94 protein-coding genes, 3 tRNA genes and 1 other RNA gene (1 of these 98 running past the window's edge) are annotated in these 115,343 nt (G+C 59.2%); 39 read left to right on the top strand and 59 right to left on the bottom strand.

What is annotated here, in order from left to right; genetic code table 11:
* From garD to kdgD, 4 genes are all read right to left on the bottom strand, one after another.
* Positions 1-1,308, bottom strand: the 5' portion of a protein-coding gene (gene garD / locus V5E99_RS18120) for a galactarate dehydratase (protein WP_499803667.1). The gene continues 246 nt to the left of window position 1, outside the view; 1,308 of the gene's 1,554 nt are visible here — the first part of the coding sequence; the start codon lies at positions 1,306-1,308; its stop codon lies beyond the left edge, outside the window.
* Between the two features lie 11 nt (positions 1,309-1,319).
* Complete coding sequence (locus V5E99_RS18115; RefSeq protein WP_499803666.1) at positions 1,320-2,687, bottom strand: MFS transporter; 1,368 nt, start codon at positions 2,685-2,687, stop codon at positions 1,320-1,322.
* Between the two features lie 214 nt (positions 2,688-2,901).
* Entirely contained in the window at positions 2,902-4,347 is a 1,446-nt protein-coding gene (locus V5E99_RS18110; RefSeq protein WP_499803665.1) for an aldehyde dehydrogenase family protein, read from the bottom strand.
* Between the two features lie 60 nt (positions 4,348-4,407).
* The gene (kdgD, locus tag V5E99_RS18105) at positions 4,408-5,322 is read right to left on the bottom strand and encodes a 5-dehydro-4-deoxyglucarate dehydratase (protein ID WP_499803711.1); all 915 of its coding nucleotides are present in this window, start codon (positions 5,320-5,322) and stop codon (positions 4,408-4,410) included.
* A gap of 234 nt (positions 5,323-5,556) precedes the next feature.
* On the opposite strand from kdgD, the gene V5E99_RS18100 reads away from it, so the two are divergent.
* The gene (locus V5E99_RS18100) at positions 5,557-6,861 is read left to right on the top strand and encodes a hypothetical protein (RefSeq protein ID WP_499803664.1); all 1,305 of its coding nucleotides are present in this window, start codon (positions 5,557-5,559) and stop codon (positions 6,859-6,861) included.
* A gap of 15 nt (positions 6,862-6,876) precedes the next feature.
* Positions 6,877-7,068, top strand: a complete 192-nt coding sequence (locus tag V5E99_RS18095; protein ID WP_499803663.1) for a hypothetical protein — start codon at positions 6,877-6,879, stop codon at positions 7,066-7,068.
* Positions 7,069-7,226: 158 nt separating this feature from the next.
* Here V5E99_RS18095 and V5E99_RS18090 read toward each other — a convergent pair whose 3' ends face one another.
* The 4 genes from V5E99_RS18090 to V5E99_RS18075 all read right to left on the bottom strand — a co-directional run bounded on the left by V5E99_RS18090 (position 7,227) and on the right by V5E99_RS18075 (position 11,804).
* Positions 7,227-7,976 (bottom strand): FadR/GntR family transcriptional regulator, encoded by a 750-nt coding sequence (locus V5E99_RS18090; protein ID WP_499803662.1) that lies wholly within the window; start codon positions 7,974-7,976, stop codon positions 7,227-7,229.
* A gap of 187 nt (positions 7,977-8,163) precedes the next feature.
* Positions 8,164-9,891: an ABC transporter ATP-binding protein/permease gene (locus V5E99_RS18085; protein WP_499803661.1), complete on the bottom strand. Its 1,728-nt coding sequence runs from the start codon at positions 9,889-9,891 to the stop codon at positions 8,164-8,166.
* A 97-nt stretch (positions 9,892-9,988) separates the two neighbouring features.
* The gene (locus V5E99_RS18080) at positions 9,989-10,549 is read right to left on the bottom strand and encodes a response regulator transcription factor (protein ID WP_007942792.1); all 561 of its coding nucleotides are present in this window, start codon (positions 10,547-10,549) and stop codon (positions 9,989-9,991) included.
* Positions 10,542-11,804 carry an ATP-binding protein gene (locus V5E99_RS18075; RefSeq protein WP_499803660.1) on the bottom strand — a complete coding sequence of 421 codons (1,263 nt, stop codon included), beginning with the start codon at positions 11,802-11,804 and terminating at the stop codon, positions 10,542-10,544. Before V5E99_RS18075 ends, V5E99_RS18080 begins: the two co-directional genes overlap by 8 nt.
* A gap of 326 nt (positions 11,805-12,130) precedes the next feature.
* On the opposite strand from V5E99_RS18075, the gene V5E99_RS18070 reads away from it, so the two are divergent.
* The 10 genes from V5E99_RS18070 to V5E99_RS18025 all read left to right on the top strand — a co-directional run bounded on the left by V5E99_RS18070 (position 12,131) and on the right by V5E99_RS18025 (position 26,375).
* Complete coding sequence (locus tag V5E99_RS18070; protein ID WP_499803659.1) at positions 12,131-12,850, top strand: SIMPL domain-containing protein; 720 nt, start codon at positions 12,131-12,133, stop codon at positions 12,848-12,850.
* 914 nt (positions 12,851-13,764) lie between these two features.
* Entirely contained in the window at positions 13,765-15,366 is a 1,602-nt protein-coding gene (locus V5E99_RS18065; protein WP_499803658.1) for an ABC transporter substrate-binding protein, read from the top strand.
* 235 nt (positions 15,367-15,601) lie between these two features.
* A complete protein-coding gene (locus tag V5E99_RS18060) occupies positions 15,602-17,251 on the top strand; it encodes an ABC transporter substrate-binding protein (protein WP_499803657.1) in 1,650 nt (549 codons plus the stop codon).
* A 299-nt stretch (positions 17,252-17,550) separates the two neighbouring features.
* Positions 17,551-19,152: an ABC transporter substrate-binding protein gene (locus tag V5E99_RS18055; protein WP_499803656.1), complete on the top strand. Its 1,602-nt coding sequence runs from the start codon at positions 17,551-17,553 to the stop codon at positions 19,150-19,152.
* Positions 19,153-19,322: 170 nt separating this feature from the next.
* Positions 19,323-20,735 (top strand): OprD family porin, encoded by a 1,413-nt coding sequence (locus V5E99_RS18050; protein WP_499803655.1) that lies wholly within the window; start codon positions 19,323-19,325, stop codon positions 20,733-20,735.
* A gap of 77 nt (positions 20,736-20,812) precedes the next feature.
* Entirely contained in the window at positions 20,813-22,408 is a 1,596-nt protein-coding gene (locus V5E99_RS18045; RefSeq protein WP_499803654.1) for an ABC transporter substrate-binding protein, read from the top strand.
* Between the two features lie 74 nt (positions 22,409-22,482).
* Positions 22,483-23,493: an ABC transporter permease subunit gene (locus V5E99_RS18040; protein ID WP_499803653.1), complete on the top strand. Its 1,011-nt coding sequence runs from the start codon at positions 22,483-22,485 to the stop codon at positions 23,491-23,493.
* Between the two features lie 11 nt (positions 23,494-23,504).
* Positions 23,505-24,416 (top strand): ABC transporter permease subunit, encoded by a 912-nt coding sequence (locus V5E99_RS18035; protein WP_499803652.1) that lies wholly within the window; start codon positions 23,505-23,507, stop codon positions 24,414-24,416.
* Between the two features lie 10 nt (positions 24,417-24,426).
* Positions 24,427-25,395 carry an ABC transporter ATP-binding protein gene (locus V5E99_RS18030; RefSeq protein ID WP_133838507.1) on the top strand — a complete coding sequence of 323 codons (969 nt, stop codon included), beginning with the start codon at positions 24,427-24,429 and terminating at the stop codon, positions 25,393-25,395.
* On the top strand, positions 25,395-26,375 hold the full coding sequence (locus tag V5E99_RS18025) for a peptide ABC transporter ATP-binding protein (protein WP_499803651.1): 981 nt from the start codon (positions 25,395-25,397) through the stop codon (positions 26,373-26,375). Before V5E99_RS18030 ends, V5E99_RS18025 begins: the two co-directional genes overlap by 1 nt.
* Positions 26,376-26,554: 179 nt before the next feature.
* On the opposite strand, the gene V5E99_RS18020 is transcribed toward V5E99_RS18025, so the two are convergent.
* The gene (locus tag V5E99_RS18020) at positions 26,555-26,815 is read right to left on the bottom strand and encodes a hypothetical protein (RefSeq protein ID WP_499803650.1); all 261 of its coding nucleotides are present in this window, start codon (positions 26,813-26,815) and stop codon (positions 26,555-26,557) included.
* 381 nt (positions 26,816-27,196) lie between these two features.
* Positions 27,197-28,780, bottom strand: coding sequence for a peptide chain release factor 3 (locus tag V5E99_RS18015; protein WP_499803649.1), 1,584 nt, complete (start codon positions 28,778-28,780; stop codon positions 27,197-27,199).
* 447 nt (positions 28,781-29,227) lie between these two features.
* Here V5E99_RS18015 and V5E99_RS18010 point away from each other — a divergent pair, with 447 nt between their 5' ends.
* The 5 genes from V5E99_RS18010 to V5E99_RS17990 all read left to right on the top strand — a co-directional run bounded on the left by V5E99_RS18010 (position 29,228) and on the right by V5E99_RS17990 (position 34,310).
* Complete coding sequence (locus V5E99_RS18010) at positions 29,228-29,944, top strand: ABC transporter permease (protein ID WP_123516416.1); 717 nt, start codon at positions 29,228-29,230, stop codon at positions 29,942-29,944.
* A gap of 20 nt (positions 29,945-29,964) precedes the next feature.
* On the top strand, positions 29,965-30,858 hold the full coding sequence (locus V5E99_RS18005) for a glycine betaine ABC transporter substrate-binding protein (protein WP_499803648.1): 894 nt from the start codon (positions 29,965-29,967) through the stop codon (positions 30,856-30,858).
* 12 nt (positions 30,859-30,870) lie between these two features.
* Positions 30,871-31,524, top strand: a complete 654-nt coding sequence (locus tag V5E99_RS18000; RefSeq protein ID WP_499803647.1) for an ABC transporter permease — start codon at positions 30,871-30,873, stop codon at positions 31,522-31,524.
* A complete protein-coding gene (locus V5E99_RS17995; RefSeq protein WP_499803646.1) occupies positions 31,521-32,678 on the top strand; it encodes an osmoprotectant ABC transporter ATP-binding protein OsmV in 1,158 nt (385 codons plus the stop codon). The genes V5E99_RS18000 and V5E99_RS17995 overlap by 4 nt, the downstream gene beginning before the upstream one ends.
* 468 nt (positions 32,679-33,146) lie before the next feature.
* Positions 33,147-34,310 (top strand): type III PLP-dependent enzyme, encoded by a 1,164-nt coding sequence (locus V5E99_RS17990; RefSeq protein ID WP_027924486.1) that lies wholly within the window; start codon positions 33,147-33,149, stop codon positions 34,308-34,310.
* A 201-nt stretch (positions 34,311-34,511) separates the two neighbouring features.
* On the opposite strand, the gene V5E99_RS17985 is transcribed toward V5E99_RS17990, so the two are convergent.
* Together V5E99_RS17985 and V5E99_RS17980 are read right to left on the bottom strand one after the other, a co-directional pair.
* Positions 34,512-35,279, bottom strand: coding sequence for a tetratricopeptide repeat protein (locus V5E99_RS17985; RefSeq protein ID WP_499803645.1), 768 nt, complete (start codon positions 35,277-35,279; stop codon positions 34,512-34,514).
* On the bottom strand, positions 35,276-35,956 hold the full coding sequence (locus V5E99_RS17980) for a Fe2+-dependent dioxygenase (protein WP_499803644.1): 681 nt from the start codon (positions 35,954-35,956) through the stop codon (positions 35,276-35,278). The genes V5E99_RS17985 and V5E99_RS17980 overlap by 4 nt, the downstream gene beginning before the upstream one ends.
* A gap of 207 nt (positions 35,957-36,163) precedes the next feature.
* Between V5E99_RS17980 and V5E99_RS17975 the strand changes: the two genes are divergently transcribed.
* Both V5E99_RS17975 and V5E99_RS17970 read left to right on the top strand, forming a co-directional pair.
* Complete coding sequence (locus tag V5E99_RS17975; RefSeq protein WP_499803642.1) at positions 36,164-38,500, top strand: TonB-dependent receptor; 2,337 nt, start codon at positions 36,164-36,166, stop codon at positions 38,498-38,500.
* A 254-nt stretch (positions 38,501-38,754) separates the two neighbouring features.
* Complete coding sequence (locus V5E99_RS17970; RefSeq protein ID WP_499803641.1) at positions 38,755-41,280, top strand: PepSY domain-containing protein; 2,526 nt, start codon at positions 38,755-38,757, stop codon at positions 41,278-41,280.
* A gap of 156 nt (positions 41,281-41,436) precedes the next feature.
* Here the strand turns inward: V5E99_RS17970 and V5E99_RS17965 are convergent, their stop codons facing one another.
* The 7 genes from V5E99_RS17965 to ptsP form a co-directional block, all read right to left on the bottom strand.
* Positions 41,437-43,851 carry a TonB-dependent siderophore receptor gene (locus tag V5E99_RS17965; RefSeq protein WP_499803640.1) on the bottom strand — a complete coding sequence of 805 codons (2,415 nt, stop codon included), beginning with the start codon at positions 43,849-43,851 and terminating at the stop codon, positions 41,437-41,439.
* Positions 43,852-44,062: 211 nt separating this feature from the next.
* Positions 44,063-45,025, bottom strand: a complete 963-nt coding sequence (locus V5E99_RS17960) for a FecR family protein (RefSeq protein ID WP_499803639.1) — start codon at positions 45,023-45,025, stop codon at positions 44,063-44,065.
* Positions 45,022-45,558 carry a sigma-70 family RNA polymerase sigma factor gene (locus V5E99_RS17955; RefSeq protein ID WP_499803638.1) on the bottom strand — a complete coding sequence of 179 codons (537 nt, stop codon included), beginning with the start codon at positions 45,556-45,558 and terminating at the stop codon, positions 45,022-45,024. Before V5E99_RS17955 ends, V5E99_RS17960 begins: the two co-directional genes overlap by 4 nt.
* A 226-nt stretch (positions 45,559-45,784) precedes the next feature.
* Positions 45,785-47,326: an alkaline phosphatase D family protein gene (locus V5E99_RS17950; protein WP_499803637.1), complete on the bottom strand. Its 1,542-nt coding sequence runs from the start codon at positions 47,324-47,326 to the stop codon at positions 45,785-45,787.
* 190 nt (positions 47,327-47,516) lie between these two features.
* Positions 47,517-49,256, bottom strand: coding sequence for a PTS fructose-like transporter subunit IIB (locus tag V5E99_RS17945; protein ID WP_499803636.1), 1,740 nt, complete (start codon positions 49,254-49,256; stop codon positions 47,517-47,519).
* A gap of 11 nt (positions 49,257-49,267) precedes the next feature.
* Positions 49,268-50,209, bottom strand: coding sequence for a 1-phosphofructokinase (gene pfkB, locus V5E99_RS17940; protein ID WP_499803635.1), 942 nt, complete (start codon positions 50,207-50,209; stop codon positions 49,268-49,270).
* Positions 50,209-53,070 (bottom strand): phosphoenolpyruvate--protein phosphotransferase, encoded by a 2,862-nt coding sequence (ptsP, locus tag V5E99_RS17935; protein ID WP_499803634.1) that lies wholly within the window; start codon positions 53,068-53,070, stop codon positions 50,209-50,211. The genes pfkB and ptsP overlap by 1 nt, the downstream gene beginning before the upstream one ends.
* Positions 53,071-53,361: 291 nt before the next feature.
* Between ptsP and cra the strand changes: the two genes are divergently transcribed.
* The gene (gene cra, locus V5E99_RS17930) at positions 53,362-54,357 is read left to right on the top strand and encodes a catabolite repressor/activator (protein ID WP_499803633.1); all 996 of its coding nucleotides are present in this window, start codon (positions 53,362-53,364) and stop codon (positions 54,355-54,357) included.
* 3 nt (positions 54,358-54,360) lie between these two features.
* A complete protein-coding gene (locus V5E99_RS17925) occupies positions 54,361-55,137 on the top strand; it encodes a TatD family hydrolase (protein WP_499803632.1) in 777 nt (258 codons plus the stop codon).
* Here V5E99_RS17925 and V5E99_RS17920 read toward each other — a convergent pair whose 3' ends face one another.
* The 5 genes from V5E99_RS17920 to V5E99_RS17900 all read right to left on the bottom strand — a co-directional run bounded on the left by V5E99_RS17920 (position 55,138) and on the right by V5E99_RS17900 (position 61,686).
* A complete protein-coding gene (locus tag V5E99_RS17920) occupies positions 55,138-55,527 on the bottom strand; it encodes a hypothetical protein (protein ID WP_499803631.1) in 390 nt (129 codons plus the stop codon).
* A gap of 244 nt (positions 55,528-55,771) precedes the next feature.
* The gene (locus V5E99_RS17915; RefSeq protein WP_499803630.1) at positions 55,772-57,802 is read right to left on the bottom strand and encodes a methyl-accepting chemotaxis protein; all 2,031 of its coding nucleotides are present in this window, start codon (positions 57,800-57,802) and stop codon (positions 55,772-55,774) included.
* Between the two features lie 218 nt (positions 57,803-58,020).
* Positions 58,021-58,857 carry a regulatory signaling modulator protein AmpE gene (ampE, locus tag V5E99_RS17910; protein ID WP_499803629.1) on the bottom strand — a complete coding sequence of 279 codons (837 nt, stop codon included), beginning with the start codon at positions 58,855-58,857 and terminating at the stop codon, positions 58,021-58,023.
* Positions 58,854-59,414, bottom strand: coding sequence for a 1,6-anhydro-N-acetylmuramyl-L-alanine amidase AmpD (ampD, locus tag V5E99_RS17905; protein ID WP_499803628.1), 561 nt, complete (start codon positions 59,412-59,414; stop codon positions 58,854-58,856). The genes ampE and ampD overlap by 4 nt, the downstream gene beginning before the upstream one ends.
* 64 nt (positions 59,415-59,478) lie before the next feature.
* A complete protein-coding gene (locus V5E99_RS17900; RefSeq protein WP_499803627.1) occupies positions 59,479-61,686 on the bottom strand; it encodes a DUF1631 domain-containing protein in 2,208 nt (735 codons plus the stop codon).
* A 359-nt stretch (positions 61,687-62,045) separates the two neighbouring features.
* Between V5E99_RS17900 and nadC the strand changes: the two genes are divergently transcribed.
* Positions 62,046-62,894 carry a carboxylating nicotinate-nucleotide diphosphorylase gene (nadC, locus tag V5E99_RS17895; RefSeq protein ID WP_499803626.1) on the top strand — a complete coding sequence of 283 codons (849 nt, stop codon included), beginning with the start codon at positions 62,046-62,048 and terminating at the stop codon, positions 62,892-62,894.
* Positions 62,895-63,028: 134 nt separating this feature from the next.
* Here the strand turns inward: nadC and V5E99_RS17890 are convergent, their stop codons facing one another.
* A complete protein-coding gene (locus V5E99_RS17890) occupies positions 63,029-63,334 on the bottom strand; it encodes a DUF6388 family protein (protein WP_499803625.1) in 306 nt (101 codons plus the stop codon).
* Between the two features lie 317 nt (positions 63,335-63,651).
* Between V5E99_RS17890 and V5E99_RS17885 the strand changes: the two genes are divergently transcribed.
* Complete coding sequence (locus tag V5E99_RS17885) at positions 63,652-64,551, top strand: hypothetical protein (RefSeq protein ID WP_499803624.1); 900 nt, start codon at positions 63,652-63,654, stop codon at positions 64,549-64,551.
* A gap of 12 nt (positions 64,552-64,563) precedes the next feature.
* Here the strand turns inward: V5E99_RS17885 and V5E99_RS17880 are convergent.
* From V5E99_RS17880 to rlmE, 16 genes are all read right to left on the bottom strand, one after another.
* A tRNA-Thr gene (locus V5E99_RS17880) sits at positions 64,564-64,636 on the bottom strand.
* Positions 64,637-64,851: 215 nt separating this feature from the next.
* Positions 64,852-66,957, bottom strand: coding sequence for a polyribonucleotide nucleotidyltransferase (gene pnp / locus V5E99_RS17875; protein WP_499803623.1), 2,106 nt, complete (start codon positions 66,955-66,957; stop codon positions 64,852-64,854).
* 194 nt (positions 66,958-67,151) lie between these two features.
* Entirely contained in the window at positions 67,152-67,421 is a 270-nt protein-coding gene (gene rpsO, locus V5E99_RS17870; RefSeq protein WP_003176135.1) for a 30S ribosomal protein S15, read from the bottom strand.
* Between the two features lie 143 nt (positions 67,422-67,564).
* Positions 67,565-68,482 (bottom strand): tRNA pseudouridine(55) synthase TruB, encoded by a 918-nt coding sequence (truB, locus tag V5E99_RS17865; protein ID WP_499803622.1) that lies wholly within the window; start codon positions 68,480-68,482, stop codon positions 67,565-67,567.
* Positions 68,483-68,485: 3 nt separating this feature from the next.
* A complete protein-coding gene (gene rbfA / locus V5E99_RS17860) occupies positions 68,486-68,887 on the bottom strand; it encodes a 30S ribosome-binding factor RbfA (RefSeq protein ID WP_008149016.1) in 402 nt (133 codons plus the stop codon).
* A gap of 159 nt (positions 68,888-69,046) precedes the next feature.
* A complete protein-coding gene (infB, locus tag V5E99_RS17855) occupies positions 69,047-71,572 on the bottom strand; it encodes a translation initiation factor IF-2 (RefSeq protein WP_499803621.1) in 2,526 nt (841 codons plus the stop codon).
* Between the two features lie 27 nt (positions 71,573-71,599).
* Positions 71,600-73,081: a transcription termination factor NusA gene (gene nusA, locus V5E99_RS17850; RefSeq protein ID WP_201194346.1), complete on the bottom strand. Its 1,482-nt coding sequence runs from the start codon at positions 73,079-73,081 to the stop codon at positions 71,600-71,602.
* Between the two features lie 47 nt (positions 73,082-73,128).
* Positions 73,129-73,587, bottom strand: coding sequence for a ribosome maturation factor RimP (gene rimP, locus V5E99_RS17845; RefSeq protein ID WP_010463487.1), 459 nt, complete (start codon positions 73,585-73,587; stop codon positions 73,129-73,131).
* A gap of 138 nt (positions 73,588-73,725) precedes the next feature.
* Positions 73,726-73,802: transfer RNA gene (locus V5E99_RS17840), tRNA-Met, on the bottom strand.
* 96 nt (positions 73,803-73,898) lie between these two features.
* Positions 73,899-73,984 (bottom strand) — tRNA-Leu (locus V5E99_RS17835).
* Between the two features lie 22 nt (positions 73,985-74,006).
* A complete protein-coding gene (gene secG, locus V5E99_RS17830) occupies positions 74,007-74,438 on the bottom strand; it encodes a preprotein translocase subunit SecG (RefSeq protein WP_499803620.1) in 432 nt (143 codons plus the stop codon).
* A complete protein-coding gene (gene tpiA, locus V5E99_RS17825; protein ID WP_499803619.1) occupies positions 74,395-75,150 on the bottom strand; it encodes a triose-phosphate isomerase in 756 nt (251 codons plus the stop codon). The genes secG and tpiA overlap by 44 nt, the downstream gene beginning before the upstream one ends.
* Before the next feature lie 66 nt (positions 75,151-75,216).
* Complete coding sequence (gene glmM, locus V5E99_RS17820; RefSeq protein WP_499803618.1) at positions 75,217-76,554, bottom strand: phosphoglucosamine mutase; 1,338 nt, start codon at positions 76,552-76,554, stop codon at positions 75,217-75,219.
* A gap of 16 nt (positions 76,555-76,570) precedes the next feature.
* Positions 76,571-77,422, bottom strand: coding sequence for a dihydropteroate synthase (folP, locus tag V5E99_RS17815; RefSeq protein WP_499803617.1), 852 nt, complete (start codon positions 77,420-77,422; stop codon positions 76,571-76,573).
* An 8-nt stretch (positions 77,423-77,430) separates the two neighbouring features.
* On the bottom strand, positions 77,431-79,344 hold the full coding sequence (gene ftsH, locus V5E99_RS17810) for an ATP-dependent zinc metalloprotease FtsH (RefSeq protein WP_499803616.1): 1,914 nt from the start codon (positions 79,342-79,344) through the stop codon (positions 77,431-77,433).
* A gap of 202 nt (positions 79,345-79,546) precedes the next feature.
* On the bottom strand, positions 79,547-80,176 hold the full coding sequence (gene rlmE / locus V5E99_RS17805) for a 23S rRNA (uridine(2552)-2'-O)-methyltransferase RlmE (protein ID WP_020299918.1): 630 nt from the start codon (positions 80,174-80,176) through the stop codon (positions 79,547-79,549).
* Positions 80,177-80,281: 105 nt separating this feature from the next.
* On the opposite strand from rlmE, the gene V5E99_RS17800 reads away from it, so the two are divergent.
* Positions 80,282-80,590 (top strand): YhbY family RNA-binding protein, encoded by a 309-nt coding sequence (locus V5E99_RS17800; RefSeq protein ID WP_008005472.1) that lies wholly within the window; start codon positions 80,282-80,284, stop codon positions 80,588-80,590.
* A gap of 9 nt (positions 80,591-80,599) precedes the next feature.
* Here the strand turns inward: V5E99_RS17800 and V5E99_RS17795 are convergent, their stop codons facing one another.
* The 8 genes from V5E99_RS17795 to grpE form a co-directional block, all read right to left on the bottom strand.
* A complete protein-coding gene (locus tag V5E99_RS17795) occupies positions 80,600-81,004 on the bottom strand; it encodes a hypothetical protein (RefSeq protein ID WP_499803615.1) in 405 nt (134 codons plus the stop codon).
* 28 nt (positions 81,005-81,032) lie between these two features.
* Complete coding sequence (gene greA / locus V5E99_RS17790) at positions 81,033-81,509, bottom strand: transcription elongation factor GreA (RefSeq protein WP_499803614.1); 477 nt, start codon at positions 81,507-81,509, stop codon at positions 81,033-81,035.
* Positions 81,506-84,727, bottom strand: coding sequence for a carbamoyl-phosphate synthase large subunit (gene carB / locus V5E99_RS17785; RefSeq protein ID WP_499803613.1), 3,222 nt, complete (start codon positions 84,725-84,727; stop codon positions 81,506-81,508). Before carB ends, greA begins: the two co-directional genes overlap by 4 nt.
* A 118-nt stretch (positions 84,728-84,845) precedes the next feature.
* Positions 84,846-85,982, bottom strand: a complete 1,137-nt coding sequence (gene carA / locus V5E99_RS17780; protein ID WP_499803612.1) for a glutamine-hydrolyzing carbamoyl-phosphate synthase small subunit — start codon at positions 85,980-85,982, stop codon at positions 84,846-84,848.
* Positions 85,983-86,241: 259 nt separating this feature from the next.
* Positions 86,242-87,048 (bottom strand): 4-hydroxy-tetrahydrodipicolinate reductase, encoded by an 807-nt coding sequence (gene dapB / locus V5E99_RS17775; protein WP_499803611.1) that lies wholly within the window; start codon positions 87,046-87,048, stop codon positions 86,242-86,244.
* Between the two features lie 9 nt (positions 87,049-87,057).
* Positions 87,058-88,182, bottom strand: a complete 1,125-nt coding sequence (dnaJ, locus tag V5E99_RS17770; protein WP_201194330.1) for a molecular chaperone DnaJ — start codon at positions 88,180-88,182, stop codon at positions 87,058-87,060.
* Between the two features lie 297 nt (positions 88,183-88,479).
* A complete protein-coding gene (dnaK, locus tag V5E99_RS17765; protein WP_499803610.1) occupies positions 88,480-90,396 on the bottom strand; it encodes a molecular chaperone DnaK in 1,917 nt (638 codons plus the stop codon).
* Between the two features lie 102 nt (positions 90,397-90,498).
* A complete protein-coding gene (gene grpE / locus V5E99_RS17760) occupies positions 90,499-91,053 on the bottom strand; it encodes a nucleotide exchange factor GrpE (protein ID WP_059403175.1) in 555 nt (184 codons plus the stop codon).
* Positions 91,054-91,293: 240 nt separating this feature from the next.
* Between grpE and recN the strand changes: the two genes are divergently transcribed.
* Positions 91,294-92,967 carry a DNA repair protein RecN gene (recN, locus tag V5E99_RS17755; RefSeq protein ID WP_499803609.1) on the top strand — a complete coding sequence of 558 codons (1,674 nt, stop codon included), beginning with the start codon at positions 91,294-91,296 and terminating at the stop codon, positions 92,965-92,967.
* Positions 92,968-93,043: 76 nt separating this feature from the next.
* Here recN and fur read toward each other — a convergent pair whose 3' ends face one another.
* Positions 93,044-93,448: a ferric iron uptake transcriptional regulator gene (gene fur / locus V5E99_RS17750; RefSeq protein ID WP_003197684.1), complete on the bottom strand. Its 405-nt coding sequence runs from the start codon at positions 93,446-93,448 to the stop codon at positions 93,044-93,046.
* Positions 93,449-93,545: 97 nt separating this feature from the next.
* Here fur and V5E99_RS17745 point away from each other — a divergent pair, with 97 nt between their 5' ends.
* Positions 93,546-94,073, top strand: a complete 528-nt coding sequence (locus V5E99_RS17745; protein WP_499803608.1) for an outer membrane protein assembly factor BamE — start codon at positions 93,546-93,548, stop codon at positions 94,071-94,073.
* A 60-nt stretch (positions 94,074-94,133) separates the two neighbouring features.
* Here the strand turns inward: V5E99_RS17745 and V5E99_RS17740 are convergent, their stop codons facing one another.
* From V5E99_RS17740 to V5E99_RS17730, 3 genes are read right to left on the bottom strand one after another with little or no spacing between them, the layout of a single operon-like run.
* On the bottom strand, positions 94,134-94,436 hold the full coding sequence (locus tag V5E99_RS17740; protein ID WP_499803607.1) for an RnfH family protein: 303 nt from the start codon (positions 94,434-94,436) through the stop codon (positions 94,134-94,136).
* 4 nt (positions 94,437-94,440) lie between these two features.
* Positions 94,441-94,875, bottom strand: coding sequence for a type II toxin-antitoxin system RatA family toxin (locus V5E99_RS17735; RefSeq protein ID WP_499803606.1), 435 nt, complete (start codon positions 94,873-94,875; stop codon positions 94,441-94,443).
* Between the two features lie 7 nt (positions 94,876-94,882).
* Positions 94,883-96,286: a sodium-dependent transporter gene (locus V5E99_RS17730; protein ID WP_499803605.1), complete on the bottom strand. Its 1,404-nt coding sequence runs from the start codon at positions 96,284-96,286 to the stop codon at positions 94,883-94,885.
* On the opposite strand from V5E99_RS17730, the gene smpB reads away from it, so the two are divergent.
* Entirely contained in the window at positions 96,273-96,887 is a 615-nt protein-coding gene (gene smpB / locus V5E99_RS17725) for an SsrA-binding protein SmpB (protein WP_499803604.1), read from the top strand. The two genes, V5E99_RS17730 and smpB, sit on opposite strands and share 14 nt — an antisense overlap.
* A 119-nt stretch (positions 96,888-97,006) precedes the next feature.
* Here smpB and V5E99_RS17720 read toward each other — a convergent pair whose 3' ends face one another.
* Positions 97,007-97,774 carry an FCD domain-containing protein gene (locus V5E99_RS17720; RefSeq protein WP_499803603.1) on the bottom strand — a complete coding sequence of 256 codons (768 nt, stop codon included), beginning with the start codon at positions 97,772-97,774 and terminating at the stop codon, positions 97,007-97,009.
* Positions 97,775-98,035: 261 nt separating this feature from the next.
* On the opposite strand from V5E99_RS17720, the gene V5E99_RS17715 reads away from it, so the two are divergent.
* The 9 genes from V5E99_RS17715 to V5E99_RS17675 all read left to right on the top strand — a co-directional run bounded on the left by V5E99_RS17715 (position 98,036) and on the right by V5E99_RS17675 (position 108,475).
* Positions 98,036-99,730 (top strand): lactate permease LctP family transporter, encoded by a 1,695-nt coding sequence (locus tag V5E99_RS17715; protein WP_499803602.1) that lies wholly within the window; start codon positions 98,036-98,038, stop codon positions 99,728-99,730.
* Positions 99,731-99,881: 151 nt separating this feature from the next.
* The gene (locus V5E99_RS17710; protein ID WP_499803601.1) at positions 99,882-100,706 is read left to right on the top strand and encodes a (Fe-S)-binding protein; all 825 of its coding nucleotides are present in this window, start codon (positions 99,882-99,884) and stop codon (positions 100,704-100,706) included.
* A complete protein-coding gene (locus tag V5E99_RS17705) occupies positions 100,703-102,157 on the top strand; it encodes a LutB/LldF family L-lactate oxidation iron-sulfur protein (RefSeq protein WP_499803600.1) in 1,455 nt (484 codons plus the stop codon). Before V5E99_RS17710 ends, V5E99_RS17705 begins: the two co-directional genes overlap by 4 nt.
* On the top strand, positions 102,157-102,828 hold the full coding sequence (locus tag V5E99_RS17700) for a LutC/YkgG family protein (RefSeq protein WP_499803599.1): 672 nt from the start codon (positions 102,157-102,159) through the stop codon (positions 102,826-102,828). Before V5E99_RS17705 ends, V5E99_RS17700 begins: the two co-directional genes overlap by 1 nt.
* On the top strand, positions 102,825-105,635 hold the full coding sequence (locus V5E99_RS17695; RefSeq protein ID WP_499803598.1) for an FAD-binding and (Fe-S)-binding domain-containing protein: 2,811 nt from the start codon (positions 102,825-102,827) through the stop codon (positions 105,633-105,635). The genes V5E99_RS17700 and V5E99_RS17695 overlap by 4 nt, the downstream gene beginning before the upstream one ends.
* A 129-nt stretch (positions 105,636-105,764) precedes the next feature.
* Positions 105,765-106,037 carry a PA2433 domain-containing protein gene (locus V5E99_RS17690; protein ID WP_499803597.1) on the top strand — a complete coding sequence of 91 codons (273 nt, stop codon included), beginning with the start codon at positions 105,765-105,767 and terminating at the stop codon, positions 106,035-106,037.
* Between the two features lie 231 nt (positions 106,038-106,268).
* Positions 106,269-106,520 (top strand): PA2433 domain-containing protein, encoded by a 252-nt coding sequence (locus V5E99_RS17685; RefSeq protein WP_499803596.1) that lies wholly within the window; start codon positions 106,269-106,271, stop codon positions 106,518-106,520.
* Positions 106,521-106,635: 115 nt separating this feature from the next.
* Positions 106,636-107,033: a transfer-messenger RNA gene (ssrA, locus tag V5E99_RS17680) on the top strand.
* A gap of 185 nt (positions 107,034-107,218) precedes the next feature.
* A complete protein-coding gene (locus V5E99_RS17675) occupies positions 107,219-108,475 on the top strand; it encodes an integrase domain-containing protein (protein ID WP_429539915.1) in 1,257 nt (418 codons plus the stop codon).
* Between the two features lie 161 nt (positions 108,476-108,636).
* On the opposite strand, the gene V5E99_RS17670 is transcribed toward V5E99_RS17675, so the two are convergent.
* The 4 genes from V5E99_RS17670 to V5E99_RS17655 form a co-directional block, all read right to left on the bottom strand.
* Positions 108,637-109,518: a plasmid partitioning protein RepB C-terminal domain-containing protein gene (locus V5E99_RS17670; protein WP_499803595.1), complete on the bottom strand. Its 882-nt coding sequence runs from the start codon at positions 109,516-109,518 to the stop codon at positions 108,637-108,639.
* A complete protein-coding gene (locus V5E99_RS17665; protein WP_429539913.1) occupies positions 109,515-110,414 on the bottom strand; it encodes a plasmid partitioning protein RepB C-terminal domain-containing protein in 900 nt (299 codons plus the stop codon). Before V5E99_RS17665 ends, V5E99_RS17670 begins: the two co-directional genes overlap by 4 nt.
* Positions 110,411-111,976, bottom strand: a complete 1,566-nt coding sequence (locus V5E99_RS17660; protein WP_499803594.1) for a recombinase family protein — start codon at positions 111,974-111,976, stop codon at positions 110,411-110,413. The genes V5E99_RS17665 and V5E99_RS17660 overlap by 4 nt, the downstream gene beginning before the upstream one ends.
* Positions 111,977-112,161: 185 nt before the next feature.
* Positions 112,162-112,614: a hypothetical protein gene (locus V5E99_RS17655; protein WP_429539912.1), complete on the bottom strand. Its 453-nt coding sequence runs from the start codon at positions 112,612-112,614 to the stop codon at positions 112,162-112,164.
* A gap of 269 nt (positions 112,615-112,883) precedes the next feature.
* On the opposite strand from V5E99_RS17655, the gene V5E99_RS17650 reads away from it, so the two are divergent.
* The 3 genes from V5E99_RS17650 to radC all read left to right on the top strand — a co-directional run bounded on the left by V5E99_RS17650 (position 112,884) and on the right by radC (position 114,732).
* On the top strand, positions 112,884-113,156 hold the full coding sequence (locus tag V5E99_RS17650; protein ID WP_499803593.1) for a hypothetical protein: 273 nt from the start codon (positions 112,884-112,886) through the stop codon (positions 113,154-113,156).
* A gap of 92 nt (positions 113,157-113,248) precedes the next feature.
* Positions 113,249-114,217 carry a DUF932 domain-containing protein gene (locus tag V5E99_RS17645; protein WP_499803592.1) on the top strand — a complete coding sequence of 323 codons (969 nt, stop codon included), beginning with the start codon at positions 113,249-113,251 and terminating at the stop codon, positions 114,215-114,217.
* 17 nt (positions 114,218-114,234) lie between these two features.
* Positions 114,235-114,732 (top strand): RadC family protein, encoded by a 498-nt coding sequence (radC, locus tag V5E99_RS17640; protein WP_499803591.1) that lies wholly within the window; start codon positions 114,235-114,237, stop codon positions 114,730-114,732.
* A 292-nt stretch (positions 114,733-115,024) separates the two neighbouring features.
* Here radC and V5E99_RS17635 read toward each other — a convergent pair whose 3' ends face one another.
* Positions 115,025-115,270 carry a helix-turn-helix domain-containing protein gene (locus tag V5E99_RS17635; protein ID WP_499803590.1) on the bottom strand — a complete coding sequence of 82 codons (246 nt, stop codon included), beginning with the start codon at positions 115,268-115,270 and terminating at the stop codon, positions 115,025-115,027.
* Between the last annotated feature and the right edge of the window lie 73 nt (positions 115,271-115,343).

Genomic DNA, 115,343 nt, shown 5'->3' with positions numbered 1-115,343 from the left:
CGTACCGCGCCCGGTGGTGAACACATGCAGGTTCATCCCCGCCGCCAGTTGCAACGTCCCGCAGACAAAATCACTGGCAGGGGTCGCGCAGAAGATCAGCCCTTTGCGCTTGAAACGCTCGCCAGGGCCGAGCACGCCGTTGATCGCGCTGCTGCCGGATTTGACGATGGAGCCCAGGGACTTCTCGACAATGTTCGACAATCCGCCCTTCTTGTTCCCCGGCGTGGTGTTGGCGCTGCGATCTGCTTCGCCCTTGGCCAGGTATCGGTCGTACCAGTCCATTTCCCGCACCAGTTCCTCGGCGACTTCCTTGGTTTCGGCCCGGGACGTCAGCAGGTAAATCGCATCGCGCACTTCGGTGACTTCGGAAAACATCACCGTCGCGCCGGCCCGCAGCAACAAGTCCGAGGCATAACCCAACGCCGGGTTGGCGGTGATGCCGGAAAACGCATCGCTGCCGCCGCACTGCATGCCCAGGATCAGTTCGGACGCCGGCACGGTTTCCCGGCGACGTTGATCGAGCTTCTTCAAACGGGTTTCGGCCAGCGCCATGATCTGCTCGATCATCTCGGTGAAACCGTGACTCGAATCCTGCAAGCGATACAGCCACGGCTCGCTCAAATCCACCGAGCTGTCGTTGTCGTGCATCACCTGCCCGGCTTGCAACTTCTCGCAACCGAGGCTGATCACCAGCGCTTCGCCGCCCAGGTTCGGGTTGCGCGCCAGGTTGCGCACGGTACGAATCGGGATGTAGGCGTCGGTGGCGGTAATCGCCACGCCACAGCCGTAACTGTGAGTCAGCGCCACCACGTCATCGACGTTCAGATACAGCGGCAGCAACTCGTCCTTGATGCGTTTGACCGCATGGTCGAGCACGCCGGTGACGCACTGTACCGTCGTGGTAATCCCCAGAATATTGCGCGTGCCAACGGTGCCGTCGACATTGCGATAACCCTCGAAGGTAAAGCCTTCCAGCGGTGCCTGCGCCGCCGGCACCTCGGTGGACAGCGGCAGGCTGTCCAGCGGTGGCGCGGTGGGCATGCGCAGTTGATCTTCCTTGACCCAACTGCCGCGCGGGATCGGCTGCAAGGCGTAGCCGATGGTCTGGCCGTAGCGAATCACCTGGCCGCCCTCGGGAATGTCCTCAAGGGTGACCTTGTGGCTCTGCGGCACGAAATCCACCGTCACCAGGCCATCGGGAAACTCGGTGCCGGCCGGCACGCCCTGGTCGTTGACCACGATCACGACATTGTCCCGCTCGTGCAGGCGGATGTAGCGCGGCGAGTCGGAATGTTCAATCAACTGCATGACGCCGCTCCTCAGGAATGCGCTTGAGATAACTTGTTATGGGTTTCAGGACCGCCAAGTGGTGGCTCTTTGAGCACCACACGTTTGATCGGGCCAACGATCACCAGGTAGCTGAACACCGCGACCAGTGCGTTGCAACCGACAAACACCAGCGCCCATTTGAACGACCCGGTGGCGCTGATGATGTAGCCAATCACAATCGGCGTGGTGATGGAGGCGATGTTGCCGAACATGTTGAACAGGCCGCCACTCAAACCGGCGATCTGTTTTGGCGAGGTGTCGGACACCACCGCCCAACCGAGTGCGCCAACGCCTTTACCGAAGAACGCCAGGGCCATGAAGCCGACCACCATCCATTCGATGTCCACGTAGTTGCACGCGACGATGCTGCTCGACACCAGCAAACCGGCAATGATCGGCGCTTTGCGGGCGAAGGTCAGGGAGTGGCCCTTGCGCAGCAGGTAGTCGGAAATCACCCCGCCGAGCACGCCGCCGATAAAGCCGCAGATTGCCGGCAGCGAGGCAATGAAACCGGCCTTGAGGATGGTCATGCCGCGTTCTTGCACCAGGTACACCGGGAACCAGGTCAGGAAGAAGTAGGTGATGCCGTTGATGCAGTATTGACCGAGGTACACGCCGAGCATCATGCGGTTGGTCAGCAACTGGCGGATGTAATCCCACTTCGGCCCATCGACTTTTTTACCTTTGCCCTTGTCCTGGTCCATATCGACCATGCCGCCGTTGTCGGCGATGTGCTTGAACTCGGCCTCGTTGATCATCGGATGCTGGCGCGGGCTGTGGATAACTTTCAGCCAGATCGCCGAGAACACGATGCCGATGCCACCCATCACGATGAAGACGTGCTGCCAGCCGAAGGTGTAGACGATCCAGCCCATCAGCGGTGCGAACAGTACGGTGGCGAAGTATTGCGCCGAGTTGAAAATCGCCGAAGCGGTGCCGCGTTCAGCGGTCGGGAACCAGGCCGCGACAATGCGTGCGTTACCGGGAAAGGATGGCGCTTCGGCCAAGCCCACCAGGAAGCGCAGCATGAACAGCGCAACGATGGCCGTGGACATGCCGAACTCACCGACCCAGCCCTGCAGCACGGTGAACAGCGACCAGGTGAAGATGCTCAATGCGTAAACTTTTTTCGAGCCGAAACGGTCCAGTAGCCAGCCACCGGGAATTTGCCCGGCCACGTAGGCCCAACCGAATGCGGAGAAGATGTAACCGAGGGTGACCGCGTCGATGCCGAGGTCTTTTTGCAGGCTGGAGCCGGCGATAGCGATGGTTGCGCGGTCGGCGTAGTTGATCGTGGTCACCAGAAACAGCATGAGCAGGATCAAATAGCGGACGTGAGTCGGCTTGGTCGATTGCATGTAGATGTACTCCCACTGATTATTTTTATGCGCGGGTGAATCTGTGTGTTCCGTGTATTCCCCGTAGGAGCTGTCGAGTGAAACGAGGCTGCGATCTTTTGATCTTGATCTCGGTGCCCTTGGAGGCGCTAAAGATCAAAAGATCGCAGCCTCGTTTCACTCGGCAGCTCCTACAGGTTTGCGGTGTTGGCGCCACCGAGGTGGCGCCGATGTATCAGGAACCGATGTAGGAGGTCTTCACCACGGTGTAGAACTCTTGTGCATAACGGCCTTGCTCACGTGAGCCATAGGATGAACCTTTACGCCCACCGAACGGAACGTGGTAATCCACGCCGGCGGTCGGCAGGTTGACCATCACCATCCCGGCCTGGGAGTGGCGCTTGAAGTGGTTGGCGTACTTCAGCGAGGTGGTGGCGATGCCCGCCGACAGACCGAATTCGGTGTCGTTGGCCATGGCCAGTGCCGCTTCGTAATCCGCCACGCGAACCACGTTGGCCACCGGGCCGAAGATCTCTTCACGGCTGATGCGCATCGCGGCTTCGCTGTCGGCAAACAGCGTGGGCGCGAGGTAGTAGCCTTCGGTGTCGCAGGTCACCAAGCCACCGCCACTGACCAGACGTGCACCTTCGGACTGGCCGATGTCGATGTACTTCAAGTCTTGTTCCAGTTGAGCTTGCGAGACGACCGGACCGATATCAGTGCCGGCTTTCAAGGCGTGGCCGACCTTGATCGACTTCATGCGCTCGGCCACGGCTTCAACGAACTTGTCGTGAATCCCGGCGGTGACGATGAAGCGGCTGGAAGCGGTGCAACGCTGGCCGGTGGAGTAGAACGCGCTCTGGACCGACAGCTCGACCGCTTGCTTGAGGTCGGCGTCGTCGAGAATGATCTGCGGGTTCTTGCCGCCCATTTCCAACTGGACCTTGGCCTGGCGCGACACGCAGTTGACCGCGATCTGCCGCCCGACACCGACGGAGCCGGTGAAGCTGATGCCGTCGACTTTCGGGCTATTGACCATCGCATCGCCAATCACGCGACCGCTGCCCATCACCAGGTTGAACACGCCGGCCGGGAAGCCTGCGCGGGAGATGATTTCGGCCAACGCCCAGGCGCAACCCGGCACCAGTTCCGCGGGTTTGAGCACCACGCAGTTGCCGTAGGCCAGGGCCGGGGCGATTTTCCACGCGGGGATGGCAATCGGGAAGTTCCACGGAGTGATCAGGCCAACCACGCCCAACGCTTCGCGGGTGACTTCAACGTTAACGCCCGGACGCACCGAGGGCAGGTAGTCGCCGGACAGGCGCAGGCATTCTCCGGCGAAGAATTTGAAGATGTTGCCGGCGCGGGTCACTTCGCCGATGGCTTCGGGCAGGGTCTTGCCCTCTTCCCGGGCCAGCAAGGTGCCGAGTTCTTCGCGACGGGCAAGGATTTCGGTGCCGATTTTATCCAGCGAATCGTGGCGCGCCTGGATGCCCGAAGTGGACCACGCCGGGAACGCGGCGCGAGCGGCGTCGATGGCGGCGTGGACTTGGGCCACGTCGGCCTTGGCGTAGTCGCCGATCTTGTCGCTGAGCTCGGACGGGTTGATGTTGACGGAGTAATCAGCGCCCGCCACCCATTCGCCGTTGATGTAGTTATCAAAACGCTTTGCATCTGCCACGAGATGTTCTCCTCACACAAAAGGCCGCTGATCACTCAGCGGCCTTATTAATCGGGATGGTTACTGCGCACCTTGCTTGTCGATCAGCGCGGCGAGCATTTCGTACTCTTCGCCGGTCAGGTCGGTCAGCGGTGCACGCACAGGACCTGCGTCATAACCGGCAATTTTAGCGCCGGCCTTGACGATGCTCACCGCGTAACCGGATTTACAGTTACGGATGTCCAGGTATGGCAGGAAGAAGTCGTCGATGATCTTGCCGACGGTGGCGTGATCGTCGCGAGCAATGGCGTGGTAGAAATCCATCGCGGTTTTCGGGATGAAGTTGAACACCGCCGAGGAGTAAACCGGCACGCCCAGGGCCTTATAAGCAGCGGCGTAGACTTCGGCGGTCGGCAAACCGCCCAGGTAGCTGAAGCGATCACCGAGGCGGCGACGGATCGACACCATCAACTCGATATCGCCCAGGCCATCCTTGTAGCCGATCAGGTTCGGGCAGCGCTCGGCCAGGCGTTCCAGCAGCGGCGCGGTCAGGCGGCACACGTTGCGGTTGTAGACCACGACGCCGATTTTTACCGATTTGCACACGGCTTCAACGTGGGCGGCAACGCCGTCCTGGCTGGCTTCGGTCAGGTAGTGCGGCAGCAGCAACAGGCCTTTGGCGCCCAGGCGTTCGGCTTCCTGTGCGTATTCGATGGCTTGACGGGTCGAACCGCCAACACCGGCCAGAATCGGCACGCTGGTTTCGCAGGTGTCGACGGCAGTCTTGATGATTTCCGAATATTCGCTGGCCGCCAGAGAGAAGAACTCACCGGTGCCGCCTGCGGCGAACAACGCCGTGGCGCCGTATGGGGCCAGCCATTCGAGACGCTTGATGTAGCCCGCGCGATGGAAATCGCCCTGAGCATTGAAATCGGTGACCGGGAAAGACAACAGGCCGGAAGAGAGGATGGACTTCAGTTCTTGTGGATTCATTATTCGAACACCCTGGGTAGCAACGTTTGTGTGTGAGGAAACCGTTCAGCCTTCGCCGAGTTGTATGTCATCGTACAACTTAAAATATAACCGTCAACTGCATTTCATCGCCGTCCTCAGAATTTGAGTCAGACAAAGTGATTTCTTGACCTAGGAAGATTCTCGGCTAGGCTCGTTTTAACTGTATATACACACAGCTAATGGAGCATCTACCTACGACATATCAAGGAGCTAGAAATGTCAGGTCTACACACAAAACCGAAGGAACAGCCGAAGCAGGCCATCGCCCGTTTCGATGATCTTTTTACCGAACACGGCATTGCCATTACCGGACATGACGATCATCTGGTGCTGCACATTGCCGAGCATCACCGCCATCCGCCGCAATCGACTTCTGCTGCCGGCAACGCCTTGAAAGGCAAGCCCGTACAGAAGTTCGAGGGCGGCGAACACACCGCCATTGGTGATCAAACCCTGCTGCGCTTCGTCGAGAATGCCGCGCCGATCCTCGCCCATGAGGTGCAACTGCACCTGCCCAACGGGCTCGCCCCCACCTACGGTCAGGTACTGGCATTGGGCGGGGATTTTTATGGCATCCCGGATCGGCCGATCAGCGACGGCGCCACCCCGGTGGATCGCCTGAACCGCTTTATTGCCGCGTTCGACACCTTGGCGGTGCTGTCCGCGTCGAACGTCGAGGCGGTAAAAATCCTCGCGGTGATGCAGAAAGAAATTGACGCCGTGAAGCAGGCGATCAAGGACGGTAAACAACCTCACGAAGCCTACGACGCCCTCGGTGATACGTTGTCCGAGGAGTGGAACAAAATCACCGGCGGCGGCAGTTTCGTCTCGGCGCTGTTCCCGTTGGGGCGTTACCTGAAACTGGCGGCGAACAACGCCGACCACTTTGGCGAATGGGCGCAGCAAGCTTACATCGCCGGTCACACCGCTGCGCTGCAACACGCGGCAGCGGCCCACGCCGCCAAGGATGAAAAACAGCTGGAAGTCGCCTACGCGATGAACGCCTTCGCCGACCACTTCCTCACCGACCTGTTTTCCGCCGGCCATCTGCGTGTGCCACGCAAAGCGATGGCGGCAGCGGTGACCCCGAGTGATCTGGGTTCGCTGATTACCCGCTTCATGCACGACGAAGACAGCAAGTTCGGCCTCAATGTGCGCAATGGCAACGGCGAGCAATGGCGTGCGTATGGGGACAAGCGCTACTTCGATGCCATCGACAGCGCCAATCGCCAGCACGTCAACCAAGCGGTCCAAGTGTCGGCGGATGAAGTGTTTGCGGCGTACCTCAGCGGCACGGTTCCGGCCTTCAACAGCTTTGCGGCGTTGAAACAACTGCCGGACCTGCAAGCGCTGCTGAACCTGGCGAGCAACTTCTCACCGCTGTTCCGGCTTGAGGGCAGCAAAGTGCTGCGGCGCAAGGACGTGAACAACCTCAACGACACCGCCACCGTGGACGACTGGTGGGGCTGGAGCACGTATTTGCTGCTCAAGGATTACCACCCAACCGGCAATGTGGCCTGATAAGGAGATCTGAAGATGACGATTAAATTGAAACTGGAATTGGCTTCGAACCAATCGCTGAAGGGTGCGCCGCTGGAGTTGTTGTCCAGGGGTGTACCGATTGCGCGGGGGGTTGTGGATGCTCAGGGGATGGTGGCTTTTGAAGCCAAGGCTGGGGCGGCTGAATTGGCGGTGCGGGTGGATCGGTCGATTTTGAGGGTTGGCTGAGGGTATTGCATCAAGGCATCTGGCCTCTTCGCGAGCAAGCCCGCTCCCAAAATGGGTCTTCGGTGGACACACTATTTGTGAACACCGCCGATCAAATGTGGGAGCGGGCTTGCTCGCGAAAGCGTACTGCCAGGCAACAAATTCTCAACAGGGAAAACCTACCCGCGCTGCGCCTCGGCCTCTTCATGGGCATGACGCAGCCGCTCGCGGCTATTGGTCAAATGCAAACGCATGGCTGCCCGCGCCGCATCGGAATCCTGTCGGGCAATCGCGTCGTAGATCTCTTCGTGCTCACGGCTCAGGCGATTCATGTAGTGCTGCTGATCATCATGGGCCAGGCGCGCGGAGTTCAGCCGCGTGCGCGGAATGATGCTGGTGCCCAGGTGGGTCATGATGTCGGTGAAGTAGCGGTTGCCGGTGGCCAGGGCGATTTGCAGGTGGAACTGGAAGTCCGACGCCACGGCATCGCTGGCATGGGAGGCGCTTTCGTTCAGCGCATCCAGCGCCGCACGCATCAAGGCCAACTGCTCGGCGCTGCGGCGTTGCGCGGCGAGGCCGGCGGATTCCACTTCCAGGCTGATGCGCAATTCGAGGATCGCCAGCACGTCACGCAGGGTAACGACGGTGGCCGGGTCGATACGGAAACCGCTCGGGCTCGGCGTGTCGAGCACGAAGGTGCCGATGCCATGACGGGTTTCAACCTGCCCGGCGGCCTGCAAACGGGAAATTGCTTCACGGACCACGGTGCGGCTGACGCCATGGGCATCCATGATCGCCGACTCGGTGGGCAACTTGTCGCCGCGTTTGAGTTGGCCGTCGCGGATCTGCTCGGACAGCACCGTCACCAGTTCCTGAGCGAGGCTGCGGCGCTTGCGAGGGAGGCGTGGGGCGTCGATCGGGTTTTCCATGGTGAACGTCTGTCTCGAAAATTCGGCTGAAATCGCATCATAGCGCAAGCGGGTTGTACGATCACCGTCGGGCTGCCGGACATGCTCAACCCCCGTAGGAGCTGCCGAAGGCTGCGATCTTTTGATCTTGAAAAATAAAAATCAAAAGATCGCAGCCTTCGGCAGCTCCTACAGGGGATTACGGTGTTTAGGCAGTCACGGCTTGATCCACCAGGTGGCCATTGTCGATGCGGATATGTCGTGGGTGGAAGCGCTTCAAGCTGCTGCGATGGCCGACGCTGACGATGCTCAGCCCCGGCAACTCATCGATCAACGCCTGATACAGCGACGCCTCGTCCTCTTCATCCATCGCCGACGTGGCTTCGTCCATGTACAGCCATTGCGGTGCATACAGCAGCGCGCGGGCGAAGGCCAGTCGTTGCTGTTCACCCGGCGACAACAGACGCTGCCAGTGATTGGCTTCGTCCAGACGCGCCACCAGATGCGGCAAGCGGCAGGTCTCCAGCACTTGCACATAACGCTCGGCCGGATAGGTGTCGCCAGGCTGTGGATAACTCAGGGCTTCACGCAACGTACCAATCGGCAGGTACGGCTTTTGCGGCAGGAACAGATAACGCGCCGCCGGCAACCGAATATTGCCGTGACCCGCCGGCCACAAATGCCCCATCGCCCGCAGCAAAGTGGACTTGCCGCTGCCGGAACGGCCGCTGAGCATGACGCGCTCGCCCTCTTCCACGGTCATGTCGGCATTGGTCAGCAAATGACGACCGTCGGCCAGGTCGAGACCGAGGTTGTGGATTTTCAGCTCAGAACCCTGGTTCTGCACATCAATGGCCGGCGTACGTTCTTCGTTATCGGCCATGGCCTGGCGGAAACTCAGCAGACGATCACAGGTGGCGCGCCACGAGGCGAGGTCCGAATACGCGCTGATAAACCAACTGAAACTCTCTTGCACATTGCCGAACGCCGAGCTGATTTGCATCAGCTCACCGAGTTCGATCTTGCCGGCGAAGTAACGCGGCGCGGCGACGATGAACGGGAAGATGATCGCGATCTGGCTGTAACCGGAGGTAAAGAACGTCAGGCGCTTGGACACCTTCATGATGTCCCAGAAGTTGTGCCAGACCATGCCGAAACGGTTGCTCAGACGACGGTTCTCGTTCGGCTCGCCGTTGTACAGCGCGATGCTTTCGGCGTTCTCGCGCACCCGCACCATGGAGAAACGCAGGTCAGCTTCGAAACGTTGTTGTTGGTTGTTCAGGCCGATCAAGCGACGACCGATCAAATGCGTCAGCCAACTGCCGACCGCCGCGTACACCAGTACGCACCAGAACATGTAGCCAGGAATCTCATAGCCGAACACCTCGATGCTGCCCGACACGCCCCACAAAATGATCGAGAACGACACCAGGCTGACGATGTTGCGAATCAGCCCAAGACCCAGGCTCAGGGTGTTGGAGGTGAAGTTGTTGAGGTCTTCGGAAATCCGCTGGTCCGGGTTATCGGTGTAACCGCCCTGTTCCAACTGATAGTAATTTTTGTCGCCGAGCCAACGGGCGAAGTATTTCTCGGTGAGCCAGGCCCGCCAGCGGATCGTCAGCATCTGCGTCAGGTACAGCCGGTACACCGCGCCGACAATCGCCACGGCGGCAATCGCGCAGAAATACAGAATCAGTTTCCAGAACGCCGCTTCGTCCTTCTTTTGCAGGGCGTTGTAGAAATCCTTGTACCAGGTGTTGAACCACACCGAGATCCCGACGCTGATCAGCGACAGGGCAATCACGGCGATCAGCAGCGTCCAGGCCTTGACCTTCTCTTCGCTGCGCCAGTACGGCGTGGTCATGGCCCAGACTTTGCGGAAAAACTGCCCGCGCACCGCATCGTTGACCGCGGAATATTCAGCGTTCTGATTCATGGATAAGGCTCGATAGAGAAAAGAACACGCACGAACCGATCATAGATGATCGGTTCGGTTTGTCGCGAGGCGTGACCTGCATTCGTTCAGCGCAGGTTCAGCGGCGAACCGGGCGCTTCTGCAGTTTGCGCTGCAGGGTGCGGCGGTGCATGCCCAAGGCGCGGGCCGTGGCGGAGATGTTGCCTTCATGCTCGGTCAGCACACGCTGGATGTGCTCCCACTGGAGGCGGTCCACGGACATCGGGTTTTCCGGCACCAGGGTGTCGAGGTCGGCGTGCTCGGACAGCAACGCCGCCAGCACGTCATCGGCGTCCGCCGGTTTGCACAGGTAATTGCAGGCGCCGCGCTTGATCGCTTCGACAGCGGTGGCGATGCTCGAATAACCGGTGAGGATCACCACGCGCATTTCCGGATCGAGTTCGAGCAGTTTGGGCAGCAACACCAGACCCGAATCGCCGTCCATTTTCAGGTCGAGGGCCGCGTAGTCCGGCAGGTCGGCCTGGGCGATGGTCAGGCCTTCTTCGGCGGAGCCGGCGGTGCTGACGCGAAAACCCCGGCGGGCCATGGCGCGGGCCATCACGCGGGTGAACGTGGCGTCATCGTCTACCAGCAACAAATGCGGCAGTTCTTCGCCTTCTACTTGGATCTCGTCACTCATGTTCGTCTCCTCGGGCGACACGGGGCAGGCGCAGCTCGGTAAGCGTGCCACCTTCCTCATGACTGTAGAGTTTCACTGAGCCGCCGGCGCGAGTCACGCTGGCCTTGCTCAAAAACAGGCCCAGGCCGAAACCTTTGCCCTTGGTGGTAAAAAACGGTTTGCCGATCTGCTCGGCGATGGCCAGCGGCACACCGGCACCGTGATCGCGAATGCTGATGGTCAAGTCTTCGGCATTCCAGTCCAGGGTCACTTGCAGCCCTTCGGGGCAAGCGTCGGCGGCGTTGTTCAGCAAGTTCAGCAGCGCCTGGGTCAGGTCCGGCGGCGGCGCCATACGCGGCACCGTGCCTTGGCCCAGACGCTGGAAGCGGTAACTGGCTTCCGGGCGCATCAGGTGCCAGCGGTTCAGGGCTTCGTCGAGCCAGTCGGTGACGTCCTGCATCTCCACGGCCAGGCGTCGATTGGCTTCGGCGGCACGCACCAGTTGTTGCAAGGTTTCTTTGCAGAGTTTGACCTGATCCTGCAGCACCTTCAGATCGTCCTGCAACAGCGGGTCCGGATGATCCTGTTGCATCTCTTTGAGCAACACGCTCATGGTCGCCAGCGGCGTACCCAATTCATGGGCAGCACCGGCGGCTTGGGTCGCGACGGCCAACAATTGCTGGTCGCGCAGGCCTTCCTCACGGCGGATCGCCCGCAATTCTTCCTGCCGGCGCAGTTCTTCGGCCATGCGCGCGGCGAAGAACGTGATCACGGCGGCGGCCAGGGCGAAACTCAGCCACATCCCGTACACCTGCAGGCTTTCCCGGGCGATCGGGAAGGTTTGCAACGGGTAGAACCGCGCCAGCAGCAGGGTGTACAGGGTCAGGGCGATGCCGGACAGAATCACTGAGAACCGCCACGGCAGGGTCACGGCGGCGATGGTCAGCGGCACCAGGTAATAAGACACGAACGGGTTGGTCGAACCACCGGAGAAATACAGCAAGGCACTGTGGATAAACAGGTCACAGGCCAGTTGCACGGCGTATTCGAGCTCGGTCACCGGCCAGGAGGTGCGCAAGCGAATGGCCGTGAAGGCGCACAGCAGCATCGAGCAGCCGAGGGTCATCGCCAGTTGAAACCAGGGCAATGGCAGCAAATCGAACCAGTAGGCAAGCCCTACGGAACCGGCCTGGGCGGCCAGCACCAAAGTGCGGATGAACGTCAGCCGCCAGAGATTCTGGCGCGTTGCGGAAGTGAGTTGAACGGGGGCGAGCATGAGCTCTCCTGATGAGCGCTCCAGGCGGATCGCACGGAGTATAACCAAGCACGGGGGCTGACAGGCAAAAGTGCGGCAAACCGCCACATGGCGGGAAGTGATGTGGCGTCTATGAGTACGCCGTCGCGGGCAAGCCTTGCTCCTACAGGTCCGAGGCGTGCACACATCTCTCGTACGCCTCGGACCGGTAGGAGAAAGGCTTGCCCGCGAATGGCTGCTTATCTGTATAGAAGTTGTAACTGGGCGAACCGGATCATAAAAGCTACAGTCTGATGGTTTCACGCAGGCTCGGACTTTAACCCCTGCGCCCCTTCAAGGAGCTTTTCATGCACACACTTCGCCGCAGCGCCGCCCTTCTCGCCCTCAGCGTTGGCACCATCGCCAGCCTCCCGGCCCTGGCCGCCGACGAATTGCATTACAACCAGATCGCCCTGCGCGCCGAAGTCAGCCAGGAAGTGGCCCGCGACCTGATGATCGTGACCCTCTACACCGAAGAACAAAACACCGACCCGGCCAAACTCGCCGCCGACGTCAGCACCACCATGAACAAAGCCCTGGCCCAGGCCAAGCAAGTCAAAGACATCACCCTGCGCCAGGGCAGCCGCAACAGCTACCCGATCTACGACACCAAAGGCCAGAAAATCACCGGCTGGCGTGAACGCGCCGAACTGCGCCTGGAAAGCTCCGACTTCGCCGCCCTGTCGAAACTCACCGGCGAATTGCTCACCGACCTGAAAATGGGCGGCATGGACTTCGCCATCGCCACCCCAACGCGCAAGGCCAGCGAAGACGCGCTGCTCAAAGACGCCGTCACCGCCTTCAAGGCCCGCGCGCAACTGGCCACCGATGCGCTGGGCGGCAAGGGTTACAAAATCGTCAACCTGAACCTCAACAGCAACGGCTATCCACAACCGTACATGCGCGCACCGATGATGATGAAAGCGGCCGCCATGGACTCGGCACCGGTGACGCCGGATGTTGAAGCCGGCACCAGCCAGGTCAGCATGACGGCGGATGGTTCGATTGAAGTGTTGATGACGCCTTAATGAGTTAAGCCTGTATATAAGAGCGGCGATCACTGATGTGATCGCCGTTTTTTATTGCCTGTCGAACACCCGCAAGGGTTTGTAGTGTTTGCCCGGCCGCCTTCGCAGGCAAGCCAGCTCCCACAATTTGACCCAGTACATCCGGGAGAGAATGGTCAGCTGTCAGGCCGCCATCGCGGGCAAGCCTTGCTCCTACAAAAGCAAAAGCAGAAGCAGAAGCAGAAGCAGAAGCAGAAGCAGAGCAGAGCAGAGCAGAGCAGAGCAGAGCAGAGCAGAGCAGAGCAGAGCAGAGCAGAGCAGAGCAGAGCAGAGCAGAGCAGAGCAGAGCAGAGCAGAGCAGAACAGAACAGAACAGAGCAGAGCAGAGCAGCACACACCGCACCGCCCCAAACCACTCATCAGGCCGAGCGTTAGCTCGCCTGCAGCTCTTGATCTTGATCCACCCGCCCCTTCGGGAGGCTGAGTGGAGGTGTTCATCTGGGGGCAGGCGCGCAGCGCCGTGCGACGAAGTCGCACACATCGAGAGGAGGTCGAAGCGAAGCCGACCGGAGGCGATGCCCCCAGATGAATACCGGAACGAAGGAACGCCGAGCCTCAGCGAGGGGCCGGACGCTCGGGGCGAGACCTTTGGTTCCTTTGGGGCGTTTGCCAAAGGGACTCGCCGTAAGGGCGAAACCGCCAGCCGCCGCTACCGCAGAAATGGATATTCACCCCGTCAACAAGAACCTGGTCGGCTATCAGGCCGCCAAGATCGCAGCCTTCGGCAGCTCCTACAGTCAGAACCGAGTACATCCCGAGAAAACCGCCAACTATGCCCAGACACAGGGGTCCCCCTGAAAAAACGATATTTCCGTCCAACCGGTCAACAACGCTACTCTCAGGAGATACCGCTACCCAAATTCCCCGGGGACTCCATGGAAAGAACCACCGTCAAACCACTCCTGCTCGCTATCGCCCTGGCCACCACCGCCCCGTTCGCCCAAGCAGCCACCACCCTGGTCTACTGCTCCGAAGCCAGCCCCGCCGGTTTCGACCCCAGCCAATACACCAGCGGCACCGACTTCGACGCCTCGGCCGAAACCGTCTTCAACCGCCTCACCCAATTCAAACGCGGCGGCACCGAGGTTGAACCCGGATTAGCAACCAGTTGGGACGTGAGCAAGGACGGCCTGAGCTACACCTTCCACCTGCGCGACGGCGTGAAATTCCACACCACCGACTATTTCACCCCGACCCGGGATTTCAACGCCGACGACGTGCTGTTCACCTTCCAGCGCCTGCTCGACCCGCAGAACGCATTCCGCAAGGCCTACCCCGCCGAGTCGCCGTACTTCACCGACATGGACCTGAACAAAACCATCAAAAGCGTCGACAAACTCGACGAGCACACCGTGCGCTTCAGCCTGAACAACATCGACGCCGCGTTCGTGCAAAACCTCGCCATGAGTTTCGCCTCGGTCCAGTCCGCCGAGTACGGCGCGCAGTTGTTGAAGGAAGGCAAAGCTGCGGACATCAACCAGAAACCGGTCGGCACCGGTCCGTTCGTGTTCAAGCGTTATCAGAAGGACTCGCAGATCCGCTACACCGGCAACAAGGCGTACTGGAAACCCGAGGACGTGAAGATCGACAACCTGGTGTTCTCGATCACCCCGGACGCCGCCGTGCGCTTGCAGAAGCTCAAGACCGGCGAGTGCCAGGTCAGCGGCTACCCGCGCCCGGCCGATATCGAAGTGATGGAGAAAGACCCGAACCTGACGGTGCTCAGGCAGGCCGGGTTCAACCTCGGCTTCCTGGCTTACAACGTGACCCATCCGCCGCTGGATCAACTCAAGGTTCGCCAGGCCCTGGACATGGCCATCGACAAGCCGGCCATCATCAAAGCCGTCTACCAAAGCGCTGGCCAACTGGCGCAAAACGCCCTGCCGCCGGCGCAATGGTCGTTTGACCCGAACATCAAGGACGCGCCCCACGACCCGACCAAGGCCAAGGCGCTACTCAAAGAAGCAGGGGTTGCACCCGGTACCACTATTAATTTGTGGGCGATGACCGTGCAACGTGCCTCCAACCCGAATGCGCGGATGTCGGCGCAGATGATCCAGCAGGATTGGGAGAAGGTGGGGATCAAGGCCAACATCGTCAGCTATGAGTGGGGCGAGTACATCAAACGCGCCAAGAATGGCGAGCACGACGCAATGATCTACGGCTGGACCGGCGACAACGGCGACCCGGATAACTGGCTCGGCGTGCTCTACAGCTGCGCTGCGGTGAAAGGTAGCAACTACGCCAAATGGTGCGATCCGGCCTACGACAAACTGGTCCAGCAGGCCAAGCTTTCAACCGACCGTGACGAGCGGGTCAAACTCTATCAACAGGCGCAGAAAATCCTTAAACAACAAGTACCTATTACCCCGATCGCGAACTCGACGGTGTTCCAGCCTTTGCGCAAGGAAGTCACCGACTTCAAGATCAGTCCTTTTGGCCTCACACCCTTCTATGGCGTGGGTATAAATAAGTAACACCGCGCTCCAACCGGGTGCGCAATGCGCCCCGGCCGCCCTCTTGTGGGGCGCCGTTTGCACCGTAAAAAACGTGCGCAAACGGTCAAATGCGTCAATATTTATACATATGCGACATTAAGGTACGTTCGTGCCACTGTTTAAGACCTGTGGCGGTTCTGGATCTTGCAATGGGTATGGCCCCTGCATAAGTATCCGCAGGCACGACTCACGAGGTCGTCCTCAAATTCCAAAAATGACAACAAATCATGAGGCCACCATGCTTAAACACGCGGTCATTCCGTTTTTAGTCGGCGCCAGCTTGTTAGCTGCCGCACCTTTCGCCCAAGCGGCGACTAACCTGGTGTTTTGCTCCGAAGGGAGCCCGGCCGGTTTTGATCCTGGTCAGTACACCACCGGAACCGACTTCGACGCCTCTGCAGAAACCATGTTCAACCGTTTGACCCAGTTCGAACGGGGCGGCACCGCTGTCATTCCTGGTCTGGCGACCAGCTGGGATATCGCCCAGGACGGCCTGACGTACACCTTCCATCTGCGTGAAGGCGTCAAGTTCCACACCACGCCGTACTTCAAGCCAACTCGTGAGTTCAACGCCGACGACGTCCTGTTCACCTTTAATCGCATGATTAACAAGGATGATCCGTTCCGCAAAGCGTACCCGACCGAATTCCCGTACTTCACCGACATGGGGATGGATACCAACATCACCAAGATCGATAAAGTCGACGACCACACCGTCAAGTTCACGCTCAAAGAAGTCGACGCGGCGTTCATCCAGAACATGGCCATGAGCTTCGCCTCCGTGCAGTCCGCCGAGTACGCTGCCCAGCTGCTCAAGGAAGGCAAGGCTGCCGACATCAACCAAAAGCCGATCGGCACTGGTCCGTTCGTGTTCAAGAGCTACCAGAAAGACTCCACCATCCGCTACACCGGGAACAAGGACTACTGGAAGCCTGAAGACGTCAAGATCGACAACCTGATCTTCGCCATCACCACCGACCCGTCGGTACGTATTCAGAAGCTGAAAAAGAACGAGTGCCAGGTCACCCTGTTCCCTCGTCCAGCCGACCTGAAGGCACTGAAAGAAGATCCGACCCTGAAGATGCCTGACCAGGCTGGCTTCAACCTGGGCTACATCGCCTACAACGTGATGGACAAGGTCAAGGGCAGCGACGAAAAGAACCCGCTGGCTGACCTGCGCGTTCGTCAGGCGCTGGACATGGCCGTCAACAAGCCGCAGATCATTGATTCGGTTTACCAGGGCGCGGGCCAATTGGCCGTCAACGCCATGCCGCCGACCCAGTGGTCCTACGACACCACCATCAAGGATGCCAAGTACGACCCTGAGAAAGCCAAAGAGCTGCTCAAGGAAGCTGGCGTCAAAGAAGGCACCGAGATCGTTCTGTGGGCGATGCCGGTACAGCGTCCGTACAACCCGAACGCCAAGCTGATGGCTGAAATGCTGCAGTCCGACTGGAAGAAAATCGGCCTGAACGTGAAGATCACCAGCTACGAGTGGGGCGAGTACATCAAGCGTTCCAAAGGCGGCGAGAACCAGGCCATGATCATTGGCTGGAGCGGCGACAATGGGGACCCGGACAACTGGCTCAACGTTCTGTTCGGCTGCGACTCGCTGAGCGGCAACAACTTCTCCAAGTGGTGTGACAAGAAGTTCGATGGCCTCGTAAAAGAAGCCAAGCGCACGACCGACCAGGCCAAGCGCACCGAGCTGTACAAAGAGGCGCAACACGTCCTCAAAGATGCAGTTCCAATGACACCTATCGCACACTCGACGGTGTATCAACCCATGCGCAACACCGTACAGGACTTCAAGATCAGCCCATTCGGCTTGAACTCGTTCTACGGCGTCAGCGTCAGCAAATAAGGTTTGGCAACGGCGACGTGTTTAACGTCGCCGTTGCTTTATCTGCCGGGAAAGTAGGAATTTTCTGACAGCCAAACCCACTGCGTACCACAGCAGAGGTTTAGGACGCGTCGGTTTTTCCCACAAGCTTTTAGGACCTTTCCGCATTTACTGCCAGACCCACGGCCCATACCGTCGGGATCTGACCAGTTTGTGCGTGGGCTCTCGGTTTGCTGCACGCCATGGTTTGAACTCAATGAAGCCCCACGTCCACGGAAAGGACGGTGGCTCGTTGTTAAACACTAAAAAGAGGGAGCGTCATGCGCCATACCTTGGTTTTATCCGCATTGCTGGGCACCGGCCTGTTGGCCGCCACTTCCGTCAGCCAGGCCGCCAGTAACAGCCTGGTGTTCTGTTCCGAGGGCAGCCCCGCCGGTTTCGACACGGCGCAGTACACCACTGCGACCGATAACGATGCCGCCGAGCCGCTGTACAACCGATTGGCAGAGTTTGAGAAAGGCGCGACCAATGTCGTACCAGGCCTTGCAACGAGCTGGGATATTTCCGAAGACGGCCTCACGTACACCTTTCACCTGCGCGAAGGGGTGAAATTCCACACCACGCCTTACTTCACGCCGACCCGCGATTTCAATGCCGATGACGTGCTGTTCACGTTCAATCGCATGCTCGATCCACAACAACCTTTCCGTAAGGCTTATCCGACCGAGTTCCCGTATTTCAACGGGATGAGCCTGAACAAGAACATCGCCAAGGTCGAGAAGACCGGGCCGCTGACCGTGGTCATGACGCTCAACAGCGTGGACGCCGCGTTCATCCAGAACATCGCCATGAGCTTCGCCGCGATTCTGTCCGCCGAGTACGCCGACAAGCTGCTGGCCGAGGGCAAGCCAAGCGACATCAACCAGAAACCGATCGGCACCGGGCCGTTCGTGTTCAAGAGTTACCAGAAAGACTCGAACATCCGTTACACCGGCAACAAGCAGTACTGGGACCCGAGCCGGGTCAAGCTCGACAACCTGATTTTCGCCATCAACACCGATGCGTCGGTACGGGTGCAGAAGCTCAAGGCCAACGAATGCCAGATCACCCTGCACCCGCGCCCGGCCGACGTAGAAGCACTCAAGAACGACCCGAAACTCAAGCTGATCGAGAAGCCCGGTTTCAACCTCGGTTACATCGCCTACAACGTGCGGCACAAACCGTTCGACCAGCTCGAAGTGCGCCAGGCGCTGGACATGGCGGTGAACAAACAAGGCATTCTCAACGCCGTGTACCAGGGCGCCGGGCAGTTGGCGGTCAACGCCATGCCGCCGACCCAGTGGTCCTACGACGAGACCATCAAGGACGCCGCCTACAACCCGGAAAAAGCCAGGGAGTTGCTCAAGGCTGCCGGCGTCAAGGAAGGCACCGAAATCACCCTCTGGGCCATGCCGGTCCAGCGCCCGTACAACCCCAACGCCAAGTTGATGGCCGAGATGCTTCAGGCTGACTGGGCGAAAATCGGTCTGAAAGTGAAGATCGTCAGCTACGAATGGGGCGAGTACATCAAGCGCACCAAGAATGGCGAACACGACATCAGCCTGATTGGCTGGACCGGTGACAACGGGGACCCGGACAACTGGCTCGGCACGCTGTACAGCTGCGACGCCATTGGCGGCAACAACTACTCCATGTGGTGTGATCCGGCTTACGACAAGCTGATCAAGCAGGCCAAAGTCGTCACCGACCGCGACCAGCGCACCGTGCTTTACAAACAGGCGCAGCAATTGCTCAAGCAGCAAGTGCCGATCACGCCAGTCGCTCACTCGACGGTCAACCAGCCGTTAAGCGCCAAAATCGAAGGGTTCAAGGTGAGCCCCTTCGGTCGTAACGTGTTCTCGGGTGTCAGCATCGATCAATAACCGATAAGCCAAAAACGCTGGGGGCGGATTTCGCCCTCACGCAAGCGTATTGCCGTAATTCGTCAATCCGGCCTACAGCAAACGTTTGCGAAGCGTTGAATGAGTTCTAAACCAATAGCCGGGCCACAAAAAAACCGGCATTAAAAAAAAGAAAGAAAGGAGCTTCACCCATGAAACTGAGCAGCACCGCGATCCTGGCCTTGGCCATCAGCAGCATCACCGCCACGGCGTATGCGGAAACCCAGAGCCAGGAATACACCCCGGTTACGGTCAATACTTCCAGCGCCCAAGCCGATGCAACCGGCTTCCTCGAAGGCTCCACGGTCAAAGGCACGACTCGTAACTGGTACGCCAACGAGCAACTCAAACGTGGCGGCAAGTTCACCTACCGCAAAGACGGTGTAGCCACCCCGACTGATCGCCGGATCAACTGGGTTCAGGGCACCATCGTCAACTTCAGCTCTGGTTTCACTCAGGGCACCGTCGGTGTCAGCACTGAAGTGGCGGCTTACAACGCTGTCGCGCTGGAGCGTAATCGCAAGGACCTGGCGTCCAACAACGGTGGTGCACCGGGTTCGCGTCCAGGCGCCGGCAACAACCGTACCCTGACCAACGAAGGCGGCGACGCTGAAGGCCAGTGGAGCAAACTGGGCCTGGCCAACGTCAAGTTCCGCGTATCGAACACCACCCTGACCGCCGGTCGCCAGAACTTCAGCACGCCAATCGTCGACAACATCGGCAACCGTGCGCTGCCGTCGAGCTTTGAAGGTGTGAGCCTGCACAGCGAAGAGCTGAACAACCTGTCGTTCGACGCTGGCAGCTTCGACCGCGTATCGCCGCGTACCGAAGAGAGCCTGTCGAAATTCCGCTCCGAGTACACCAACAACAACGCCGAGACCGATCGCGTGAGCATCGTCGGCCTGAACTACCAGCCGCTGAAAAGCCTGAAGACCAGCCTGTACGCGTCCAAAGTCGAAGACTTCTGGAACCAGTACTACTTCGGCGCGACCCACGAACTGGGTGACAGCAACGTCCTGAGCCTGACCACCGGCCTGAACTACTACAAAACCGTCGATACCGGCAAAAAGGAAATGGGCGAAATCGACAACGACACCTACTCCCTGTCGTTCGGCCTGACCCACCAGGCCCACAGCCTGACCTTCTCGTACCAGGAAATTAACGGTAACGAGTACTTCGACTACCTGCACGAAACCAACGGCATCTACCTGGCCAACTCCCTGCTGTCCGACTTCAACGGCCCGAACGAAAAATCGTTCCAGATCGCCTACGGTCTGAACATGGCTGAATACGGCGTGCCAGGCCTGAAATTCAACATCTACCAGGCTCGCGGCTGGGGCATCGACGGTACTCACTACACCGGCACCGCCTACGACGTGAAAAACATGGACGGCGAGCACCACTACGAATACGGCATCGGTACTTCGTACGCCGTACAAAGCGGCCCGCTCAAGGCCACCACGATTCGCGCGACCTACACCGCGCACCGTGCCAGCGAAAACCAGTCTGATGGCAGCATCAACGAGTTCCGTCTCGTGACCACCATCCCGTTCAACATTCTGTAAAAACGCCAGCCAGCGGCTGACTCATGACGAGTCGGCCGTTTGGTTTTTATTTGTTCACCGATTGCAGAGGGTTCTTGATGAAAATGCTTCCCCTACGTGCGGCCATCGCTGCCGCGTTGCTGAGTGTCGCTGTTGGCGTCTCGGCCAAACCCTTGGTGGTCTGTACCGAAGCCAGCCCGGAAGGCTTCGACATGGTCCAGTACACGACTGCAGTCACAGCCGATGCGGTGGCCGAAACCATCTTCAATCGTCTGGCGGACTTCAAGCCCGGCACCACCGAAGTGGTCCCGGCACTGGCCGACTCCTGGGACATCAGCGAGGACGGTCTGACCTACACGTTCCACCTGCGCAAAGGCGTCAAGTTCCACACCACCGACTACTTCAAGCCGACCCGCGACATGAATGCCGACGATGTGGTCTGGAGTTTCCAGCGTCAGCTGGACCCGAAACACCCGTGGCACAACAAGTCGAGCGTGGGCTTCCCGTACTTTGAAAGCATGGGCTTCAAGGAACTGCTCAAAAGCGTCGAGAAAGTGGACGACAACACCGTCACCTTCACGTTGACCCGCCGCGAAGCACCGTTCCTGGCTGACATCGCCATGGCCTTCTCTTCGATCTACTCCGCCGAATACGCCGACCAGTTGCTCAAGGCTGACAAGACTGGCGATTTGAACAACAAGCCAATCGGCACCGGCCCGTTCATCTTCCAGCGTTACGCCAAGGATGCTCAGGTCCGCTTCAAGGCCAACCCGGAATACTTCCGTGGCAAGCCGCCGGCAGAAGCACTGATCCTGGCCATCGCCACCGACAACAACGTGCGCCTGCAAAAGCTCAAGGCCAACGAGTGCCAGATCGCGCTGTATCCGAAACCGGATGACATCCCGAGCATCAAGAAAGACCCGAACCTGAAAGTCGATGAAATGAACGCGATGACCGTTTCGTACATCGCCATGAACACCACCCACAAGTACATGAGCGACGTGCGGGTGCGTAAAGCCATCGACATCGCCTTCGACAAAGCGGCTTACGTCAACGCGCTGTTCGGCAAAGGCAATGCGACGGTCGCGGTCAACCCGTACCCGGACACCCTGCTGGGCTACAACCACAAACTGACCAACCCGCCACGTGACCTCGACAAGGCCCGCGCCCTGCTCAAGGAAGCCGGCGTACCGGAAGGCACTACGTTTACCCTGTTCACCCGTAACGGTGGCGGCCCGACCAACCCTAACCCGATGCTCGGCGCGCAGATGATGCAGGCTGACCTGGCCAAGGTCGGGATCAAGATCGATATTCGCGTCATGGAATGGGGCGAAATGCTCAAACGCGCCAAAAACGGCGAGCACGACATGGTGTCTGCCGGATGGGCGGGTGATAACGGCGACCCGGATAACTTCCTGACGCCTATGCTCAGTTGCGAGGCGGCCAAAAACGGCGAAAACTACGCGCGCTGGTGCAGCGAGAAATTCCAGGCGCTGATCGACGAAGCCCGAGCTAAAGTGAACCCGGCCGAACGTGCTGCGCTCTATGAACAAGCCCAAGAGGTCTTTAACCAGGACCAGCCTTGGATCAGCATGGCCCACACCCGTATGTTCACCGCAATGCGCAACAACGTAGAGGGCTACCACATTAGCCCCCTCACCACTAATAACTTCGCCACCACCCAGGTGAAGTAGATAAGAAAACTCCCGGCGTCCCTGACCCCAGGGACGCCAGGCACGCCTAACCGGCTGATGAGGTACCACACAAGATGTTTAGTTTTATTGCCCGCCGACTGGGGCTATTGATCCCCACGTTTTTCGGCATCACCTTGCTGACTTTCGCGTTGATTCGCATGATTCCGGGCGACCCCGTGGAAGTAATGATGGGCGAACGTCGGGTCGACCCCGAAATGCACGCTCAGGCAATGGAACGCCTAGGTCTGAACAAACCCCTGTATGCCCAATACCTGGATTACATCGGCAAGTTGGCCCACGGCGACCTTGGCGAATCGCTGCGTACCCGTGAAAGCGTGTGGAGCGAATTCAAGGTGTTGTTCCCCGCCACCTTCGAGCTGTCGATGGCCGCCCTGTTATTTGCCGGCGTCCTCGGGCTATTGGCCGGTGTGATCGCGGCCTTGAAGCGAGGGTCCCTGTTCGACCATGGGGTCATGGGCATCTCCCTCACGGGATACTCGATGCCGATCTTCTGGTGGGGCCTGATTCTGATTATGTTCTTCTCGGTCAGCCTGGGCTGGACACCGGTCTCCGGGCAGAACGATTTGCTGATCGACGTGGAGCGAAAAACCCACTTCATGCTGATCGACACCTGGCTCAGCGATGAACCGGGCGCGCTACTCGACTACCTGCACCACTTGATCCTGCCAGCCATCGTGCTCGGCACCATTCCGCTCGCTGTCATTGCACGGATGACCCGCTCCTCCATGCTTGAAGTGCTGCGTGAAGACTACATCCGCACCGCCCGGGCCAAAGGCCTGTCGCCGGCACGCGTGGTATTCGTCCACGGCCTGCGCAACGCGCTGATCCCGGTACTGACGGTGGTCGGCCTGCAAGTCGGCACATTGCTGGCCGGTGCAGTCCTGACAGAAACCATCTTCTCCTGGCCCGGCATTGGCAAATGGCTGATCGAAGCCATTGGGGCGCGGGATTATCCGGTGGTGCAAAACGGCATCCTGCTAATTGCCTGCATCGTGATTCTGGTCAACTTCGTAGTGGACGTCCTCTACGGCTTTGCCAACCCACGCATTCGTCACCAGCGCTGAGATCAAGACTAATGAGCACTCCAACCTCCTCAGTAGCAGTCGATCAAAGCCTGCTGTACCCCTCGCCCTACAAAGAGTTCTGGCAAGCGTTTGCCAAGAACAAAGGTGCCGTCGCCGGCCTTATGTTCTTCAGCCTGATCGTGTTTTGTGCGCTGTTTGCCCCTTGGGTAGCGCCGCACAACCCCAGCGAGCAGTACCGTGATTTCCTGCTGACACCTCCCGTCTGGCTTGAAGGCGGCCAATGGCGTTTTTTCCTGGGTACCGATGAACTGGGCCGGGACCTCCTGTCCCGCCTGATCCAGGGTTCACGGCTGTCGCTGCTGATCGGCCTGTCCTCGGTAGTGATGTCGCTGCTTCCCGGCATCCTGATGGGTCTGCTCGCCGGGTTCTTCCCGCGCGTCCTCGGCCCGACCATCATGCGTCTGATGGACATCATGCTGGCCCTGCCGTCCCTGCTGCTGGCCGTGGCGATTGTCGCCATCCTCGGCCCTGGCCTGATCAACACCGTGATCGCCATCGCCGTGGTGTCCCTGCCGTCCTACGTTCGTCTGACCCGTGCTGCGGTGATGGGCGAACTGAACCGCGACTACGTGACCGCCGCGCGCCTCGCTGGCGCCGGCCTGCCGCGCCTGATGTTCATCACCGTGCTGCCCAACTGCATGGCACCGCTGATCGTTCAAGCGACCTTGAGCTTCTCCTCGGCGATTCTCGATGCCGCCGCCCTAGGCTTCCTCGGTCTTGGCGTTCAACCGCCAACCCCTGAGTGGGGCACCATGCTGGCTTCGGCCCGCGACTACATCGAACGCGCCTGGTGGGTCGTCAGTCTGCCTGGTTTGACCATTTTGCTCAGCGTGCTGGCAATCAACTTGATGGGCGACGGCCTGCGCGATGCGCTGGACCCGAAACTCAAGAACGCCGCCTGAGGAGATTCAAATGTCACTGTTAGAAATCAAGAATCTCAACGTTCGCTTTGGCGACAAGAACGCCGTTCCGGTGGTCGACGGGCTCGACATTACCGTGGACAAGGGCGAAGTACTGGCCATCGTTGGCGAGTCGGGTTCGGGTAAATCCGTGACCATGATGGCGCTGATGGGCCTGATCGAGCATCCGGGGATCGTCACCGCCGACGCCCTGAATTTCGACGGCAAGAACATGCTCAAGCTCAGCAACCGTCAGCGTCGGCAAATCGTCGGCAAAGACCTGGCCATGGTCTTCCAGGACCCGATGACCGCGCTGAACCCGAGCTACACCGTCGGTTTCCAGATCGAAGAAGTGCTGCGTCTGCACCTGAAAATGTCCGGCAAGCAAGCGCGCAAGCGTGCCATCGAACTGCTGGAAAAAGTGGAAATCCCAGGCGCCGCCAGCCGTATGGAGGCCTACCCGCACCAATTGTCCGGCGGTATGAGCCAGCGTGTTGCAATCGCCATGGCGATCGCCGGTGAACCGAAACTGCTGATCGCCGACGAACCCACCACGGCCCTCGACGTGACCATCCAGGCCCAGATCATGGACCTGCTGCTGGCGCTGCAAAAAGAGCAGAACATGGGCCTGGTGCTGATCACTCACGACCTCGCGGTCGTGGCTGAAACCGCCCAGCGCGTGTGCGTGATGTACGCCGGCCAAGCGGTCGAAGTCGGTCAAGTGCCACAGTTGTTCGACATTCCGGCGCACCCCTACAGCGAAGCGCTGCTGAAGGCGATTCCCGAGCACAGCCTCGGCGCCACGCGCCTGGCCACGCTGCCGGGTATCGTTCCCGGTCGTTATGACCGCCCGCAAGGTTGCCTGCTGTCGCCGCGCTGCCCGTATGTGCAGGATTCCTGCCGTGCCCAGCGTCCAGGCCTTGACCCGAAAAGCAACAGCCTCGCCCGCTGCTTCTACCCGCTGAACCAGGAGGTGGCGTAATGGCCGTCGTACTTACCGCCCGCGACCTCACCCGTCATTACGAAGTGTCCCGTGGCCTGTTCAAGGGCAATGCGCTGGTTCGCGCCCTCAACGGTGTGTCGTTCGAGCTGGAAGCCGGCAAGACCCTCGCGGTTGTAGGCGAGTCGGGTTGCGGCAAATCCACCCTGGCCCGTGCCCTGACGCTGATCGAAGAACCGTCCTCCGGTTCCTTGAAAATCGCCGGCCAGGAAGTGGCTGGCGCCGACAAGGCCCAGCGCAAGCAACTGCGTAAAGACGTGCAGATGGTGTTCCAGAGCCCCTACGCCTCGTTGAACCCACGGCAGAAAGTCGGTGACCAGCTCGGCGAGCCGTTGCTGATCAACACCAACCTGTCGGCGGCCGAACGTCGCGAGAAAGTCCAGGCGATGATGAAGCAGGTGGGCTTGCGTCCTGAGCACTACCAGCGTTATCCGCACATGTTCTCCGGCGGTCAGCGCCAGCGGATCGCCCTGGCTCGCGCGATGATGCTGCAACCGAAAGTGCTGGTGGCGGACGAACCGACCTCGGCGCTGGACGTGTCGATCCAGGCGCAGGTGCTGAACCTGTTCATGGATTTGCAGCAAGAGTTCAACACCGCCTACGTGTTCATCTCCCACAACCTGGCCGTCGTCCAGCACGTGGCCGATGACGTGATGGTGATGTACCTCGGCCGCCCGGTGGAAATGGGCCCGAAGAACGACATCTACGAGCGTCCGCTGCACCCGTACACCCAGGCGTTGCTGTCGGCCACCCCGACCATTCACCCGGACCCGAACAAGCCGAAAATCAAGATTGTCGGCGAGTTGCCCAACCCGTTGAACCCGCCGTCCGGCTGCGCTTTCCACAAGCGCTGCCCGTACGCCACCGAGCGCTGCAGCACCGAAGAGCCAGCCCTGCGCCCTCTCGATAACCGCCAGGTGGCTTGCCACTACGCCGAGCAATTCCTCGACGGCGTGGCATAAAAAATGTGGGAGCGGGCTTGCTCGCGAAAGCGGTGTGTCAGTCAACAGTGATGTCGACTGACCCGCCCTCTTCGCGAGCAAGCCCGCTCCCACAGGGATTGCAGCTTTACCCGTTAACCAAACCCCTTTTCCTGGATTGCGCATCAGTCCGATAGAAGGGGTTTTCTTTTGTCCGGGGTTTACGACTGGCTATCGCCGTCGTCGTCATCGTCAGTGTCCGGCTCGTCGGTCGTCGAGTCGTCATCACCCTTGCTACCGCCCTGCCCTTCGTCGCCGCCCTCGGATTCCGACTTGGCGATCATCAGACCGCTGCTGTCATGCCCCGGCACCCCATTAAATCCCTGTGGATGGCTTGGGCTGGACGCCCACGCGGCGGACGTGCCGAGGGACAGCATCACCAAAACCTTAAGCAACAGCACAACGCGTTGAAAAATGCTCATAGCCGATTCCATCCTTTCTGAGATGCCGCATGGGTGCCTGACGGCGCATGACCCGCGTGCCGTGGCGCTGAATGAAATCTAGTTCCGATCGGCCGGGTTCTCCAGATAGGACGCTAACGAAGGGTCGGAATTGCCGTTATTGCGCAGATTGGTTTGGAATAACGGTTATGCCGAAAAGATCGCAGCCTTCGGCAGCTCCTACGGGGTGTAACCGATTCCGGGCAGGCGCTGCCGAAGGCTGCGATCTTTTGATCTGCCGCACAAAAAACCCCGCAGCTTTCGCAACGGGGTTTTCGGTGCACCTCACAACCTGCAGGAGCAAAGCTTGCTCGCGATGGCCATTATGAAACCGCCACCGCAGGCAATTCCTGCGCCTACAAATTAATGATGCTCACGGGTCGCGCGGAATTTCACGTCCGGCCAGCGCTCTTCCATCAGCGCCAGGTTGACCCGGGTCGGGGCCAGGTAGGTCAGGTGGCCGCCGCCGTCGATGGCGAGGTTTTCCACAGCCTTGACCTTGAACTCTTCAAGCTTCTTCTTATCGCCGCAATCGATCCAGCGTGCGGAATAAACAGTGATCGGCTCGTACGAGCACTCGACCTTGTATTCCTCTTTCAAGCGGCTGGCGACCACGTCGAACTGCAGCACACCGACGGCGCCGAGGATGATGTCGTTGCTGCGTTCCGGGAAGAACACCTGGGTCGCGCCCTCTTCGGCCAATTGCTGCAAGCCCTGACGCAGTTGCTTGGATTTCAGCGGATCGCGCAGGCGCACGCGGCGGAACAGTTCCGGGGCGAAGTGCGGGATGCCGGTGAAACCCAGGACTTCGCCTTCGGTGAAGGTGTCGCCGATCTGGATCGTGCCGTGGTTGTGCAAACCGATGATGTCGCCGGCAAACGCTTCTTCCAGTTGCTCACGTTCGGAGGAGAAGAAGGTCAGCGCGTCGCCGATCCGCACGTCTTTGCCGGTGCGCACGTGGCGCATCTTCATGCCTTTTTCGTACTTGCCGGAGCAGATCCGCATGAAGGCGATGCGGTCGCGGTGTTTCGGGTCCATGTTCGCCTGGATCTTGAACACGAAACCGGCGAATTTTTCTTCGACCGGCTCCACGGTGCGCTCGTTGGCCACACGGGCCAGGGGTTTCGGCGCCCAGTTGACCACGGCGTCGAGCACGTGATCGACACCGAAGTTGCCCAATGCGGTACCGAAGAACACCGGGGTCAGTTGGCCGTCGAGGAATTCCTGTTGATTGAATTCGTGGCAGGCGCCCTGCACCAGTTCCAGTTGATCAACGAAGCGATCGTATTCGTCACCGAGGTGCGCGCGGGCTTCATCGGAATCGAGCTTCTCGATGATTTTCACATCGGTGCGCTCGTGGCCGTGACCGGCGGTGTACACGATGATGTAGTCGTCGGCGAGGTGATACACGCCTTTGAAATCGCGGTAGCAACCGATCGGCCAGGTGATCGGCGCAGCCTTGATCTTCAGGACCGCTTCGATTTCGTCGAGCAGTTCGATCGGGTCGCGGATGTCACGGTCGAGTTTGTTGATGAAGCTGACAATCGGCGTGTCCCGCAGACGGCAGACGTCCATCAGCGCGATGGTCCGTGGCTCTACACCCTTACCGCCGTCGAGGACCATCAAGGCCGAGTCCACTGCCGTCAGGGTGCGGTAGGTATCTTCGGAGAAGTCTTCGTGGCCCGGGGTGTCGAGCAGGTTGATCATGTGGTCGCGATACGGGAACTGCATGACCGACGTGGTAATCGAGATACCACGCTGCTTTTCCATTTCCATCCAGTCGGAGGTGGCATGGCGGTCGGACTTGCGAGACTTCACCGTGCCCGCAATCGCAATCGCCTTGCCCATCAGCAAGAGCTTCTCGGTGATGGTGGTTTTACCCGCATCGGGGTGGGAAATAATGGCGAAAGTGCGGCGTTTCGCGACTTCGGCGGCCTGGTTGGTCATGGGAAATCGCCTGGCAGGTGATTCAAAAAAGGGCGGCGAGTATAGCGCAAACCGAGCGCCACGGACCACCGCTCGTACCCTCTCCCGAACTCCGCATCCCCCCGTAGGAGCTGCCGAAGGCTGCGATCTTTTGATCTTGGCGTTTACGCGACCACTGAAGATCAAGATCAAAAGATCGCAGCCTTCGGCAGCTCCTACGGTGGCAATTGGATGTTATTTATGGAACCTTTTAAAAGGTGCAGACGTCCACTCCCCTGTTACTGCACTCGTACCAGGGGCTGATAAATCAGCAAGTTAGCCTGACGAGGCTGCGCTTATGGCTCGATTCATGTCCCTTTGCGGACATAGAACGCGCTGCTTCTCGCGAACGTTTTATTCCCGGCAGCCAGTGATGGGATTGCCACACGGGACTGCGTTCGCCGACCAAGAAAAAAAAGGAGTCCGCCTGTGGCTATTCGCTATGGCAAGGGGCTTATAGGAGGTGCGGTTGTCGTCGCACTCCTGGCCCTGCTGGTCCACTGGATTGGCATCAACACGATCGAACATTACCGCGACGATTTGTTGTTTTACCTGCAAGCTCACTTGATTCTCGTCCTTGTCTCCATGCTGGCCGCCCTCGTTGTGGGCATACCCGCCGGTATCTTCCTCAGCCGCCCCAACATGGTGGGCCGCGCTGAACGCTTCATGCAGATCTTCAACATCGGCAACACTGTGCCGCCACTCGCCGTACTGGCCATCGCCCTGGGGATTCTGGGCATCGGCAGCGGTCCCGCGATCTTCGCCCTGTTCCTCGCCTCGCTGCTGCCGATCGTGCGCAACACCTATGAAGGCCTGAAAAACGTCCAGGGTTCGCTGAAAGAAGCCGCTGTCGGCATCGGCATGACCCCGACGCAAGTGCTGTGGCGGGTCGAACTGCCGAACGCGGTGCCGATCATCATCGGTGGCGTGCGTGTGGCGCTGGCGATCAACGTCGGCACCGCACCGCTGGCGTTCCTGATCGGCGCCAACAGCCTGGGCAGCCTGATTTTCCCTGGCATCGCCCTGAACAATCAGCCGCAACTGCTGCTCGGCGCGGCATGCACCGCCCTGCTGGCCTTGCTGCTCGACGGTCTGGTGACACTCGCCAGCCGCCTCTGGCTCGAACGCGGCCTGCGCCCGTCTTAAGCCTCGGCAAAGGAAATTTTATGAAGAAGCTAACCTTGATCATGGGCTGCGTCCTGCTGTTCGCAGGATTTGCCCAAGCCGCTGAAAAACCGGTAATCCGCATCGGCGCCCGGGTGTTCACCGAGCAAACCCTGCTGGCGGAAATCACCTCCCAATACCTGCGCACCAAGGGTTACGACACTCAAGTCACCGGCGGTCTGGGCAGCAACCTGGCCCGCAGCGCCCACGAAAGTGGCCAACTCGACTTGATGTGGGAATACACCGGCGTCTCGCTGGTGGCGTACAACCACGTCACCGACAAGCTCGACAGCGAACAGTCCTACGCCCGGGTGAAAGAACTCGACGCGAAAAAAGGCCTGGTCTGGCTGACGCCGTCGAAATTCAGCAACACCTACGCCCTGGCCCTGCCGGAAACCACCGCCAAGGCTTATCCGCAGATCAACACCATCAGCGAGCTGAACACGGTGTTGCAGGCGGAGCAGAAGGACAATCACCTGGTGGCCCTGGACACCGAGTTCGCCAACCGTTCCGACGGTCTGGACGGCATGGTCAAGCTCTACGGCATGAACCTGACCCGCAAAAATATCCGCCAAATGGACGCCGGACTGGTCTACACCGCCCTGCGTAACGGCCAGGTGTTTACCGGTCTGGTCTACACCACTGACGGTCGATTGAACGCTTTCAAACTCAAACTGCTCGAAGACGACAAGCATTACTTCCCGGACTACACCGCCGCGCCGGTGGTGCGTCAGGTCTACCTCGACGCCCATCCCAAGCTGGCCGAAGAACTCAAGCCACTGGCTGAACTGTTCGACGACGCGACCATGCGAGCGCTCAACGCCCGGGTCGATGTCGATCACGAAAGCCCTTCATCCGTTGCCGCAGATTTCCTGCGCCAGCACCCCATCAACTGAGGAGGAGAAGACATGGAATTTCTGAACGCCTTTTCCCATCTCGACTGGCCGCTGGTCCTGCACCTGACGTTGCAGCACATCACGTTGGTCGGCATTGCGGTGACCCTGGCGATTTTCGCTGGCGTGCCACTGGGCATCCTGATGACACGCTTCCCGTCACTGGCAGGCCCGCTGCAAGCCAGCGCCACGGTGCTGCTGACCGTGCCGTCGATTGCCCTGTTCGGCCTGCTGCTGCCGTTTTACTCCAAATTCGGCCAGGGCCTGGGCCCGATGCCGGCGATCACGGCGGTGTTTTTGTATTCGCTGCTGCCGATCATGCGTAACACCTTCCTGGCCCTGACCGGCGTCGAACCCGGCATTCGCGAAGCCGCCAAGGGCATCGGCATGACCTTCGGCCAGCGCCTGCGCATGGTTGAACTGCCGATCGCGGTGCCGGTGATTCTCGCCGGTGTACGCACCGCCGTGGTCATGAACATCGGTGTCATGACCATCGCCGCGACCATCGGTGCCGGTGGCCTCGGTGTACTTATTCTCGCTTCCATCAGCCGCAGCGACATGTCGATGCTGATCGTCGGCGCCGTGCTGGTCAGTCTCCTGGCCATCTTCGCCGACCTGCTTCTGCAATGGCTGCAACGCACGCTGACTCCAAAAGGACTCCTGAAATGATCGAACTTCAAAACCTCAGCAAAACCTTCCAAAGCAACGGCAAAGACGTGAAAGCCGTGGACTCGGTAAGCCTGACCGTCAATGAAGGCGAAATCTGTGTGTTCCTCGGGCCATCGGGCTGCGGCAAAAGCACCACGCTGAAAATGATCAACCGTTTGATCAAGCCGACCTCCGGCAAGATCCTGATCAACGGCGAAGACACCACCGACCTCGACGAAGTGACCCTGCGTCGCAACATCGGTTATGTGATCCAGCAGATCGGCCTGTTCCCGAACATGACCATCGAGGAAAACATCACCATCGTTCCGCGCCTGTTGGGTTGGGATAAACAGAAATGCCACGACCGCGCCCGCGAGTTGATGAGCATGATCAAGCTCGAGCCCAAGCAGTACCTGACGCGCTACCCGCGTGAATTGTCCGGTGGTCAGCAGCAGCGGATCGGCGTGATTCGCGCACTGGCGGCGGATGCGCCGTTGTTGCTGATGGATGAACCGTTCGGCGCGGTCGACCCGATCAACCGCGAGATGATCCAGAACGAGTTTTTCGAGATGCAACGGGCGCTGAACAAGACCGTGATCATGGTCAGCCACGACATCGACGAGGCGATCAAGCTTGGCGACAAGATTGCGATCTTCCGTGCCGGCAAGCTGTTGCAGATCGATCACCCGGACACCCTTTTGGCGCACCCGGCAGACGACTTTGTCAGCAACTTCGTTGGCCAGGACAGCACGCTCAAGCGTCTGTTGCTGGTGAAAGCCGAGGACGCGGCGGACAACGCGCCATCGGTGAGCCCGGAAACCCCGGTGGCCGAGGCCCTGGAGTTGATGGATGAGCTGGACCGTCGTTATGTGGTGGTGACTTGCGCTGACAACAAGGCATTGGGTTATGTGCGACGTCGCGACCTGCACCGTCAGACCGGTACCTGCGCGCAGTATCTGCGTGAGTTCAACGCCACGGCGGCGTTCGACGAGCATTTGCGCATCCTGCTGTCGCGGATGTACGAGTTCAACCGTTCGTGGCTGCCGGTGATGGATGCCGAGCGGGTGTTCCTCGGGGAAGTGACTCAGGAATCGATTGCCGAGTACCTGAGTTCCGGCAAGTCCCGTGGGGGCAAGACCAGCATTGTGTCGCCGGCCGAGACTGCGGTCGCCTGATCTGACGCCTTCGCGGGCAAGCCTCGCTCCTACGGATGCAGTGTCGTGCTCAACATCACGGCATACCGCAAACCTGTAGGAGCGAGGCTTGCCCGCGAATGGGGCCCACTCGCTTTATCTGAATCCCGCCAAAATCCCCTCATCCGGGGAACATCACACTGTCATGCAGGTCGGTTACATCAGTAACTGTCAGGGACCGCACGACGGAAGCGTGCAAAAACGCGACATTTTTTGTTGATCTCAAGCCCCTCACGCCCTAAAGTTCGCGCCGAACGTCCATGCTGGAAACGATCCATCCGGCTCAAGTACTGACGACGAGACAGCAAGGCCAAGGGAAAGCACCGCTTCCCATGGCCTTTTTGCTTTCGGCGACATGCCTTGGGAAGTAGGCGAACCAAAGTGGGGATACGGAGGACGTTCATTTGCACCCATTGATTACCAACGTTTGCCAGTAGGAGCTCCCAAAACATGTCGATCAACGTCGAAGACTATTTCGCGCGCGATACCTTCAACAAAATGAAGGCGTTCGCCGACAAACAAGAAACCCCGTTCGTGGTGATCGACACCGCGATGATCAGCCAGGCCTATGACGACCTGCGCGCCGGTTTCGAATTCGCCAAGGTCTACTACGCGGTCAAGGCCAACCCGGCCGTCGAAATCATCGACCTGCTCAAAGAGAAAGGTTCGAACTTCGACATCGCGTCGATCTACGAGCTCGATAAAGTGATGAACCAGGGCGTTGGCCCGGATCGCATCAGCTACGGCAACACCATCAAGAAATCCAAGGACATCCGCTACTTCTACGAGAAGGGCGTGCGCCTGTATGCCACCGACTCCGAAGCTGACCTGCGCAACATCGCCAAGGCTGCGCCGGGTTCGAAAGTCTACGTGCGCATCCTCACCGAAGGCTCGACCACCGCTGACTGGCCGTTGTCGCGCAAATTCGGCTGCCAGACCGACATGGCCATGGACCTGCTGATCCTCGCCCGCGACCTGGGCCTGGTGCCGTACGGCATCTCGTTCCACGTCGGCTCGCAACAGCGCGACATCAGCGTCTGGGACGCAGCGATCGCCAAGGTCAAAGTGATCTTCGAACGCCTGAAAGAAGAAGACGGCATTCACCTGAAACTGATCAACATGGGTGGCGGCTTCCCGGCCAACTACATCACCCGCACCAACAGCCTGGAAACCTACGCTGAAGAAATCATCCGTTTCCTCAAGGAAGACTTCGGCGACGACCTGCCGGAAATCATCCTGGAGCCGGGCCGTTCGTTGATCGCCAACGCCGGCATCCTGGTCAGCGAAGTGGTGCTGGTGGCGCGTAAATCCCGTACCGCCGTCGAGCGTTGGGTGTACACGGATGTGGGCAAGTTCTCCGGCCTGATCGAAACCATGGACGAAGCCATCAAGTTCCCGATCTGGACCGAGAAGAAAGGCGAGATGGAAGAAGTGGTCATCGCCGGCCCGACCTGCGACAGCGCCGACATCATGTACGAGAACTACAAGTACGGTTTGCCGCTGAACCTGGCCATTGGCGACCGTTTGTACTGGTTGTCCACCGGTGCCTACACCACCAGTTACAGCGCCGTTGAATTCAATGGCTTCCCGCCGCTGAAATCGTTTTACGTGTAAGCGCTACCGGTAGAACTGAAAAAGCCCATGACAAGTCATGGGCTTTTTTGCACCTGAAATCCGCCCCCGAAACCACCCCGCCCTCGTAGGAGCTGTCGAGTGAAACGAGGCTGCGATCTTTTGATCTTGCTTCTTAAAAAACAAAGTCAAGAGATCGCAGCCTCGTTTCACTCGACAGCTCCTACCAGCTCCTACCAGTTCCTACAGGGGTTTGAGGTCGTGCTCCAGTTCGGCGCAGCGGTGGGCATAATCCGCCGCCAACGCTCGAATGTTCGTATCCGTTGCGCTCGCCAATGCCTTACTCGCGACCCGCAAAAAATTCAGATTCCCGCCGGCCAATGCCTTGCGTAACCAACCCAGCGCTTCTTCGATACTTCCCTCGTCAGCCAGCACCGCCGCATAACTGAACTGCCCACGAAAATCCCCGCCAAGCGCCGAACGTCGATACCAGTCGCGCGCGGCCCGTGGGTCCGCGGGGCAAACTCGTCCGTCTTCCAGATAGCGCCCCAACAGGTTCATCGATTTCGCGTGGCCCAATTCGGCGGCGCGGCGGTACAGACTCAGTGCTTGCGTCTGGTCTTCATCCACACCACGTCCGGTGGCCAGCAGGTTGGCGAAGTTGTACATCGCCCAGTCCAGACCCGCCTCGGCGGCGTGCCGATACTGTTTCGCGGCGAGTATGCCGTCAGCGGTGCAACCCCAACCGTGTTCATGACAGCGACCGAGCATGTTGCGCGCCATCAAGTGCCCGCCCTTGGCCGCGATCCCGAACCAGCGCACGGCCAGCGGCTGATCCTGCTCGATGCCCCGCCCGTCCAGCAGAATCTGCCCGAGCAACGCCTGGGCATCGAGCACGCCTTCGCGGGCTGCCAGCAAAATTGCCTGGGCCGCCCGGGCGGGGCTTTCTTCGAGCATGGCTTTGAGCCGGTCACCGTCGAGGACTTCCTCGCGGCGCAGTTGATAACTCATACCTCGACCCAGCGGCGCAGCAGGTTGTGATAGGTGCCGGTGAGTCGGATCAGCGAAGGGTGGTCGGGCAGGTCCCGGGTCAGTTGCTGGATCGCCCCGTCCATTTCGAACAGCAAGGCGCGCTGGCTGTCTTCGCGCACCAGGCTTTGGGTCCAGAAGAACGACGCGTAACGGCTGCCGCGAGTGACGGCGTTGACTTTGTGCAGGCTGCTGCCCGGGTACAGAACCATGTCGCCGGCCGGCAACTTGACGCGTTGGGTGCCGAAGGTGTCCTGGATTTCCAGTTCGCCGCCGTCATAGTCCTCCGGTTCGCTGAAGAACAACGTCGCCGAGAGGTCGGTGCGCACCCGCTCCATGCTGCCCTTGGGCTGGCGCACGGCGTTGTCGATATGGAAATCGAAACTGCCACCGGCCGTGTAACAGTTCAGTAACGGAGGGAAGACTTTGTGCGGTAACGCAGCGGACATGAACTGCGGATTTTTCCACAGCCGTTCAAGCATCGCCGCACCAATCTCCTTGGCCAGCGGATGGCCTTCAGACAGTTGCAGATTGTGCTTGGCCTTGGCCGACTGGAAACCAGCGGTGATCTTGCCGTCGGCCCAATCCGCCTGTTCCAGCGCCTCGCGGATGCGCTGCACTTCTTCTTTCGCGAACACGCCGGGAATGTGCAACAGCATGGGACGACACCTGGTGGTCAAAGGGGCGCCAATGGTATTGATTCTTATTGCCCGTGTAAAACCCGGGAGACGAACGAAACACCAAAAACCGTAAGGGCAAATTGTAAAGAATGTAAATTCAGTGCAAATGGCAAAGTTTCGCAATTGATACAAATACCTGTTTACCCTATATTCCGCGGCCTCAAATCCTTGGGGAGGGGAATTCACATGTCACGCCAACAACCACAATTACCGGTCAGTTCACCACGTCTGCTTGCGTCTGCCATTGGTATGGCGATCACGGCCGGCTCCGCTGGCCACATGGTGTTCGCTGCTGAAAAGACTGACGACAAAGCGCCGGGCAATGCGATTTCCCTCGACGCTACCGCGATCACTGGCGAAGCCCAGGACGCGACGACTTACAACGTCGAAAAAGCCTCCTCGCCCAAGTACACCGCGCCACTGGTCGACACGCCGCGTTCAGTGACGGTCATCCCGCAACAAGTGCTCAAGGACACCGGCGCCCTGAACATGCAGGATGCGCTGCGCACCGTGCCCGGCATCACCTTCGGCGCTGGCGAAGGCGGCAACCCACAGGGCGACCGTCCGTTCATTCGCGGTTTCGACGCCCAGGGCGACACGTACCTGGATGGCGTGCGCGACACCGGCTCCCAGAGCCGTGAAATTTTCGCCGTCGAATCGATCGAAGTCAGCAAAGGCCCGAACTCGGCCATCGGCGGTCGCGGCGCGGCTGGCGGCAGCATCAACCTGGTGAGCAAAAAGGCGCACCTGGGCGATTCGTTCGACGGTGGTTTCACCTGGGGTTCGGACCAGACCCAGCGTTACACCATGGACGGCAACTATCAGTTTTCCGACACCGCTGCCGGTCGCCTGAACCTGATGAGCCACGAAAGCAATGTTGCCGGTCGCGACAGTGTCGATTACGACCGTTGGGGCATCGCGCCTTCCCTGGCGTTCGGCCTGGGCACCGATACCCGGGTCAACCTCGATTACTACCATCTGGAAAGCAACGACACGCCAGACTCGGGCATCCCGTACACGATCCCGGCCGCCGGCTCGACGGCGCGCACCAAGTCCAACCCGGACAAGCCTTACGCCGGTGGCGACAGCAGCAACTTCTACGGCCTCAACGACCGTGATTTCCGCAAGGGCCGCACCGATACCGCGACCTTCGCCATCGAGCACGATCTGAGCGATTCGCTGACCCTCAAGAACACCCTGCGCCACGGCACCAGCATGCAGGATTACATCCTGACCCAGCCGGACGACAGCAAGGGCAACGTCAACAATGGCAGCGTCTGGCGCCGGGCCAACACCCGTGTGAGCAATACCGAGACCACCACCAACCAGACCGATCTGTTTGGCAATTTCTACGTCGCCGGGTTCAAGAACAGCTTCTCCACCGGTGTCGAATACACCCGTGAAGAGAGCCAGAAATCCTCGTACAACGTTAACGTCGACACCACGCCGAGAACCGCTGCCTCGACCACCAACTGCACCCCGTCGATGATCGGCGCATCGAGTGGCTACAACTGCACCTCGCTGTCCAACCCGAACGCGAACGATCCATGGAACGGTGCGATCTCGCGCAACTACGCCGGCACCGACACCAAGGCCGACACCTACGCGCTGTACGTATTCGACACCCTGGAATTGTCCGAGCAGTGGCTGGTGAACATGGGCCTGCGCTACGACCATTTCGATACCCAGTACAAAACCTATGACAACTCCGGAAACACGGTCGTGACCAAAGGGGTCGCCGCCAAAGGTAAAGACACCAGCGAGTTCGTCACCGGTCAATTCGGCGTGGTGTACAAACCGGCTGAAAACGGCAGCATCTATGCGTCCTACGCGACGTCTGCCACACCACCGGGCAACACCCTGGGGGATGGCATGGAAGGCAACCCACTGGGCGGCACCGCAGATCGCAACGGCAATTTCCTGAGCAGCGACATGGAGCCGGAAACCACCAAGAACTACGAAATCGGCACCAAGTGGGACCTGCTCAACGATCGCCTCTCGCTGACCGCAGACATCTTCCGTACCGAGAAAGAAAACGCTCGTGTTCAAGTCGATACCACGTCGTACGAAAACGCCGGTAAAACCCGCGTGCAAGGTATCGAGCTGTCGGCGTCCGGCAAGATCACTGACAAATGGCAAGTGTTCGCCGGTTACGCCTACATGGACAGCGAGCAAGTTGACGGCGGACCGCTGGGCAGGGCCAACGACGGCAATCAACTGCCGAACACCCCGAAAAACAGCGCCAGCCTGTGGACCACGTATCAAGTCACGCCGAAGCTGACGGTCGGTGGCGGCGCGTTCTATGTCGACGACGTGTTCGGCAGCGTGGCCAACACCACCATGGTTGATTCCTACGTTCGCTACGATGCGATGGCCGCCTACAAGCTGACCAAAAACATCGACCTGCAACTGAACGTGCAGAACCTGACCAACGAAACCTACTACGACAAAGCGTTCTCGACTCACTTCGCCAACCAGGCGGCCGGTCGTACGGCGTTGCTGAGCACCAACTTCCACTTCTGATTGCGCGCTTCATCGCAATCCCCTGTAGGAGCGAAGCTTGCTCGCGAAGGCGTCGTGTCAGTCGACATCGGAACTGCCTGACACACCGCTTTCGCGAGCAAGCTTCTCTCCTACAGGGAATGCGGCGGAGATCAGGTCCTGGCCCCGTTCATTCAATTGAACGGGGCTTTTGTGCGTAAAAAAGAATGCTTCTCGACAAGCCACGGCATAATGCGCGCCGTGATGATTATTTTCGAACGAACAAGGCGAGCGACGTGTTGAAGAAAACCCTGTTCCAGTTGCACTGGTTTTTTGGCATCAGCGCCGGGCTGGTCCTGGCCATGATGGGCATCACCGGGGCAACGGTATCGTTTCAGGATGAAATCCTGCGGGCGCTGAACCCGTCCGTACTGCAAGTCGAGAAACAGGTCGCCGGCGTCCTGCCGCCCGCCGAACTGGTGGAAAAAATCGAAGGCGCCTCGGGCAAGAAAGTCTCGATGCTCTGGGTCGAGACCGACAGCGGTAACGCCGCGCGCGTGATCTTCACCCCGCCTCCGGGGGAACGGCGCGGCGAGATTCGTTACTTCGATCCCTACACCGCCGAGTTTCTGGGCGACGCCACCGGCCAGGACTTCTTCGGTTTGATGCTGCAACTGCACCGTTTCCTCGCCATCGGCGACACCGGTCGGCAGATCACCGGCGCCTGCACATTGATCCTGGTGTTCTTCTGCCTCTCCGGCCTGTACCTGCGCTGGCCGCGCCAATGGAAAAACTGGCGCGCCTGGCTGACCCTGGACTGGAAGAAAAAGGGCCGCAGCTTCAACTGGGACCTGCACTCGGTGGCGGGCACCTGGTGCCTGGTGTTCTACCTGCTGGCAGCGCTGACCGGGTTGTCCTGGTCGTACGAGTGGTACAACAAAGGCCTGACTAAAATCCTGTCTGACGCCCCGCAAAACGAACGAGTACGCAACCGTGGCCCGGCGCCAAGCGGCCCCGCGCCGACCGCCGATTACGCCGCGATGTGGAGCAGCATCTACAGCGCCGCCGGCCCGGCGCTCAGTGCCTATAACGTTCGGATGCCGCCGGTGGCCGGCCAACCGGCCACCGTTTATTACCTGCTGAACACCTCGCCCCACGACCGGGCACTCAACGAAATCAGCCTCGACCCGGCCACCGGCATCGTCAAACGCCACGACCGCTACAGCGACAAAAGCTTCAAGGCGCAATTGCTGACCAGCATTTATGCGCTGCACGTCGGCAGTTACTTCGGCATCGTCGGGCGGATCATCCTGACCCTCAGCGCACTGACCATGCCGCTGTTTTTCGTCACGGGCTGGTTGTTGTACCTGGATCGTCGGCGCAAAAAGCGTCAGATCAAGGACGCGCGCAAAGGCCTCACTCAACCGGGCAACGATGCGCCGGCCTGGCTGATCGGTTTCGCCAGCCAGAGCGGGTTCGCCGAACAACTGGCCTGGCAGACCGCCGGGCAATTGCAGGCCGCCGGGTTGCCGGTGAAGGTTCAGCCACTGGCCAATGTCAGCGAGCAGGACTTGCGGGACTCGAGCAACGCGCTGTTCGTGGTCAGCACCTTCGGCGACGGCGAAGCGCCGGACAGCGCCCGGGGGTTCGAACGCAAAGTGCTGGGCCGGGCGTCGAGCCTGGACAGCCTGAACTACGCGGTGCTCGGTCTCGGTGACCGGCAGTATCAACACTTCTGCGGTTTTGCCCGACGCTTGCACACCTGGCTCGGCGAGCACGGCGGCAAGACCCTGTTTGCCCCGGTGGAAGTCGACAGCGGCGACCCCTACGCCTTGCGTCACTGGCAACAACAACTTGGCCTGCTGACCGGACAGGCACCGGTGGACACCTGGCAAGCGCCGAGCTACGACAACTGGACGCTGGTCAGCCGCGAACTGATGAACCCGGACAGTAGCGGCGCCCCGGTGTACTTGCTCGGCCTCACCGCCCCGAGCACCAGCAGTTGGCTGGCCGGCGACCTGGTGGAAGTCATGCCGCGCAATTGCCCGTGGGCCATCGAACACTTCCTCGATGGCTTGGGCATCGACGGTCGAGCCAGCGTTGAAGTCGAGGGTCTGTCGCAACCTCTGGACCAGGCCCTCGCCACCCGCCAACTGCCGGAAAACCGCACACATCTGGTCGGCCTGCACGCCCATGCGCTGGTCAAAGCGTTGGTGCCGTTGGCGATGCGTGAATACTCCATCGCCTCAATCGCCGCCGACGGCGTGCTGGAACTGATCGTCCGTCAGGAACTGCATCCCGACGGCAGCCTCGGCATCGGCTCCGGCTGGCTGACCGAACATGCGCCCGTGGGCGGCAGCATCAGCCTGCGGGTGCGGCGCAACAGCGGTTTCCATCTGCCAGTGGAGCCGGTGCCGATGATCCTGCTGGGCAACGGCACGGGCCTGGCCGGGCTGCGCAGTTTGCTCAAGGCGCGGATCGCCGACGGGCAGCAACGGCATTGGCTGTTGTTTGGCGAGCGCAATCGCCAGCACGACTTCCTCTGTCGCGATGAGCTGGAAGGCTGGTTGATCGAAGGGGATCTGGAACGTCTGGACCTGGCGTTTTCCCGGGACCAGGCCGAGAAGATCTACGTCCAGGATCGCCTGCGCGAATCCGCCGCCGAGCTGAAGAAATGGCTGGCCGACGGTGCGGTGATTTACATCTGCGGCAGCTTGCAGGGCATGGCGTCGGGCGTGGATCACGTGCTCAACGAAGTGCTCGGGATTGAAGAAGTAGATCGCCTGATCGAACAGGGCCGCTACCGCCGCGACGTTTACTGAGCCCACGGGCGACACTAGCGGCCACCCGATTTCCCCCTGTAGGAGCTGCCGAAGGCTGCGATCTTTTGACTTTGATCTTGCCGAGCCAACATCAAGATCAAAAGATCGCAGCCTTCGGCTGCTCCTACGGGGGATCAACGTCCGTGTTGCGGCGGGTTACCAGCGATAGGTCGCCGAAGCCACCGCCGTGCGCGGGTTGCCGTACAGGCAACGAGTCGCGTCGTAGCAGCCGGAGATGTAGTCGTCGTTGGTCAGGTTGGTGACGTTCAGCGCCAGTTTCCACGGCCCGGTCACGTAGTGCGCCGAAGCGTCGAACACCGTGTAGGCCGGGACTTCCAGCGAGTTGTCCGCCGCCCCCGGATTCTTCCCGACATACCGCACGCCAGCCCCCACCCCGAAGTTTTTCAACCCGCCATCCCGCAAGGTGTAGTCAGCCCACAAAGAGGCCATGTTGCGCGGGATCGGAATAAACGTCGGCGTCTTGCCTTCGCTGACATCGTTGGCCTTGGTGACTTTCACATCCTGATAGGTGTAGCTGGCAATCAGGTCCAGTTCACGGCTCAAACTCGCCGTGCCCTCCAGCTCGAAACCGCGAGAGCGAATCTCCCCGGTCTGCACCGAGTAGTTCGGGTTGACCGGGCTGCTGGTCAGCACGTTGGTCTGGGTGATCTGGAACACCGCCGCCGTCACCGAAGCGTTGCTGCCCTTGGGCGCGAATTTGATCCCGGCTTCGTACTGCTTGGCCTCGGTCGGGTCGAACGCCTTGCCGCTGGCATCAATCCCCGAGTTCGGCGTGAACGCGGTGGAATAGCTGACGTAAGGCGCCAGGCCGTTATCCGCCAGATACACCAGCCCCGCGCGACCGCTGAACGCTTCGTCCTTCTGGTTGACCGTGGTGTTGGCCAGGTGATCCTGGGTTTCGCTGCTGGCCCAGTCGTAACGACCGCTCAAGGTCAGGCGCCAGTGATCGTCAAACTTCAACTGGTCCTGCACGTAGAGACCGGTCTGGTTGAGGGTCGAATCGGTCTTGGTCGGGTAACTGTTGTTCGGGTCGTTGAACACCGAGCGGTCGAACGGTACGAATACCGGGTTGTACACGTTCAGCGGCGCGGCGAGGGCATAGACCTCACGGTCGGTGCTGTCCTGATGCTGGTAATCGAGGCCCAGCAGCACCGTGTGATCGATGCCGGCCACGTTGAAGTCCGCCTGGGCCTGGTTGTCGACGGTCCAGCGTTTATAAGTGAAATCGGCAATCCCGGCCCATTGATCAATGGTGGTCAGCGAACCTTCCTGGAAGCCGCCACCGTAGATCATGTTGTCGCTCAGATCGAGGTGCGAATAGCGCAGGTTCTGCCGCACTTGCCAAGTGTCGTTCAGGCGTTTGGAGAATTCGTAGCCCAGGGAAAACTGCTTCTTTTCGTACTTCTGGAAGTCTTTGTCCGCCGGGAACACATTGCGCTTGATATGGCCGTTGGGGTTGAAGTCGATGGTACCCGCCGACGGGAAAAAGCCGTCGCCGGAGTTGCTGTCGTCGTACAGATACGAGGCCAACAAGGTCAGTCGGGTGTCGTCATCCGGGGCAAACGTCAGCGACGGCGCGAGGGACTGGCGCTTGTCCTGCCACGGCGTGTGAGCGATGTCCTGATCGCGCAACACGCCGACCATGCGGTACGACCACACGCCCTGATCGTCCAGCGCACCGGTGCTGTCGAAACTCACCTGCTTGCGCGCATCGGTGCCGTACTGCACGCCGATTTCATTGGCCGCCACCGCGCTCGGGCGTTTCGACACCTGGTTGATCACACCACCGGGATCGCCCTGCCCGTACAGCACACCGGCCGGCCCGCGCAGCACTTCGACCCGTTCCAGCATGTACGGGTCAACCATCCAGCTCGCCAGGTTGATGGTGGTCGGCAACTGCAAACTGTCGAGGTACGTGGTCGGCGAAAAACCGCGAATCACCGTGTACCAGTCCGAGCGATTGTTGGCGCCGTAACTCGATACGCCGGGGGTATAGCGCAACGCTTCGTTCACTGACTGCACGCCTTGCGCTTCCATTCGCTCGCGGGTGATGACCGAAATCGACTGCGGGGTTTCGTGGATCGGCGTCCCGGTCTTGGTGGCGCTGATGCTGTTTTGCGCGACATAACCGTCGACCGCACCGAACGGACCGTCCTGCACCTCGGGGGCGCTGATCGACAGGCTGTCGAGTTGCACCTGACCGGCGCCCACCGGCAGTGCTTGCAAACGATAGGTCGAGCCGACCTGCACCGCCTCCAGCCCGCTACCACTGAGTAGCCGCGCCAGCGCCATCTCCAGGCTGTAGTTGCCATTGAGGCCGGCGGTCTGCTTGCCACGGGTCAGCGCCGGATCGAACGCCTGGGCCACACCGGCCTGCTCGGCCAACGTGCTCAGGGCAGCCCCCAACTCACCGGCCGGGATGGCGAAGGTCTGCACTCGGGTCTGGGCAGCCGGGGCATTGGCGGCGGCAGCCGGCAACGCAGCGCCGGCCAGGAAGATCGGTAACAGCGCAGCCGCGAGCGGATGCAGCCGAACAACAGGGCGGGTCATGGAGTGATTCCTGGAAGTTGTTTTGGTTTTCTCAGGCCATGACGGGCGAGATGAGCGAAGGGACAGTGCCGCGCTTAATTATTTTTCGCAGCCTCACCACAATCCCCTGTGGGAGCGGGCTTGCTCGCGAAAGCGTCGTGTCAGTCGGCATCAGTGCCTACTGACAGATTGCATTCGCGAGCAAGCCCGCTGCCACAGGTTCTGCGAATGCTCAGCCTGCGGGTTTGATCAGTACGATCCAGTCGGTAAACCGTTGCAGGCGAATCGGCAAACTGGTTTGCAGCGCGGCCAACGCCGCGTCGCTGTCGCCCAGCGGGAACGAGCCCGACACCCGCAACCCGGCCAGCGCTTGACGGTCGTAATGCAGCACGCCTTTGCGATAGCGCGCCAACTCGTCGAGCACATCAACCAACGGCCGGTCATCGACCTTGAGCACACCACGGGTCCAACTCGCCGGATCGCTGTTGCCGGTGGCGGTCGGCGCCTCGACATGATCGGCAAACACCGTGGCTTGCTGGCCGGCAGCGACGCGCACCGACGCTTCGGGTTGCTCGAGCGGACGCGCCGCAATCGCCGACTCAAGGACGGTGACCCGGGTCCGTCCGTCCTCGCGCCGGACCAGAAAACGCGTGCCGAGTGCGGTGACCGTCCCGTGTTCGGTACGCACCACGAAGGGCCGTTGCGGGTCCTTCGCGACCTCGACCCAGAGTTCGCCGCGCCGCAGGTCGATCAGACGTTGCTGACCATCGAAATGCAGATCGACCGCCGTGTCGCTGTTCAATTGCAAATGGCTTTGATCGGACAGCAACAGCTCCCGTCGTTCGCCCACGGAGGTGCGTTGATCCGCCAGCCACACCGGCGCTTGTTTGAGCCCTTGCCAAGCCACACTGGCGGCCATCAACAACGCCAGGCAAGTGCCGGTGCGCCGCAGGGTATTGGCGCGTTTTGGCGCCAGTACACGCTCAAGGGTCTTGCGTGCGCGGGTGTTGGGCAAGCCGTCGAAACGCCCCCACAACAAGGCGAGCCGGGACACGGCCAGCGCATGGCTGGGGTCGGCATCGCGCCATTGCATGAAGGACTGACGCTGCGCTTCGTCCGCCTCACCGGAGTGCAGCAACGACATCCATTGCGCCGCAGCCATCACCACATCGTGGCTCGGTTCATGGCCGGTCATTGGGCGCCGCTGCCGTACAACGCCGAGTAGCAATGCACCATCACCTGCGCGATGTATTGCTTGATCATGCTTTTGGACACGCCAAGGTGTTCGGCGATTTCAGCATGGCTCCAGCCGTCCAGACGATTAAGCAAAAAAGCTTGCCGGGGTTTCTCTGCCAGACCTTCCAGCAATCGGGCAATGGACTCCAGCAACTCAAGGACTTGATGGAACTCCTCGGGGCTGATGCTCGCGGCATCCTCGCTTTCATGGGCCAGCACGGCCAAGTAGGCCCGCTCCAGCTTGCGCCGGCGCTCGCCATCGATCAGCAGGCGAATCGCCGTGGTGGTCAGAAACGCCCGTGGCTCCTGCAAACGCTCCGGCTCGGCCAGGGTCAGCACCCGGATAAACGTGTCCTGCGCCAGGTCCGCCGCTCGATGAGAACAGCCAAGCTTCTTGCGCAGCCAATTCTGCAGCCAGCCGTGATGAGCGCTGTAAAGCAGCGCCAAGAGCTGGTTTCGCGGGGTGTCGATGGAAGGAAGATGAGCGGGCACTGCGGCATCCTGGAGGGGGGGCGACCTACATGAATGCGAATATATTGCATTTGGTAACAAGTGTCACTAAGGCACCGGGAGCGCCTACCTCAGTTTGAACACCCGCGCCTTGTGGGAACGGGCTTGCTCGCAAAGAGGCCACGCCAGTCAACATCTCTATCAACTGGCACACCGCTTTCGCGAGCAAGCCCGCTCCCACAGTGGATCTACGCCATGCTTGAAAGAATCAAGTCGGCGCCAGCTTCTGCTCAAACACACTGACCCCATCCAGATCCCGCAACACCACACTCATCTCCCCGCTCTGCCCATCAATATTTACTTCGCCAAAAAACTGAAACCCGGCGAACGGCGAGGTGTTCTGCGCCGGTGGTGCTTTCTCGAACACCACTTGCGGGCCGAAGGTTTTATCCAGCGGATTGGGCCCGAAGCTCCCGGCGTTCAACGGCCCGGCGACGAATTCCCAGAACGGTTCGAAATCCTGGAAAGCGGCACGCTCCGGGTGATAGTGATGCGCCGCGCAGTAATGCACGTCCGCCGTCAGAAACACAAAATTGCGCACCTGTTGCGCGCGCAGAAAGCCCAGCAACTCGGCGATTTCCAGTTCACGCCCTTGGGCCGGGCCCGGATCGCCGTTGGCCACCGCCTCCCAACGCGCCACACCTGGGCTGACTTCACCATCGGGCACACCGAGGCCGATCGGCATGTCGGCGGCGATGACTTTCCATTGCGCGGTCGAGGCTTTCAACGACGCCTTCAGCCAGTCCAGTTGTTCACGCCCGAGGAACGGTTTTTCCCCGCCCAGATTGTCGTCATTCGCCCCGCGATAACTGCGCATGTCGAGCACAAACACATCAAGCATCGGCCCGTAACCGAGCTGGCGGTAAATCCGCCCGCCGTTGTCGGCACTCTGCAAACGCATCGGCGCGTATTCAAGCCAGGCCTGCCGCGCACGCCCCACCAGGCTGTGGATATCTTTGCTCTTGTAGCGCTCATCGAGCTGCTTGCCCGGCGACCAGTTGTTCACCACTTCGTGGTCGTCCCACTGCCAGATTTGCGGCACCTCAGCGTTGAAGCGGCGGATGTTGTCATCCATCAAGTTGTAGCGGTAATTGCCGCGATATTCGTCGAGGGTTTCGGCGACTTTGCTTTTGGCTTCGCTGGTGATGTTGCGCCACACCCGGCCGCTCTCGGTGGTGAGTTGCGCCGGCACCGGGCCGTCGGCGTAGATGGTGTCGCCGCTGTGGATAAAGAAGTCCGGCAGGCGCAGGCGCATGGCTTCGTAGATGCGCATACCGCCGATGTCCGGGTTGATGCCGAAGCCCTGGCCGACGGTGTCGCCGCTCCAGACAAAACGAATGTCGCGCCGGGCCGTGGGCACGCTGCGCAAATGGCCGAACCAGGGTTCGCTGCTAGTGCCACTTTGGGCATCTTCGAAATGCACACGGTAGAAAATCGCCTGGTCGGCGGGCAGGCCGGTGAGTTCGACGCGAGCGGTGAAATCGCTGCGGGCATCGGCCAAAGGCGAAACGAAACGGCGGGGGTTGGTGAACAGGCTGCGGGTGTCCCATTCCACCACCATCCGCGCGGGGCGGTCGCTGCGGCTCCAGACCATCGCCCGGTCGCCCAGCAGGTCGCCGGACTGCACGCCGTCGGTGAGTTGCGGCCGATCCTTGACCGAAGCGATCACCGCCGGGGCCAGCCCTGGCAACAACAGCCCGGCGCCGACCGCTTGCATGACACGCCGGCGACCGAGGTTGAATTCGCTCATGGTGTTCTCCCTGAAAAAGGAAAAACTTAAGCACGCGCGCATGACGCCCGTGTGAAAACCCGATCCCTTGCAGGAGCGAGGCTTGCCCGCGAAGACGGTTTAACATTCAACACATTTGCTGACTGTCAGGACGCCTTCGCGGGCAAGCCTCGCTCCTACAGGGGCGGTGTCGGCGGTTAGAGGTTGGGTGTCACGCGCTAACGGGTTCTACCGCCAACTCCACCACTTCCGGCCGCTTGAGCAGCGCATACGCCACCGCCGTCAGCAAACTCCCGGCGACAATCGCCAGCAGATACAACAGCGCATGGTTGATCGCATTCGGGATCATCAGCACGAACAAGCCACCGTGGGGCGCCATCAGTTTGCAGCCGAAATACATCGACAACGCCCCAGTCAGCGCACCACCGGCAATGCTCGCCGGAATCACCCGCAACGGGTCTTTGGCGGCAAACGGAATCGCGCCTTCGGAGATAAAGCACAGCCCCAACACCAGCGCCGCTTTACCGGCCTCGCGCTCAGTCTGGGCGAACTTGCGCCGGGCAATAAACGTCGCAATCCCGAGACCAATCGGCGGCACCATACCAGCGGCCATCGTCGCGGCCATCGGTGCATAACTCTGGGACGCCAGCAGCCCCACCGAGAACGCATAAGCCGCTTTATTGATCGGCCCGCCGAGGTCGACGCACATCATGCCGCCGAGCAACACGCCGAGCAGAATCGCGTTGGTGGTGCCCATGCTGTCGAGGAAATGCGTGAGCGCTTCGAGCATTCCCGCCACCGGTTTGCCGACCACGTAAATCATCACCAACCCGGTGAACAGACTCGCCAGCAACGGGATGATCAGGATCGGTTTCAGCGCTTCAAGGCTTTGCGGCAAGCGTGCATAACGATTGATTGCCTTGGCGGCATAACCGGCGATGAAACCGGCAATGATCCCACCGATAAAACCGGCGCCCAACGTACTCGCCAGCAGACCACCAATCATTCCCGGCGCCAGGCCCGGACGGTCGGCGATCGAGTAGGCGATGTACCCCGCCAGCAACGGCACCATCAGCTTGAAGGCGGTCTCGCCACCGATCTGCATCAGCGCGGCGGCGAGGGTGCCCGGTTCCTTGAACGCGGTGATGCCGAACACAAACGACAGCGCGATCATCAACCCGCCCGCCACCACCATCGGCAGCATGAACGACACGCCGGTCAGCAGGTGTTTGTAGACGCCGGTCTTCTCTTGCTTGGCCGGGCCGCTCGCGCCGCTCGACGCGGTTTCCTGCTTGCCTTCGGCCAGGGCTTTATTGAGGGTGGCTTCGGCTTGTTTCAGCGCGATGCCGGTGCCGCAACGGTAGATTTTCTTGCCGGCGAAACGCTCGGTGGCGACTTCGATATCGCAGGCCAGCAGCACCACGTCAGCCTCGGCAATCGCCGCCGCGCTCAGGGGATTACGCGCACCGACCGAGCCTTGGGTTTCGATCTGCAAGTCGTAGCCCAGACGCTTGGCCGCTTGCTGCAAGGCTTCGGCAGCCATGAAGGTGTGGGCAACACCGGTCGGGCACGCGGTGATCGCCACCAGGCGCGGGGCGTTTTTAGCGGCCGCGACCGGTTCGGCGACGGCTTCGGCGGCGACGTAGATTTGCGCCTCTTCAGCGCCACGGCGCAGCACCGCTTCAACATCTTGCAGGGCCTGGGCCGGGGTGCTGCGGAACACCCGTTTGCCGACAAATCGCGACATGTCCACCGGCGCGCTGGTCACCAGCAACACCCATTCGGCGGACGCTAGGGTAGCCGCCGACAATTGGCGTTCCGGGTGCGCCGCGTCATTCACTTCGACGCTGGTGCTCCAGCCCTGACGCTGGGCGGCGGCATCGAGCAGCCGGGCGCACAGCACACTGGTGACCATGCCGTTCGGGCAGGCCGTAACAATGGCTAACTTCATGACAACCCCTCTTATTGTTCTGTCAGGAGGCGCACGCGCACGCCCTGTTCGAGTTGCGCCAACTGCGCGACATCATGGATGCCAAAACCGATCTGCGTGACCGCCATCGCGGCAATCGCCGTGGCCGTGCGCAGGGTCTGTTCAGGCGTGTCGGCGCTGAGCAAACCGTGGAGCATCCCCGCCAGCAGCGAATCACCGGCACCCACCGTACTGGCGACACTGACCTTGGGCGGCGTGGCATGCATCGCCGCGCCGACACTGAACCAGTTCACGCCATCGGCGCCGTGGGAAATCACCACATGCTCGACGCCTTGAGCGTGCAAACGGCTCGCCGCTTCAGCTTGCGCGGCCACGCTAACCACTTCGCAACCGAGCGCATCGGCGAGCTCTTCGGCGTTGGGTTTGATCAACCATGGACCGGCCGCCAGCCCCGCACGCAAGGCTTCGCCGCTGGTATCCAGCGCCACCCTCAAACCAAGATTTTTCAGCCGCGAAATCAACCCTTGCAACCACTGCGGGCTGACGCCGCGCGGCAAACTGCCGGCGACCACCACCGCATCATGCCCCGGCGCGATCTGGTCCAGCCGATCGAGCAACGCCTGTTGCGCCGCTTCACTGACCTGCGGGCCCGGGCCATTGATATCGGTGATCCGCCCGTCGCTTTCCGCCAGTTTGATGTTGCTGCGGGTCTCGCCGGGGACGCGAATGAACGCGTCGGCAAAACCGCGCTTGGCGAACAATGTTTCGAACGCCTGGAGATTGTCTTCACCGAGAAAACCGCTGACCGTCAGTTGATGCCCCAGATCGGCCAGCACCTGCGCGACGTTCACACCTTTGCCAGCGGCGTGGGTGTGCATCTCGTCGCTGCGGTTGACCTGACCGGGCTCCAGCCGTGGCAACTGGACGGTGAGGTCCAATGCCGGGTTGAGGGTCAGGGTTAAAATCTTGGCCATTACAGGGCCTCCACTAATGCGCGCACTTCATTGGCGCTGCCCACGGCCAGGGCCTGTTGAGCAAGGATTTGAGTCTGGGCCAGGCTGAGTTCGCGGATGCGCGCCTTGACCTCGGCGATGCTGCGACCGGAGACGCTGAGCTCATCCACGCCGAGGCCGACCAGCACCGGCACCGCCAACGGGTCCGCCGCCAGTTCGCCGCACACACCGACCCATTTGCCATGGGCATGGGCCGCGCGCACGGTGATGTCGATCAGTTGCAGCACCGCCGGGTGCAAGCCGTCCGCCTGGGCCGACAAGGTCGGGTGGCCACGGTCGATAGCCAGGGTGTATTGGGTCAGGTCATTGGTGCCGACGCTAAAGAAGTCGACCTCTTTCGCCAGAACCGGCGCCAGCAACGCCGCCGACGGCACTTCAATCATGATTCCCAGTTGCAGGTCCGCGACGGGGATTTCCAGGCGCAAACGCTCGGTCATGTCCCGGGCCTGACGCCACTCATCAACGCTGCCGACCATCGGGAACATGATCCGCAACGGACGGTTATCAGCGGCACGCAGCAAGGCGCGCAATTGCGCTTCCATGATGTGCGGACGTTGCAGGGTCAGGCGAATGCCGCGCACGCCGAGGAACGGGTTTTCTTCCTTGGCGATCGGCCAATACGGCAGCGGTTTGTCGCCACCGACGTCGAGGGTGCGCACCACCAAGGGGCGACCCGCCAGGCCATCGAGCACGCGACGGTATTCAACTTCCTGGGTGGCTTCGTCCGGCGCTTGGGAGTGCGCCATGAAAATCAGCTCGGTGCGCAGCAGGCCAATGCCTTCGGCACCCTGCTCCACCGCGCTGGTCACGCCCGCGCTTTCGCCGATGTTGGCGAACACTTCCACGGCATGGCCGTCCGTGGTCAGCGCCGGTTGGTGGCGTTGTTCGGCGGCGGCTTTGAGGCGTGCTTCACGGGTGTCGCGTTCTTCGGTGGCGCGCTGCAACGTCGCGGCATCGGCATCGACGTGCAGGCGACCGCGTTGGCCATCAATCAACAGCGGTGTGCCCGGCGCCAGCAGCAACACCGCTGCACCGGCACCGACCAGCGCTGGAATGCCCAACGCGCGGGCGACGATGGCGCTGTGGGCGGTGGCGCCGCCACGGGCGGTGAGGATGCCGGCGACCCGCGCCGGGTCGAGACGGGCCACGTCGGACGGGCCGACCTCGTCCATCACCAGAATGTACGGTTGCTCCGGTTCGCTCGGGGTTTCGATGCCACACAGTTGCGCCAGCACCCGGCGACCGATATCCCGCAAGTCGGCGGCACGCTCAGCGAGCAAGGCATCTTGCAGCGATTCCTGTTGCTTGGCGGCGGCTTCGATTACCGCCATCCACGCCGCTTCGGCGCTTTCGCCCTGCTTGAGGCGGGTGTCGACTTCATCGGTCAGTTCCGGGTCGTCGAGCATTTCCTGGTGGGTGATGAAGATTTCGCGAATGGCTTTGGATTTGCTGCGTTCGATCAAGCCTTCGATGTCGCGACGGACATCGGTCAGCGCTTGTTTCAGACGCTCGCGTTCGACGGCGGCGGATTCACCGCGCAGCGGGTAATCGATGGCTTGCAGCACTTGAATGTGCGCAGGTCCCATGGCAATTCCGGGGGCTGCGGCGATGGCCTGAATCAGGCTGCCGGATTTTGGCGCGAGCAATACTTCGGCGACATCGGCAAACACTTCGCGCTGCTGACTGACGGCCGGCAGCGGCTCGATTTCTTCGCCGAGGCCCTCTTCGATGGCCGCCAGAAGCGCCGGCAAAGCGTCGGCAGCGATAGTCGGTTCGGCAATAAATTCCAGCACCTGACCGCGACGGGCGCCGAGGCTCAGCAGTTTGCTCAAGCTTTTCACCGACACGGCGCTGTCCGGGCCATCGACGATGCGCACGCGAATTTCGCCTTCAAAACTTTTCGCCAATTGCGCGAGGATCTTCGCCGGGCGCGCGTGCAAACCGTGGGCGTTGGCCAACGCAATGCGTGCGCTCGGCCAGTCGGCCGGCACTTCACCGCCCAGCACTTCAAGGACTTTGCGGCTGCTGGTGGCGCGGCCCAATTCGTGGCCGCGACCTTCGATCAGCAACGCGCACAGGCGTTCGAGCAAGGCCTGATGCGCTTCGCCGAGGCTGGCCAGGCAGAACAGACCGCTCAACGGCTGGCCGAGGTAGCGCATCGGTTTGTCCGGGGTGACGAAGGCCAGGCCCGGACGCTTGACGGTTTGCTCGCTGTGCAGCCACCACAGGCCATCGCCCAGGGGCAGCGCTTCGACTTGTTGCAGCACGGCGGAGAACCCGTTGCTCACGCAATCGGCCTGGCGCAGCAAACGGGCGCCGCGCCAGACCAACTCTTCGAAATCATCGGCGGACACACCGAGGCCGATCATCTGGGCGTCCAGCGCCAGCTCTTGCGGCGCGCCTTGCAGCAGTTTCAGCAGCGCTTCGGCGGAACTGGCGCGACGCAGGGCCTGGCCCAGATCGGTCTCGCCGAGGGCGCGGGTCAGCAGTTGCAACAGGCGCAAATGTTCATCGGATTTGGCGGCGATACCGATCGCCAGGTAGACGATGTGACCATCACCCCAGTCCACGCCTTCGGGGAACTGCATGAGCCGCACGCCGGTGGAAAACACCTGGTCGCGGGTTTCCGGCGTACCGTGGGGGATGGCAATACCTTGACCGAGAAAGGTCGAGCCCTGGGCTTCGCGCGCCTGCAACCCGGCGAGATACCCCTCGGCCACCAGACCATCGGCGACCAGATGCTGGGCCAGCAGTTGCAATGCGGCTGATTTATCCACAGCCGATTGGCCCATGGAAATCTGCTCTATGGTGAGCTCGAGCATGCTTTCTCCTTTTTGGCGCCCTTGGGGTGCCAGGTATTGTTTTGAATGTGTCAGCTTAGGCGCTTGGTCATGACTTTTGGCGGTTTCGCGGCAGAACCGGCCAAAGGCACCTATAACGTAGAAAATACGCTTGCTGAAACGTTTAATCTAGAATGTTTGGCACGTTACTCGATAATGTCTCATCCTTGAAGTCCAACTTGTCGGATGTGTTGCGACAATAGTCGTCTGCCTTAATCAGGTAGGATTGGCAAAAATGTCGGGGCAAGCTCGAAAAAACAAGGAAATCCCGAGTTGAAACTCAGTGATATCGCCCAGTTGGCCGGTGTGTCCGTTACCACCGCCAGCTATGTCATCAATGGCAAGGCCACGCAACAGCGCATCAGCAGCGCGACCGTCGAGCGCGTGCGCGCGGTGGTCGAGCAACATGGCTTTACGCCCAACCCTCAGGCCGCCGGCCTGCGCAGTCGGCATACCCGCACCTTGGGGTTTATTCTGCCGGACCTGGAAAACCCCAGTTACGCGCGAATTGCCAAACTCCTGGAACAAGGCGCCCGGGCCCGGGGCTATCAGTTGCTGATCGCCAGCTCCGACGATGCGCCGGACAGCGAACGGCAGTTGCTCAAACTGTTCCGCGCCCGCCGTTGCGACGCTTTGATCGTCGCCAGTTGCCTGCCGACCGATGACGACAGTTACCGCCAATTGCAGGCCAAAGGCATCCCGATCATCGCCATCGACCGGGTCATGGAGCCCGAGCATTTCTGCTCGGTGATCAGTGACGACCGCGAAGCCAGCCTGCAACTGACCCGCAGCCTGCTCGATCCGCTGCCCAAACAGATCGCGCTGATCGGTGCGCGTCCCGAGCTGAGCATCAGCCAGGAACGGGCCGCCGGGTTCAAAGAAGCGCTGAGCGGGTTCAAAGGCGACATCCTGATCGAACACGGCGAGTCGTTCAGCCGCGAGTGCGGCAAGCAATTGATGGAAGAATTACTCCAACGCCTGGGGCATTTGCCGGATGCGTTGGTGACTACTTCCTACGTGCTGCTACAAGGCGTGTTCGATGCCTTGCATGACTTCCCGCTCAAAACCCGCCCATTGCGCCTCGGCACCTTCGGCGACACGCAGTTGCTGGACTTCCTGCCGCTGCCGGTCAATGCGATGGCCCAGCAGCATCAGTTGATCGCCGACAAAGCCCTGGAATTGGCCCTGGCCGCCATCGAACAGTCGGATTACCAACCCGGCGTGCAGGCCATTGCGCGGACCTTCAAGCAGCGCATTCGCCAGGACTGAACCGTGGAGCTGATCGACAGCCACACTCACCTGGATTTTCCGGACTTCGACGCCGACCGTACGGCGTTGCTGGCCGAAAGCCGTGCCCTCGGGGTGCGGCGGATGGTGGTGCTGGGGGTTTATCAGGGTAATTGGCAGCGGGTTTGGGACCTGGTGCAAAGCGATCCCGATCTGCACGCGGCGTTCGGCTTGCACCCGGTGTATCTGGAAGATCATCGCCCCGAGGACCTGACCGCCCTCGGCGACTGGCTGACCCGGCTGGCCGGCCATCGGCAGTTGTGTGCGGTGGGCGAGATCGGTCTGGATTACTTCATCGAAACCCTCGACCGCGAGCGCCAGCAGGCCTTGTTCGATGCACAACTGCAACTGGCAGTGGACTTCAACTTGCCGGCGCTGATCCATGTGCGCCGCAGCCATGCGGCGGTAATCGCCACGCTCAAGCGGTTTCGCTTGAAACGCGCGGGGATCATCCACGCCTTCGCCGGCAGCCAGGAAGAGGCGCGGGAATACATCAAGCTCGGTTTCAAACTGGGTTTGGGTGGCGCCGCGACCTGGCCTCAAGCCTTGCGCATGCACCGGGTGCTGGCGCAGTTGCCGCTGGCGTCAGTGGTGCTGGAAACCGATTCCCCGGACATGGCGCCCGCCATGTTCCCTGGCCAGCGCAACAGCCCGGCGCACTTGCCGGCGATCTGTTCGGCACTGGCGGACATCATGACCATCAGCCCCGAGCAACTGGCCGCCGCCAGCACGGCCAATGCCTGCGAGTTGTTCAACTGGTAGTCAGTCGAGGTGGGCCTTGGCGGCCTCCAGCGTCAGCGTGATGTGTTGCCGGTGCCGGGCAAACCGAACGACGCCGAAGTAGACCAAAATCGCCAGCAGCGAGAAATTCAGCTGCTCGACCACGCTGAGCAGCCCGATCCATTCCATCATCAACGCCACCAGCAACGCAGTGCAAACCATCACCAAGGTACTGGCGCGCAACAAGGCCAGGGAGTCGAGGGACTTGAAACGCTTGAGCTGCTGCGGATCGTTTAGCTCTAAGGCTTTCTCGCAGTGGGAACAGGTAAACGCTTCGTTGATGGCGATCGCGTTAAGTTGCCAGGGCTCCAGCAGCAACGTGCGCTGGCAATGGGCGCAGCGGCCCAGGATTCCTATCGTAGCAGCAGACATAACCGGGCTTCCTCAGGGCAGGTTAGAGAGACAGATCTTCCTTCATTGAAGACGAAAAAACCGAGCCCGCAGGAAAACAGGAATCTGCCTACAGGAAAAGAGGACAAGTACTACAGATTGTTCGCGCGCTGTCCTTGTAGGAGCGAAGCTTGCTCGCGAACACGGCTGAACATTCAGCATGGATGTTGGCTGACACACCGCATTCGCGAGCAAGCTTTACTCCTATAGGGGTTGAGGGTGATTGTCAGACCCTGAACGCGCTGATCAACTGCTTCAACTCCACCACTTGGGCTGACAACGCCCGGCTGGCGTTCTCGGTCTGATGCGCGCCCTCGGCCGTGCGCTCACCGGCACGGTTGATCTCGACGATGTTCTGGTCAATGTCATGGGCCACGGCGGTTTGCTGCTCCACGGCAGCGGCAATCTGCTGGTTCTGGTCGACGATCATTCCGACGGCGCCGAGGATATTTTCCAGGGCCTGCTGGACCTTTTCCGACTGCCCCACCGTGCCGTTGGCCATTTGATGACTGACGCCCATGGCTTTGACGGCTGCACCGACACCGCCGTGGAGCTTGGCAATCATCTGTTCGATTTCTTCGGTCGATTGCTGGGTGCGCTTGGCCAGGGTCCGGACCTCGTCCGCCACCACCGCAAACCCGCGACCCTGCTCGCCCGCCCGCGCGGCTTCGATGGCGGCGTTCAGCGCCAGCAGGTTGGTTTGCTCGGCGATGCTTTTAATCACGTCCAGCACACGGCTGATGGACTGGCTGTCGCTGGCCAGTTGATTGATCACCAGCACCGATTGGTCGATCTCGCCGGCCAGGGCCGCAATGCTGCCCTGCTGGGATTCCACCAAACCGCGTCCGCTGAGGGTTTCGTCGTTGACGCTGTGGGCACTGCTGACCGCTGCGGCGGCACTGCGCGCCACTTCCAGAGAAGTGGCCGACATCTGGTTCATGGCGGTGGCGACTTGTTCAATCTGCGTCCGCTGCCCGGTCACTGCCTGATTGCTCTGGGCGGAAACACTTTCGACCTGGCCGGCCTGGCGCTCGACTTCATCGACGGTGTGGCCGACCCGCTCGATCAAGTCGTGGATTTTCTTCACCGTGCCGTTGAACACCTCACCCAACTCGCCCAGCTCATCGCGGCTGTGGGCGCTGAAGGTTACGGTCATGTCGCCGGCCGCCACTTTGTCCATTACTGCGCCCAGGCGTTTAAGCGTGGTGCGGGTCGACGCGTAGAAACCGCCGTAGAGGTAGAAGATCAAGACAAACACCACCGACAGCGCCACAGCCTGCAAAACCATGTGCGTGCGGTTCTGCTCCAGGCGTTGTTGCAACTGGGTGCCGAGGAATTTCAGGGTGGCTTCATTGAGTTGGTAGGTCTGTTCCATCAGGCCGGTGACTTGATCGTAAAACCCCTGCCACGGCGCATCGAGCGTATCGGCCATCACCACTTGTTCTTCGAACAGTTCGCTGGCCTTTTTCAGCGAGGCCTTGCTGCTGTCGGCCTGCGTGGACAAGGTGTCATGCGCAGCGGTGCTTGAGCCCAACGCGTCGTGCAACTTCAACCCGTACTCGGCCTGAAGTTTTTCGATCTGCGCCAGCAACTCGTCGAACCGGGTGCTCGACGCCGAATTGAGAAAACCCTGCCCCAGGGAAAACGAGCCCATGGCCCGGCCCTCGCCAAGAATCTGCGTGACCGGCGGGGTGACGTTGGTAATGAGTTCGCTGAGCTGGCGCATGTCGCTTTGGGTGTCGCGACTCAGGCCAGCCTGACTGGCGATGATCTGACTGAAAATCTGCGCACTGCCGAGCAACTTGCCGATCAGCGCACTTTTACTTTGCAGGGAGTTTTCCGCTTGCTGGGCCTTGAACGCGGCGATCATTTCATCGCGTTTGCCATCGAAGACCTTGATCTGTTCCGGCTCGGTGCTCATGGCCGCCAGCCCTTGCAGACGGGTCAGAATGCTCTTTTCCAGCGAGCCGATCTTCGTCTCGACATCACCGGCCTTGCCGGACTGCCCGAGGGTAACGTCGATTTGCACGAGATTGTTCAGGGTTTCCAGATCCCGCCGCAGGGTCAGGCTGCTGCCCAGCAGGTCCAGGCTTTGCAGTTCGATTCGGGTGCCCTGGAATTCACGATAGGAATCGCGCACCAAGTAGAAATTGGTCACCAGCATCGGCACCAGGAACAGCACACTGATCAGGCTGAACTTCATGCCGAAGCTCAGGCGGTTCATCAGCGCGACAGCGGGATAGAGCAAGCTCTTCACTGAGAAGTCTCCCTTTTGATTTCTTATTTTTATTGGCAGGCGCGCAGAGACAGCAGATAGCCACTATCGAGCGCTATCTCTGTATAGCTCAAATCGGAGGGAGGTTTTGTAACTTAAGGTTAACGAAAAAGATCGCAGCCTTCGGCAACGCCTACAGAAAAACACTGACCCCCTGTAGGCGCTGTCGAAGGCTGCGATCTTTTGATCTTATGCAGCAATCAGGGAAGTACGGTCCACAACGCAAACCCTGCATACCAGAGCACCGCCGCCCGCAGCAGCAGTTCCCAGATACGGTCCAGGCTGTTGATGCCCTCCGGCCCGACCACTGGCGCCGGAATCTCTCCAGCCACCAGCCCGACCTTTTCGATCAACTGGGCGGCCGTGATGTTCCAGTTCAGCAACTCGTGCAGCATCACCCGGCTGACCGCGACGAAATTGCCGACCAGGGCAAAACTCGCAGCCAGCAAGCGCACCGGCACCCAATCGAAGGCGTGGCGCAGTTGTGCGGCGCGCTCGACCACGGCCGGGTTCTGGCTGTGTTCTTCGGCCAGCGCGAGCAAGCGATAGCTCAGCGCCGCCACCGGACCTAACAGGAAGTACCAGAAAATCACCGCAAAAAAGCTCTGATAGGCCTGCCACAACAGATGCGCCTGCACCCGCTCCAGCAGTTGTTCGCCACTGTCGGCGCAGATGTTCAGGTCGCGATTGGCCACGTGCGCGGCGGCTTGCAAGTCTTCCCGGCGCCAGGCGTCGCGAAACGGTCCGAGCCCGGCCAGCAGATCACCGCGCCCCAGGCTGTAAATCACCACCAACAGGTGCACCGGCAACGCCAGCAAGCCATAGGCCACCGGTTCCAGCACCACCAACAGCAAACCGAGCAACGCCACCGGCGCCAACACCAACAGCAGCAACACCAGCCACGGACGGTTCGCCAGACGCGGGCTGGCCTCAAGCTTGTTCAGCTCGCGAACCCAGCCGCCATCACGCTGAACCCGATGACGCAGGGCCGAGAATTTCTCGATCCAGACCGCCAACAGCAACACCAGAAAACTCATTGTTGTTCCTCTTTTGCCAATGCGGCGCGATAACGTGCCCAGTCGAACGCCGGCCCCGGATCAGTCTTGCGCCCGGGTGCGATGTCGCTATGCCCGCAAATGCGCTGCGCGGTAATGCCGGTGAAGGTGTTTTGCAGCTGTCGGGTCAATGTCGTCAACGCCTGATATTGCGCGTCGGTGAACGGCAGATCATCCGTGCCTTCAAGCTCGATGCCCACGGAAAAATCATTACAGGTTTCACGCCCCTCGAACATCGAGACGCCCGCGTGCCAGGCACGCTCAAGACAGGAGACAAACTGAGTGACGCTGCCGTCACGCTCAATCAGAAAATGCGCAGACACCCGCAGGTCAGCAATCCCTTCAAAGTAGGGATGCTCCGTGACATCCAGACGATTCTGGAAAAACGCCTGCACCTTGCCCGTGGCGAACTGCGCCGGCGGCAGGCTGATGTTGTGGATCACCAGCAGGGAGATTTCATCCGAGGGGCGCGCATTGAAGTTGGGCGAGGGGCAAATATTCACGCCCTGGCACCAACCGCTCGCGGGGTCCAACTGCATACAGGTTCCTTCAACGACGACCGTGTTGGCGAGCAGTATGCCGCGATAGACCCTCCGCGCGCGATCACTTGGCGTGATTGAGGCGCCGCAAGTTGCCGATCACCGATTCCAGGGCCCGATCAAACAGCAACGTATCGTCCAGCGCCCGCACCGCGCCCCGGCGAAATTCCAGGGCCAGGCCGGTGCGACTGCGCTCCAGCACTTTCATGCCGGTGCGGTTGACGAAAATGTAATTGCCGGTGGCTTCGATGATCGCGGCCAGTTTGCAGCGCAGGGTGTTTTCGTCGTCTTCCTGAAATTCCACCCAGCAGCCCATGCGCAGTTGATCGACCTGGCGCAGGCCGGCGTCGTCCGCCGGTAAACGCACCGAAGCCGTCTCCACAGGACCTTCGTCGGCAGTACGCAGAACAATTTCTTCCAGCACCTGGACCATCACCGGCGCATCAACCTGCTCAGGTGTCAGGGTCGGCCGCTCGAACAATTGCACGTGCAAGGCCTCCAGTTCGCTGAAGAATTCACTGGTGGCGAAGGGATCGAACGCCGAGCTGCTCAGGCCATCGCGCAGGGATTTGAGCAGCCCCGGCACCAGCGACAACAGACGCAAACTCGCGTCGGCCTCATCGTGACGCTGCACGCTCCAGATCAATTGCGCCATGGTCTGCACATCGGCGTGCCATTCGGCAGACTGATCGCCGTGCTTGAGGCAGGTCAGCAACAGCACCTTGCTCCAGGCGTCCTGGACGAACGCGACCACCCCTTGCGGCAGCAACTTGCCCAACAAGGCCTCGTTCAACGCTTGCTCGACGCGCTGACGCGCCAGTTCGGTCCGGGCCCGGCCTTCTTCGGCGTCGCGGGTGCGCTGTTCCAGCAACTCGCTGCGACGGCGCTCATCACTGGTAAACGCCAGGAAGTCCGCGAGCAACTCGGAGAAAATCGCCGGATCATCGACAAAATCATTCAACAGGCGCTGAACCACCTGCTCGATGCGCAGGTACAGGCTGTCGCGCTGATGATCGTCGCACTCTCCCCAGCCCATGGCGGCGGCGGCGATTTCATTGAGCAGGCGCCGCGCCGGGTGACTGCTGCGGCTGAAGAAGCTCTTGTCGAGCACCGCGACTTTGAGCATCGGGATCTGCAAACGCCCGATCAGCGCCTTGAGGGAATCCGGCAGATTGCGGTCATCGAGGATGCATTCGAAGAGCATGGCGATCAGGTTGATCACGTCCTCGTCGGCCACCCCGACCACTCGCGACTTGCCGCTTTTGACGCTGACCCGGGTCAGCAGTTGTTCGAGCTGGTTGCGCAGGTCGAAATCGTCCTGTGTCGCCAGGGCCGGGACGTATTGCTGCAGGTGCGAGAGCAGGCGCAGCAGGTCGCGGGTGGAAATCGGCTGGGTCTGGGTGCTGGCTTCGAGGGTCGGCGCGACGCTGCCGCGCACGTGGAACAGCAATTCCTGCAACGCGGCGAAGACTTCCTGCACGCTGTCGTCAATCTGCGTGTTACCTGGGCGGGCAATCGTCTCGACCGGTTCGGCATGGGCACTGGCCGCTGCGCGGTCGGTGACGCGTCTCGCCGGGGCAGGTTTGAGCTCGGGCAACACGCCAGTGGCGATCAGCAGTTGATTGGCCTCGGCGTAGAGCTGATCGGCACTGCTGAGGACGTAGCGATCGAACAGCTTGAGGATGATCAGCTTGACCTTGATCTCCACCCCCAGGTTGCGCCCGGCCTGCAGGAAGTACTCGCACAGCATCGCCGGGCCCAGCGGGTTGTGCTGTTCGAGCAGTTCCTTGCCCAACAACACGCTGAGCCGGGTGGTCAGTTGATCGAGGGCGAAACCTTCGCGGCTCAGCACTTTGCTGACCATCGCCTCTACCGCAACGTTGCGCTCCAGGTCGTCATCGGGCAACGCGGCGCCGGCATCGAACGCCAATGAATGGGGCAACGCGGACTGAAGGCCGTCGTACTGAGTGAGGCTGACGAACGCCTCGAAGAACTGCTCGAGAAACCCGCGCTCGATGCTTTTGCGCTTGAGGCGCAAGTCGCGCATGGCTTCAAAGAAGATGTTCTGCTCGATGTCGTTGCGGGCCCGGTCGGCCATTTCGAACAGGGTGTCGTCGGCGTTATCGAACAGTTCCTGCAAGCCATGCCTGAGCTGTTGTGCAGCCTTGTCGCGAACCTGAAGCAGAATCACAGGCAGGCGGGCGAGCGGCGAGTGAGTCGCCTGATCGGTAGTTGCCTTGTGCAAAGGCACTACATTCCCGTCGTTGTGCATCCAAGCCTCCTGAAACGGTGATTCTTCGGTTCGGTAAGAAAGATCAAGCTGAGCCGTCTCACAGCCGGCGCGCAGTGGGGAAAGATCCACCGCCGTCATTCAATAATCGGGGTTTCAATAAGGACGTCAAAGCTATGACGTCAAATGCAAGGCGAATTATCTGGTAAAACACTCCTTATATGCCAGAGGACTCTTCACTTCCTCTTGAAATAGACGTACAGGGCGGACCCCGGCTTAACGTTTATTACTCAGAAGAATCGACCAAATGCAGGTTTCAGCGCCATGTGAACACCGCGCATGCCTTGGGTTGGCCCGCGCCATGGCCCTATAATCGAGCCACTTTGTTTGTGGAGCCCGTTATGCCGAATCTACGTCTCGCCGATTTGACCGCCGAAATCGAAGCCAACGTGCGCCGTGCGTTGCTCGAAGACATCGGCAGCGGCGACATCACCGCGCAGTTGATCCCCGCCGAACGCCTGGCCAAAGCCACCATCATCACCCGCGACGCGGCCGTCATCGCCGGCACCGCTTGGGTCGACGCTGTTTTTCGGCAACTGGACCCACGGGTTGCGGTGCACTGGCAGGTTCGTGACGGCGAACGGGTCAAGCCCAACCAGGCGCTGTTTCACCTTGAAGGCCCGGCGCGTTCGCTGCTGACGGGTGAACGCTGCGCGCTGAACTTCCTGCAATTGCTGTCGGGCGTTGCGACACGGGCGCAGTTTCTGGCGGATTTCGTCGCCGAGACCCAAGTGAAGCTGCTCGACACCCGCAAAACCCTGCCGGGCCTGCGCCTGGCGCAAAAGTACGCCGTGACCTGTGGCGGCTGCCATAACCACCGCATCGGCCTGTATGACGCTTTCCTGATCAAGGAAAACCATATCGCGGCCTGCGGCGGCATCCCTGAAGCAATCAGGGCCGCGCACAAGATTGCCCCGGGCAAGCCGGTGGAAATCGAAGTGGAAAGTCTGGATGAGCTGAAAGAGGCCCTGGCGGCCGGCGCTGACATCATCATGCTCGATGAACTGAGCCTGGATGACATGCGCGAAGCCGTGCGCCTGAACGGCGGCAAGGCCAAACTGGAGGCCAGCGGCGGAATCAACGAAAGCACGTTGCTGCCGATTGCCGAAACCGGGGTGGATTACATCTCGATTGGCGCGATGACCAAGGATGTGAAGGCCGTGGACCTGTCGATGCGACTCAGCCTCTGATTGACGTTCGCCTGCCGGTACACAGGCCATGTGGGAGCGGGCTTGCTAGCGAAAGCGGTGGGTCAGACGACAAAAATGTCGACTGACACTCCCTCTTCGCGAGCAAGCCCGCTCCCACAGGTTTATCGCCGCGTTTAGACCACCAGATTATTCATCTCGCAGTACTCTTCCCATTCGACGCCCAACACTTCGGCCGCCTCCTTGTGCAGGACCAGGCGCGCCGCCTCGAACTCTTCCGGGGTCGAGGTGTACTTGAGCGTCAGCTCCCACGGCTGCAAGCCTTGTGCTTCGGCTTCATCTTCGAACGCCCATTGGATCTGGTCTTTCTGATCATCGGCGGGCAAGTCCTTGATCTCTTCCATCAACTCGTGCGCGTCCAACGCGTACTTTTTGAGGGCTTCTTCGTGTCTGGCTTCTTGGGTCAATTCTTTAACGGTCATGTCGTTCTCGCTGATCTGGGGAATGGAAGATGGATCTGGATCATCAAGGATCTCTCTGACGCAAAAAACCGTGTAACGCCCGGTTTATCTGGCCTTCAGAACCATTCGGGATCATCTGAAAACAGCTTCGGTGGTGCTCATGCAAGTTCCGAATATAGGACCTTTGGCTGACGATTTATACGCATGTTTACATCAAATCTACAAAAAAACGGCTGACGTCACTGACCACGCTTATTTTGTGCGGCCTACAGGAACATGTTTTAAAAAACGAAGTCATAGCGATGTGCCATATAGGCACTTCACAAGGAATTCAGGTGATGCGCAATTTCCCAAAGCTTCCGTCTACCCTGTTTGCAACCGGCATGGCCGCCCTCCTGCTCGGCAACCTGGCACTGGCCAATACGGCCCAGGCTATCGAGCTCAGCTCTAACACCCCTTCGTTTAACGATACGCTCACCGCCACCCACACCTCATTCGGCAAAACCGTATTGGTCAAAACCAATCTGGAAGTCGATGAGCTGGCAAAGTTACCCGGCAGCGTTAAAAGCAATGCGGCTGAAATCGATACCCTGAAGAAAACCGTCAGTGAACAAGCGCGCCTCATCGAAGAACTCAGACGCACCACCGGCACCAACGTCGGTTCGAGCACCAGTGAAATCACCAGCCTCAAGCGTACCGCCGAGGAACAGAACAAAGACCTCAAAGACCTCGCCAAGCAACTGGAAGAGCTCAAGCGCAACAACGGCACAAGCTCCAGTTCCAGCTCGAGTGAGCTGTCCACTCTCAAGCGCACCATCGAGGAGCAGAATAACGATCTGAAAAAACTCTCTTCGCAGGTGGACGATCTCAAGCGCAATAACAGTTCGAGCTCCAGTTCCAGCTCGAGCGAGGTGAGCGACCTCAAGCGCACGGTTAACGAACAGGACAATGACCTGAAAAAACTCGCCTCGCAGATGGACGACCTCAAGCGCAATAGCGGCTCAAGTTCCAGTTCCAGCTCTGGCGATGTGAGCGACCTCAAGCGCAGTGTCAGCGAACAGCAGAACGACCTGAAAGATATTGCCCGTCAGGTGGACGACCTCAAACGCAGCTCCGGGTCGAGTTCCAGCTCAAGTTCCAGTGATCTGTCCAGCGTGAAGCAAAAAGTCAGTGAGCAGGACAGCCAACAGGATCAGCTCAAACGCTCTGTTGAAGAGCTGAGCCGGAAGGTGAAATAACAGGTAACTTTTTGCCCGAGACAGGAATCGAACCTGCGACCTTCGCGTTACGAGTGCGCTGCTCTACCGGCTGAGCTACACGGGCGGTGAGCTAAACCTAGCACCGGGATTGGGGTCCGGCAACTTGGCGGACCTCTCTTTTTTTTGCCGGAATCGTCAAGATCGCAGCCTTCGGCAGCTCCTACGCGAGACCGGTGCAGGGGCTGCCGAAGGCTGCGATCTTTTGATTTTATGGCACACAGCAAAACGCCCCGAACCAGTCGGGGCGTTTTGTTGTTCAGCGGTTAAGCGCGGGGGTAATTAAACGCCCGACGCCTTGGCTGCTGCCACGTCTTTGATGGACAGCTTGATACGACCGCGGTTGTCCACGTCCAGTACCAGTACTTCCACTTCCTGGCCTTCTTTCAGGATGTCGGTCACTTTCTCAACGCGAGCGTCGCTCAGCATGGAGATGTGAACCAGACCGTCCTTGCCCGGCAGGATGTTGACGAATGCGCCGAAGTCGACGATGCGCTCAACCTTACCGACGTAGATCTTGCCGATTTCAGCTTCTGCGGTGATGCCCAGAACGCGCTGACGTGCTGCTTCAGCCGCTTCCTTGGTTTCGCCGAAGATCTTGATCGAGCCGTCGTCTTCGATGTCGATCGAAGCTTTCGTCTCTTCACAGATCGCACGAATGGTCGCGCCGCCTTTACCGATGACATCACGGATTTTGTCGGTGTCGATTTTCATCGCGATCATGGTCGGAGCATTTTCCGACAGTTCGGTGCGGGACTGACCAATGATCTGGTTCATCTGACCGAGGATGTTCAGGCGCGCTTCCAGGGCTTGGCCCAGAGCGATTTCCATGATTTCTTCGGTGATGCCTTTGATCTTGATGTCCATCTGCAGCGCGGTAACACCTTTGGCGGTACCCGCTACTTTGAAGTCCATGTCGCCGAGGTGGTCTTCGTCACCCAGGATGTCGGTCAGGATGGCGAACTTCTCGCCTTCTTTAACCAGACCCATGGCGATACCGGCAACCGGCGCCTTCATCGGAACACCAGCGTCCATCAGGGCCAGGGAAGCGCCGCAAACGGAAGCCATCGAGCTCGAACCGTTGGATTCGGTGATTTCCGACACCACACGAATGGTGTACGGGAACACGTCGGCAGCAGGCAGCATGGCGGCAATCGAACGACGGGCCAGACGGCCGTGACCGATTTCGCGACGACCAGCGCCACCCATGCGACCACACTCACCTACCGAGAACGGAGGGAAGTTGTAGTGCAGCATGAACGGGTCTTTTTTCTCGCCTTCCAGGGTGTCCAGCAGTTGTGCGTCACGGGCGGTGCCCAGTGTTGCAACGACCAGAGCCTGGGTTTCGCCACGGGTGAACAGTGCCGAACCGTGGGTCTTAGGCAGAACACCGACTTCGATGTTCAAAGGACGTACAGTCTTGGTGTCGCGGCCGTCGATACGTGGCTTGCCGTTTACGATGTTTTCGCGAACGGTGCGGTATTCGATTTCGCCGAAAGCAGCTTTGACTTCGCTGGAAGAAGGCTGGCCTTCTTCACCGGACAGCTTGGCCACAACCTGGTCTTTCAGCTCACCCAGGCGAGCGTAACGGTCGGCCTTGATGGTGATGGTGTAGGCCTGGGAGATCGCGTCGCCGAACTCGGCACGGATAGCGCCCAGCAGCGCGGTGGCTTCTGGCTGTGGAGTCCAGGCCCAGGTTGGCTTGGCGGCTTCAGCGGCCAGTTCTTTAACGGCGTTGATCACAACCTGGAACTCGTCGTGAGCAAACAGTACCGCGCCCAGCATCTGGTCTTCGGTCAGCTCTTTGGCTTCCGATTCAACCATCAACACGGCTTCCGAAGTACCGGCAACGACCATGTCCAGGCTCGAAGCTTTCTGTTGTTCGTAAGTCGGGTTCAGCAGGTAGCCGGTGCTTTCATGGAACGCAACGCGCGCACAGCCGATCGGGCCATCGAAAGGAATACCGGAGATAGCCAGGGCAGCCGAGGTACCGATCATCGCAGCGATGTCCGGATCGGTTTTCTTGCTGGTGGAAACGACGGTGCAGACAACTTGCACTTCGTTCATGAAGCCTTCTGGGAACAGCGGACGGATCGGACGGTCGATCAGTCGGGAAGTCAGGGTTTCTTTCTCGGAAGGACGGCCTTCACGCTTGAAGAAACCGCCAGGGATCTTACCGGCAGCGTAAGTCTTTTCCTGGTAGTGAACGGACAGAGGGAAGAAGCCCTTGCCTGGATCGGCTTGCTTGGCACCAACGACGGTCACCAATACGCTGACGTCGTCGTCAACGGTGACCAATACTGCGCCGGAGGCCTGACGGGCGATACGGCCAGTCTCGAGGGTAACGGTCGACTGACCGAACTGGAATTTTTTGATTACCGGGTTCACGGTGTCCTACCTTCTTTGTGGCTCTTGGGGAACTTGTCTTCTTGCGAAATTCTTGGGCAATGTCGGGAATCGGCCCAACGCCTGTCCAGGGTAAAACGTGTATCCAGATAAAACTTGAGGCTGGGAGCCTGCCATGCGCCAGCGGGAAACCCACTGACGTACGACAGACAACCAACCTCTAGCGCAATCGCTGATTAGCGACGCAGACCCAGGCGACCGATCAGAGCCTGATAACGACCCAGATCCTTGCCTTTCAGGTAGTCCAGCAGCTTACGGCGCTGGTTTACCATGCGGATCAGACCACGACGGGAGTGGTGATCTTTACCGTTGGCCTTGAAGTGACCTTGCAGCTTGTTGATGTTGTGGGTCAGCAGTGCAACTTGCACTTCTGGCGAACCAGTGTCACCAACAGCTTGCTGATAGTCAGCTACGATTTGTGCTTTTTCTTGAACGTCGAGAGCCATGAGGCAATCCTTTTATCAGGAAACTGTTTCAAAGAAACAGCTTCAACAGGCCAGGGACAAATCCCTGTATCTAAAAATGAGTAGTGACCATGCCTGCTAACAGCCACCCTCGCCAGCCTGCTGTTACGCAGACCGGTTTTCGGTCATTCCGACCGAATCAGTCGACGTGGCGCGATGCGCCCGTCTTCGCTCACTTCACCGATACCGATGAAGCGACCGTTGTGATCCTGTACCCGTACCATGCCGAACTTCGGTGCATCCGGGGCTCGTACCGGCTGGCCGTTAAGCCAGTAGAACGAACTGTGCTCCGAGAACTGTAACAGCGGCCAATCCAGCAGGCCGCTGTCCGATGGCATCAGGAAGCGGTCGACCGCCTCGTTTCCGCCTTCGGCGTGTACGGCTTCCAGCTCTTCAAGCGTGACCGTCTGCGCCAGCGTGAAAGGCCCGGCCTGGGTACGTCGCAATTCTGCAACGTAAGCGCCACAACCGAGTTGCTCACCGATATCCTCCACCAGGGTGCGGATATAGGTGCCTTTGCTGCAATCCACCGCAAGCCGCGCAGTATCACCCTCAAAGGCCAGCAATTCCAAGCGCGCAATAGTAACAGAACGCGGTTCGCGCTCCACTACTTCACCTGCACGGGCCAGCTTGTACAGCGGTTGGCCATCACGCTTGAGTGCCGAGTACATCGGCGGTATCTGACTGATTTGCCCACGAAAACCGGGCAAGGCAGCTTCGACATCGGCGCGACCAACGGTCACCGAGCGTTCCAGCAAAACCTCACCTTCGGCATCCGCCGTGGTGGTGGTCTTGCCCAGTTGCGCCAGGGTTTCATAAGCCTTGTCGGAATCGAGCAGGTATTGCGAGAACTTGGTGGCCTCACCGAAGCACAACGGCAGCACGCCGGTGGCCAGCGGATCGAGACTACCGGTGTGCCCGGCCTTCTCGGCGTTCAGCAACCAGCGAACCTTCTGCAACGCCGCGTTGGAGGTGAACCCCAGCGGCTTGTCGAGCAGGATGATGCCGCTGACGTTACGACGGATACGTTTGACCTGAGCCACCGATTACTCCTTGGTGTCTTCGGCTTCAGCCGCAACCGGGTGCTGATTGTCTTCAGCCACCGCACGCTCGATCAGGGCCGACAGGTGCGCGCCACGCACGACGCTTTCGTCGTAGTGGAAGTGCAACTGAGGAACGCTGCGCAACTTCATTTCGCGAGCCAACTGCATGCGCAGGAAACCGGCGGCGGAGTTGAGCACCTTGATGCTTTGCGCGATGTCTTCGGCGTTGTCCTGCCCCATCACGGTGATGAAGATCTTGGCGTGACCGACGTCACGGCTGACTTCAACAGCGGTAATGGTGACCAGGCCGACGCGCGGGTCTTTGACTTCACGACGGATCAGCTGTGCCAGCTCACGCTGCATCTGATCGCCGATACGTTGGGTACGGCTGTATTCTTTTGCCATGTCTTGTTACCTGTTACTGCCTCACGGTGAAACCCGTGGGGTCTGAAAGCGGCAAACGCCCGGCCTGACAAAAGCCAGACCGGGCGTTGCGTTTAGAGTCCTGACGCCGTGCCGCGCACTTGCATGCGGCGGCTCGCCGTGGCCCTTGAAGTGCGCGAGTTAGAGGCTGCGAGCAACCTGAACCTTCTCGTAGACTTCGATCTTGTCGCCAGCTTTGACGTCGTTGTAGCTCTTGACGCCGATACCGCATTCCATGCCGGCACGTACTTCGGAAGCGTCATCTTTAAAGCGGCGCAGGGATTCCAGCTCGCCTTCGAAGATAACGATGTCTTCACGCAGTACACGGATTGGACGGTTACGGTGAACAACACCTTCGATAACCATGCAACCGGCGATCGCGCCAAACTTCGGCGAGCGGAACACGTCACGCACTTCAGCGGTACCCAGGATGTTCTCGCGAACATCGCTGCCCAGCATACCGGTGAGGGCTTTCTTGACGTCTTCGATGATGTCGTAGATCACGTTGTAGTAACGCATATCCAGACCTTCCTGCTCGACGATCCGGCGAGCTCCAGCATCGGCACGCACGTTGAAGCCAAACAGTACAGCGTTGGAGGCCAGTGCCAGGTTAGCGTCGGACTCGGTGATACCACCAACGCCGCCGCCCACTACACGCACTTGCACTTCGTCGTTACCCAGGCCGTTCAAGGCACCGTTCAACGCTTCCAGCGAACCACGGACGTCGGATTTGAGGACGATGTTAAGCGTCTTCTTCTCTGCCTGACCCATGTTCTCGAAGATGTTTTCAAGCTTGCCAGCGTGAGCGCGGGCCAGTTTGACTTCGCGGAACTTGCCTTGACGGAACAGAGCCACTTCACGGGCTTTCTTCTCGTCGGACAGTACGCTCATCTCGTCGCCAGCGTCCGGAGTACCGTCCAGGCCGAGGATCTCGACAGGGATGGAAGGACCGGCTTCCTTGATTGGCTTGCCGTTCTCGTCGAGCATGGCACGTACACGGCCATAGTTCGAACCGACCAGGACCATGTCGCCTTGGCGCAGGGTACCGTCTTGAACCAGAACGGTTGCAACCGGGCCGCGACCTTTGTCGAGACGCGATTCAACCACAACACCACGACCTGGGGCCGATGGGGTCGCTTTCAGTTCCAGAACTTCGGCTTGCAGCAGGACCGCTTCGAGCAACTCGTCCACGCCAGTACCGACTTTCGCCGAAACCGATACGAACGGGGTGTCGCCGCCCCACTCTTCCGAGGTCACGCCGTGAACCGACAGTTCGCTACGGATGCGATCGAGATCGGCGCCCGGCTTGTCGATTTTGTTTACGGCAACGACCAGAGGAACACCGGCAGCCTTGGCGTGCTGGACCGCTTCAATGGTCTGCGGCATCACGCCGTCGTCCGCTGCAACGACCAGGATCACGATGTCAGTCGCCTTGGCACCACGAGCACGCATTGCGGTAAACGCAGCGTGACCCGGGGTATCGAGGAACGTGACCATGCCGCGATCAGTTTCAACGTGGTACGCGCCGATGTGCTGGGTGATACCGCCGGCTTCGCCAGCAGCTACCTTGGCACGACGGATGTAGTCGAGCAGCGAGGTCTTACCGTGGTCAACGTGGCCCATTACGGTCACAACCGGTGCACGGGAGAACGTCTCACCTTCAAACTTCAGGGACTCGGCCAGGGAATCTTCCAGGGCGGTGTCGCTGACCAGGGTCACTTTGTGGCCCAGCTCTTCAGCAACCAGTTGGGCAGTTTCCTGATCCAGTACCTGGTTGATGGTCGCTGGCGTACCCAGTTTGAACATGAACTTGATGATTTCAGCAGCCTTGACCGACATCTGATTGGCGAGATCGCCAACAGTGATGGTCTCGCCGATCTGCACATCACGCACAACAGGGCCGGTTGGGCTCTGGAAACCGTGAGCGTTGCGTTTCTTCAGCTTGGCCTTGCCGCGACCACCACGACGGAAGCCATCGCTTTCTTCGTCGGTAGTACGTGGCGCAACACGTGGAGCAGGCGCTTTCTCTTTAACCGAAGCACGATGCGGAGCGTTTTTGCGCTCACCATCGCCACCGCCGCTGCGACGATTGTTATCGTCGGCACGTGGTTTGTCCGGACGACGCTGATCGTTCGGCTTGCGGTCGGCAGAAGGAGCCGGTGCAGCCGCCACAACCGGTGCGCTTTCGCGAACGGGCTCGGCAACCGCAGCAGGCGCTGCAACAGCGTCGTTACTACCGTTTTGCGCAGCAGCAGGCTGGCGACGCGCTTCTTCTTCGGCGCGACGCTTGGCTTCTTCTTCAGCCTTCTGACGGGCAGCATTTTCTACTGCGCGACGTTCTTCCAGTTCGCGTTTGCGCTCGGCTTCGATTTCTTCCGGGCTGCGCTGAACGAAAACTTTCTTTTTACGCACTTCAACGCTGATGCTTTTGCTGCCAGCAACACGCAGGGTGCTGGTGGTTTTACGCTGCAGCGTGATCTTGCGTGGTTCTTCCACTTTCGCCTTGTGGCTGCTTTTCAAGTGAGTCAGCAAAGATTGCTTCTCACTGTCAGTCACATGTTCTTCGGCGGCGGTGTGCGGCAGACCTGCCTCACGCATCTGCTGCAACAGGCGCTCTACCGGTGTTTTGACCTCATCGGCCAGTTGTTTCACCGTGACTTGCGTCATGCACTTCTCTCCTCAGGCCGCGCCTAATTACTCGAACCAGTGGGCTCGGGCGGCCATGATCAACTTGCCGGCACGATCATCGTCAATGCCGTCGATGTCGAGCAGGTCGTCAATAGACTGCTCGGCCAGGTCTTCGCGGGTAATTACGCCGCGCACCGCCAGTTCCATCGCCAAATCCTTGTCCATACCCTCAAGCGAGAGCAGGTCTTCGGCCGGATGGGCGTCTGCCAGCTTTTCCTCAGTAGCGATGGCTTTGGTCAACAAACGATCCTTGGCGCGAGCGCGAAGCTCGTTGACGGTTTCTTCGTCAAAGCCGTCGATGTTGAGCATTTCTTCCAACGGTACGTAGGCAATCTCTTCCAGGCTGGTGAAGCCTTCATCTACCAGCACCTGCGCCAGGTCTTCGTCGACTTCCAGCTCGTCGATGAAGTTGCGCAGGATGTCGCCGGTTTCTGCTTGCTGCTTAGCCTGGATGTCCGATTCGGTCATCACGTTCAGGGTCCAGCCAGTCAACTGGCTAGCCAGACGCACGTTCTGACCACCACGACCGATGGCCTGAGCCAGATTGTCTGCGCCAACGGCGATGTCCATTGCATGGGCATCTTCGTCAACGATAATTGCCGCCACTTCAGCCGGCGACATTGCATTTATTACGAACTGAGCCGGGTTATCGTCCCACAGGACGATGTCCACACGCTCACCGCCCAACTCACCCGACACTGCCTGGACGCGCGAACCGCGCATACCGATGCAAGCGCCTTGCGGGTCGATGCGTTTGTCCTTGGAGCGGACCGCGATCTTGGCGCGCGAACCCGGATCACGGGACGCTGCCATTACTTCGATCAGGCCTTCAGCGATTTCCGGCACTTCGATGCGGAACAACTCAATCAGCATTTCCGGCGCGGTACGCGACAGGATCAACTGCGGGCCGCGGTTCTCGGTGCGGATTTCCTTGAGCAGCGCACGCAGACGCACGCCAACCCGGAAAGTTTCGCGAGAAATGATGTCTTCACGGGCCAGCAACGCTTCAGCGTTATTGCCCAGATCAACGATCACGTTGTCGCGGGTTACTTTTTTCACGGTGCCGGAGATGATTTCACCCAGGCGCTCGCGATAAGCGTCAACGACTTGCGCGCGCTCGGCTTCGCGAACTTTCTGCACGATGACTTGCTTGGCAGTCTGTGCAGCGATACGGCCGAACTCGATGGATTCAATCTTTTCTTCGACTACATCACCGACCTGAGCACCCGGATGCGTTTCTGCAACCTTGCTCGGCCAGGTTTCGATGGCCGGATCGTCCAGATTGGCTTCTTCGACGACCGTCCAGCGACGGAATGTCTCGTAAGCACCGGTGTGGCGGTTGATTTCCACACGCAGATCGACTTCATCCTCAAAACGTTTTTTGGTAGCAGTGGCCAGAGCCAGCTCCAGCGCTTCAAAAATTACGTTTGCCGGTACGCCCTTTTCATTGGATACCGACTCAACAACCAGCAGTACTTCTTTGCTCATCGTACGCCTCGCCTTTCGCAAGCCATTGGATCCGCGGGATCCGCGTCTCAGTCAAAACTGGGAATAATGTTGGCCTTGTCGATCATATCGATCGGCAACAGGAACTCATGGTCTTCTACCTGCACCACGACGTCCTGCTCTTCTACACCGCGCAGAAGGCCCTGAAAGTTGCGTCGGCCTTCGAAAGGCGAGCGCAGCTTGATCTTCACTTGTTCACCGGCAAATTTTGCAAACTGCTCAATAGTGAACAGCGGGCGTTCCATGCCAGGCGAGGAAACTTCAAGGGTGTACTCAACGGCGATTGGATCTTCAACATCCAGGACACCGCTGATCTGGCGGCTGACGATGGCACAATCGTCCACCAGCACGCCGCCTTCTTTATCGATATAAACGCGCAACATTGAGTGGCGACCTTGAGCCGAAAACTCAATACCCCAGCATTCATAGCCTAGGGCCACGACCACCGGGGCCAGCAAGGCCTGCAACTCTTCTAGCTTGCTCGACACCTGAACCCCCTCGTGCATGTATGTGCATGCTATGCAAAATAAAAAAATGGGCGAAACGCCCATCCTTGAAACGCCGTCGAACAGCGGCGTTGAAAGTGTCCAGCTAACAAAAAGCCCCTTAAAAGGGGCTCCTTAAACTGGTTGCGGGGGCCGGATTTGAACCGACGACCTTCGGGTTATGAGCCCGACGAGCTACCAGACTGCTCCACCCCGCGACAAAGCTGGGGCGGAAGTATACGACCGATCCCTGACAGGGTCAATGTAACCTTCCACCTACAAGAAAGCCCGCAACAGCGGGCTCTCCTGATAATTGGTACCGAGAAGGGGACTCGAACCCCTACACCCTATGGGCACAACCACCTCAAGGTTGCGTGTCTACCAATTCCACCACCTCGGCAATACTACGTTTGAAACCCTTCTTACTTTTGCTCTTGAGCTGGAGGCACGTCAGTCGCTGGAGTAGCCGACTTTTGCTCTTGAAGCACCGGTACATCATCAGAAGCCGGTTTTTGCTTTGGAACTTCCAACACTGCTGGGTTTGGCAAACCTACTTGAGTCAGCTGGTGAGCCTTCTCTTTAGCAAAGTAACCTAACCCCAAGCTGGTTATGAAGAAACCGGCGGCAAGTATAGCAGTAAACTTACTAAGAAAGGTAGAGGAACCTTGGCTTCCGAACACAGTATTTGAAGCACCTGCTCCGAAAGACGCGCCAGCGTCCGCACCCTTACCCTGCTGCAGCAATACCAGAGCAACTACGCCCAATGCACCCAGCAGATGAAAAACGACTACGACTGTTTCCAGCATTTTTTCAGTTTCCCGCGGCGCGACAAATCGCACCGAACTCATCTGCATTCAGGGAAGCTCCACCAATGAGCCCCCCATCGATATCCGGCATGCCGAACAGTTCGACCGCATTGGCCGCCTTCACGCTGCCGCCGTATAGAAGCCGCACACCTCGTGCGACCTCAGAATTCTCTGCCGCCAACTGAGCGCGAATGGCTGCGTGCACATCCTGCGCCTGTTGCGGCGAAGCAGTCAGCCCGGTGCCAATGGCCCAGACCGGCTCGTAAGCGATTACTGCATTTGCAAAAGCACCGACACCCAGCTCCTCGATGATGCTGCCCAGCTGACGCCCGACAACCTCAAGAGTTTTCCCGGCTTCGCGCTGCTCAAGGGTTTCCCCTATGCACAACACCGGAATCAAGCCACATGCCTGTGCCGCTGCGAACTTGCGATTCAGCATACCGTCTCGCTCGCCCATGATCTGGCGGCGCTCGGAGTGCCCGACAAGTACCAGGGAACACCCTGCATCCACCAACTGACTTGGTGCAACTTCGCCAGTCAATGCACCTTGCATGGATTCCACCGCAGAATTCTGCGCGCCGACCAAAATCGACTTTCCTTTCAAGCCATCAATCACTTGATTGATATGCAAGCAAGGCGGGAATACCGCGACATCAACACCGCTCGGCAAGGCCAGATGACGAAGGCCGTTGATCAGCTCAGCGACGCTGGCGCGGGTACCGTGCATCTTCCAGTTACCAGCTACCATAGGGCGACGCATGCTGTACCTCGTCGGTCAAAGTGGGCGCAGATGTTACCCAACACAATCATGGCTGGCAAGCCGAATTCAGGCAGAAACTTCAGTAACCAGTTTTGCCAGCTCTTCGGCGTAGCCGCGAACCTGTGTTTCGTCCTCGCCTTCGACCATGACACGCACCAGCGGCTCTGTCCCGGACTTGCGCAACAACACGCGCCCACGCCCCGCCATCGCTTGGGTGACACGCTCACTGGCTTCCTTGACGGACGGGTGATCGAGCGGGCTCGCACCACCACCGAAACGGACATTGATCAGCACCTGCGGACATTTGCGCAGCGCCTGGCGAGCCTGAGCCAGACCTTCGGAACGACGCCTTAGCGCCATCAACACCTGCAACGCAGCGATAATCGCATCACCGGTCGTGGTGTGATTGAAGCAAACGATATGCCCGGAATTCTCGCCACCCACCAGCCAGTTGCGCTCCAGCAGATCAGCAATCACATAACGGTCGCCAACATTGGCGCGCACAAAAGGAATCGACAGATCCGCCAGGGCGAGTTCCAGCCCCAGGTTACTCATCAAGGTCCCGACTACGCCGCCCTGCAACTTGTCACGCTCATGCAAATCGCGCGCAATGATGAACAGCAGTTCATCACCGTCGACGATAGCGCCGGTGTGATCGACCATCAGAACCCGATCACCATCACCGTCAAAGGCAATGCCCAAATCGGCGTGCTCGGCCAATACAGCAGCTTGCAGCTGACCCATATGGGTCGAACCACAATTGTCATTGATGTTCAGCCCGTTCGGCTGAGCGGAAAGCACAACGACTTCGGCACCCAATTCACGAAATACGCTGGGCGCAACTTTGTAGACAGCGCCATGGGCACAGTCGATCACGATTTTCAGCCCGGTGAAACTGGTGCCGGTCGGGACGCTGCTTTTGCAAAACTCAATGTAACGACCCGAAGCATCGTTGATGCGCGACACTTTGCCAATCTTGCTCGACTCGACCACAGTCATCGGAGTATCGAGCAACTCTTCGATCATCAACTCGACTTCATCCGGAAGCTTGGTGCCCTTACCGGAGAAAAACTTGATGCCGTTGTCATCGTGAGGATTGTGCGAAGCGCTGATCACGATGCCAGCTTCGGCGTGGAACGTGCGCGTGAGATAGGCGATAGCCGGAGTTGGCATAGGCCCCAACAGCATCACGTCAGCCCCTGCGGAGGTAAGCCCGGCTTCCAGCGCCGATTCGAACATGTACCCGGAGATACGCGTGTCCTTGCCTACCAGTACCTTGCAGGCTCCCATCTTGCGAAAGGCCATGCCGGCCGCCCAGCCAAGCTTGAGCATGAAGTCCGGAGTGATCGGATACTGACCGACGCGGCCACGAATCCCATCGGTACCAAAGTATTTTCTAGTCATAAGTGCTCCATCATTCTTATTCGGCTGATTCTACTGCGGCGATCATCCGGACCACATCGACAGTTTCGGCCACATCATGGACGCGCAATATACGCGCCCCCTTGATCGAAGCCAGCACTGCAAGCGCCAGACCGCCATAAAGGCGCTCTCCAACCGGGCGATTCAACGCCTGCCCAATCATGCTTTTTCGCGAAACCCCGACCAACAGGGGCCGCCCCAAGGCATGAAGGACTTCCATATGTTTGAACAAGCTTAGATTGTGCGGCAACGTTTTCGCGAAGCCGAAGCCTGGATCAAGGATGATCCGTTCTGCCGGAATTCCCACCAAAGCACATTGCGCCATTCGCTCGGCAAGAAACTCGCCGACCTCTTTCGTCACGTCCTGATACTGCGGATTGTCCTGCATGTCGCCAGGCTCACCGAGCATGTGCATCAGGCACACAGGAAGACCAGTGGCTGCTGCTGCATCCAGGGCGCCATCACGTCGCAACGAACGCACATCATTGATCAACCCCGCCCCCAGCCGCGCGGTTTCGCGCATGACGGCTGGCGTGGAGGTATCGACCGAGATAATCACATCCAGTTCACGATTGATGCGCTCGACGATCGGCGCAACACGCTCCAGCTCTTCCAGCGGCGAAACCGCCCTGGCGCCAGGTCGGGTCGATTCGCCACCGACATCAATCAGCGTCGCGCCGGCCGCCACCATTGCTTCGGCGTGGCGCAAGGCTGCATCGAGCTGGCTATAGCGGCCACCATCGGAAAAGGAGTCGGGAGTGACATTGAGAATACCCATGACATGCGTCTGGGCCAAATCAAGAACCCGGTTGCCGCAAGGCAACCGGGTCAGGGACTGAACAGAAGTCATTTCAAACCTTAAACGTCAGCAGCCGGACCGCCGATCGGTGTTTCTGGACGCGGGTCCTGCGCTACCGGAGGTGTTCCGGAAGAGCCAGCACCGCCACCCGACCAGTCCCGAGGCTCGCGAGGCGTACGACCCGCCATGATGTCGTCGATCTGATCAGCGTCGATCGTCTCGTACTTCATCAGGGCATCAGCCATGGCGTCGAGCTTGTCTCGATTATCCGTGAGGATCTGCTTGGCCGTGCCGTAGCACTGGTCAATGATGCTGCGTACTTCCGAATCGATCAGCTTGGCCGTCTCACCGGAGAAGCTAGCACTCTGACCGCCGCCGCCACGACCGAGGAACACTTCGCCCTCTTCTTCGGCATACATCAAAGGACCGAGCTTTTCCGAAAGACCCCACTTGGTCACCATGTTCCGTGCGATCTGGCTGGCACGCATGATGTCGTTGGAAGCACCAGTAGTGACACCATCGAAACCCAAGGTCATCTCTTCAGCGATACGGCCACCGTACAGCGAGCAGATCTGGCTGATCAGCGCACGCTTGGACAGGCTGTAACGATCCTCTTCCGGCAGGAACATGGTCACACCCAGCGCACGACCGCGCGGGATAATCGACACCTTGTAAACCGGATCATGCTCAGGCACGACACGACCGACGATAGCGTGGCCAGCCTCGTGATAAGCCGTGTTCTGCTTCTCTTTCTCGGACATGACCATCGATTTGCGCTCGGCGCCCATCATGATCTTGTCTTTGGCCAATTCGAACTCTTTCATCTCGACGATGCGCTTGCCGGTACGGGCAGCGAACAGCGACGCTTCGTTCACCAGGTTGGCCAGGTCGGCACCGGAGAAACCAGGCGTACCACGTGCGATCACGGCCGGAGCGACGTCGTCACCCATTGGCACTTTGCGCATGTGGACCTTGAGAATCTGTTCACGACCACGGATGTCCGGCAAACCGACCACAACCTGACGGTCGAAACGGCCCGGACGCAGCAACGCAGGGTCCAGTACGTCAGGACGGTTGGTGGCGGCGATGACGATGATGCCGTCATTCATTTCGAAGCCATCCATCTCCACCAGCAACTGGTTGAGAGTCTGCTCGCGCTCGTCGTGACCGCCGCCCATGCCGGCGCCACGGTGGCGACCGACGGCGTCGATTTCATCGATGAAGATGATGCATGGCGCATGCTTCTTGGCCTGTTCGAACATATCGCGAACACGGCTGGCACCGACACCAACGAACATTTCGACAAAATCGGAACCGGAGATGGTGAAGAACGGCACCTTGGCTTCGCCAGCAATCGCCTTGGCGAGCAAGGTTTTACCGGTACCCGGAGGGCCGACCATCAGCACGCCGCGAGGAATGCGGCCGCCCAGACGCTGGAACTTGCCCGGATCGCGCAGAAACTCGACCAGTTCACCAACTTCTTCCTTGGCTTCGTCGCAACCGGCAACGTCACCCAAAGTAGTTTTCACCTGATCTTCGGAGAGCAGGCGTGCCTTGCTCTTGCCGAAGCTCATCGGCCCACCCTTACCGCCGCCACCACCCTGCATCTGCCGCATGAAGAACATGAATACGGCGATGATCACCAGGATCGGAAAGCTTGCGACCAGAAGTTGGGTCCAGATGCTTTGCTGTTCAGGCTGCTTACCTTCGACTACCACGTGGTTATCCACCAGGTCGCCGATCAGACCATTGTCCTGGATCGCCGGACGAATGGTCTTGAAGCTGTCGCCATCATTGCGCTTGCCGGTAATCACATAGCCATCCACGGCTACGCGCTCGACCTTGCCATCCTTGACCTGCTGGATGAAGTCGGAATAGTTAAGGGTCTGCGGCTCGTTAGGGCTGGAGAAGTTGTTCATCACCGTCACAAGGACAGCCGCGATGATCAACCACAGGATCAGATTCTTTGCCATATCGTTCAATTAACTACCCTCTGAAGCAAGCTCCGCTACTGGCGCGCGCTTCGCATGATATTCACCGGCCTAACTTACTACATTACCTACGGCTCTGGCAGGCGCCGTCTGTAACCCTTTGTGAAACACTTTCTACACAATATTCGCTAATGCTCACGGGGCGAAATGCGAAAAACCTATCGACCCGCCAAAAAACCTCGATTTACTCACTACGGCCGCGGTAGCCCCAAGCCAGCATGTATTGCTCGCGGGAACTGCCACGGGAAGAGTCCGGCTTGATCATCTGGACCTTGTCGAATTTCTGACGAGCGTCCTTCACGTAAGCATCAAACCCTTCACCCTGAAACACCTTGATCACGAAATTACCACCCGGCTTGAGTATCCGAGCCGCAAGATCAAGAGCCAGCTCACATAGAAACATGGCTTTCGGCATGTCCACCTCAGGCGTACCACTCATATTGGGGGCCATATCGGAAATCACAAGGTCCACCTGCGAATTACCAACGGCCTCAAGGATTTGAGCGAGCACGTCGTCCCGGGTGAAGTCACCCTGAATGAAAGTCACATCCGGAATGCTGTCCATTTCCAGGATGTCCGAGGCGATCAGACGCCCCTGACCACCGATCAGCCGACTAGTGACCTGCGACCAGCCGCCGGGCGCCGCGCCCAGGTCGACAACACTCATACCAGGACGGATCAGTTTGTACTTCTCCTGGACTTCCAGAAGCTTGTAACTCGCACGCGAGCGGTAACCGTCCTTCTGCGCCTGTTTCACATAGGGATCATTGACATGTCTTTGCAGCCACTTAAGGCTTGTCTTGGAACGGGCCACGGGCCACCTCGAAAATAAAACGGGTCGTGATTAACTGGGCGGTCCCGGACTCGCTCGGGTAAACTGGCCGCCGCTTTTTACAAGATCAGACACAGGGGTCAGATTATGCCGCTCACTCAAGAGCAGAAGAAACAGTACAAATCCATTGGCCACCATCTGAAACCAGTTTTGACTGTGGCTGACAACGGTTTGACTGAAGGTGTGTTAGCCGAACTTGAACGCGCGCTGGCGGATCACGAGCTGATTAAAATCAAGCTCAACATCCTCGATCGCGAGTCTCGCCTGGCGAACATTGCAGAACTGTGCAAGGTCGGCAAAGCGGACCTGGTTCAGGTCATCGGCAAGATGGCACTGATTTACCGCAAGAACTTCAGCGTCAACAAGCAGCTGTCGAACGTCCATCGCTTCAAGTGATGGCAAGGGTCAAGGGTGTGCTTCGCGCACCCTGCCACTCCCTCCTGGCAACGGCTGCAACACCAGCAGCAGCCCGGAAAAGCCCAAGACAAGATAGCTGAACGTTTCCCAGCGAACCGCATCCGGCCAACCGAAGCGCACCACGAAATACATCGCGCACGCATACAGCGCCATCAGCAGCAGTTGCCCGCGAATATCCCGCCATAGACTGGCAAGGCCATCGGCCTGAACCAGCACCAAAGCCTGAAAAATCACACACGCCGTGGCGAATCCCACCATCAGCGCATCCAGCATGCCTTCAATTTCGTCGATCAGCAGCGGCGCCAGGCCAATTTTGCCCAACGCCGGCAGCAGACCGATATGCAACAACCACAGGCCACCCACCCACAACATCTGAGTCAGTTGCCAAAGCATGGCGCCCGCACGGAGCGGGCGCCTTCTTTCAGATGTGGCGGACTTCGACAATCTCGTACTCGATAACGCCGCTAGGCGTTTTGACCGCGACCACATCACCTTCTTCCTTGGCGATCAAGGCGCGAGCCAGTGGCGAACCCACCGAAATCTTGCCCAGTTTGAAGTCAGCCTCGTCCTCACCCACGATGTGATAAGTGACGGTTTCGTCGGTCTCGACGTTGGCGATTTCAACGGTGGTGCCGAAAATCACTTTGCCGTTGTGAGGAATGGTCGTGACATCGATGATCACCGCGTTCTGCATGCGGCCTTCAATGTCACGAATCCGCGCCTCGACCATGCCCTGCTGCTCGCGGGCAGCGTGGTATTCGGCGTTTTCCTTCAGGTCACCCAACTCGCGGGCCGTACCGATGTCCTGGCTGAGCTTCGGACGGACGACCTTGGTCAAGTGAGCGTGTTCTTCTTCCAGGGCTTTGGCGCCCTGGACGGTCATTGGGTATTTGATCATGCCTTCAATCCTGCGTGTAGGTCCTGCAAGCGGCGCACGGTCTTCTCGGGACCGAACTTCAGCGCTTCGCAGATAGCTTCGCCAGCAGCAATGGTCGTGGTGCAGTAGATCTTGTGCTGCAAGGCATTACGACGAATGGAGTAGGAATCAGCGATCGACTGACGGCCCTCGGTGGTGTTGATGATCAGGGTGACTTCGTCATTCTTGATCATGTCGACCACGTGCGGACGACCTTCGGTCACCTTGTTCACACGACGCACTTTCAGGCCTGCGGCTTCGATCAGCTTGGCAGTACCGGCGGTGGCGACCACTTCGAAGCCCAAGTTGATCAGATCACGGGCCACGCCTGCAACCAGTGGCTTATCGTCGTCACGCACGCTGATGAACGCAGTACCGCCGGTCGGCAGCACTTCACTAGCGCCCATCTGGGCCTTGGCGAAGGCTTCGCCGAAGGTGTCGCCCACGCCCATCACTTCACCGGTGGACTTCATCTCCGGGCCCAGGATCGGGTCCACGCCAGGGAATTTGGCGAATGGGAACACCGCCTCTTTCACGCTGTAGAAGTTCGGAATGATTTCTTTGGTGAAACCAATTTCTTTCAAGGTTTTACCCGCCATCACGCGAGCCGCGATCATGGCCAGGGAAACACCGATGCACTTGGACACGAACGGTACGGTACGGGAAGCGCGCGGGTTGACTTCGATGACGTAGATGTCTTCGCCTTGCAGCGCCAACTGAACGTTCATCAGACCGACAACGCCCAGTTCCAGGGCCATTTTCTTGACCTGTTCGCGCATCTCGTCCTGGATGTGCCCAGGCAGCGAGTACGGCGGCAGGGAGCACGCGGAGTCACCGGAGTGAACGCCTGCCTGCTCGATGTGTTGCATGATCGCGCCGATCACCACGTCGGTGCCGTCGCAAACCGCATCCACGTCCATTTCGATGGCGCAGTTGAGGAAGTGGTCGAGCAGCACCGGGCTGTCGTTGGACACTTTCACCGCGTCACGCAGGTAGCGCTTGAGCTCTTCTTCTTCGTAAACGATTTCCATCGCGCGGCCGCCCAGTACGTAGGACGGACGAACCACCAGCGGGTAACCGATCTTGGCGGCGGCACGGATCGCTTCGTCTTCGCTGCGCACGGTGGCGTTAGGCGGCTGACGCAGGTTCAGGCGCTCAACCATTTGCTGGAAGCGCTCACGGTCTTCAGCACGGTCGATGGCGTCAGGGCTGGTGCCAATGATCGGCACGCCGGCTTCTTCCAGGGCGCGAGCCAGTTTCAGCGGGGTTTGGCCGCCGTACTGGACGATCACGCCTTTTGGCTTCTCGACCCGGCAGATTTCCAGCACGTCTTCCAGGGTCACTGGTTCGAAGTACAGGCGATCCGAGGTGTCGTAGTCAGTGGACACGGTTTCCGGGTTGCAGTTGACCATGATGGTCTCGTAACCGTCGGCGCGCAGGGCCAGTGCCGCGTGTACGCAGCAGTAGTCGAACTCGATGCCTTGGCCGATACGGTTAGGACCGCCGCCCAGGATCATGATCTTGTCGCGGCCCGACGGCGCGGCTTCGCACTCTTCCTCGTACGTCGAGTAGAGGTAAGCGGTGTCGGTAGCGAACTCGGCCGCGCAGGTATCAACGCGCTTGTAGACCGGGAAGATTTCCAGCTTGTGACGGTGGCGACGCAGGTTTTTCTCGGTCACGCCCAGCAGCTTGGCCAGACGCATGTCGGAGAAGCCTTTGCGCTTGAGGCGGAACATCATGTCTTTGTCGATGCTGGCCAGACCCAGGGTCTTGACCTTCTCTTCTTCCTTGATCAGATCTTCGATCTGCACCAGGAACCACGGGTCGATCATGTTCATGCCGAAGATGTCTTCGACCGACAGGCCGGCGCGGAAGGCGTCAGCCACGTACCAGATACGCTCGGCGCCCGGCACGGTCAGTTCGCGCTTGAGCACGCTCATGCTTTCCGGGTTGCTCAGGTCGAGCTTCTCGTCCAAGCCGCAAACGCCCACTTCCAGACCGCGAAGGGCTTTTTGCAGGGATTCCTGGAAAGTCCGGCCGATGGCCATGACTTCACCGACCGACTTCATTTGCGTGGTCAGGCGCGCATCGGCTTTCGGGAATTTTTCGAAGGCGAAGCGTGGCAGCTTGGTCACGACGTAGTCGATGGACGGCTCGAAGGACGCAGGAGTGGCGCCGCCAGTGATTTCGTTCTGCAATTCGTCCAGGGTGTAGCCGATCGCCAACTTCGCAGCAATACGCGCAATCGGGAAACCGGTGGCTTTCGAGGCCAGGGCCGAGGAACGGGATACCCGTGGATTCATCTCGATGACAACCATACGGCCAGTGTCCGGGCAGATGCCGAACTGGACGTTGGAGCCGCCGGTTTCCACGCCGATCTCACGCAGTACCGCCAAAGAGGCGTTACGCATGATCTGGTATTCCTTGTCCGTCAGGGTCTGTGCTGGCGCAACAGTGATCGAGTCACCGGTGTGCACGCCCATCGGGTCAAAGTTTTCGATGGAGCAGACGATGATGCAGTTGTCCTTCTTATCGCGGACAACCTCCATCTCGTATTCTTTCCAGCCGATCAGGGATTCGTCGATCAGCAGCTCTTTGGTCGGCGACAGGTCCAGACCACGGGCGCAGATTTCTTCGAACTCTTCACGGTTGTAAGCGATACCGCCGCCGGTGCCGCCCATTGTGAAGGACGGACGGATGATGCACGGGAAGCCGAGCTTCTCGAGGACCGTGTTGGCCTCTTCCATGCTGTGGGCAATACCCGAACGCGGGCAGTCCAGGCCGATGGATTTCATCGCCTTGTCGAAGCGCGAACGGTCTTCGGCCTTGTCGATGGTGTCAGCGTTGGCGCCGATCATCTCTACGCCGAACTTCTCCAGAACGCCTTCGCGTTCCAGGTCCAGTGCGCAGTTCAGAGCGGTCTGGCCGCCCATGGTTGGCAGCAACGCGTCCGGACGCTCTTTCTCGATGATCTTGGCAACGGTCTGCCATTTGATCGGCTCGATGTACGTGGCGTCGGCCATGTCCGGGTCGGTCATGATGGTCGCTGGGTTGGAGTTCACCAGGATGACGCGGTAACCCTCTTCGCGCAGGGCTTTGCAGGCCTGGGCGCCGGAGTAGTCGAATTCACAGGCCTGGCCGATAACGATCGGGCCAGCGCCGAGAATCAGGATGCTTTTTATGTCTGTACGTTTTGGCATGGGTTTGTCACTCAAATCCGCAGGTCAGTCGGCAAGCCGTCTTGTTCAATCTGTGAAGCCTTGAGGGGGCCGCCGGTCTCGGGACCACCCTCAAGCTTTGCTGCATCAGTGCCAGCGATTAGCGTCGCTTGGCCATTTCGTTGATGAAGCGATCGAACAGAGGCGCTACGTCGTTCGGGCCAGGGCTGGCTTCAGGGTGACCCTGGAAGCTGAAGGCGCTCTTGTCGGTACGCTCGATCCCTTGCAGGGTGCCGTCGAACAGCGATTTGTGGATCGCCCGGACGTTGGCTGGCAGGGTCGCTTCGTCTACCGCAAAACCGTGGTTCTGGCTGGTGATCATCACAACGCCGGTGTCCAGATCCTGGACCGGGTGGTTGGCACCGTGGTGGCCGTGACCCATTTTCAGGGTCTTGGCGCCGGAAGCCAGAGCCAGCAGTTGGTGACCGAGGCAGATGCCGAATACCGGAATCTCGGTTTCCAGCACGTCCTTGATCGCCTGGATCGCGTAGTCGCAAGGCTCCGGGTCACCCGGGCCGTTGGACAGGAACACGCCGTCCGGCTTCATGGCCAGAACGTCAGCGGCCGGAGTCTGAGCCGGCACTACGGTCACACGGCAACCGCGCTCGACCAGCATGCGCAAGATGTTCAACTTGACGCCGTAGTCGTAGGCAACCACGTGGTACGGCAGCTCGGAGGCGTCGATGGTCGCGTGGCTGTCGGTTTTCAAGTCCCAGACAGTCGAGCGCCACTCGTACTTCTCTTTGGTGCTGACGACTTTCGCCAGGTCCATGCCTTTGAGGCCAGGGAAGCCTTGGGCAGCAGCGATGGCCGCTTCTTCGGAGATGTTATCGCCGGCCATGATGCAGCCGTTCTGCGCGCCTTTCTCACGCAGGAGGCGCGTCAGGCGTCGGGTGTCGATACCCGCGATCGCCACAACGTTGTTGGCTTTCAGGTAGTCGGACAGGGACATCGTGTTACGCCAGTTGCTCGCAACCAGTGGCAGGTCACGGATGACCAGGCCAGCGGACCAGACACGGTCGGACTCGGCATCTTCCGGCGTGGTGCCGGTGTTGCCGATGTGCGGGTAAGTCAGGGTAACGATCTGTTGGGCGTAGGAAGGATCGGTAAGGATTTCCTGATAGCCGGTCATGGCGGTGTTGAACACCACCTCACCAACGGTTTGACCGTCGGCTCCAATGGCTTCGCCGCGAAAAATGCTGCCATCAGCAAGGGCGAGTATGGCTGGCTTAGTCAAGAAGACCTCCCGTAAATAAAGCCTGAAAGGGCGATCGCAGGTTGTAAAAAAGCGGAGTGACGTATGGACACGTCACCCCGCTTCTTCACTGAATTATTCTGCGCGCTTTTAGTGGACACACTAAAGCTGTAGCTTACAGAAAAAGGCATTTTTGGTCTACCGCCAATGAGCCTTAAAGGCCGGGGAATGCGACAGGACGTCGCTTGGCAGTGTAAAACCGGGCTCAAAACACTGTTTGAACCCGATTTCGGGGCGCATCTTAACGCAGATCGAGCACGTCTTGCATGTCGTAAAGGCCAGGCTCGCGCCCATCAAGCCACAATGCAGCACGCACCGCGCCTTTGGCGAAGGTCATGCGACTGGATGCCTTGTGCGTGATCTCAAGGCGCTCGCCCTCGCAAGCGAACAGCACCGTATGATCGCCAACCACATCACCACCGCGAACAGTCGCGAAGCCGATGGTATCCCGCTCACGGGCACCGGTATGACCTTCACGACCATAGACCGCGACCTTCTGCAGATCACGATCCAACGCACTGGCGATCACCTCCCCCATGCGCAGGGCCGTACCTGAAGGTGCATCGATCTTGTGCCGATGGTGCGCCTCGATGATTTCGATATCCGCCTCATCACCCAGCACACGTGCCGCCATATCCAGCAACTTCAGCGACAGATTCACACCCACACTGAAGTTAGCCGCGAACACGATCGGAATATCCTTGCCCGCCTCAACCAGCAACTGCTTCTGCGCAGCATCCAGCCCGGTCGTACCGATCACCATGGCCTTGCCTGACTTGCGGCAGAACGCCAGGTTTTTCAGCATGACTTCCGGCAGCGTGAAGTCGATCAACACATCGAACTCTTCCGCCACCGACTCCACATGACCGGACAACGGCACGCCGATACGACCCAGCGAAGCCAGCTCACCGGCATCCACGCCAATCAGCGTGCTGCCAGGACGCACGATGGCCGCCGTCAGACCGGTCAGCGGCGCGCGCTGCTGCACGGCCTCGACCAGGATTTTGCCCATGCGCCCGGCAGCGCCCATCACAGCTATACGTCGCATGCCGACTCCTTACAAATCGCCGAAGAAGCGTTTCACGCCTTCGAACCAACCGGTGGTTTTCGGCGAATGGCTGTTGTCGTCCGCCAGGGAGCTGCGGAACTCTTCCAGCAATTCGCGCTGACGACGACCCAGGTTGACCGGGGTTTCGACCGCTACACGACACATCAAGTCGCCAGCACCGCCGCCACGCACCGGCGCAACGCCTTTGCCGCGAACGCGGAACTGCTTGCCGGTCTGAGTCCCTTCCGGGATTTTCAGTTTGACCCGACCGTCGAGGGTCGGAATCTCCAGCTCGCCGCCCAACGCCGCATCGACGAAGCTGATTGGCACTTCGCAGAACAGGTGCTTGCCGTCGCGCTGGAAGATCGCGTGCTCGCGCACATTGATCACAACGTACAGGTCGCCGGTCGGGCCGCCCTGAGCGCCCGCCTCGCCTTCGCCGGACAGGCGAATGCGATCACCGGTATCAACACCGGCCGGCACTTTGACGGAAAGGGTTTTGTATTCTTCGACACGACCTTCGCCGTGGCAGGAATCGCACGGGTCGGAAATGATCTTGCCTTGGCCATGGCAGCGCGGACAAGTTTGCTGCACCGAGAAGAAACCTTGCTGCATGCGGACCTGACCGATACCGCCACAGGTTGGGCAAGTGATCGGCGCAGAGCCTTTCTTGGCGCCCGAACCGTCGCACGGCTTGCAGTTGACCAGTGTCGGAACACGGATATTCACGGTCGTGCCGCGCACCGCTTCTTCCAGGTTCAGCTCCAGGGTGTAGCGCAAGTCGCTGCCGCGCTGAGCGCCGCCACGGGAACCGCCGCGACCGCCACCGAAGAAGTCACTGAAGACATCGCCAAAGATGTCGGAGAAGTTCTGACCGCCAAACCCGGCACCGCCGCCACCCATGCTCGGGTCGACACCGGCATGACCGTACTGGTCGTATGCCGCGCGCTTGCTGGAATCGGACAGTACTTCGTAGGCCTCGTTGGCCTCTTTGAACATCTCTTCCGACGCTTTGTCGTCAGGATTACGGTCCGGGTGGTGCTTCATCGCCAGGCGACGGTAGGCCTTTTTCAGGTCCGCTTCGCTTGAGCCGCGCTCAACACCCAACACTTCGTAATAGTCACGCTTTGCCATAAGTCTTTGCACTCTTAAGGACGTCCGGCAAACCCCTCCTGAGCTCTGCCAAACTCGTTGAGCCCCAATACAGGCCCGGACCCAACTCACGTCAATTCAACGATCCTGGTCTTTGATTCATTGCGGTACTTGCGGCTCGAAAAGCAGGAGCATTCCCGGCCATACCACCAACACGCGAGCGTTGTCGCATGCTGTAAAAATTCGCTTACTCCAGACACGCCAACGCGGGAGCAAGCTCCCGCGCGGCGACATCCTACCAGTCACCGCCTAAAGGCAGTCAACCGGCCGACCAACAACTTACTTGTGGTCTTTGACTTCTTCGAACTCAGCATCGACAACGTCGTCAGCTTTTTCGGCTTTTTCGTCGTGCGGTGCAGCGCCTTCAGCGGGCTGAGCCTGCTCGGCGTACATTTTCTGAGCCACTGGCGCGGAGACTTTCGACAGCTCTTCAACCTTGGCGTCGATTGCAGCCTTGTCGTCGCCTTTGACGGCGGCTTCCAGGGCAACAACAGCAGCTTCGATTGCAGTCTTCTCTTTAGCGGTCACTTTATCGCCAGCATCAGCGATCATTTTGCGCGTCGAGTGAACCAGTGCATCGCCCTGGTTACGGGCAGCGGCCAGTTCTTCGAACTGACGATCTGCGTCGGCGTTGGTTTCAGCATCGCGAATCATCTGCTGAATCTCTTCCTCGGACAGACCGGAGTTGGCCTTGATCACGATCGACTGAGTCTTGCCAGTAGCCTTGTCCTTGGCGCCTACGTGCAGAATGCCGTTAGCGTCGATGTCGAAGGTCACTTCGATTTGTGGCACGCCACGTGGTGCTGGTGGAATCTCGGCCAGGTCGAACTTGCCCAGGGACTTGTTCTGAGCCGCTTGCTTACGCTCACCTTGCAGCACGTGAATGGTCACGGCGCCCTGGTTGTCGTCGGCAGTCGAGAACACTTGCGATTTCTTGGTAGGAATCGTGGTGTTTTTCTCGATCAGCGCGGTCATCACGCCGCCCATGGTTTCGATACCCAGGGTCAGCGGGCTAACGTCCAGCAGCAGAACGTCTTTCACGTCGCCGGCCAATACTGCGCCCTGAATAGCAGCGCCCATCGCAACTGCTTCGTCCGGGTTCACGTCTTTACGTGCTTCTTTACCGAAGAACTCGGTCACCAGCTTCTGAACCAGTGGCATACGGGTCTGACCGCCAACCAGGATCACGTCGTTGATCGCGCCAACGTCGATACCGGAGTCTTTCAGAGCGATGCGGCATGGTTCGATGGTGCGTTGAACCAGGTCTTCAACCAGCGCTTCAAGCTTGGCGCGGGAGATTTTCACGTTCAAGTGCTTAGGACCGGTGGCGTCTGCAGTGATGTACGGCAGGTTCACGTCGGTCGAATTGCTCGAAGACAGTTCGATCTTGGCTTTTTCAGCGGCTTCTTTCAGGCGCTGCATGGCCAGCGGGTCACCCTTAAGGTTCATGCCGCTTTCTTTCTTGAATTCGTCAACGAGGTAGTCGATCAGACGAATGTCAAAGTCTTCACCGCCCAGGAACGTGTCACCGTTGGTGGCCAGAACTTCGAACTGGTGCTCGCCATCGACTTCAGCGATTTCGATCACGGAAACGTCGAAAGTACCGCCACCCAGGTCGTAAACGATCACGGTGTGATCGCCTTTCGCCTTGTCCATGCCGTAAGCCAGAGCGGCCGCGGTTGGTTCGTTGATGATACGTTTAACGTCCAGGCCCGCGATGCGGCCGGCGTCTTTGGTCGCCTGACGCTGGCTGTCGTTGAAGTAGGCCGGAACGGTAATCACCGCTTCGGTCACTGGCTCGCCGAGGTAGTCTTCGGCGGTCTTCTTCATTTTCTTCAGGATTTCAGCCGAGATCTGTGGCGGCGACATTTTCTGGCCGTTCACTTCAACCCAAGCGTCGCCATTGTCAGCCTTGGCGATTTTGTACGGGACCATCTTGATGTCTTTCTGTACGACTTCTTCGTCGAACTTACGACCGATCAGACGCTTCACCGCGTACAGGGTGTTGTGCGGATTGGTCACAGCCTGACGCTTGGCCGACTGGCCAACCAGGATTTCACCGTCGTTGGCGTAAGCCACGATCGACGGAGTAGTACGGGTGCCTTCAGCGTTTTCAATAACTTTGGCTACGCCGTTTTCCAGCACGGAGACGCAGGAGTTGGTGGTCCCCAGGTCGATACCGATAATTTTGCCCATGTTAACTCTCCCGAAACTTTGGATTTGGTTGCCGCAGCAGTGGTGGCTAACTGCGGTAGCACTTAAACGCTTGACTTCTAAATGGGGGCCTTGCGGCTAATTTCAAGCCTGCTCATCAATCGAAGGCGAAACCGGCGCTGGAGCCTTGCTGACCACAACCATGGCCGGGCGCAGCAAGCGACCGTTGAGCTGATAGCCCTTCTGAAACACCTTGAGCACGCTGTTCGGCTCGACATCGGCGCTTTCTTGCATGGCCATCGCCTGGTGATGAACGGCGTTGAACGGTTCGCCATGCGGATCGATCGCTTCCAGCTGATAACGCTTCAGGGTGTCCTGGAACATTTTCAGGGTCAGCTCGATGCCTTCGCGCATTGGGCGGATGCTTTCGTCGTCCGGGTTGGACAACTCCAGGCCACGCTCCAGGCTGTCGATGATCGGCAGCAGGTCGCCAGCGAATTTTTCCAGCGCAAACTTGTGAGCCTTTTCAACATCCTGCTCGGCGCGACGGCGGACGTTCTGCAGATCAGCCGCTACACGCAAAGCCTGATCCTGCGCACCTGCCAGTTGCTCTTCGAGCACTTGTACACGAGCCGCCAAGTCTTCACCCGAAGCCTCGGCGTCTAGATTTTGCGTATCCACTGTCTGTTCGTCAGCCATAGATTTCTCCTTTCAATATCGTCCGCGAGCTCAACTCGCGCTTCTGCCCAGCTATATGGGGCCGCAAAATTCAGCTTCAAGGGGTTTGCCGCGATTAACCCTACAAAAAGAGCTGCATTGTCATTCCCTGATGCGCTAACGATTTCGTCGGACCAAGCAAATCGAGCTAACGCAGGGCATTGTCAGCCGCAAATAAAACACTGTATAAATAACCAGACCTAAAGCCTGGGAGCGGCCTTTATGCTGGTGCACCTGTCCGTACACAACTACGCCATCGTTGAACATCTCGATCTCGAGCTCGATCGCGGGATGAGCGTGATCACAGGGGAAACCGGCGCCGGCAAGTCGATCATGCTCGACGCCCTGGGCCTGACCCTGGGCGATCGCGCCGACAGCGGCGTTGTCCGCCCCGGCGCCGACAAGGCCGACATCCTGGCGACTTTTGACCTGGTCGACATCCCGGAAGCCAGCGCGTGGCTGGCCGAACGCGACCTCGAAAGCGACGGCCCGTGCATCTTGCGCCGGGTGATCACCGCCGAAGGTCGTTCACGTGGCTATATCAATGGCACGCCCTGCCCCCTCGGCGACCTCAAGTCCCTGGGCGAGCTGCTGATCGACATCCACAGCCAGCACGAACACCAATCCCTGCTCAAGACCGACACCCACCGCCACCTGCTGGATGAATACGCCGGCGCGACCGACCTTGCCCGCCAGGTGCAATTGGCGGCCCAGCGCTGGCGCCAGACCCGCCAGGAATTGGAGCGCCTGTCCAACTCCGGCGACGAGCAACGTGCTCGCCACCAACTGCTGAGCTATCAGCTCGAAGAACTGGAAAACCTCGGCCTCGGCGAAAACGAACTGGAACAACTGGAGCAGGAACACAAGAACCTGACCAATGCCGAAACCTTGCTGGGCATTTGCCGACAAGTGGTCGAGCAATGCAGCGAAAGCGACTCCGGCAATGTGCTGAACGCGCTGACCGCCAGCCTCAATCGCTTGTCGAGCGTCAACAACTCGATAGGCGCCCTGGGCGAAGCGAGCAGCCTGCTGACCAGCGCGCAGATTCAAGTGGAAGAAGCCGTCGGCGAACTCAACCGCTTCCTCGACAACTTCGACGCCGACCCGGCGCGCCTGCAATACCTGGAAGAACGCCTCGATGCGATCTACACCCTGGCACGCAAACACCGCATTCAGCCAACCGAAGTCGCTGAAATGCAGCAAAAGTTGCTGGATGAAATCGAAACCCTGAACGCCAACGACGAATCCATCGAACGCCTGAGCGATGAACTGGCGTCCTACGCTCGTCATTATCAAGAGAAGGCGCGCGACCTCAGCGACCTGCGCCATCAGGCCTCAGGCAGCCTGGCCAGCGCCGTGGAGCAGGAAATCCAGCGTCTGGGCATGCCCGGCGGGCGCTTCACCATCGAACTACGCCCCAACAGCAGCAATGAATTGCTGCCCAATGGGCTTGAACAGGTAGAACTACTGGTCAGCGCCAATCCCGGGCAACCGATGAAGGCATTGGCGAAAGTAGCGTCGGGGGGTGAACTTTCACGCATCAGCCTGGCGATTCAGGTCATCACTGCACAAACTTCCCGGGTGCCAACCCTGGTATTCGACGAAGTAGACGTGGGTATCGGCGGCCCGACAGCCGAAATCGTAGGTCAGTTGCTGCGCCGACTCGGTGAGCGCGGGCAAGTACTGACGGTCACTCACTTGCCGCAAGTGGCAGCGCAAGGTCACCAGCATCTGTTTGTGCACAAGGTGCGCGGCGAGGATGCGACCCACACGGCCGTGTCCAAGCTGAGCAAGAATGATCGCGTCGAAGAAGTCGCCCGAATGCTGGGGGGCATCGATCTGACGAAGGAGTCCCTGGCTCACGCGAAGAAAATGGTCATCACCGCAAAAATTTAAGCTTGGCAGAAAGCACGAAGGCGACCCTGGGGTCGCCTTCGCTCGTTTCGCGAACATTAATGTTCGCGCGACATGCTTACTTTTTCTTGCGTACGTACAGCACGAGATTGTGATCCACCATCTCGAAGCCGTACTTATCGACGATTGCCTTCTGAAGACGCTCGATTTCTTCGTCGAAGAATTCGATCACTTCACTGGTTTCGACGTTGACCATATGGTCGTGATGCTTGCCATCGTCCAGTTCGAAGACAGCATGACCGCCGTCGAAGTTGTGTCGCACCACAAGGCCAGCTGCCTCGAACTGAGTCAGTACACGGTAAACCGTGGCCAGACCGACGTCCTCACCAGCCTCCATCAGCGCCTTGTAAACATCCTCGGCACTCATGTGGCGTTGCTCGGCGGAATCGAGCATTTGCAGAATTTTGACCCGTGGCAGGGTCACTTTGAGGCCGGCTTTGCGTAGTTCGCTATTTTCAACCATGGTCAGCTTTCTCGCGATGCTGCTTCGCAGCTTCTCTTAATGCGGGTATGATCGGCGTTTACGTTGTCCCAGCCAAGATAGTGGAAGTCGCCCACCGATGCAAAACACCAAGCTCTTGCTAACCAGTTTCACCTTCGTGGGACTGCTCGCACTCGCCGGTTGTTCATTCCCCGGGGTTTACAAAATCGACATCCAGCAGGGCAATGTCGTCACGCAGGACATGATAGACCAGTTACGCCCGGGAATGACCCGTCGGCAAGTACGGTTTATCATGGGCAACCCTCTGCTGACCGACACGTTCCATGCCGATCGCTGGGATTACCTGTATAGCCTGCAACCGGGTGGTGGTGAACGCCAACAGGAACGCATAAGCGTTATCTTCAACCCTAATGACCAGCTTGTCAGCTTGTCGGGCGATTTTATGCCTGGCGTAAGCCGCGACGAAGCCATTCTCGGCAAGGAACCCGGCACTCCTGTGACCGCTCCTGCAGCAAACACCGAGAAGCCAAAACCGGAAAAACCGGTGAAACCAGGTTCGTTGCTGGACCAGATTCAGAAGGACGTCGACGGCGTAGAAACCGTTCCAGTCCCGACGCCAGCACCTCTGGACACCACGCCGCAATAATTTGCGACGCAATAAAAAACCCGGCATGCCCGGGTTTTTTATTGTCTGGTGATTATCAAATCACTGATTTCTCGCCTTGGCCTCGGCAGCCTTGGCGGCGCGCAAGCGACGGACCTCTTTCGGATCAGCGAGCAGCGGGCGGTAAATCTCGATTCGATCACCCGCCCGAACCTCATAAGAGTCCGGATCAGCGATCACCTTGCCGAAGATCCCAACCGGGCAACTGGTCAGATCCAACCCAGGAAACTCGGCACCGATGCCGGACTTGAGCAGCATAGCCCGAACCATCGACCCCACCGGCACAGACACCGCCAACAGCACCTGACGATCCTCGGCGGCATACACCACCTCAACCTCGATCATCGACTCAACCATGCATCTGCTTGGCGCGCTGGCAAAATGCGTCCACCAGCGTGTTCGCCGCATGATTAAACAACGGCCCCAGGGTCGCACGCACGATCGGCCCGGCGTAATCGAACGACAGATCCAGGCTGATCTTGCACGCCTTCTCGCCCAATGGCTTGAACACCCAGACGCCGTGCAACTGATTGAACGGGCCTTCTTCTAGATTCATCTCAATCGAATGCCCGGGCACCAGCGTATTACGGGTCACAAAATGCTGACTCAAGCCCCCCTTCGCCACACCAACGCTGGCGCGCATGTGCTCAGGGGAGCTGTCCAGGACTTCGGCCGCCGAGCACCACGGCAGGAATTCCGGATAACGCGCCACGTCGTTGACCAGGTCATAGAGGGCTTGCGCCGGATACGGCAGCAGGGCCGAACGTTGAATATGGGTCGTCATGTCAGCGTCACTTCCACAGCTGGGCGGCAAACACTACAAGAATGCCGATGGGCGCCACATAGCGCATCAAGAACAGGGACAGGCCGAACAACACGGGACTGCGGATCGACAACTCGTCGCGCACCGCTTCACGGCCCATGATCCAGCCTGCAAACACCACGAAACACAAACCACCGAGTGGCAACATGATCCGCGAGGTGAAGAAGTCGATCACCCCAAAGAAGTCCAGGCCACCGGCCGCGCCCCATTGGTAGAGATGGAACATCCCGCCTTCGTTCACGAAAAATTTGGCTTCCTTCCAGATATTGAAGGAGAACACCGTGCCCAGGCCGACGAACCAGCAGGTAAATGCCAGCCAGAATGTCACCCACGCGCGGCTGATTTTTGTGCGTTCGACCAGGTAAGCCACCATAGGCTCGAGCAGCGAAATCGCCGAACTCCAGGCTGCAACCGCGACCAGCACAAAGAACACTACGCCCATCAACTGGCCGAACGCTACGTTACCGAAGGCAAATGGAAGGCTGACGAACATCAGGCCAGGGCCTTCGCTCGGGTTCAGGCCAGCGGCGAACACAATCGGAAACAATGCCAGGCCGGCGACCAGCGAAACAAAGGTATCGAGCAACGCCACGCCGACCACGGTGCCGGAAATCGACGAGTTCTTCGGCATGTAAGCGCCGTAAATCATGATCGACCCCACGCCCACGCTCAGGGAGAAGAACGCATGCCCCATCGCCGGCAGCAAGCCGTCGAGGACTTTTTCCGGGTGGAAGTCGAACATGAAATGCACGCCTTCCATGAAGTGGCCGGTGGTCATGCTGTAACCCAGCAGCACCAGAATCATCACGAACAGCAGCGGCATCATGATCCGCAGGCTGCGTTCAAGCCCGGCGACTACGCCTTTAGCGATCACCACAGCGGACAGCAGCATAAAAATCGTGTGCCAAAGTGTCAGGCGCCACGGGTCGGCGATCACATTGCCGAAATAAGCACCAACCTGGTCCGGTGTCACACCCTGGAAGTCGCCACGCCCCATATCAATGATGTAATCCAGCGACCAACCGCCGACCACACTATAGAAAGACAGGATCAGCAACGCCGTGATCATCCCGGCGAATGCGCCCCAGGACCACTTGCCCGAATGCCCCGCCTCGATCGCCAACACCTTCAAGGCGTTGGCCGGACTTTGCCGGGCGCGGCGGCCAATCAGGGTTTCAGCCAGCATGACCGGCACACCGATCAGCGCGATGCAGGCCAAAAACATCAGCACGAACGCACCGCCGCCATAGACGCCGACCATGTACGGGAATTTCCAGATGCTACCCAGCCCCACGGCCGAACCGGTCGCGGCGAGTATGAAGACCCAGCGGCTAGCCCAACTGCCGTGGACAGAAACCTTGTCTGTCGACATCGTTATCACGCCCAAGCGTTCAAAAAAGAGGCCGCATTGTCCGGGATTCAATCAACCTGCTCAAGCACGTAGCGATACCGTAGCCGACTCGCGTGCAACTCCCTATAATGCCGCCCCTATGGCTAAACAGAAGAAACACCCAACAGGGACCATCGCGCAGAATAAAAAGGCGCGACACGATTACTTCATCGAACACAAGTTCGAGGCTGGTCTGGTCCTGGCCGGCTGGGAAGTAAAAAGTCTGCGGGCAAGCAAGCTGCAGTTGGTTGACAGCTATGTGCTGCTCAAGGATGGCGAAGCCTGGCTGCTCGGCAGTCATATCACGCCACTGATGACCGCCAGCACGCACGTCATCGCTGATCCGACCCGCACCCGAAAGTTGCTGCTCAACCGCCGCGAGCTGGAAAAGCTCGCCACTGCGGTTCAGCAAAAAGGCTATGCCTGCGTGTGCCTGTCCTGGTACTGGAGCAAGCACATGGTCAAGTGCGAGATCGCGCTGGGCAAGGGCAAGAAGGAATACGACAAGCGTGATACCGAGCGCGAACGCGACGCCGGTCGCGAGTTGCAGCGCGCGGTGCGGAACAAGGGCAAGGAAGATTAATTTTCCTGCCTGAGTTTTGTGGCGCCGGCGAAAAGATCGCAGCCTGCGGCAACTCCTACATGGATACATGATCTATGTAGGAGCTGCCGCAGGCTGCGATCTTTCGCGTTTGAACGCAATCACATCCCCTTGCGCCGCTCCGCCCGAGCCATGCGCTGCACCTCCTGACGCACCTCTTCCAGCACTTCCTGCACATACAAAATATGTCGGCTGGAGATTTCCCGCGCCTGCTCCGCCCGTCCTTCGATAATCGCCAGGTACAACTCGCGGTGCTGACTGATCAGCATGTCCCGCGTCTCAGTACGTTGTTTGTACATGCCACCGATGTTGGTCACCACGTTGCGCTTGAGCAGGTCGAACAATCCGCGAATGGTGTGCAGCAACACCGCGTTATGACTGGCCTCGGCAATCGCCAAGTGAAATTTCGCATCCGCCGCGCCCTCCTCCACCCGGCTCACTTCATCGTGACGCGTGTAGCAATCCTGCAACTCTTCGAACGCCGCCGTCAGCCGTTCGCGATCCACATCAGTGGCGCGCAACGCCGCGTAATAGGCACAGGACGCTTCCAGGGTGTGGCGAAACTCGAGTAAATCACGCTGGGCTTCAGGGTTGCTTTCCAGCAGATGCAGCAGCGGATCGCTGAACGTCGACCCCAGAGAGTCCACCACATAATTGCCGCCGCCCTGGCGACTGACCAGCAAGCCCTTGGCCGCCAGTTTCTGAATGGCTTCGCGCAACGAGGGGCGTGACACGCCGAACTGCTCGGCCAATGCGCGTTCGGCCGGCAAGCGTTCACCTGACTTCAGCGTGCCCTCGAGAATCATCCCCTCAAGCCGCTCGACAATATCGTCAGACAAACGGCGCTGACGAATTTGATCAAACCCCATAACTCATTTCTCCACGATCCCGGCCGCTCGCCGGGCTCTCTATTCTGGCCTATCGGCGCCTTCGCAGCACCTACCGGACGACGCTTGAGCGGACAGATCAGATGCGTTCTGCACCGCTTATTCGACAAAAGTTTTAGGGCGGCAAATTGACACACCGCATACAAGGCTTTTACCCTAGCCAACAGCGATTGTAAATTGGTATTACCAATTAACCAAGAACGCTGACAGTGCCTGACCAACAACAATTAGGGGCCACCCCATATGCAAACCTGGCAACAGCTCTACAGCCCGCTCGGCAGTCTCGGCGTGTCCGCGCTCGCGGCCGTCATCCCAATCGTATTTTTCTTCCTGGCCTTGGCCGTGTTCCGCCTCAAAGGCCATGTGGCCGGTAGCATCACCCTGGCCTTGGCCATCATCGTGGCGATCTTCGCGTTCCAGATGCCGGTCGATATGGCCTTCGCCGCTGCCGGGTATGGTTTCGCCTACGGCTTGTGGCCGATTGCCTGGATCATCGTCGCGGCGGTGTTCCTCTACAAACTGACGGTCAAGAGCGGCCAGTTCGAAGTGATCCGCAGCTCCGTGCTGTCGATCACCGACGACCAGCGCCTGCAAGTGCTGCTGATCGGCTTCTGCTTCGGTGCGTTCCTGGAAGGTGCAGCCGGTTTCGGTGCGCCGGTAGCGATTACCGCCGCACTGCTCGTAGGACTTGGCTTCAACCCGCTGTACGCCGCTGGCCTGTGCCTGATCGCCAACACCGCACCGGTTGCGTTCGGCGCCTTGGGCATTCCGATCATCGTGGCCGGGCAAGTGACGGGCATCGACGCGTTCAAGATCGGCGCCATGACCGGCCGCCAACTGCCGCTGCTGTCGCTGTTCGTGCCGTTCTGGCTGGTGTTCATGATGGACGGCCTGCGCGGCGTTCGCGAAACCTGGCCAGCCGCGCTGGTGGCGGGCTTGAGCTTTGCCATCACCCAGTACTTCACTTCGAACTTCATCGGCCCGGAACTGCCGGACATCACCTCGGCGCTGGTCAGCCTGATTTCCCTGACCCTGTTCCTGAAAGTCTGGCAACCGCGCCGCGCCGCCGGCCAACACATCGCCGGTGCCGTTTCGGCGTCCGTGGTGACCGCCAGCGTCGGCGGTTTCGGCCAGAAGCGCACAACCGTGGCTTCGCCCTACAGCCTGCTGGCAATTTTCAAGGCCTGGTCGCCGTTCCTGATCCTCACCGTACTGGTCACGATCTGGACCCTGAAACCGTTCAAGGCGATGTTTGCCGCTGGCGGTTCGATGTACAGCTGGGTGTTCAACTTCGCCATCCCGCACCTGGACCAGATGGTGATCAAGGTCGCGCCGATCGTGACGGTACCGACCGCGATTCCGGCCGTGTTCAAACTTGATCCGATTTCCGCGACCGGCACGGCGATTTTCTTCTCGGCGCTGATCTCGATGCTGGTGCTGAAGATCAACTTCAAAATTGGTCTTACCACTTTGAAAGAGACCTTCTACGAATTGCGCTGGCCGATTCTGTCCATCGGCATGGTGCTGGCGTTCGCCTTCGTCACCAACTACTCGGGCATGTCTTCGACCATGGCCCTGGTATTGGCGGCGACCGGCGCAGCGTTCCCGTTCTTCTCGCCGTTCCTCGGCTGGCTGGGCGTGTTCCTGACTGGCTCCGACACCTCGTCCAACGCGCTGTTCAGCTCGTTGCAAGCAACCACCGCGCACCAGATCGGTGTCAGCGATGTGTTGCTGGTGGCCGCGAACACCAGCGGCGGCGTGACCGGCAAGATGATCTCGCCGCAATCGATCGCCGTGGCCTGCGCCGCGACCGGGCTGGTGGGCAAGGAATCGGATCTGTTCCGCTTCACCCTCAAGCACAGCCTGTTCTTCGCAACGATCGTTGGCCTGATCACCTACATCCAGGCCTATTGGCTCACCGGGATGCTGGTGCACTAAGGACTACAGACAGCGCCGAAAAAACCGACGCCGGACCACGATTCCGGCGTCAGCTATTCACAACCCGGTCTGTAAGGCTGCTGAAAGCTTCCGGCTCTATATTCAGCAGCCTCAACGGACGGATAACCGGGACCACCCGGAGACACGCCTGATGAGCGAGCTTTTTTACAACGCAGTGCCGAACGCCACCCGCGTCGCCCCGCCACTGTCCGAGCCTCGGCAATACCCCAGCGAAAAACCGTCACGGGTCTACCTGTTCGGGACCTGCGTGGTGGATTTGTTCTACCCCGAAGCCGGGATGGACGCGATCCACCTGCTGGAACGCGAAGGCATCCGTGTCGACTACCCGCAAGGGCAAAGCTGCTGCGGGCAACCCGCCTACACCTCGGGTTACACCGAACAGGCCCGGGTCGTGGCGCGCTCGCAACTGGCATTGTTTGCCGGGGATTTTCCGGTGGTGGTGCCTTCAGGTTCTTGCGCGGGCATGTTGCGCGAACACTACGCCGACTTGTTCAAGGACGAGCCGGAGACGTTGATACAAGTCCAGGCCCTGGCGGCCCGGACGTATGAGTTGGCGGAGTTCCTGCTGTTTGTCTGCAAGGTGCAGCTCAAGGACAGCGGCGAGCCGGTGAAAGTGGCGCTGCACACATCGTGCTCGGCACGCCGGGAGATGAACACCCACCTGCACGGCCGCGCGTTGTTGGCGCAGTTGGGCAACGTGGAACGCGTCGATCACAGCCACGAAAGTGAATGCTGTGGCTTTGGTGGGACTTTCAGCGTCCGTATGCCAGACATTTCCGGCGCGATGGTAGCTGACAAGACCCGGTCGTTGAAGGAATCCGGCGCGCATCAGGTACTCAGTGCCGACTGCGGTTGCTTGATGAACATCAACGGCTCGCTGGAAAAACAGAAGGAAGCGCTGCGCGGCCAACACCTGGCCAGTTTCCTTTGGCAGCGCACCGGAGGTGTTCAATGAACGCTTCCGCGATTATTCCTACGGTCGCCGTAGAAGAAGACTTTCGCGCCCGCGCTCACGAGGCGTTGGCTGACAAGCAACTGCGAAATAACTTTCGCAGCGCGATGGATTCACTGATGACAAAACGGGCAGCGTCCTTCAGCGATGCCCACGAAAGAGAACATTTACGCGTGCTGGGCAATGCTGTCCGCGCCCGTGCGTTATCCAAGTTGCCCGACCTGCTCGAGCAACTTGAACAGAACCTGACCCGCAACGGTGTGACAGTGCACTGGGCGGAAACGGTGGACGAGGCCAATGGCATCGTCTTATCGATCATCCGCGCTCACGAGGGGCGGCAAGTGATCAAGGGCAAATCGATGGTCAGCGAAGAGATGGAAATGAATCATTTCCTCGCTGATCAAGGCATTGAATGCCTGGAATCGGACATGGGCGAGTACATCGTCCAGCTCGACCACGAGAAGCCTTCACACATCATTATGCCGGCGATCCACAAGAACGCCGGTCAGGTCGCGTCCTTGTTCCACGACAAACTTGGCGTGGAATACACCAAGGACGTTGACCAACTCATTCAGATCGGTCGCAAAGTCTTGCGACAGAAATTCTTCGAAGCGGACATCGGCGTCTCCGGTGTCAACTTCGCCGTGGCCGAAACCGGCACCCTGCTGCTGGTGGAAAACGAAGGCAACGGGCGCATGACCACCACGGTCCCGCCGGTGCACATCGCCGTTACCGGCATCGAAAAAGTCGTGGAAAACCTGCGGGACGTGGTGCCGTTGCTGTCGCTGCTGACCCGCTCCGCGCTGGGCCAGCCGATCACCACCTACGTCAACATGATCTCCGGCCCGCGCAAGGCTCATGAACTCGACGGCCCACAGGAAGTGCACCTGGTATTGCTCGACAACGGTCGCAGCCAGGCCTTTGCCGACAGCGAATTGCGCCAGACCCTGAACTGCATCCGCTGCGGCGCCTGTATGAATCATTGCCCGGTCTATACCCGAATCGGCGGCCACGCCTATGGGGAGGTTTACCCAGGGCCTATCGGAAAAATCATCACCCCGCACATGGTCGGTCTGGCGAAAGTCCCGGATCACCCGAGTGCCTCGTCGTTGTGCGGCGCCTGCGGTGAAGTCTGCCCGGTAAAAATTCCTATCCCCGCCTTGCTGCGACGCCTGCGGGAAGAGAACGTCAAAGCCCCGGACAGCCCGCATCAAGTGATGCGCGGCCAGGGCAGCAAGTATTCGCGCAAGGAGCGTTTTATCTGGAACGCCTGGGCCAGACTCAACAGCTCGCCGACGCTCTATCGCCTGTTCGGTTTCTTCGCCACGCGCCTGCGCGCCCTCGCGCCGAGCAACGTCGGCCCGTGGACACAAAACCACAGCGCACCAAAACCCGCTGCCCGCTCGCTGCATGACATGGCCCGTGAGCATCTGGCCAAACAGGGAGACCGTTGATGAGCGCCAAGCAAAACATCCTCGCCAAGTTACGGAAAAGTCTGACCGGCACCACTCCAGTGCCTGACGACTTCAACGTCGAACTGGTGACTGCGCCCTACACCTACACACCCGAGCAACGCATCCCGCAACTGCGCAAGCTGATGGAAGCGGTGCACACCGAAATCCATCAGACCACGGGCAAAGATTGGCCCGAATTACTGGCGCAGCTTTTAAGGGATCGTCAGTTGCCGAGCCTGTTGATCGCGCCGACAACGCCCCATGGTCAACGTGTCACTCAGCACTGGTCGAAAAATCCTGATCTGCCAACGCTCAAATCCTACAACCGCCCGATCGAGGAATGGAAAGCCGAACTGTTTAACGACACCCCGGCGAGCCTGACCACAACTCTCGGCGCCATTGCTGCCACAGGTAGTTTGATTGTCTGGCCAACGCGGGAAGAACCGCGCTTGATGAGCCTCGTGCCGCCGGTGCATTTCGCTTTGCTCAAGGCCAGCGAAATCCGCGACAACTTCTATCAAGTGCAGCAGAAGTTTGAGTGGGCTCAAGGCATGCCGACCAACGCGTTGCTGGTATCCGGCCCGTCGAAAACCGCCGACATCGAGCAAGTGCTAGCCTACGGCGCCCACGGCCCGAAAGACTTGGTTGTGTTGATCCTGGAGGACGAATGACATTACCGACGACTTTCCTGCGTGATGCGCAGCAACTGATCCCGCAAGAGCGACGTTTCGACGACCCGCTGTCGACGCTGGCCTTCGGTACCGACGCCAGTTTCTATCGGCTGATTCCGCAACTGGTGATCCGCGTCGAGTCCGAAGACGAAGTGGTCGCCCTGCTGAAACTGGCGCAACGGGATCAGGTGCCTGTGACCTTCCGTGCGGCCGGCACCAGTCTTTCCGGGCAAGCCATCAGCGATTCGGTGTTGATCGTACTGGGGGACAACTGGAACGGCCGCGAGATTCGTGGCCAGGGCATGCAGATTCGTCTGCAACCGGGCGTGATCGGCGCTCAAGCCAACGCGTGGCTGGCGCCGTTCGGACGCAAGATCGGTCCGGACCCGGCCTCGATCAATGCCTGCAAAATCGGCGGCATCGTCGCCAACAACGCCAGCGGCATGTGCTGCGGCACGGCGCAAAATACTTATCACACCCTGGCCGGCATTCGCTTGGTGCTGGCTGACGGGAGTCGTCTCGACACCGAAGATGCGGCCAGTGTGACGGCGTTTCGTCAGAGCCACGCTTCACTGCTTGAACGCCTGGCAAGCCTGGGCCGCGAGACCCGCGCCAATTCCGAATTGGCCGCGAGAATTCGCCACAAATACCGTCTGAAAAATACCACTGGCCTGTCGCTCAATGCCCTGGTGGATTTCGACGAGCCTGTGGATATCTTGAGCCACTTGCTGGTGGGCTCCGAAGGCACTCTCGGGTTCATCAGCGCGGTGACCTACGACACGGTGATCGACCACCCGAACAAGGCCTCGGCGCTGATCGTATTCCCGGACGTAGAAACCTGCTGCAACGCGGTCACCGTGCTGAAAAGCCAACCGGTGTCGGCCGTGGAACTGCTGGACCGCCGCAGCCTGCGCTCGGTGCAGGACAAACCCGGCATGCCCGCTTTCGTACAGCAACTGTCGAATAATGCCTGCGCCCTGCTGATCGAATCCCGCGCCGCTTCGTCCACATTACTACGCGAACAACTGGCGCAGGTCATGAGGTCCCTAAGCGCGTTCCCGGTGGAGAAGCAGGTCGATTTCACCGAAGACCCGGTGGAAAACGCCCGGCTCTGGGCGATCCGCAAGGACACCTTCCCCGCCGTCGGCGCGGTGCGCAAAACCGGGACCACGGTGATCATCGAAGACGTGACCTTCCCGGTGGAACAACTGGCCATCGGCGTGAACCGCTTGATCGAGTTGTTCGACAAACATCACTACGACGAGGCGATCCTTTTCGGACACGCCCTGGAAGGTAATCTGCATTTTGTCTTCACTCAAGGCTTCAACAACCCGGAAGAAGTCGCACGCTACCAGGCGTTCATGGACGACGTGGCGCAACTGGTGGCCGTGGAGTTCGGTGGATCATTGAAGGCGGAACACGGTACCGGTCGCAACATGGCGCCCTTCGTCGAACTGGAATGGGGCAGCGACGCCTATCAGTTGATGTGGCAACTCAAACGCTTGCTCGACCCGAACGGCATTTTGAATCCGGACGTGGTGCTCAGCGAAGACCCGCAGATTCACCTCAAACACCTGAAACCGTTGCCCGCCGCCGACGAGATTGTGGATAAGTGCATCGAGTGCGGGTTCTGCGAACCGGTCTGCCCGTCAAAAGGCCTGACCCTGAGCCCGCGCCAGCGCATCGTGATCTGGCGGGACATTCAGGCGAAGAAACGCGCCGGCGTCGACACCTGCGAACTCGAAGCTGCTTACGAATACCAAGGCATCGACACCTGCGCCGCCACCGGGCTGTGTGCACAGCGCTGCCCTGTAGGAATCAATACCGGCGAGCTGGTGAAAAAGCTTCGCAGCCGTCAGGCGACGCACACGAAAACCGCCAACTGGCTGGAAGGAAATTTCGCCACCGCGCTGCAAGGTGCGCGTTTCACCCTACATGTGGCCAACGGTGCGCGGATGCTGCTGGGTGCGCCGCGTTTGGCGAAACTCTCGGCAACGCTGACGCGACTGTCCAAAGGCCAGATCCCGCAATGGACCAACGCCATGCCGCAGCCGGAAAAAGCCATCCGCTTCAGTCCGACCGTGTCCGACGAACGTCCTCGGGTGGTGTACCTCGTGGCCTGCGTCTCGCGGGTAATGGGCCCGGCGGCCGGTGATAAAGAGCAAATGTCGCTGTACGACAAAACCCGTGGCTTGCTGGAAAAGGCCGGTTACCAAGTGGTCTTTCCGGACAACCAGGACAGCCTCTGCTGCGGTCAGCCGTTCGCCTCCAAGGGCTACGCCGAGCAAGCCGAACACAAGCGCCAGGAACTGATTGGCGCGTTGCTGCACGCCAGTCGCGGCGGGCTCGATCCGATCTATTGCGACACCAGCCCCTGCACCCTGCGCCTGGTTCAAGACCTCGGCGACGTTCGGCTGGACCTGTACGACCCGGTGCGTTTCATCCGTACGCATTTGATGGATCGGCTGGATTTCACGCCGCAGGAAGCACCGATTGCGGTGCACGTCACCTGCAGCACTCAACACATGGGCGAGAGCCAGGCGCTAATCGATCTGGCGCGTAAATGCAGCAATAACGTGGTCATCCCGGAAGGCATTCATTGCTGCGGGTTTGCCGGGGACAAGGGCTTCACCACGCCGGAGTTGAATGCGCATTCGCTGCGCACCCTCAAGGATGCGGTGCAGCATTGCAGCGAGGGGATTTCCACCAGCCGCACCTGTGAGATTGGTCTGACGCAACACGGTGGAATTGACTACCACGGGTTGGTCTATCTGGTGGATCGGGTGACCCGGGCGAGGGCCTGCTGAAGAAAAATAGAACCCTGACGCGACGCCGCAGTCCACTGATCAAGCCCCGCAATTGCGGGGCCTTCCCCAAACTCGGCAGCCCGTCCTGATGGCCAGCGATGCCTGGACCCTCAGTTCAAGGAGATACACATGAAACGTTCTGTACTGTTAGGTCTGTTCGTTACTGCCTCGCTGATGGCGTCCACCTCGTTTGCCGCCGACGACCTCTGCGCGGTCAACTTGAAAACGATTGAAAATGCCAAGGCACAGATTTCTCCGGAGATGTCTGATCAGGTAATGGAAAGCGTCAAGCAAGCCAAGGCCGATCAGGCAAAAGGCACCAAAGAAGGGACTGATGATTGCATCGCTGAGACCACCCAAACTATTCAGGACATCAAGAACGCGAATAAAGGCGGGAAGTAACCTGCCTCAGTGCCGACCTTCAGGTTGGCGTTGTTAGCGCACACTGCACAGGCTTGTTGCTCATCAAGATTCACCGAGCAACAGGCCTGTGGTCGTTTCGGATTCCCAAAACCGAATTACTGAGCCGCGGCGTAGTCTTTTAAGAAGGCCTCATCAATCGTGGCTTTTTCGACCTCGGCCGAGCCGCCCGTTCATACGGCCCACCGAGACCATCAGTTCAAGGAGATTTCCATGAAACGTACCGCACTCGCTGGTCTGTTCATGTCTGCTGCAATGTTGGCCTCGCCCGTATTTGCGGCGGACAACAACCTATGTACGAGCAAGCTGCAAGAGCTCGAAGCCAAAGTGAATACGCTGCCAGCGACCGCCAATAACGTCGCGGAGATCAAAAGACTGCTGGCCAGCGCCAAAGCGTCTCAGGCTTCCAAAGATGACAAAAAATGCGCCACCGAGGCCAGCCAGGCGTTGTCGATGGCAAACTGAACCACCAAACCAACCCGTAATCGTTTGCAACCAACCTTGCGGTTGGCCTTCTGACGCGTGTTGGCGTACACTGCGCAGGCTTGTTGCTCACTTTGATTCACCGAGCAACAGGCACGGGGCCGTTTAGGATTCGACGCCGGTCGCGAAACTTTAGGTGCATGCCGAGTTGGTAACAGAACTCGTAAATCCACTGTTGCAACTACTTATAGTTGCCAATGACGAAACCTACGGCCAGGAATTCTCTCTCGCTGCGTAAGCAGCTTTAGATCCTGAGCTTCTGGTACCTTCGGGTCCAGCAATCACCAGGGGATGTCTGTAAACCCAAAGTGATTGTCATATAGAACAGAATCGCCGTGCAGTACGTTGTGGACGAAGCGGCTAAAACTTACACAACTCGCCCAAAGCACCCTGCCCTTCGGGTCGCTGAGGGTTAACTTAATAGAAACGGCTACGCATGTAGTACCGACAGCGGAGTACTGGCGGACGGGGGTTCAAATCCCCCCGGCTCCACCAACTTTACATCTAAAGACGTCCGAGGACGTCTTTTTTTGTGCCTGAAAACCAGCAAAATCAAGGCCTTAGGGTCTATTGGCGTCCATAGACGTCCGGCACAATCCACGCCACCTGGTATTCCAGATGGTATTCCAAGCCCTTCAGTGGTAATTTTTGGAATACCAATTGATGTCATGGAATACCTCATGTGCGCCCAAGCCACCCGCCTCTCAGACCGCCAGCTCAAAGCGGTAAAGCCCAAAGACAAGGACTACGTCCTCAGCGATGGAGACGGCTTACAGCTGCGCGTTAGGGTCAATGGCTCTACGCTCTGGAACTTCAACTACCGGCAGCCGATTACCAAAAACCGCATCAATATGGGCCTCGGCACCTACCCAGAACTCTCGCTCGCGCAAGCCCGAAAGAAAACGGTTGAAGCCAGAGAGCTTCTCGCTCAGGGCATCGACCCGAAAGAACAACGTACCGATCTGGAACAGACAAAGAGACAAGCAACCGAGCACACATTCGAGAACGTGGCGGCTGCCTGGTTTGAACTGAAAAAAGATTCGGTCACTCAGGCTTATGCCGAGGACATCTGGCGCTCACTCACGCTGCATGTCTTTCCATCGCTTGGCTCAACACCAATCTCTCAGCTCAATGCCCCGAGAGTCATCGAGCTGCTGCGCCCCCTGGAAACCAAAGGCAGCCTGGAGACAGTGAAACGACTGACTCAACGACTCAACGAGATCATGACCTACGGCGTGAACTCGGGAATGATCTTCGCCAACCCTCTCAGTGGCATCCGGGCCGTTTTCAAAAAGCCGAAAAAACAGAACATGGCTGCTCTCCGTCCCGAGGAGCTGCCAGAGTTGATGATTGCTATTGCCAATGCCAGCATAAAAAGAACAACACGCTGCCTGATCGAATGGCAGCTTCACACAATGACCCGCCCTGCCGAAGCCGCTACGACGTCTTGGGCTGACATCGACCTCGAAAAGAAAATCTGGACAATCCCTGCCGAGCGAATGAAGAAGCGACGCGCTCACGTCATACCGCTTACCGAGCAAGCGCTTGCTTTGCTAGAGACGATCAAGCCCTACAGCGGACATAGAGAGTTCGTCTTCCCAGCCGATAGAGACCCACGAGATCATTGCAACAGCCAGACAGCAAATATGGCATTAAAACGAATGGGCTTTGAAGGCCGGTTGGTGAGCCACGGCATGCGCTCCATGGCCAGTACCATCCTGAACGAAAAAGGTTGGGACCCTGAGCTGATTGAGGTCGCACTTGCGCACGTCGACAAAGATGAAGTGCGGAGCGCCTACAATCGTGCGGATTACATTGAAAGGCGGCGCCCGATGATGGTTTGGTGGAGCGAGCATATTCAGCATGCGGCTACCGGAAACTTGTCGGTTTCAGCCATTCAGGGAACAAGGGGCCTGAAACTGGTATCGATACGCTGAACGACACCTCTGGTGTTCCGGATAACCGCGCGAACTTGATGATGATGCAGTCATGCCTCATACCAGATTTTTGCTGGTCGCAAATGCGAAAGCTGGCACCTTCCTGCTGACTTTGTCCGGCGTTGATGGCGGAGCTGGACGGCCTGTCCATCCCTGCTCATTCACTTGTCCAGCGATACCGTCTGCACGATTTTTTCGAACTCAACTAGCATCTCAGGTTGATTTTGGGTGAGGAAACGGATGATCGCCTCATTATCCACTAGCTTCACTAGATAACCCTTGGCTAGCACAAGATTGAGCACGTCTTGACCGTACGATTGCTCAACCAGCTTAAACTGTCCTTGCAGGTTTCCCATTTCACGCTCCATTTTGGCCATCTGCTCGGGCGTGGCACCACCGAGCTTGCGGGGTTTGGCATCGCCCACCAGCAAATTGCTTGGCGTAGCGGCCATGAGAGCCTGAGCGTAAGGCACGGTGATATTGTTGGTAGCCACCAGCAGCTCCACGCACTCCACCTGCCTGATCGGTTTGAGTTTGCGCAGCACCGCGCCGATTTCGGCGGAAAAGTGCTGATCCCTAAGCAGCTCGGCCGCTTCATCGCATACGCCATCTAGCAGATTCATTTTTTTGACAATGTGACTGATGTCGACGTTTAACGCCTTGGCCAGCCTGGCCGGTGTCACGCCGCGCTCGACCGCACGCCGAATCATGAAGTGTTCTTGAATGGTGGAAAGACGATTGATCCGGTTGTTATAGGTGTAGGTCTCATCGTCCGTGGCAACCAGGCACGGCGCATCGATGAAGCCCAATTGCTTTAGCACCAACAAGCGAATGTGCCCATCCAGCAACGTATGCTGGTTAGATTGATTGTCGGCCTTGCTGACTGTCAGCGGCTCGATTAAACCGACAGCATCAATCGACGACTGAATCTGCTTATATTTTTTAGAGCCGATCAACCCTTCAGGTGTTTTGCGCGAGGGCAGGATCAGAGCCAACGAAACTGATAGTGGCTGCGGAACAAAACCAAGAGGCAATTGGCTCATGTCGTGTGGGCTCCTACCCAAACTCGCTCGGCGAGGTATTTCGGCAGCGTATCCAATCCTTCAGCACGCAGCAGGTTGGTGAAATTGTCATCGGACAGCAACTGGCGTAGAGCCTCGATCACAAAGAGCAACCGCTGTTGAGCGAACTCGGCCTTTTTGACCATGAGTTTTTGCCGCTCTACCTCTTTCTGATAGCTACGGATCAAACTGGATGAGGTGACCGCAGCCGCCTTGCGCGGTGTGCCACGCGCGATGGATCGCCCCAGTGAACGGCGGCGCTCAATGACCCGACGAGCCTGGATCAGTTGTTTGCCACGCAACTTCCCCGATTCATAAGCATCTTGCAGGGCAGCCTGTACTTCCGTATCACTGCCTGCTCCCGCGATAGCGAGCGCGGCGTTCAGCGGAATACGCCCGCTTTCAACCGCCACCAACAGGCGCTCCTCACCACTTTTGAGCAACTGAAGAATGCCATAGACATAGTCGGCGCTAAGGCCGGTTTTCTGGGCAATGGTCTTTTTGTCATAGCCTTGGTCACGTAACTGCTCGATACCCGCCAGCAACTCCAGAGGACGGCATTGGCGGCGTGCAATATTCTCCGCCAGACTCATAAGGAAGGCGTCCTCGTCGCTGACACTCACCACCATAGCCGGAATACTGCTTTCACCCAACGTACTGTAGGCTTTGAGCCGTCCTTCACCGCAAATTAGCAGGTAACGCTCTGATCCATCTGCGTCGGGTCGAGGGGTCACCGTGATCGGTTTCTTGAGACCGATATTTTTGATGTTACCGACAATTTCGTCGAACACCCGTCCGTTTCGCTCTCGAGTATTCAGTACCTCAATGAACTCAAGCGGAATCATTTTCAGTTCTCTGGTCAGATGCTCCTTGCTCATCCCGCCCTCCTGATACGTGCGCGCGCGGCCATGCCGTAGAGATAATCCAGACTCTCGAAGCGATAACTCTCGAATTCAATGCCGTTGTGATCGGCAAGATTGAAACCCTGCTGGCCGAAGTCCAACCGTGGCAGCAGGTAATAGTCGAGCGGCGCCTGATTGGTTTCGTCCAGTCGGACGGCGACCGTGATGTCAGGGGCCAGGCTAGTGTCGAAGCGAACCTTCCACCGCCTGCGCCCGCTGTCCAGCAACTGGCATCGTGACAGGACCAGCGAGATGCTGAACTCCCGATTGACCGTCAGTAGGTCGGTGGCGGGATCGCGCTCGATCAACCCACCGATATCGGCAATCACGTGCTCGGTCTGACTGACAATTTCCGGATGTAGCCGTCGCAAAAAACGATTGATCTCGAGGAAGCGATAGTCTCGATCCGGCGTGAATCCTACGACCTGGTAGGCACTGATCAAACTACCGAAACGGTGGATATAGGCCGAGGCCGACGGCATCCCCTCCGTCTCATCGATGATGAGACCCGAAAGGAAGCCGCGATACTGGTATAGATTGCGCAGTTTCTCGATCAGTTCTTCATTGCTGAACCGATGCGCCCGAGCGCGAAGAATACCTTGGGCGGTATAGAACGCCTCCGGTGACACGATGGCCTCGAACGCACCTTCCTTCTTGATCCACATATCCGGCTGGTTGGTGATCCGGTGTTTTTTTAACTTGAAGGAAATCCTGTTGTAGACATTGTTACCGACGTATTTTTCATTGCTCAGCACTTCGCGCACAGTGGCCCGTGTCCAGTCCCGATCCTGATCGGTGTGAATGCCATGGTTGTTAAGGCGGGAGGCGATTTGGGATTCGGGTAAACCTTCATCTATGAACCAGCGATAGATCTGGTTCACCGTCTGCACTTCGGTGTCAGGCCCTGGCATCAAGATCACGCGGTCGGTTTGCAGGCTCTTGTGCTCGCCCCGCGCCAGCTCACTTTTGATTGAGCCAGCCTGATCGATCAGGACTCGCCGCAGGCCGTAACCCGCAGGCCCCCCTTGGCGATAGCCCAGCTCGATCAGTCGGCACTGGCCCGCGAACACCTTGGCCGACAGTTCCCTGCTGTACTCGCCCGCCATCGCGCGCTTGACGCCCTTGACGATGGTCGAAACTGGAGAGCCGTCGTTTTCAAACTGCTCTGCACAGTAGGCAAACTGAATACCCGCCCGGCGGCAGATGTACTCGTAATAGGCACTTTCGTCAGCATCTTGGAATCGCCCCCAGCGACTGACGTCATAGACCAGAATGATCTGGAAGTCTGCCGCTCCAGACTCGACGTCTTTGATCAGCTGCTGCAAGGCCTGTCGGCCATCGATGCGCAGCCCACTTTTGCCTTGGTCGGCATAGGTACGGACGATCTGCATACCGCGCTGATCGGCGTACTCCCGAATCTTGTCAGATTGGTTTTCGGTCGAGTACTGCTGGTGCTCAGTGGACATTCTGACGTATTCGGCGGCACGTAATGCCACCGGTCGATCCGACATCGCCGGTGAAGAATTATCTGACTGCATAGGACCCGATCGCTCGCCGTTATTCTTGTGCTTGCTCTCGGGCCTGCCTTTCACATCTTCACGCGGGCCTCGGACAGAGAAAAAATGACCGAAGCGCACTTCGTTGAGATAGCTGCCACGCAGGATGATCGAGAACTCATTTGGATTCGTAATTAACGCCTGACCAGCAAAATGACCATCACGTCCTATCTTTGCACGAGTCCTTTTTGCACGGGCAACGGATGTTCAACGGGGGTGATCTCGACGATCCACGCCTCACTACTAGCTGCGTCATCACTGGGGATTAGCTCAATTCTGTAGAGCCCGGAGCGCAGCGCCATGCCCGGTGACACGTCCATCTTTGCAAGATCTACTTCCTGTGGCAGATAGTGTTTGGAGCGCTGGCGGGATTTGTTTCGTTTGACGGAATCGGGATTGGCTTCCCGATAATTGCGCCAATATTCCGGATGGCGATCTAGCCATGCGCGCTGATTGCGGCTCTGGTTATCCCGATAATCAGGATCGGTTTGCATCTTGTCGCGTTGCCAGCGCTGGCGTCGGGCTCGCTGACAGGCTGGTAGCGAACAGTAGGTTTGATTGGGTACTTGGGGACGTTTTTTGAACGACAGGCCACAACAAGCGCAGATTTTGTTGGACATCAAAGCTCTCCATATGACAACTCATATGGGTACTGTTGACCGACGGCGTGCAACTCGCATTGTTCGAAGAATTTTGTTTTGGCTTATTGGCGATAATCAGGCAGAGAGAGACCTATTTTGAATGGACGAATCAACCCGCCTTCCAGTTGATCCATTGAAACGAATTTCGCACCTATATCACGACACTGAATATCCCTCATGGAACTCGCCCCATGTCACTTCAGTGCCCTTGCTGTAACTCCAAAAAAATCGCGTCCCTCAGAACTGCCATGACCGTTGCCGCCGTCCTTGGCTCCATCGCCGGCGCTGCACGAGGCGCGAGCGCCGCACTCGCCAGCAGTCAAATCGGGGCCACTCTCGGCGCCCTTATCCGCCCACCTGGTTTCAGTATCGGTTCAGTCTCTAGCGCCATCCTCGGTGGACTGGCTGGCGGTGCCGGTGGCTGCGCGCTTGGCGCTCAACTCGGCGAAAAACTAGATCGCCATGTGCTGGCGAACAACCTGTGTCTGGCCTGCGGGCATCGCTTCAACCTGCCCACTTAATCGGCGCACCTTTCAACTTCCCCACATCAATCCGGTCGGTGCTGCGTAATGCGCAGCGCTTATGCCGACCTGCATCCAAAGGAATCTCTCCCATGGCTCATCTCATCGAACAAATGGCTTACGTTGGCGCTACCCCTTGGCATGGCCTGGGCAGTCGCCTCACCGAAAAACAACCGCTGGAAGTCTGGCAGCGTGAGGCGGGGATGGATTGGCAGATCCAGGACAGCCCGGTTCATTTCAAGGCCGAGGCGGCTGGCCACCTGGGCAGCATTCACACTTTCCCGGAACAAAAAGTGTTGTATCGCTCCGATACCAAAGCCCCGTTGTCAGTGGTCTCGCATCGTTATCAGGTCGTGCAACCTCGTGAGGTCCTAGAGTTCTACCGAGACCTGACCGAGCTCTCCGGATACGAGCTGGAAACCGCTGGAGTGCTGAAAGGGGGACGCAAGTTCTGGGCGCTCGCCAGAACCGGTCAGGCCACGGCGCTAAAGGGCAATGATCAGGTCAAAGGCTACCTGCTGCTGGCCACTTCCTGCGACGGCACACTGGCCACTACAGCGACACCTACCACGGTGCGCGTGGTTTGCAACAACACCTTAAGCATTTCCCTGAACGGCGCCACTCACGCCATCAAGGTTCCACACAGCACCCGCTTTGATCCGCGCACGGTCAAAAAGCAACTGGGCATCGCCGTCTCGCAATGGGACGAATTCATGTACCGAATGCGCACCCTCGCCGAACGCAAGGTTCAGACGAAAGAAGCCCTCGGCTTTTTCATGAACGTGCTGTGCGACACCAGCGCCCATGCCCCAATTCCTGATGCATTACCCAATAAGCGGGCGATGGAGAAGGTCCAAACACTATACGAAGGCAAAGGCCGAGGCGCGGAACTGGAGTCCGCACGCGGCACCGCCTGGGGCTTGCTCAACGCCGTGACCGAGTACGTGGATCACGAACGCCGCGCTCGAAGCTCGGAGTACCGAATGGATTCCGCCTGGTTTGGACAAGGGGCGGTGATCAAACAAAAAGCCCTGCATGCCGCCCTGCAACTCGTGGCCTGAGCCCAAGGAGATTCGGGATGAAACTGCACAAGCTCAAGGCCAGTGACATTGCTGGCCAGTACCACATAGATTCGCCCGTCAGCGAAAGCGACATTCTGCGCATGGCGCAACAGTTGGCGCGTCAACGCCTGGCCAAAGGTAGGTTACTGACCTCTCCCGATCAAGTCATCAGCCACCTGCAAGTGCTCCTGCAACACTATGAGCACGAAGTGTTTGCGCTGCTACTGCTCGACAGCAAACACCGCGTGCTCAGCTTTCAGGAGTTGTTTCGCGGCACCCTGGATGAAGCCAGCGTCCATCCACGGGAAGTCGTGAAGCTAGTGTTGGCGCACAACGCGGCGGCGGTGGTCCTGGTGCACAACCATCCCTCTGGCGACCCCGAACCCAGCCAAGCAGACCGCCAGCTGACAAAGGCGCTGAAAGAGGCACTCTTCTTGGTGGGCACCCGGACACTCGACCATGTCGTGGTCGGTTTGGAAGGCTGTGTATCGTTCGCCGAACGCGGCTATCTCTAAATACCTTCCCAGCCAACACCGTCCCTCACTCACTCACTAAATGCCCATGAAAGGAAAATCGTCCATGCACGTGCTTCAGTTTTTTCTCACTCTGTTCCTCTTCATTTGCTTGCTCGCCGGTAGCAGCGTGTTGGTGGCGGCCCTCTGCCTGATGGCGCGCTTCCCACTTTTGCTCATAACAGTAGCGTTGACTTGTTTGCTGTTCTGGAGATTAGTTTCCTCCAAGAGCATCAGAGACTTCTGCGACATTGACAGGCAACACGGGATAAAAACTTGAAACCGCTTTGGCCGATCAGAGTCCAGCGTCAACAAGCAAATCAGACGGTTTGCACCGCATAGCCGTTGAAATCCGAAGAATGTTGAGAAATGTAACGTTCCTCTCTCCTCGCTCGATCTTCCCCATGTGGGAACGATCAATCCCGGAGGCATCCGCCAGGGCTTCTTGCGAAAGGGCCTGCTCAAGCCGTCGTGCGCGCACTGCCGCACCAAGCTTAACTAAATAGCCGTCTTTATCGAGGTTCGCTGAGATTCTTGCCATGAAAGAAATCGTCGCGCTATGATGCGTTTACAGCCACGGTATTTAAGACCCTTTTTTTGATCTCGGCCTCTAG

This window comes from Janthinobacterium sp. LPB2021202312-11-4, from assembly GCF_037049705.1.
In the GTDB taxonomy this organism is placed as follows: Bacteria; Pseudomonadota; Gammaproteobacteria; order Pseudomonadales; family Pseudomonadaceae; genus Aquipseudomonas.
Note: the sequence above shows the minus strand (reverse complement) of the source record. Positions and strands in the feature narration are given on the sequence as shown.

Excerpts from the sequence above, each read along its gene's own strand:
- V5E99_RS18060 (WP_499803657.1), top strand. The coding sequence starts at position 15,602 with ATGACAACAAATCATGAGGCCACCATGCTTAAACACGCGGTCATTCCG.
- carB (WP_499803613.1), bottom strand. The coding sequence starts at position 84,727 with ATGCCAAAACGTACAGACATAAAAAGCATCCTGATTCTCGGCGCTGGC.
- ftsH (WP_499803616.1), bottom strand. The coding sequence starts at position 79,344 with ATGGCAAAGAATCTGATCCTGTGGTTGATCATCGCGGCTGTCCTTGTG.
- nadC (WP_499803626.1), top strand. The coding sequence starts at position 62,046 with ATGCCGAATCTACGTCTCGCCGATTTGACCGCCGAAATCGAAGCCAAC.
- V5E99_RS18055 (WP_499803656.1), top strand. The coding sequence starts at position 17,551 with ATGCGCCATACCTTGGTTTTATCCGCATTGCTGGGCACCGGCCTGTTG.
- V5E99_RS17900 (WP_499803627.1), bottom strand. The coding sequence starts at position 61,686 with ATGCACAACGACGGGAATGTAGTGCCTTTGCACAAGGCAACTACCGAT.
- radC (WP_499803591.1), top strand. The coding sequence starts at position 114,235 with ATGAAACTGCACAAGCTCAAGGCCAGTGACATTGCTGGCCAGTACCAC.
- V5E99_RS17965 (WP_499803640.1), bottom strand. The coding sequence starts at position 43,851 with ATGACCCGCCCTGTTGTTCGGCTGCATCCGCTCGCGGCTGCGCTGTTA.
- V5E99_RS17945 (WP_499803636.1), bottom strand. The coding sequence starts at position 49,256 with ATGAAGTTAGCCATTGTTACGGCCTGCCCGAACGGCATGGTCACCAGT.
- V5E99_RS17695 (WP_499803598.1), top strand. The coding sequence starts at position 102,825 with ATGACATTACCGACGACTTTCCTGCGTGATGCGCAGCAACTGATCCCG.
- V5E99_RS18020 (WP_499803650.1), bottom strand. The coding sequence starts at position 26,815 with ATGAGCATTTTTCAACGCGTTGTGCTGTTGCTTAAGGTTTTGGTGATG.
- ampD (WP_499803628.1), bottom strand. The coding sequence starts at position 59,414 with ATGCAGTTGGACCCCGCGAGCGGTTGGTGCCAGGGCGTGAATATTTGC.
- V5E99_RS17795 (WP_499803615.1), bottom strand. The coding sequence starts at position 81,004 with ATGCTTTGGCAACTGACTCAGATGTTGTGGGTGGGTGGCCTGTGGTTG.
- V5E99_RS17665 (WP_429539913.1), bottom strand. The coding sequence starts at position 110,414 with ATGAGCAAGGAGCATCTGACCAGAGAACTGAAAATGATTCCGCTTGAG.
- V5E99_RS17635 (WP_499803590.1), bottom strand. The coding sequence starts at position 115,270 with ATGGCAAGAATCTCAGCGAACCTCGATAAAGACGGCTATTTAGTTAAG.
- glmM (WP_499803618.1), bottom strand. The coding sequence starts at position 76,554 with ATGACTAGAAAATACTTTGGTACCGATGGGATTCGTGGCCGCGTCGGT.
- folP (WP_499803617.1), bottom strand. The coding sequence starts at position 77,422 with ATGACTTCTGTTCAGTCCCTGACCCGGTTGCCTTGCGGCAACCGGGTT.
- V5E99_RS17705 (WP_499803600.1), top strand. The coding sequence starts at position 100,703 with ATGAACGCTTCCGCGATTATTCCTACGGTCGCCGTAGAAGAAGACTTT.
- V5E99_RS17735 (WP_499803606.1), bottom strand. The coding sequence starts at position 94,875 with ATGACGACCCATATTCAACGTTCGGCCCTGCTGCCGTATCCGGCGCAA.
- V5E99_RS17685 (WP_499803596.1), top strand. The coding sequence starts at position 106,269 with ATGAAACGTACCGCACTCGCTGGTCTGTTCATGTCTGCTGCAATGTTG.
- ampE (WP_499803629.1), bottom strand. The coding sequence starts at position 58,857 with ATGAGTTTTCTGGTGTTGCTGTTGGCGGTCTGGATCGAGAAATTCTCG.
- V5E99_RS17990 (WP_027924486.1), top strand. The coding sequence starts at position 33,147 with ATGTCGATCAACGTCGAAGACTATTTCGCGCGCGATACCTTCAACAAA.
- V5E99_RS17985 (WP_499803645.1), bottom strand. The coding sequence starts at position 35,279 with ATGAGTTATCAACTGCGCCGCGAGGAAGTCCTCGACGGTGACCGGCTC.
- V5E99_RS18085 (WP_499803661.1), bottom strand. The coding sequence starts at position 9,891 with ATGAATCAGAACGCTGAATATTCCGCGGTCAACGATGCGGTGCGCGGG.
- V5E99_RS17885 (WP_499803624.1), top strand. The coding sequence starts at position 63,652 with ATGCGCAATTTCCCAAAGCTTCCGTCTACCCTGTTTGCAACCGGCATG.
- V5E99_RS17980 (WP_499803644.1), bottom strand. The coding sequence starts at position 35,956 with ATGCTGTTGCACATTCCCGGCGTGTTCGCGAAAGAAGAAGTGCAGCGC.
- V5E99_RS17670 (WP_499803595.1), bottom strand. The coding sequence starts at position 109,518 with ATGAGCCAATTGCCTCTTGGTTTTGTTCCGCAGCCACTATCAGTTTCG.
- pfkB (WP_499803635.1), bottom strand. The coding sequence starts at position 50,209 with ATGGCCAAGATTTTAACCCTGACCCTCAACCCGGCATTGGACCTCACC.
- grpE (WP_059403175.1), bottom strand. The coding sequence starts at position 91,053 with ATGGCTGACGAACAGACAGTGGATACGCAAAATCTAGACGCCGAGGCT.
- V5E99_RS18095 (WP_499803663.1), top strand. The coding sequence starts at position 6,877 with ATGACGATTAAATTGAAACTGGAATTGGCTTCGAACCAATCGCTGAAG.
- V5E99_RS18045 (WP_499803654.1), top strand. The coding sequence starts at position 20,813 with ATGAAAATGCTTCCCCTACGTGCGGCCATCGCTGCCGCGTTGCTGAGT.
- rpsO (WP_003176135.1), bottom strand. The coding sequence starts at position 67,421 with ATGGCTCTCGACGTTCAAGAAAAAGCACAAATCGTAGCTGACTATCAG.
- V5E99_RS17655 (WP_429539912.1), bottom strand. The coding sequence starts at position 112,614 with ATGTCCAACAAAATCTGCGCTTGTTGTGGCCTGTCGTTCAAAAAACGT.
- V5E99_RS18030 (WP_133838507.1), top strand. The coding sequence starts at position 24,427 with ATGTCACTGTTAGAAATCAAGAATCTCAACGTTCGCTTTGGCGACAAG.
- V5E99_RS18000 (WP_499803647.1), top strand. The coding sequence starts at position 30,871 with ATGGAATTTCTGAACGCCTTTTCCCATCTCGACTGGCCGCTGGTCCTG.
- V5E99_RS18005 (WP_499803648.1), top strand. The coding sequence starts at position 29,965 with ATGAAGAAGCTAACCTTGATCATGGGCTGCGTCCTGCTGTTCGCAGGA.
- V5E99_RS17660 (WP_499803594.1), bottom strand. The coding sequence starts at position 111,976 with ATGCAGTCAGATAATTCTTCACCGGCGATGTCGGATCGACCGGTGGCA.
- V5E99_RS17950 (WP_499803637.1), bottom strand. The coding sequence starts at position 47,326 with ATGAGCGAATTCAACCTCGGTCGCCGGCGTGTCATGCAAGCGGTCGGC.
- dnaK (WP_499803610.1), bottom strand. The coding sequence starts at position 90,396 with ATGGGCAAAATTATCGGTATCGACCTGGGGACCACCAACTCCTGCGTC.
- V5E99_RS18050 (WP_499803655.1), top strand. The coding sequence starts at position 19,323 with ATGAAACTGAGCAGCACCGCGATCCTGGCCTTGGCCATCAGCAGCATC.
- V5E99_RS17720 (WP_499803603.1), bottom strand. The coding sequence starts at position 97,774 with ATGGGGTTTGATCAAATTCGTCAGCGCCGTTTGTCTGACGATATTGTC.
- rbfA (WP_008149016.1), bottom strand. The coding sequence starts at position 68,887 with ATGGCAAAAGAATACAGCCGTACCCAACGTATCGGCGATCAGATGCAG.
- V5E99_RS17715 (WP_499803602.1), top strand. The coding sequence starts at position 98,036 with ATGCAAACCTGGCAACAGCTCTACAGCCCGCTCGGCAGTCTCGGCGTG.
- V5E99_RS17995 (WP_499803646.1), top strand. The coding sequence starts at position 31,521 with ATGATCGAACTTCAAAACCTCAGCAAAACCTTCCAAAGCAACGGCAAA.
- V5E99_RS17650 (WP_499803593.1), top strand. The coding sequence starts at position 112,884 with ATGACCGTTGCCGCCGTCCTTGGCTCCATCGCCGGCGCTGCACGAGGC.
- nusA (WP_201194346.1), bottom strand. The coding sequence starts at position 73,081 with ATGAGCAAAGAAGTACTGCTGGTTGTTGAGTCGGTATCCAATGAAAAG.
- V5E99_RS18070 (WP_499803659.1), top strand. The coding sequence starts at position 12,131 with ATGCACACACTTCGCCGCAGCGCCGCCCTTCTCGCCCTCAGCGTTGGC.
- V5E99_RS17700 (WP_499803599.1), top strand. The coding sequence starts at position 102,157 with ATGAGCGCCAAGCAAAACATCCTCGCCAAGTTACGGAAAAGTCTGACC.
- ptsP (WP_499803634.1), bottom strand. The coding sequence starts at position 53,070 with ATGCTCGAGCTCACCATAGAGCAGATTTCCATGGGCCAATCGGCTGTG.
- V5E99_RS18090 (WP_499803662.1), bottom strand. The coding sequence starts at position 7,976 with ATGGAAAACCCGATCGACGCCCCACGCCTCCCTCGCAAGCGCCGCAGC.
- V5E99_RS18065 (WP_499803658.1), top strand. The coding sequence starts at position 13,765 with ATGGAAAGAACCACCGTCAAACCACTCCTGCTCGCTATCGCCCTGGCC.
- V5E99_RS17975 (WP_499803642.1), top strand. The coding sequence starts at position 36,164 with ATGTCACGCCAACAACCACAATTACCGGTCAGTTCACCACGTCTGCTT.
- V5E99_RS18040 (WP_499803653.1), top strand. The coding sequence starts at position 22,483 with ATGTTTAGTTTTATTGCCCGCCGACTGGGGCTATTGATCCCCACGTTT.
- V5E99_RS17800 (WP_008005472.1), top strand. The coding sequence starts at position 80,282 with ATGCCGCTCACTCAAGAGCAGAAGAAACAGTACAAATCCATTGGCCAC.
- V5E99_RS18115 (WP_499803666.1), bottom strand. The coding sequence starts at position 2,687 with ATGCAATCGACCAAGCCGACTCACGTCCGCTATTTGATCCTGCTCATG.
- V5E99_RS17690 (WP_499803597.1), top strand. The coding sequence starts at position 105,765 with ATGAAACGTTCTGTACTGTTAGGTCTGTTCGTTACTGCCTCGCTGATG.
- V5E99_RS18100 (WP_499803664.1), top strand. The coding sequence starts at position 5,557 with ATGTCAGGTCTACACACAAAACCGAAGGAACAGCCGAAGCAGGCCATC.
- V5E99_RS18015 (WP_499803649.1), bottom strand. The coding sequence starts at position 28,780 with ATGACCAACCAGGCCGCCGAAGTCGCGAAACGCCGCACTTTCGCCATT.
- V5E99_RS17710 (WP_499803601.1), top strand. The coding sequence starts at position 99,882 with ATGAGCGAGCTTTTTTACAACGCAGTGCCGAACGCCACCCGCGTCGCC.
- V5E99_RS17745 (WP_499803608.1), top strand. The coding sequence starts at position 93,546 with ATGCAAAACACCAAGCTCTTGCTAACCAGTTTCACCTTCGTGGGACTG.
- V5E99_RS18075 (WP_499803660.1), bottom strand. The coding sequence starts at position 11,804 with ATGCTCGCCCCCGTTCAACTCACTTCCGCAACGCGCCAGAATCTCTGG.
- tpiA (WP_499803619.1), bottom strand. The coding sequence starts at position 75,150 with ATGCGTCGCCCTATGGTAGCTGGTAACTGGAAGATGCACGGTACCCGC.
- V5E99_RS18080 (WP_007942792.1), bottom strand. The coding sequence starts at position 10,549 with ATGAGTGACGAGATCCAAGTAGAAGGCGAAGAACTGCCGCATTTGTTG.
- secG (WP_499803620.1), bottom strand. The coding sequence starts at position 74,438 with ATGCAGATGAGTTCGGTGCGATTTGTCGCGCCGCGGGAAACTGAAAAA.
- V5E99_RS17645 (WP_499803592.1), top strand. The coding sequence starts at position 113,249 with ATGGCTCATCTCATCGAACAAATGGCTTACGTTGGCGCTACCCCTTGG.
- dnaJ (WP_201194330.1), bottom strand. The coding sequence starts at position 88,182 with ATGGCAAAGCGTGACTATTACGAAGTGTTGGGTGTTGAGCGCGGCTCA.
- greA (WP_499803614.1), bottom strand. The coding sequence starts at position 81,509 with ATGATCAAATACCCAATGACCGTCCAGGGCGCCAAAGCCCTGGAAGAA.
- V5E99_RS17960 (WP_499803639.1), bottom strand. The coding sequence starts at position 45,025 with ATGACCGGCCATGAACCGAGCCACGATGTGGTGATGGCTGCGGCGCAA.
- V5E99_RS18025 (WP_499803651.1), top strand. The coding sequence starts at position 25,395 with ATGGCCGTCGTACTTACCGCCCGCGACCTCACCCGTCATTACGAAGTG.
- V5E99_RS17675 (WP_429539915.1), top strand. The coding sequence starts at position 107,219 with ATGTGCGCCCAAGCCACCCGCCTCTCAGACCGCCAGCTCAAAGCGGTA.
- V5E99_RS17730 (WP_499803605.1), bottom strand. The coding sequence starts at position 96,286 with ATGTCGACAGACAAGGTTTCTGTCCACGGCAGTTGGGCTAGCCGCTGG.
- V5E99_RS18035 (WP_499803652.1), top strand. The coding sequence starts at position 23,505 with ATGAGCACTCCAACCTCCTCAGTAGCAGTCGATCAAAGCCTGCTGTAC.
- dapB (WP_499803611.1), bottom strand. The coding sequence starts at position 87,048 with ATGCGACGTATAGCTGTGATGGGCGCTGCCGGGCGCATGGGCAAAATC.
- infB (WP_499803621.1), bottom strand. The coding sequence starts at position 71,572 with ATGACGCAAGTCACGGTGAAACAACTGGCCGATGAGGTCAAAACACCG.
- fur (WP_003197684.1), bottom strand. The coding sequence starts at position 93,448 with ATGGTTGAAAATAGCGAACTACGCAAAGCCGGCCTCAAAGTGACCCTG.
- V5E99_RS17740 (WP_499803607.1), bottom strand. The coding sequence starts at position 94,436 with ATGATCGAGGTTGAGGTGGTGTATGCCGCCGAGGATCGTCAGGTGCTG.
- V5E99_RS17890 (WP_499803625.1), bottom strand. The coding sequence starts at position 63,334 with ATGACCGTTAAAGAATTGACCCAAGAAGCCAGACACGAAGAAGCCCTC.
- V5E99_RS17920 (WP_499803631.1), bottom strand. The coding sequence starts at position 55,527 with ATGTCTGCTGCTACGATAGGAATCCTGGGCCGCTGCGCCCATTGCCAG.
- recN (WP_499803609.1), top strand. The coding sequence starts at position 91,294 with ATGCTGGTGCACCTGTCCGTACACAACTACGCCATCGTTGAACATCTC.